The organism is Phenylobacterium sp. (assembly GCF_041920015.1).
In the GTDB taxonomy this organism is placed as follows: domain Bacteria; phylum Pseudomonadota; class Alphaproteobacteria; order Caulobacterales; family Caulobacteraceae; genus Phenylobacterium.
Genome location: NZ_JAYRST010000003.1, coordinates 1 through 94,351, shown reverse-complemented (window position 1 = coordinate 94,351; position 94,351 = coordinate 1). Strand labels below are relative to the sequence as shown.

Below are 94,351 nucleotides of genomic sequence, written 5' to 3'. Positions count from 1 at the left end.
CTGGCCCTGGCCGTCGGCATCGTCATCATGCGGCCGCAACTGCAGATGCCGGCGATCACGCCGTTCGCGGCCGGCGGCGGGCCGGTCTGGTCGGGCTCGCTGTTCCCGTTCCTGTTCATCACCATCGCCTGCGGCGCCGTCTCGGGCTTTCACGCCCTGATCTCGTCGGGCACCACGCCCAAGCTGATCGCCAGCGAGGGCGACGCCCGCTTCATCGGCTATGGCGGCATGCTGATGGAGAGCTTCGTGGCGATCATGGCGATCATCGCCGCCTCGATTCTCGACCCCGGCGTCTATTTCACCATGAACAGCCCGGCCGCCGTGGTCGGGATGACGGCGGAGAGCGCCTCGGCCGCCGTCGGCGCCATGGGCCATCCGATCAGCGCCGCGCTGATCGAGCAGACCGCCCGGGACGTGGGCGAGACCACCATCATTTCGCGCGCCGGCGGGGCGCCGACCCTGGCCGTGGGCATGGCGCACATCTTCTCCCACGTGCTGGGCGGCAAGGCGATGATGGCCTTCTGGTACCACTTCGCCATCCTGTTCGAGGCGTTGTTCATCCTGACCGCCGTCGATGCAGGCACGCGGGCCGGACGCTTCATGTTGCAGGACCTGCTCGGAACCTTCGTTCCGAAGTTCAAGGACACATCGTCCTGGGCGGCCAACCTGACCGCGACCGGGCTTTGCGTGGCCGCCTGGGGCTATTTCCTGCATCAGGGCGTCACCGACCCGCTGGGCGGGGTGAACACGCTCTGGCCGCTGTTCGGCATCTCCAACCAGATGCTGGCGGCCGTCGCCCTGATTCTGGCCAGCGTGGTGATCTTCAAGATGAAGCGCCAGCGCTACGCCTTCGTCACCGTGCTTCCGGCCGCCTGGCTGTGCATCTGCACCTTGACGGCCGGTTTCCAGAAGCTCGCCTCGCCCGATCCGGCGATCGGCTTCCTGTCGCATGCGCGCAAGTACGGCGAGGCCCTGGCCGCGGGCCAGGTGCTGGCGCCGGCCAAGAGCATGGCCGACATGAGCAAGATCGTCTGGAACGACCGCATCGACGCGGCGCTGTGCGCGGTCTTCATCGCGGTGGTGGTCAGCATGATCGTGTTCGGCGTCATGGCCTGCCTGAAGGCCCTGCGGACGCCGGGCTGGACGGCGCGGGAGTTCAATCCCGACGCTGTGGCGGCGGAGTAGGGCGATGGCGAAAGCGTCCAACCCCTTCGCCGATCTGGCCCGCTGCCTCTGTGACGGGGCGCGGCTGATGGTCGGCGTGCCGAACTACGAGACCTATGTGGCGCACATGGCCGCCACCCATCCGGGCCAAGCGCCGATGACGCGGGCCGAGTTCTTCCGCGACCGGCAGGATGCGCGCTATGGCGGCGGCAAGGGCGGGTTCCGCTGTTGCTGACGAGCGAAGGCCGGCGTCGCTGCCGGCCTTCGCCGATCTCCTCAAGATTCTAACGCGCCGCCAGGGCCGAGTTCGACGGAGCCTGGGCCATGGCGTAGGTGTCCAGGCTGGCCTTGGTCGTGGCCTTCACGCAGCGGGTGTAGGCGTGCAGCACCAGGGTTTCGTTGCGGGTCGCGCGGAAGCAGACCGAGCGCGCGGCCTTGGCCACGTCGGCCTCGATCTGGGCTTGAGACTTGCCGGCCAGGTCGACGCGAACGCCGCCGGCATGGGCGGGCGCGGCGCTCGACAGGGCGGCCGCGGCGGTCAGGGCAAGGGTGCGGATCATAGTTTGAGTTCCCGGAAAGGGGTTGGAGCCAACCACCTCCCGGCGTTTCCCATGGCGGCGGTTCAAATCAGGCCGACCGCTTCGCCTGTGCGTCTCCTGCCGGCTGAAGAGCGCCGCTTCAAGTGAAGATGTTGCGGCGCAGCAGCGCACCGACGGAATGCGGTCTCGATAGGCGCCGGCGCCTGATTTCCAGCCGCGCCATGGCCGTGGGCACGCGCTTTGCGGTGGACAAGTCCGCGAGCCCCGAAACGAAACACTTGCCAAGCAAGGGGCTTCACCATTGAGTAACCTTCGTTAACGTCGAGGTCCCATGTTGTTGTCCGCTCTCGCCGCCGCCGCCGTCATCGCTGGCGCCAATGCTGCGCCCCAGGCCCCGATCGAACAGGCCGTGGCCAAGGCGGTGATCGTCGATTGCCAGGTCAGCGGCGCGAATCTCACCGACTGCAAGGCGGTCGACGCCGACGGGGCCGACGCGGTCCAGGCCCAGAAGCTGGCCGAGCAGGTCGAGGTGCCCGAGGCCTTCGCCCTGGCCAATCCAGGCCGGGTGCTCATCAAAATGAAGCTGACCCCGTAAGGGCGGTTGACCCCAGGCCAGGTCCTGACGCCTTCTCGCGACGCAATCGGTCAGGGAGCGTCGCGGATGGACAAGCGGAAAATCGGCCAGTTCGAGGTCTCGGCCATCGGCCTGGGGTGCATGAACCTCTCGCACGCCTATGGCGCGCCGCCGCCCCGCGACCAAGCCGAGCGGGTGCTGAAGGGCGCGCTCGACGCCGGCTACACCTTGATGGACACCGCAGCCGTCTACGGCATGGGCCATAACGAGACCCTGGTGGGCGAGGTTCTGGGCGATCGCCGCCGGGACTATGTGCTGGCCTCGAAGGCCGGGCTGAGCAATGGCGACAAGCGCGAGGTGAACGGCTATCCGGCGGTGCTGAAGGCGACCTGCGAGGACAGCCTTCGCCGCCTAAAGACCGACGTGATCGACCTCTATTACCTGCATCGCTACGACAAGCGCGTGCCCATCGAGGACAGCGTCGGCGCCCTGGCCGAGCTGGTGCAGGAGGGCAAGGTGCGCGCCATCGGCCTTTCGGAGGTTTCGGCTCAGACCCTGCGCCGCGCGCATGCGGTGCATCCGATCACCGCTCTGCAGACCGAATATTCGCCCTGGACCCGCAATCCGGAGATCGCGGTGCTGGACGCCTGCCGTGAACTCGGGATCGCTTTCGTGGCGTTCAGCCCGGTGGCCCGCGGCTTCCTGGCCGGCCGGGTGACCGACCCGGATGCGTTGGACGAGGGCGACCTGCGCCGGGCCATGCCGCGGTTCCAGGGCGAGGCGTTCCAGGCCAATCTGAAGCTGCTGGAGGGCTTCAAGGCGCTGGCGAAAGAGGCCGGCTGCACCCCGGCCCAGCTCTGCCTGGCCTGGCTGCTGCAGAAGGACGAGATCATCGTGCCGATCCCCGGCACGACCAATCCGGACCACATGATCGAGAACGCCCGCGCGGCCGAGGTGCGCCTGTCTGCGGCGACCATGGCGGCGGTCGAGGCGCTGGTGAACCCGCAGACGGTCGCCGGCTCGCGCTATTCGCCGGCCCAGCATGCGGCGATCGACACCGAGGGCTGAGGCGCCGGTCCGGTCAGGATGCGGCGGTTTCGCCGAACAGTTGCTCGTGCTTGACGCAGATCGCCGGCCAGAGCCTTGCGGCCTCCGCCAGGTCGAGGCCGAATTCGCGCCGGAGGATCTCGACGAACTCGCGTTCCGTCGCGATCAGGCGGCTGCTCCTGCCGCCCGGCCGGATGTAGTTGAGCGTTCGGCCCACCAGGCTGACCACCTCGCCCTCGCCATGGCGGAAGGCGAGCGCCGTCTGGGTGAAGATCGAGTCCGGCGAATGGCTGAGCCAGCGACTGGTGGCGAGGAGCTGGTTCGGGTCGGCCGGGCGGTTCTGGAAGTCGTAATAGGCCGCCCCGCCGTGGGCGTGGTTGTGGAACCGCATCCAGCCCTCGTCTCCAAGGGTCTCGACACGGAAGTCGAACCCGCCGCGATGATAGGCGCCTGGCGTCATGGGAACGGGCTCGATCATGCCGTCGCCGAACCCGGTGTCGGCGAGGTAAGGCCTGTCGAGATCGACGCGCAGCAGCAGGTGGTTGCCAAGGGTGATGGCGCCGCGCTCGACCCGCAGCACCGCCCCGGCCATCTCCGTCACCTGGAAACCGATGGCGCGCAGCATGGCCGCCAGCAGGCCGTTCATCTCGTAGCACCAGCCGCCGCGCCCGCGCCGCACGATCTTGTCGTAGGCGGCGGCCGGATCGAGACCGGGCGGCGCGCCCAACAGCACGTCCAGGCTTTCATAGGGGATGGCGCGCAGGTGCCGACGGTGCAGCTCGGTCAGGGTCGCAAGGTCGACACGTGGGACGCCGGCGTATCCGATGCGGTCGAGATAGGCCTGGACGTCCATGCCGCTCATGACTTGGGCGGCTGCCCTGCGCCCTGGATCATCGCCACGATCTCGGGCCGGATGTTCTCGGCGCCCTTCTCCATCATGTGCGAGACGATGCGCGCGCCGACCGCAGCGCGCGTCTGGCTGGTGAACTCGCTCTTGTTGGCGCCGACCCACTCCATCGACGCGCGCCGGTTGACGTTGAGCTGCTGGAAGTGCGGGACGACATAGCGGGCGATCATCTCGTAGGAGCGCTTGGTGTCCTCCCAGCGCGCCCAGTTGTGCGCCATCAGCAGGAAGCAGCCGAAGCCGCCGCTTTCGTCGACCAGTTGCTGGAGGCGCTCGATCGCTTCGTCGGGCGTTCCCACCACCGCCTGGCCCAGGGCCAGATAGGCCTCGACCGGATCGCCGGAGAAGTTGTCGGGCACCATGGGCAGGTTGGCGATCTCGCGGAAGTAGTAGATCCACTTCTCCAGCCCGAAGCGAATCTGCTCGATCGCCTTGTCCTTGGTCTCGGCGATGTGCATCTGGCCGACCAGCCGCCAGCGGCTGCGGTCCATGGCCTGGCCGTGGGCGGCGGCCTGCTCCTCGGCGATGGCCCAATTGGCGGCGAGCGAGTTGAAGCCGGCGCTGGTGGTGGCGCCCAGCGACAGCAGCCCCGCGCCATGCTTGCCGGCCGCCCGCGCGCCGGTGGGCGAGACCTGGCTGGCGACCGCGATCTCCACCGACGGCCGCGAATAGGGCGCCATCTGCAGGCGGGCGTTGACCAGGCTGAACCAGTCGCTTTCGTGGGTGACGACCTCGCCGCGCATCAGCGGGACCAGAACGTCCAGCGCCTCGTCCATGCGGTCGCGCTGCTTGGCGACCGGAATGCCCATCATGAAGGCGTCCGAGACCAAGGCGCCTGGCCCGACGCCGAACATCACCCGTCCGCGGGTCATGTGATCGAGCTGGTTGATGCGGTCGGCCAGCATCATCGGGTGATGATAGGGCAGGGAGGCGACGCCGGTGCCCAGGCGGATGTGCTTGGTGCGCTCGGCCGCCGCGGCGATGAACACCTCGGGGCTGGCGATCAACTCGTAGGCGGCCGAATGGTGCTCGCCGATCCAGGCTTCCTCGTAGCCGAGCTGGTCCATCCACTGCACCAGCTCCAGGTCGCGCTGGATGGCCAGGGTGGGGTTCTCGTCGATCGGATGGAACGGCGCGATGAAGGCGCCGAAGCGCAGTTTGGTCCCGAGCATCTCACCACCTCCCACGGCGTCAGGCGGTCAGGCTAACGCCTGTTCCTCGGCCAGCGCCAGACTGACCCCCCGTCAACGCACGCCCGCCTGCGCAGCTTCCAGGAAACGCAGGACGGACAGCTCGAAGCCGCGCGGCGAGCGCGAGGGCTTCAAGGGCAAGGCGCCACGCTCATAGGCCTCCAGCACCAGCGGGTGGATGTAGGAGCCGCGGCAGACGGCCGCGGTGTTGCCCAGCAGGGCGGCGACCGCCTTGACGGTGGTGACGACGCGCCGCTTCGCCTCGGGCGCGCTCACCGGGCCGGGCGGTTCGACCAGCGCCCGGGCGGCCGCCAGGGTGCCGGCCCAGGTGCGGATGTCCTTGGCCGAGAACTGCTCGCCGACGGCCGCGCGGATGTAGGCGTTCACGTCGGAGGACTCGACCGGGTGGCGAACGCCGTCGGCGTCCAGGTACTGGAAGAGCCTCTGGCCCGGAATGTCCTGGCAGGCCTTGACGATCCGGGCCAGGCGGCGGTCGTGGAAGGCCGTGCGATGCAGCTTTCCCGACTTGCCGCGGAACTCGAACGTCGCGCCGGTCGTGGTGATGGCGGCGTGGCGGTCGCGCAGGGTGGTCAGGCCGAAGCTTTTGTTCGCCTTGGCGTATTCGTCGTTGCCGACACGGATCAGGGTCAGCTCCATCAGCCGCACCACCGCGGCCAGCACCTTCTCGCGCGAGACGCCCTTGCGCCGCAGGTCGGTCTCGACCCGTCGGCGCAGCCTGGGCAGGGCGCGGCCGAAGGCGATGGTGCGCTCGAACTTGGCGTGGTCCTGCGCCTGTCGCCAGGCGTCGTGATAGCGGTACTGCTTGCGACCGCGCGCGTCGCGGCCGGTGGCCTGGACGTGACCGTCGGGATCGGGGCAGATCCAGACCTCGGTCCAGGCCGGCGGGATGACCAGGGCGGCGATCCGCTCCAGCACGGCCCGGTCCTTGATCGGCCGGCCTCCAGCGTCGCGATAGCCCACGCCTTGCGGCGTCGAGATCCGGGCCAGCCCTGGATCGCCGTCGTTGACATAGGTGAGGCCCGGCGTGGCCGGGGCCTCGGCGTCGCGGGGCATGGAGCGCCTTTGGAGTTCGCGGCGAGACGTGGCAGGAAGCGCCACACAAACGGGGGCTCGCCGTCCCCGGTTCCGCCGAGGCTTCTCGTGAACTACCGCCACGCCTTCCACGCCGGCAATTTCGCCGATCTCGTCAAGCACGCCGCCCTGCTGCAGCTTCTGGAGCGCATGCAGGCCGATCCGCGGCCGCTGCAGGTGTTCGACACCCACGCCGGGCGGGGCCTCTACGACCTGAGCGGCGAGGAGGCCCAACGCTCGGGCGAGGCCGAGGAGGGCGTGATCCAGCTCATGCAGGCGCGCGATCTTCCTCCCGCGTTCGCCGGGCTGCGCAAGGCGGTCGCCCAGCTCAACGGCGGCGGGGAGACGGCGCTCTATCCGGGCTCGCCCATGCTGGTCGCCGGCGCGCTGCGCAAGGGCGACGCCTATCTCGGCTGCGAACTGCGGCCGCAGGAGCATTCGGCCCTCGGCGAGGCCCTGGTTGGCTGGTCCGCGGCGCGCACCGCCTGCGCGGACGGCTATGTCGAGGTTCCCAAGCGGATCGACACGGCCGCTCGCACCCTGGTCCTGATCGATCCGCCGTTCGAGAAGAGCGACGACTACGAGCGCTGCGTCCAGGCCCTGGCGAAGATCGCCCGCAAGTCGCCGCAGGCGGTGGTGATGATCTGGACGCCGCTCAAGGATCTGGAGACCTTCGACGCCTTCCTTCGCGAGGCCGAGGACGCCTATGGCCGACCGTTGCTGGCGGCCGAGGCGCGCATGCGCCCGCTGAGCGATCCGATGAAGATGAACGGCTGCGCCCTGGTGCTGGCCAATGCGCCGGATGGGTTCGAGGCGCCGCTCGGCGAGATCTGCGACTGGACTGTCTCGCGCCTCGGGCAGGGCGGCAAGGCGCAGGTCTGGACCGCCGGCTGATGGCCAAGCGGGCCTTCGACATTCTGGCGGCCTTGGCGGGCCTGATCCTGCTGTCGCCCTTGCTGGCTGGCATCGCCCTGGCGGTGCGGTTGGGCAGCCCGGGCCCGGCGCTGCACTGGTCCAGCCGGGTCGGGCGCTTCAATGCGATCTTCAAGATGCCGAAGTTCCGCACCATGCGGATCGGCGCGCCCAATGTCGCCACCCACCTGTTGCCCGACCCCGACGCCTGGATCACGCCGCTGGGGCGGTTCCTGCGCTGCAGCAGCCTTGACGAGTTGCCCCAGCTCTGGAGCGTGCTGACCGGCGACATGAGCCTGGTCGGGCCGCGACCGGCCCTGTTCAACCAGGATGACCTCGTCGCCCTGCGCACGGCGGCGGGCGTGGACGCCCTGCGCCCCGGCGTCACCGGCTGGGCGCAGATCAACGGCCGCGACGATCTCCCAGTGCCGGAGAAGGCCCGGCTGGACGCCGAATATCTCGCGCGGCAAGGTTTGCTGCTCGACCTGAAGATCATCCTGGTCACCCTCGTCGCCGCCTTTTCGGGCCGCGGCGTGAGGCATTGAGCCCAACCTGACCGCCCTTCGCGCGTTTCGCCCTTTCGGAGCCGACGCGTGGAGCAATCGACTGAACACAGGCCGTGGTTCGCACGGCGCAGGAAGACCCTCCTCTGGAGCGGCGGGACGCTGGCCGTTCTGGGCGGTGCGGCGCTCGCCCTGGCCGTCCTCGACTGGAACCTGCTGCGCGGCCCGATCGGCAGCCTCGCCTCGGCGCGCACCGGGCGGGAGGTGGCGATCACCGGCGACCTCGACGTTCGGCTGTTCAGCGCTGCGCCCAGCGCCTCGGTCCAGGGGCTGCGCATCGGCAATCCGGCCTGGGCCGGGCAGGGACGCCTGGCCGAGATCCCGCGGCTCGACGTCCAGATCGAGCTCTGGCCCCTGCTGCGCGGCAAGCTGATGATGCGCCGCCTGGCGCTGGAGCGGCCCGCCTTCGATCTGATCCGCGACGCCAAAGGGCGCGCCAACTGGTCGCTGTCGCGCAAGAGCACGGCGGGCGGGCCGCTGCGCCTGCCGCCGATCCGCGATTTCACCATTCGCGACGGGCGCCTGAAATTCACCGATGCAGGGCGGCGTCTCACCCTCGCCGCGACCTTGAACGCCGCCGAGCAGGCCGGCGGTTCGGATCGCGGCTTCACCCTGACTGGCCAAGGAGCGATCAAGGCCGCGCCCTTTCGGCTGGAGGTGCGCGGCGGGCCGTTGCTGAACCTTCAGCCGGACAAGCCCTATCGGTTCGACGCCGACGTCAGGGCCGGTTCCACGCAGATCCTCGCCAAGGGCGCGATCCTCAAGCCGTTCGACTTTGGCCAGATGGAAGCCCAGGTGAGCGCCAGCGGCGCGGACCTGGCCGATCTCTACGACCTGACCGGCGTGCCGTTCCCCAACTCGCCGCCCTACCGGCTGTCGGCCAAGCTGGCGCGCCAGCAGAAGCTGTGGCGGGCGGGCGGCATCGGCGGGCGGATCGGCGACAGCGACATGGCCGGCGAACTTTCCGTGGACGCCTCGGGCGCGCGGCCGTTCCTGAAGGCCGACCTTCGCTCGCGCAGCCTGGATTTCGACGACCTGGCCACCCTGTTCGGCGGCGCCCCGTCTCGGCGTGCGGGCGAGACCGCTTCCGAGGGCCAGAAGGCGACCGGCGCGCAACTGGCCGCCCAGCGGCGTTTCCTGCCCGACGCCAGGCTCGACCTGCGCCGCATCCGCGCCATCGACGCGGACGTGACCTATCGCGCCGCAGGCATCCGCGACGCCATGCTGCCGCTGCGGGCCGGATCGGTGCGGGTCAAGCTGGACAAGGGCCTGCTCACGGCCGACCCGCTGCGCTTCGACCTTCCGCAGGGCGCCATCGCCGGTCAGGTCCAACTGGACGGCCGCAAGGATACGCCGGTGACCAGCCTGGACCTGCGGCTCTCCAAGGCGCGGTTGGAGCAGCTCATCCCCATCCGTGGCGGCGGCGCTGCGCCCCTGACCGGCGGCCTGGTCGGACGCGCGAAGCTGAGCGGCGCCGGCGCCTCGGTGCGCGAAGCCGCCGCCCACGCCGACGGCCAGGTCCTGGTGGTCGTGCCCAGCGGCGAGATCCGCGCGGCCTTCGCCGAACTGCTGGGCGTCAATGTGGTGAGGGGGCTGGGCCTGCTGCTCGCCAAGGACCAGAGCAAGACCGACCTGCGTTGCGCCGTGGCGCACTTCCAGGCGCGGAACGGCGTCCTGACCGCCAACCGGATCATCTTCGACACCGAGCCGGTCCTGGGCGTCGGGGAGGGGCGGATCGACCTGCGTAGCGAGCAACTCGACCTGCGGATTTCAGGCCGCCCGAAGCGGCCGCAACTGATCCGGGTGCTGGCGCCGGTGACGGTGCAGGGGCCGATCGTCCAGCCGAAGATCGGCGTGGAGACCTCCAATGTCGTGGCCCAGGGCGGGATCGCCGCGGCGCTGGGGGCGCTGGTCTCGCCGCTGGCGGCGGTGCTGCCGTTCGTGGACCTGGGGGAGGCGGACGACGCGGCCTGCGGCGCTCTGATCGCCCAGGCCGGCCGCCAGGGCGCGCCGATCTCGGGACCAGCGCGCCGCTAGAGCATGCTCTAGGGAGGTCTTCTCAGCCGCCGTTGGCCGCGCCGCGCAGGCAGGTCAGCCAGGCGTCCTCGCGCGCCTTCTCGGCTGCGCGCAGCTTGTCCTCGGCCTCGCGCACGGCCGCGTCGTGCTTGCGCCATTCCAGCACCGCGCCCTCGCGGGCGGCGCGGGCGGCCTCCATGGTCGGGAAGCGGGCCAGCACCGCGCGCACGCTGTAGTTCACGGGCGGGCCGACCGTCTCGCGGTCGGGATAGAAGCCGGTGATCGAGTCCGCCGTCTCGTTCTCGATATGGAAGACGTCGGCCCAGCCCGCGTGATGGCGCATCAGGGCCCAGGGCCGTTCGATCCGGTCGCTCATGTAAAACTCCTAGAATCCTGGAGCCAAGCTAACGCGGACGGCGTGACGCTTTCTAGCCCCACAGACGCGGCTGGCGAACCTTCCAGGGAGCTTCTTTCTCCAGTTGGGCGGCCAGGCGCAGCAATGTGGCCTCGTCGGCGAAGCGGGCGGTGAACATCATGCCGATCGGCAGGCCGTCCTCGTCCATTTCCAGCGGCAGGGACAGCGACGGCTGGCCGGAGAAATTGAACGGCGGCGTATAGGGGAAGGCCGCGCTCTGGCGCTTGTTCAGTTCGCGCGGCTCGACGGCGACGGGGTCGATGTGGCCGACCTTGGGCACCGGCGTGCCCAGCACCGGGCAGAGATAGACGTCGACGTCCTCGAAGAACAGCAGGGTCTTGCGGTTGAGGTCGCGCAGGTCCTGCCAGCCCCGGAACGCCTGCTCGCCGGTGACCTTGCGCCCGCTCTTCAGCGTCGCCCAGGTCAGGGGCTCCAGCTCATGCTCCTGCGGCTCGCGGCCGAGCTGGGCCGCCAGCCGTGCGATATTGGCGGCGAAGTTGGCCCCCGAGACCGGCGCGCGGGCGGTGTAGAGCGCGCGGTAGTCGATGCCCAGGCCCTTTTCGCAGACGTCGTGGCCCAGCCGCTTCAGAAGATCGGCGGTGCGTTCCAGCGCCGCCTGTACCTGCGGGTCGATGGGCCGGCCGGCCGGGGTCTCGGAGGACCAGGCGATGCGCAGGCGCCCCGGACTGCGCTCGATCTCCTCCATGTAGGGCCGCTCCTTGTGCGGCGCCTCGAACGGCGCGCCCGGCTCGGGGCGGCCGGTGGCGTCCAGCATGGCGGCGCTGTCGCGCACGGTGCGGGTCACCACATGGTCGACCGAAAAGCCCATGGCGTAGTTGTCGCCGTCGGGCAGGTTCGGATTGCGGTCGCGGGTGACCTTCAGCCCCACCAGCCCGCAGCAGGCGGCCGGGATGCGGATCGAGCCGAGGCCGTCGCTGGCGTGGGCGAGGGGAACCATGCCGCTGGCCACCGCCGAGGCCGCCCCGCCGGACGAGCCGCCCGAGACATGGTCGGGGTTCCAGGGATTGCGACAGGCGCCCAGATAGCCGCCCTCGGTCACCCCGGTGATGCCGTATTCGGGCGTATTGGTCTTGCCCAGCAGCACCACGCCGCTTTCGCGGTATCGACGGGTCAGGCCGCAGTCGTCGGTGTCGACCAGGCCGGCGGCGAAGCGGCTGCCGCAGGTGCGCGGCCAGCCGGCGACCGGCACGGCCAGGTCCTTGATCAGGAACGGCACGCCCTTGAACGGCCCGTCGGGCAGCGGCCCCTTGGCGACCTGCCGAGCCTCGTCATAGGCCTTGTAGACGACGGCGTTGAGGGCGGGGTTGTGGCGCTCGATCCGCTCGATGGCCGCCTCGGTCAGCTCCAGGGGCGTCACCTCGCCCTTGGCCACCAGCTCGGCGAGGCCCAGGCCGTCATAGTCGGAAAAGGCGTCCATCATCCTACCCCTTTGAAAGATCTTATCTTTGGCCGCCGGCCAGGAAGGCCAGCTTGGCGACCGGCGCCAGGCCCGGCCCTTCGCGCCTGAGGGCGGCGAACGCGTCCTCGGCGGCGTTCAGCACGCCGTCGATGTCGGCGTCGGTCATCGCCGCGCAGAGGAACATGTTGTGCCAGGGATGCAGGTAGACGCCCCGGTCCAGCATCTGCGAGACGAAGAAGAACCCCTTGCGCAGGTCCGGGTCGTCCTCGAACAGATAGAGCGGCATCTGGCCGGGGCCGGTGTGGCGCAGGCCAAGCCCGTTCGCCGCCGCCCGCTCGACCAGGCCCGCCGACAGGCGCTCGCCCATGGCCGTGATGCGTTCGAGATAGTCGGTGGTGCGCACCAGCCGCAGGGTCTCCAGCGCCGCGGCCATCGGCGCGGCCTGGAACCAGTAGGAGCCGGTCACATAGATGGCGGCGGCCGCCTTGCGCGCCTTTTCCGACCCCAGCAGCGCCGAGATCGGGTGGCCGTTGGCGATGCACTTGCCCCAGGTCGAGAGGTCGGGCTCCACCCCGATGACGCTCCACGAGCAGTCGCGCGCGATGCGCAGGCCCGCGCGTACGTCGTCGACGATCAGCAGGGCGCCGGTCGCGTCGGCCAGCTCGCGGGCCTTGCGGGCGTAGGCGAGGTCCGGCTGGGCCTGGTCGATGAAGGCGTCGTGCTTGAAGGGGGCGGCGAAGATCGCCGCCAGGTCGTCGCCGGCCTGCGCCACGGCCTCTTCCAGGCTGGCGACGTCGTTGTAGTCGCAGAAGATATGATGGGCGTGATCGGTCTCGATGGTCCCGGCCGGCCGTGGCGTGCACCAGGGAGCCGCGCCGTGATAGGCGCCCTTGGCCCGCACGATGGTCTTGCGGCGGGTGTGCGCCCGCGCAGTCATCAGCGCCATGGTCGTGGCGTCGGTGCCGTTCTTGCAGAACATCGCCCAGGCCGCGTGACCGACCATCTCGGTCATTTCCTCGGCCAGCCGCACCATCAGGGCGGTCGGACCGGTCAGGGTGTCGCCCAGGCCGAGCTGGCGCACATAGGCCGCGTCGATCTCGGGATGGGCGTAGCCGAACAGATTGGGGCCATAGGCGCACATCAGGTCGAGGTATCGGTTGCCGTCGACGTCCCAGATGTGCGCGCCGTCGCCGCGCTTGAAGAACTGCGGATAGTCGTCCGGCAGCAGGCCGACCGCCTGGTGTCCGTACATGCCGCCGGGGATCACCGCGGCCGCGCGCTCGCGCAGGGCGCGGTCTTGGCTGCTTGCACGCGTCATGGGACACCTCCATCGACAGGGCCGTTTTCACGAACCTTACGCGGCCCTGGCGCATCGGCAACCGAAGAGAGTCCGTGGCGGCGCGCCCGCCGCGCGCTCAGAACATCCCGACCAGGGCCGAGAAGAAGGCCAGCATCGCCGCGATCATCGGCTTGATCAGCAGCACCAGCACCAGGATCGAGGCGATGGCCGCGATCCAGCCGACCACCGCGGCCAGCCCGTCCCGTTCGGCCCCGCCGATGGCGAAGGCGGCGATGGCGAAGGACGGCAGCATGTTCCCGAACGGGATCGGCAGGAACACGATCAGCGCCAGGATGAAGCACAGGGCGCCGACCAGCCGGTCGCCCAGCGGGTTGTACATGAAGGTCAGGCGCGGCCGCAGCCGCCGCTCCAACCGCGCCAGGTGCGGCTTCAGCTTGACGACCAGCGCCCGGAAGTCCGCCATCGGAATGGTGCGCGCCAGCAGCGCCTTGGGCAGCCACAGGGTCTTGCGGCCCATGGTCCACTGGGCGGTGATGAAGATCAGCGGCGCGCCCAGCAGGGCCGAGACGCCCGGCGGCATCGGCAGCACCAGCGGCGCGGCGAACACGAACATCAGCGCCCCGAAGGCGCGGTCGCCGAAGGTTTCCAGCAGGTCGGCCACCGACACCGCATCGCCCGCTCGCCCGGCGATCAGTTCAAGCAGTTCGGTGACGCTGGCGGCTTCTCGATGTTCGGACATTTCAAGCTTGGCGCTAACATGGCCAGGCGCCGCAGCGAAAGGCAAAGCCGTGGCGAAAAGGCGGCATGTCACACGATTGTTGGCCTGCGACTCGCTCTAGATAACGTCGATGTCCCAGCCGGTGCGCCTCGGTCTCGTCTATGCGGCCCTGTTCGTCGGCACGGGGGCCAGCGCGCCCTACATTCCGGTATGGTTCGCCCACCGGGGGCTCAATGGCGCGGAGATTGGCCTGATCCTGTCGGCGCCCATGCTGGCGCGGGCGGTGAGCGCGCCGGCCATCGCCATGTGGGCCGACAGTTTCCGCCTGCGCCGCACCCCGTTGGCGCTCATGGGGTTCGCCGCCGCGCTGGCCTATGGCCTGCTGGCCGCGCCGTTCGGCCTGGCCTGGTGGTTCGGGGTCTGGTTCGTCGCCTCGACCCTGGTTTCGACCATGGTCCCGCTGACCGACGTGATCGTCTTCCGGCGCGCGGGCCTGGACGGTTTCAACTACGGCTTTGCGCGCGGCATCGGCTCGGTCGCCTACATCGTCGCCAATGTCGCGGTGGGCGCCTTGCTGGCGCGCTACTCGCCCGAACTCGTGCTGGTCTGGATCGCTGGCGCCGCCATGACGGCCGCCGCGGCGTCGCGGAGCCTGCTGCCGCCCGACACGGTGCGAGAGGGCGGCGAGACGAGCCGGTTTTCCGAGCGGCTGGCCGGTCTGGGCGACCTGGTGCGCGACCGCCATTTCATGCTGGCGGTGGTGTCGGTGGGCCTGATCCAGTCGGCCCACGCCTTCTACTACTCGTTCTCCGCCCTCACCTGGAAACAGCAGGGATTGCCCGAAAGCATGACCGGCCTGCTATGGGGGCTGGGCGTCGCGGTCGAGGTCGGCTTCATGTGGTTCATGGAGCCCTGGCGGCGGCGTGTCGGTCCGCGCAACCTGCTCATGCTGGGCGGCCTCGCCGCCCTGGTGCGGTGGAGCGTCCTGGCCTTTTCGCCGCCGCTCTGGATGGTCGCGCCGTTGCAGGTGCTGCACACCTTCACCTTTGCGGCGACCTTCCTGGCCTCGCTCCAACTGGTCGAGCGGCTGTCGACCCCGGCCAACGCCTCGGCGGCCCAGACGATCAATTCCGCGCTGTCGGGCGGCTTCCTCATGGGGATCGCGACCATCGGCTCGGGCTGGCTCTACGATCAGGTCGGGGCCAAGGGATATTTGGCCATGGCGGCGATGTCGGCCCTGGGCGTTCTCGGCGCTCTGCGGCTCTACGGGGTCAAGCGGCTCGACGCCTGACTTTCCGCGACGACAGTCTTGCGGGTCCCCGCGAAGGGGCGACTATTCCCGCAACGACCGTCTGGGAGGACATGCATGCGGGCCTTGGAAGTCGCCGCGCCCTGGGGCCTGGACGCCCTCAAGGTCGTCGAGGCGCCCGATCCGGCGCCCGGACCGGGCGAGGTCCTGATCCGCATGAAGGCGGTGTCGCTGAACTATCGCGACCTGCTGATGGTGGGCGGCGTATACAGCCGCGGTTCGGCCGGCGCCGGCGAGGCCATCACGCCCTTTTCCGACGGCTGCGGCGTGGTCGAGGCGGTCGGCCCGGGCGTGACGCGGGTCGCGGTCGGTGACCGGGTCGCGACCCTGTTCTTCCAGAACTGGATTTCCGGCCGCCCGACCCTGGAGAAGCTGACCTCGGCCCTCGGTTTCCCGATCCCCGGCGCCGGCCGCGAACTGGCGGTGTTCAGCCAGGACGGCGTCTCGAAGGTTCCCGACTTCCTCACCGACCAGCAGGTCGCCACCTTGCCCTGTGCGGCCCTGACCGCCTGGCGGGGGCTCTTCGAAGATGCGCGGCTGGAGCCGGGCGACACGGTGGTGTTGCAGGGGACCGGCGGGGTCTCGATCTTCGGCCTGCAGTTCGCCCACGCGGCGGGCTATCGCACCGTGATCACCTCGTCCTCGGACGAGAAGCTTACGCGGGCCCAAGCGCTGGGCGCGAACCATACGGTCAACTATCGCACCACCGAGGATTGGGCCGGCGCGGTCCGCGCTGCGACCGGCGGTGTCGGCGCCGACTTCGTCATGGAGGTCGGCGGCGCAGGCACCATGCAGCAGAGCCTGCGGGCCGTACGCATCGGCGGCCACATCGCCGTCATCGGCGTGGTGGCTGGCGGGACCGAGGGCGTGCATCCCGGCGCGCTGATCGGCAACAGCGCCCGACTTCAGGGCCTCTCGGTCGGTTCGCGCGACATGTTCGAAGCCATGTGCCGCTCCATCGAGCTGCATCGGATCGAGCCGGTGGTCGACAAGGTGTTCGCATGGACCGATGCGGCGGCCGCCTTCCGCGCTATGCAGGGCGGCGAGCATTTCGGGAAGATCGTTCTCCAGTTCTAGCCAAGGAGCAGGCGATGCGTACGACGGGTATCAACCATCTGGCCCTGGTCTGCCGCGACATGGAGGAGACGGTGAAATTCTACACCGAAGTCCTCGGCATGCCGCTCTACAAGACTGTCGCCCTGCCGGACGGCGGCCAGCACTTCTTCTTCGACTGCGGCGGCGGCGACAGCGTCGCCTTCTTCTGGTGGCCGGACGCCCCGCCCGCAGCGCCGGGGATCGCTTCGGTGAAATCGTTCCCGGAGGAGGCGAAGTCGGCCATCGGCTCGATGAACCATGTCGCTTTCAACGTGCCCGAGGAGAAGTTGGACGAATACCGCCAGCGGCTGGTCGACGCCGGGGTGAAGGTGCTGCCGAACATGGTGGTCAACCACGACGACAGCCCGATGGGCGTCAGCGCCGAGAACCATCCGGGGGTCTTCTTCCGCTCGGTCTATTTCACCGACCCGAACGGGATCATGCTGGAGCTGGCGGCGACGACCAAGGCCTTCGGCCCGGACGACATCCGGCACGAGCCGGCGCGAGCCGTCCGCGTGGAAGTGTAGGGCTATGCCGCGCCTGCGTCAGGTTTCGCGCGTGGAGGCCGACTCCAAGATCGTCCAGCGCACCTACGACCTGCTGTTCGGCGACCGCGACCCGGTTGCAGAACCCGGGACCAGCACCGGTACGCCCGGCGACTGGTGGACGGTCTTCGCCCTCGTGCCCGACGTGCTGGAGCACGCCAGCCGCGGCTTCGCGCTCTATCGCAGTCCCGACCGCAAGCTGGACCCGGTGCTGCGCGAACTGGCCCAGACCCGCGTGGGCTGGGCCAAGGGCAGCCAGTTCGTCTTCTCCCAGCACTGCAAGTCGCTCCGCGGCCTGGGCGTCTCCGAGGATCGCATCGCCGCAGTCCCCAACTGGCAGGTCGCCGACTGCTATACGGCTGACGAACGCGCGGTGCTGGCCTATGCCGACTGCCTGGCGCTGCAAGGCGGGCGCACGCCCGAACCGGTGTTCGCCGCGCTCAAGGCCTTCCTCTCCGACGATGAGATCCTCGAACTCACCTACATCACCTGTCTCTACGACATGCATGCGGTGATGAGCCGGGCGCTGCGCACGGAATGGGACGACCGCGACGACCCGATCGTGGAGGTCGCCGCACCGGAGGGCTTCAGCGGCCGCGACTTCCTGGATACCGGGCGGAGGGCGGAATAGGAGGTGTCTTGAAATTGTACGATCAGTTGTACATATAGGAGGCCTGGAGGCCCTCATGGACGTGCTGACCTATTCCGACACCCGTGCAAACCTGAAGGACGTGATGGACCGCGTGGTGGAAGACCGTGCGCCGGTGGTCATCACCCGCAAGCGTGGGGAGGCGGTGGTGATGGTCTCTCTGGCCGATTGGAACGCCATGGATGAAACCCTGCATCTGATGTCCAACCCGGCCAACGCCGCGCGGCTGGCCGAGGCGATCCGTCAACTCGATGCTGGCGACGGGATTGAGCGCGACCTGATCGAGCCGTGAAGCTGGTCTTCGCCGCCAGGGCCTGGGAAGATTACCTTCACTGGCAGGCCGCCGATCCCAACACCCTCGAAAGGCTGAACGGCCTCATCAAGGAGTGCATGCGTTCACCCTTCAAGGGAACGGGCAAGCCGGAACCCTTGCGCGGCGATCTGCAGGGCTGGTGGTCGCGCCGCATTACGCTCGAAGACCGCCTCGTCTATCGCATCGCAGGTGGGGGCGAAGCCCAGCAACTGGAAATCGCCCAATGTCGATTCCACTACTGAGGTAGGGCGGCGGTCAGATCGAGTAGTCGAGTTCGCCTTCCAGCCAGGCGACGATCTTCTCGGCGGCGTCGGCCGCGGTCATGGCGGTGGTGTCGATGACGATCTCGGCGTTCTCGGGCGCCTCGTAGGGGCTGTCGATGCCGGTGAAGTTCTTGAGTTCGCCCGCCCGCGCCTTTCGGTAGAGGCCCTTCACATCGCGTTGCTCGGCGACCGACAGCGGGGTGTCCACATAGACCTCGACGAAATCGCCTTCGGCCTGCAGTTCGCGCGCCATGCGTCGTTCGGCGCGGAACGGCGAGATGAACGAGACCAGCACGATCAGGCCGGCGTCGACCATCAGCTTGGCGACCTCGGCCACCCGGCGGATGTTCTCGACCCGGTCCTCGTCGGTGAAGCCGAGGTCCTTGTTGAGGCCGTGGCGGACATTGTCGCCGTCGAGCAGGTAGGTGTGGCGCCCGTCGGCGTGCAGGCGCTTTTCGACCAGGTTGGCGATGGTCGACTTGCCCGAACCGGAGAGGCCGGTCAGCCAGACCACGCGGCCGCGTTGGCCCTTCAGCGCCGCGCGTGAGGCCTTGTCGACGTCCAGCGCCTGCCAGTGGATGTTCTGGCTGCGGCGCAGGGCGAAGTGCAGCATGCCCGCGCCGACCGTGCGATTGCTCAGCCGGTCGATCAGGATGAAGCCGCCGAGGTCGTGGTTCTCGGCATAGGCGTCGAAGGCGATCGGCGCATCGAGCGAGAGGTTGCAGACCCCGATCTCGTTGAGCTCCAGCCGCTTGGCGGCCAGGCGCTCCAGGGTGTTGACGTTGATCTTGTACTTCGGCTCGGTGACCTGGGCCGACACCACCCGCGCGCCGACCTTCAGAAGATAGGGTCGGCCGGGCAGCATGGCCTCGTCGTCCATCCAGACCAGGGTCGCCTCGAACTGGTCGGCCACCGGCGGCGGCGATCCGGCCTCGGCGATCACGTCCCCGCGCGAGATGTCGATCTCGTCGGCCAGGGTCAGGGTCACCGACTGGCCGGCGACCGCCACGTCCAGATCGCCGCGGAAGGTGACGATGCGCTCGACCGTGCTTTCGCGGCCTGAGGGCAGGGCCTTGATCCTGTCGCCCGGCCGGACCGTCCCCGACGAGATCAGGCCCGAGAAACCGCGGAAATCGAGGTTCGGCCGGTTCACCCACTGGACGGGCATGCGGAACGGCTTTTCCCGCTGGTCGTCCTCGACCGGCAGGCTCTCCAGCAGAGGCATCAGGGCCGGGCCGTCGTACCAGGGCGCAGCATCGCTGGCGGTGGTGATGTTGTCGCCCTTCAGGGCCGACATCGGGATGGCCGTGTAGTCCTGGATGCCGATCTGGGCGGCGAAATCGGCGTATTCCTGCAAGATCGCGTCGAAAACCTGCCGATCCCAGCCGACCAGGTCCATCTTGTTGACCGCCAGGATCACGTGGCGGATGCCGAGCAGGCTGACGAGATACGAGTGCCGCCGCGTCTGGGTCAGTACGCCCTTGCGCGCGTCGATCAGGATGACGGCGGCGTCGGCCGTCGAGGCGCCGGTGACCATGTTGCGCGTGTACTGCTCGTGGCCGGGGGTGTCGGCGACGATGAACTTGCGCTTGTCGGTCGAGAAGAAGCGGTAGGCGACGTCGATGGTGATGCCTTGCTCGCGCTCGGCGGCCAGGCCGTCGACCAGCAGGGCGAAGTCGATGTCGCCGCCTTGCGTCCCGACCTTCTTGGAGTCCGCTTCGAGGGCGGCGAGCTGGTCCTCGAAGATCATCTTGGAATCGTAGAGCAGGCGGCCGATCAGGGTCGACTTGCCGTCGTCCACCGACCCGCAGGTCAGGAACCGCAACAGGCTCTTGCGCTCGTGCGCGGCGAGATAGGCTTCGATGTCTTCGGCGATGAGGGCGGACTGGTGGGCCATACAGTTAAATCCGCTCATTCCCGCGCAGGCGGGAACCTAGACGGCCCCTCGGCGCGTACCTCATTGATTCAGCTTGGGTCCCCGCCTGCGCGGGGATGAGCGGAGGTCTCAAAAGTAGCCCTCCTGCTTCTTCTTCTCCATCGAGGCGGCCTGGTCGTGGTCGATCATCCGGCCCTGGCGCTCGGAAGTAGTGGTCAGCAGCATTTCCTGAATGATTTCAGGCAGGGTGGCGGCGGTGCTTTCGACTGCGCCGGTCAGCGGATAGCAGCCGAGGGTGCGGAAGCGCACCGACTTCTGCATCGGGACCTCGCCCTCGCGCAGGGGCATCCGCTCGTCGTCGACCATGATCAGCGCGCCGTCGCGTTCGACCACCGGACGGACGTCCGAGAAGTAGAGCGGCACGATCGGGATCTGTTCGAGGTGGATGTACTGCCAGATGTCCAGCTCGGTCCAATTGGAGATCGGGAACACCCGGATGCTCTCGCCGGGATTCTTGCGGGTGTTGTAGAGCCGCCAGAGTTCGGGGCGCTGGTTTTTCGGGTCCCAGCGGTGCTGGGCCGAGCGGAACGAGAAGATGCGCTCCTTGGCGCGGGACTTCTCCTCGTCGCGGCGCGCGCCGCCGAAGGCCGCGTCGAAGCCGTACTTGTCGAGCGCCTGCTTCAGGCCCTCGGTCTTCCAGATGTCGGTGTGCAGGGCGCTTCCGTGGTCGAACGGATTGATGTTCCGCGCCACGGCCTCGGGGTTCTTGTGGACCAGCAGCTCGAAGCCGAGCTCCTTGGCCATGCGCTCGCGCATCTCGTACATCGCCCGGAACTTCCAGGTGGTGTCGACGTGCAGAAGCGGGAACGGGGGCTTGGACGGATAGAAGGCCTTGGCCGCCAGATGCAGCATCACGGCCGAGTCCTTGCCGATGGAATAGAGCATGACCGGGCGCTCGGCCTCGGCCGCCACCTCGCGCATGATGTGGATGCTCTCGGCTTCCAGGCGCTGGAGATGGGTCAGGGTTTCGGGGGCGATGACCGGCGCCGGCGCCTGCATCAGGGCTGTACCTTGCACGTGAACCTCGGGCCGCAGCCTGGAAATCTAATGACGAAATAGCCGCCTGTCGCTGGCGATGCGACATGCGGTTTGGCCCTGGCCGAGGGATTACGGGACGCGGCGGCCGCTGACGATAGAGTTTTCCTGACAGGAGACCGAGGAAAATGGCGGCGTCCGAAAGTCGCGCATCGCCTCGCGGCCATGTCCGAAAACCGCGAGACAGCCGCTGCGCCAAGGCCGATGATCGCTGCATGGATATGGACGACGACGCCTGTTACCGCGCCTTCCAGATGCGCGACGCCCGCTTCGACGGACGCATCTTCTGTGGTGTGAGGAGCACAGGGATCTATTGCCGGCCGATCTGCCCGGCCAGGACGCCCAAGCGCGAGAACATGCGGTTCTTCCGCTCGGCCGCCGCGGCCCAGGAAGCGGGATTTCGGCCTTGCCTGCGCTGCCGGCCGGAAACCTCGCCCGATCTCGGCTCCTGGCGCGGGACCTCGAACACCGTCTCGCGGGCGCTGGCCCTGATCGAGAGCGGGGCGCTGGATGGCGGCGATGTTGAGGCCCTGGCGGAGCGGTTGGGTGTAGGCGAGCGCCAGCTTCGCCGGCTGTTCCAACAGCATCTGGGCGCCTCGCCCGTGGCGGTGGCCCAGACGCGCCGCGTGCTGCTGGCCAAGCAATTGATCCACGAGACCCGTATGCCGATGGCCGAGGTCGCCCTGGCCGCTGGCTTCGGCAGCGTGCGGCGCTTCAACGAGACCTTCCAGCAGCTCTTCGACCGCCCGCCGGCCAAGCTCCGCCGGCTGGGCGGGGCCGAGATCGCCGCGGGCCAGGGCGGGGCTGTCGCCATTCAGTTGGCCTATCGCCCTCCCTACGATTGGGAGGCGATGATCGCGTTCCTGGCCGCTCGCGCCATTCCGGGCGTGGAGAGTGTTCGGAACGGCCGCTACGCCCGCACCCTGGCGGTGGGCGAGGCGCGCGGCGTGGTGATGATCGAGCCGGGCGAGGGGGCGAGCCTGCGCGTCACCCTGCGCTTTGCGAAGGTCCAGGCCTGGCCCGCCGTGCTGGCGCGCGTGCGCCGAGTGTTCGACCTGGCCGCAGACCCGGCGGTGATCGCCGTCCATCTGTCGGAAGACCCGGACCTAGCGCCGATGGTGGCCGCCCGCCCCGGCTTGCGCGCGCCCGGCGCCTGGGACGGCTTCGAGTTGGCGGTGCGCGCGGTGCTGGGCCAGCAGATCACTGTGCACGCCGCGCGGATGCTGGCCGGCAAGATCGCCGCATCCTACGGATCGCCGCTGGAAGACGAGGCGGCCAATGCGCTGGGCCTGACCTGCTTCTTCCCGACGCCCGAGCAACTGGCCCTGGCCGATGTCGAGACCCTGGCCATGCCGCGGGCGCGTGGGCGGGCCCTGGTCGGCCTGGCTGGCGCCGCCGCGACCGACCCAGACCTGTTCGGCGCGCGCCGCAGCCTGGACGAAGCGGTCGCGGCCCTGCGCGCCTTGCCGGGGATCGGCGAATGGACCGCCCAGTACATCGCCATGCGCGCCCTGCGCGAACCCGACGCCTTCCCCAGCGCCGACATCGGCCTGATGCGGGCGCTGGAGGGGCCGGATGGCCGCCGCCCCACCGCCGCCGAACTGTTGGCCCGGGCCGAGCGCTGGCGGCCCTGGCGCGCCTATGCGGCTTCCCATCTCTGGGCCGCCGACCCCAAGAGCCCCACGGACGCCAAACATGTCGAAGCCGCCTGAAACATTGATCCTCGAGCGTCTGCCGACCCCCGTCGGCGAAGCGATCCTCGTCGCCGATGCGCAAGGCGTCCTGCGCGCCTTCGACTGGACCAGCCACGAGGCGCGCCTGCGCCTGCTGCTGCGTCGGCAAAACCCGCCGACGACGCTGGTCGAAGGCCGTGCGCCGGCCGTGATCCGCGAGGCGGTGGACGCCTATTTCGCTGGAGACTTGACGGCGCTGGCCGCGATCTCCTGGCGCACCGGCGGCACCGACTTCCAGCGCAGCGTCTGGACCGCGCTCTGCGCGATCCCGGTCGGTGAAACCGTGACCTACAAGCAGCTTGCCGAGCGGATCGGACGGCCCAGCGCGGTCCGGGCGGTGGGCCTGGCCAACGGCGCCAATCCGGTGGGCGTGGTGGTCCCATGCCACCGCGTCATCGGCTCGGACGGGAGCCTGACCGGCTATGGTGGCGGGCTGGAGCGCAAGCGCTGGCTGCTGACCCACGAAGGGGCGAGTTTCCGCGCAGCGGCCTGACGCCCGGCACATGACCGAAATTTCATGTTCCGCCGCATCGCTGGCCGCAGGCGACTGTCGTATAACGATGCTCGCCGGAATCGTATCGGACGTATGGGAGAACTCCGATGCAGACCTTGACCGAAATCGTCGCCGCCGTGGTCGTCTCTTCGTCGGCCGCCGCCTATTCGCATTTCGGCGTGACGCTCGAGGCGCAGCAGGTCGAAAAACCGGCGCCGGCCGAACGCACCATCGCGCGCACGACCCCGCCGCGTAACGCGCCGCGCGTGGCGTCCAAGGCCGGCAAGGGGACGGTCATGGTCCGCGAGGTCTGTCCCGAGCAGCGCGCGCGGATGGTCCCGGCCTGACCTTTCGTCGCAGCCCGCGCGCAGATTGGGCCCGATCAGTGCTTTGCGCGGCCGATGTTCATCGGTAATCCTTCGCCCCTGGGTTTAATGACGGGTTGCGGGCGTCGGGGGCGCGCGGACCCGCAGGGCTGGGAAGGCCGCTTACACGGGCCATGAAGATCAAGAAGCGGCATCAACCTTTTGATTTTCAATCGCTTGACGGCGAACCTTCGGCGGCCGCGGAAACGCCGCCGCCGGCTGGCGAGCCTTCGTTCGCCTTCGCCGCCCCCCCGGTCGGCGAACTGGCGGTCGAGGCGAAACCCGCCACCCCGCCTCAGACCTCGAGCGACCCACAGGGCGCGGCCCCGCCCGCCGTGGCCCGCACGGCCCTGACCCCGATCGGCGCCGGGGAGCCCTCGGGATGGCCGGTCTATCTCACCGCCCTGGTGGTGTCGGTGTTGTGGGCCTGCGCGCCGATCGCCTTCGCCTGGGGGTATCGCCGCTCGATCGCCCCGTTCGACTACGAGCCCTTCGCCGTCCTGGTCTTTGCAATGCTGGCGATCGGCCCGGCGGCCCTGGTCTGGCTGTTGGCCTACATGGTCCGTCAGGGCCAGAAGCTGGCGGCCGAGGCGCGGCGCGCCAAGGCGCTGGCCGACGAGTTGGTCACCCCGGCCATGGCGGCCGGCGTCCAGGCCGCCGACATGGTCCAGGTCGTGCGCGACGAGATCGTTCGCGCCAGCGCCGCGGCCCAGGAGGCCACCGACACCATGGTCGTGCTGCGCCAGGCCCTGGCCGGCGACAGCGAGCAATTGGCCGCCGCCGCGGCCAACGCGGCCCGGACGGCCCGGAGCCTGACCGAGACCCTGGGCCGCGAACGCAGCGAGTTGAGCGGTCTGGCCCAAACGCTCGACGCCCAGTCGGCGGCGGTCGCCGACGCCATCGCGCGGCAGGCCAAGATGGTCGGCGAGGCCTCGGATCTCGCCGAGGCTCAGCTTCGCGAGGCCGAGGCTTCCCTGGCTGCGCGCGCGGCCGATCTGGCGGCGGCGGCGGGCGAGACCAGCGATGCGGCCCGCGCCGCGGCCGAAGACCTGACCCGCCATATCGCCAGGCTGGAAAACGCTGGCCTCGGCGTCACCGAGCAGATCGGGGCCGTGGAGAAGGGCCTGAGCGAGCAGCGCGCCGGGCTGATGGACCTTTCCCACGCCATGCGCTCCGATCAGGAGAGCTTCGCGGCCCAGGCCGAAACCCTGGCCGCCCAGCTTTCGGAATTCGTCGGCCAGGCGCGGCTCTCGGCCGCCGAGATGGGCGACCGGGCGGTGAAGGGCGGCGAGGCCCTGCGCCAGCTCATGGGCCAGGCGAGCGAACAGTTCCGCGAGCTGGCCGAAACCGCCAAGGCCGAGCGCGACGAATTCGGGCAATCGACCCTGCATTCGGTGGAGGCCGTGGCCGCCGCCGCCGCGGCCGAACGCCAGCGGTTGGAGGAACAGACCCGGACGACCATCGCCGCCATGACCAGCGCGGCGGAGGAAACCCGCCAGGCCGCGGCCCGGCACGCCGAGAGCGCCCGCGACCAGGTCGACCAGCTTTCCGAAGCGGCCTTCACCGCCGGCCAGCAGGCCAACAAGGTGTTCGAGGCGCGGCTCGCCGAGGCCCGCGCCCTGATCGAGCAGTCGGCGGCGATGGTCGAGCAGGCCGGCGCCGCCACCATCCGCCGGCTGGACGAGGGCGCGCAGGCCGCTCGCACGACGCTCGGCGAACTCACCGCCCTGCTGGCCGACATCGAGGAGCGGACGGCCAAGCTGCCCCAGGCCGCACGCGGCCAGGCCGAAGAGGTGCGGCTGGCCGTCGCCGAAAGCATCGACGAACTGATGGATCACGCGCGGCGCACGGCCGACGAGACCCAGGCCATCGACGAAGCGTTCCAGGAGCGCGTGCGCCGCAATTACGAGATGCTGAGCGACGCGGTGCGGATGATGGGCTCGGTCGCGACCACCACCGCTGCGCCGCCGCCGCTGCTGCGCGAGCGGCCGGCCCGCGCCTCGCTGCGTGCGGCGATCGACAAGACCGCTGCTCCTCCGCCGATGGAGGAGGCCCAGGGGAGCGAACACGCGAGCGAACCGCAGGCCGAGCCGGTCCTGGACGATCTCGATCCTGTGGACGATATCGCTCTGGAGCTGAGCGACCCGATCCCGCCGCCGCCCGAGCCGGAGGCGACGACGCCCCGCGCGCGGCTTCGCCTGACGCCGACGGCGACCGATGCGGAGTTCAACAGCGTCTTCGAGCAGGCCGGCGGGCGCCGGCCGGACGAGACCGATGCAGACGGCGGTTGGACCTGGAAGGACTTGCTGTCTTCGCTGGAGGAGGGCGAGGAGGCCGAGGTCGTCCAGCGCCCCTTGGAGGAGGTCCTGTCCGCCGAGATCGGCGCCATGGGCATCGATCCGACCGCCCTGTTGCCCCGTTCGCGAATCCAGGACGTGACGGCCGCCCTGCAGGCGCGGGACGGCGACCAGGCGCGCCAGATCGTGCGCAGGCTGGCCCCGGCCGCCAGCCGCCGCCTGGCGCGCAAGCTCTTCACCGACGAGGCCTTGAAACGCCAGGTGCATGGCTATCTGCATCGCTATCAGGGCCTGATCGAAGAGGCCGTGGAGCGTGATCCTGGCGGGCTGCTGGCCGAGACTCTGCTGAACTCCGAGGCCGGGCGGACCTATCTGCTGTTCGACGCCGCGGTCGGCGACCTGGCTTGACCCGACGGTTGACGGCTCGGGAGGAGCGGTGGCCGCTCGCCGCGGCCTTCGTCATTTCCCGCGGCGCCTGAGAGCTTGCGGGACGGACGATGTCGACCGGGCCGCCGCTGCTTCTGGCCCGCGACCGCGAGCCGGGCCTGCGCTATGATGGCTCGCTGATCTATCCGCCGGAGCGAGAGCTCTGGGGTTAGGCGGCCTCGAACATTCCGGCGCTGCGACGTTGAGGCGACATGTCCGAAGATCGGGAGAGAGCTCATAGCGCCTGGCGCGCCGCCGAGCGGATCAAGCGCCTGTCCGACCGGCTGGTGGGGGTGGGGCCCATCGGCGTCGGCCTGGACGGCGTGCTGGCCTGGGTTCCGTTCGCCGGGACGGCCTACAGCGTCGGGGCCGGCGCGCTGCTGATGTATCACGGCGTCATGGCCCAGGCCTCGCTGCCGACCCTGGCGCGCATGGGCGCCTATCTGGTGCTCGACTCCGCAGCCTCCGTGCCGCCGGTGGTGGGCTGGGTGGTCGACACTCTGTTCCCAGGGCACCTGATGGCGGCCGGCGCCTTGCAGAAGGACATCGAGGCGCGCCACGGCCCCGCCGAATTGCCGGCCCGCTGGGGGCGGCGCGGCAAGGGCCGCGGCGCGGTGAAGGTGCGGCCCGGTTAAGCGGGGTCAGGCCTTTTCGAGCTGGGCGTAGCCCATCTGTTCGTTCAGGCGGTCCATGACCTCGATGGCGGCCTCCGGCACCACCGTTCCGGGGGTGAAGATGGCGGCGACGCCGGCCTCGTGCAGGGCCTGGAAGTCCTCGGGGGGGATCACGCCCCCGACCACCACCAGGATGTCGGGCCGGCCCAGCTTGGCCAGTTCGTCCCTCAGTTCTGGCACCAGGGTCAGGTGGCCCGCGGCCAGCGAACTGGCGCCCACCACATGTGCGCCCTCGGCGACGGCCTGGGCGGCGGCCTCGGCCGGGGTCTGGAACAGGTTGCCGATGTCGACGTCGAAGCCGAGGTCGGCGAAGCCGGAGGCGATGACCTTCTGCCCGCGGTCGTGACCGTCCTGGCCCATCTTGGCGATCATTACCCGCGGCTTGCGGCCGTCGGCCTGGCGGAAGGCCTCGGTCATGGCGCGGGCGCGGTCGGCCTGCGGCGTGGCGCCGGCCTCGCGCAGATAGACCCCGGTGACGGCCGAGGCGTCGGCGGCATGGCGGCCGAAGATCTTTTCCAGCGCCAGGCTGATCTCGCCGACGCTGGCCTTGGCGCGGGCGGCGTTGACCGACAGCTCCAGCAGGTTGCCGTTGCCGGCCGCGCCCGCGGTCAGGGCGGCGAGGGCGGCCTCGACCGCCGCCGGATCGCGCTCGGCGCGCAGGCGTGCGAGCTTTTCCAGTTGCCGCTCGCGCACGGCGGAGTTGTCGACCTTCAGCACCGGGATCTCGTCGGCGACGACCGGCTTGTAGCGATTGACGCCGATCACGCTCTGGCGGCCGGAATCGATGCGGGCCTGAGTGCGGGCGCTGGCCTCCTCGATGCGGCGCTTGGGCAGGCCGTCCTCGATGGCCCTGGCCATGCCGCCCAGGGCCTCGACCTCGGCGATGTGCGTGAGGGCGCGGGCGGCGAGATCGGCGGTCAGCCGCTCGACATAATAGGCGCCCCCCCAGGGATCGATCACCCGCGTCTGGCCGCTTTCGAGTTGCAGGAAGAGCTGGGTGTTGCGGGCGATGCGAGCCGAGAAGTCGGTCGGCAGGGCTAGCGCCTCGTCCAGCGAGTTGGTGTGCAGGCTCTGGGTCTGGCCGCCGGTGGCGGCGATGGCTTCGACCAAGGTGCGGGGCACGTTGTTGTAGACGTCGTGCGCCGCCAGGCTCCAGCCGCTGGTCTGGGTATGGGCGCGCAGAGAGAGCGAGCGCGAGTCCTTCGGGTCGAATTCGTCCCTCATCAGCTTGGCCCACAGCAGGCGCCCGGCGCGCTGCTTGGCGATCTCCATGAAGGCGTTCATGCCGGCGTTCCAGAAGAACGACAGCCGCGGGGCGAACTGGTCGACGCTCATGCCGGCGGCGACGCCGGCGCGCACGTACTCGATCCCGTCGGCCAGGGTGTAGGCCAGCTCCAGGTCCAGCGTCGCCCCGGCCTCCTGGATGTGATAGCCGCTGATCGAGATCGAGTTGAACTTCGGCATTTCGCGCGAAGTATATGAAAAGATGTCCGAAATGATCCGCATCGAGGGGGCGGGCGGATAGATGTAGGTGTTGCGGACCAGGAACTCCTTGAGGATGTCGTTCTGGATCGTGCCCGACAGCTTGTCGTGCGGCACGCCCTGTTCCTCGGCCGCGACGATGTAGAGCGCCAGGATCGGCAGCACCGCCCCGTTCATGGTCATCGACACGCTCATCTTGTCGAGCGGGATGCCGTCGAAGAGGGTGCGCATGTCGAGAATGGAATCGATGGCGACGCCCGCCATCCCCACATCGCCCTTCACCCGCGGATGGTCGCTGTCATAGCCGCGGTGGGTGGCGAGGTCGAAGGCGACCGACAGGCCCATCTGACCAGCCGCCAGGTTGCGGCGATAGAAGCCGTTGGAGTCCTCGGCCGTGGAGAAGCCCGCATACTGGCGGATGGTCCACGGATTGGTCAGGTACATGGTCGGATAGGGACCGCGCACGAAGGGCGCCAGGCCCGGATAGCCGGTCGCCAGGCCATGGATGTCGGCCGGGCCGTAGGACGGCTTGACCGCGACGCCTTCCGGCGTCTCCCAGGTCGGGCCGGCGAGCGGCTCGCGCTCGGGCTGAGTGGCGTCGAAGGGCAGGGTGGAGAAGTCGGGGAACGGGCTCATCGGGCGGCCTCATGCGGCGCGGCGAGACGAATGGGAACGAGCGGTGGGCAGCGGCTGTCGGGGCCCGGCAGGCGGGCGGACGGCGCCTCGGCGCGATGGCGTTCGGCCGGCTCGACCTCCACAGGCGCGTCCTGCGTCGGCGGGAAGGCCGTGACGCCGACGATCTTCGGCGGGCCGGCCGCCTCGCGCGCGGTGTTGGCCTCGGCCACCGCCTGGGCGATCAGGCCTTGGCCGAGCGCGGCGACGATCCCGCCGGCGGCCTCGATGGCCTGGAACTGCGTCCACGCCGCGCGGGCCATCTCGTCGGTCAGGGCCTCGACATAGCCTGAGCCGGCGGCCGGATCGGCGACGCGGCCGAGATGAGCCTCTTCCATCAGCACGAGCTGGGTGTTGCGGCTTTGGCGGCGGGCGAATTCGGTGGGCAGGCCAATGGCGTCGGTGAAGGCGCCCAGCACCACGGCGTCCGCGCCGCCGACCGCCGCGCCGAAGGCCGCGGAGGTCAGGCGCAGCATGTTGGTCCAGGGATCTTGCACGGTCAGCATCCGCTGGGAGCTGCGGACCTCGATCCGCGCCGGGCAGGGCGCGCCGCTGGCGCCGGTGAGCCGCGCCCAGAGCCGCCGCGCCGCCCGCAGCTTGGCGATGACGGCGAAATAGTCGGCATCGGCGCAAAGGCCGAGCTGGATGGCGGCGAAGGCCTGATCTGTCGGCAGGCCGGCGCGGACCAGGGCCTTGGCGTAGGCGAGCGCGCTGGCGATGGCGAAGGCCAGCTCGGCGGCCTCGCCGCCGCCGGCCTCGTGCACGACGCGGCCGCTGGCCAGGAACAGCGTCGCCTTCGGATAGGTCTCGGCCAGGCGCGCCCCGACCGTCGCGGCCGAGATGACGTGGCTCTCGATGGGGCCGGGGCTTTCACCGGCCTCGGCGAAGGCGCCGAGCGGATCGAGGTGAAACTGAAGGAGGGCGGCGGGCGAGCTCTTGGCGGCGGCGCTGAGCCAGTCGGCCGCCTTGGGACCGAGGAAGCCGGCGTCGAGGGCGACAGCGGCCAGTTCCACGAAGACGCTGTCCAGAACCTGGCCGAGATCGGCGGCCGAGCCCACGGCGACGCCGTTTTCCCCCGCAGGGTCGATCCGCACCAGCAGCGAGGCGGCCCCGCCCTCCAGGTCGGCCAGCAGGTCGGCCCGGGCCTTGACCGGATCGGGCCGGCGGGCGAGCGCGCGCACCTCCCAGGGCCGGTCGGCGTCGTGCGGCCGCAGCGGGAAGGCGGGCACGGCTCCGGCCTCGTACAGCGGCGCGATGGGCAGGCCCTCGACGGTGGTGCGGCGCAGGCTGTCGAAGGGTGCGTCCTTCAAGGTCTTTTCGACCAGGGCGCGCCAGTCGGCGGCGGTGGCGGTCGGGGGAGGGCCGAAGGCGGTCGGAATGTCGGTCATCGCCCCGTCATTGGGGCCTGTCCGCGCGATGCGTCAAGTTCACGCCGGGTCACGACTTGCACCTTGAGATTTTTTGTGTGTACGCTGTAAAAATTAGATCGACGCCATTCATTCAAGGACGACTCTCCATGGCCCTGCCACCCGTTCTCTCCGAGCGCCTGCGCATTCCCGTCATCGGTTCGCCGCTGTTCATCATTTCAGGACCGGAACTGGTCATCGCCCAATGCAAGGCGGGGATCGTGGGATCGTTCCCTGCGCTGAACGCGCGCCCGGCCAGCCAGCTCGACGAATGGCTGGCGCAGATCACCGAAGAGCTGGCCGACTGGGACCGCAAGAACCCGGACCGGCCGTCCGCGCCGTTCGCGATGAACCAGATCGTCCACAAGACCAACGACCGGCTCGAGCACGACGTCGAGATGGCGGTGAAGTACAAGGTGCCGGTGACCATCACCTCGCTGGGCGCCCGCGAGGACGTCAATGCGGCGATCCACTCCTATGGCGGCGTGGTCCTGCACGACGTCATCAACGACAAGTTCGCCCGCAAGGCCGTCGAGAAGGGGGCCGACGGCCTGATTCCGGTGGCGGCGGGCGCCGGCGGTCATGCGGGGCATCTGTCGCCCTTCGCCCTGGTGCAGGAACTGCGCGAGTGGTTCGACGGCCCGATCGCGCTTTCGGGCTCGATCGCCAACGGCGCGGCGATCCTGGGCGCGCAGGCGATGGGCGCGGACCTGGCCTATATCGGCTCGGCCTTCATCGCCACGCAGGAGGCCAATGCTGTGCAGGGCTACAAGGACATGATCGTCGCCTCGTCGGGCGAGGACATCGTCTATTCGAACCTCTTCACTGGGGTGCATGGCAACTATCTGCGCCCATCCATCGAAGCGGCGGGCCTGGACCCGGACAACCTGCCGGTCTCCGACCCCTCCAAGATGAACTTCGGCTCCGGCGGCAACCAGAAGGCCAAGGCATGGAAGGACATCTGGGGCTGCGGTCAGGGCATCGGCGCGGTGAAGGCCATTCCGACGGCCGGCGAAATGATCGACCGCCTGGCCGCCGAGTACGAAGCGGCCAAGGCCGACCTGGCGCGCAAGACCGCTCTGACGCGCGGCGCCGCCCTGGCCATGGCGGCCGAATAGGCGGAGTAGCGGGAAGGCCGGCTCGGCCGGCCTTCCTGGAGCATGATCCGTTCCGATGGAATCGGATCATGCTCCAGACTCTTTGAATTTAGAGCATTTTCTGCGCCGAACCGGCGTCCACTTCGGCGGAAAATGCTCTAGCTGCCTGTCGAGGTGTACTTGGCCACGCCGAGCCGCCAGGCGATCAGCGACGCGCCGAGGAAGGCGAACCCCGCCGCCGGGGTGAGGGGCAGCAGCCAGTCGGGCGCGCCCAGCGGGTCGGGCTTGCCGAGCAGCACCAGCACCGGGAAGTAGGCGACGCAGCCCAGGGGCACGACGAATATGAGGAAATTGCGGAACCAGCCGGCATAGATGCTGAGCGGGAACTGCGCGGCCTGGACGCCGCCATAGGTCAGGAGGTTCATGACCTCCAGGCTCTCCACCGTCCAGAAGGCGAGGGTGGCCTGCAGAACCATCAGGCCGATGAAGAGTGCGACTCCGCCCGCGATCGTCCAGGCGGCGAGCAGGAGCTTTCCGGCATCCCAGTCGAGCGCCAGGGCGCTGGTGGAAAGGCCAATGACGACAAGGCCTTGAGCCAGCCTTCCGATCCTGGACAGGCGGAACTCGTGGCCGATCAGTTGCAGGGCGGCCGAGCGCGGTCGCAGCAGCACGCGGTCGAAATTCCCGGTCTTGATGAACTCGATCCCGAAGACGTCGAAACCGCGGCTGAGGAAGTCGGCGACGGCGAAGGAGACGCTGACCATTCCGAAGAAGAGGGCGATGTCGCCGAAGGTCCAGCCCTGGACGGGGCCGAAGCGGTCGAAGAGCGCCCAGGCGGCGAGGATGTCGATGATGGTCGCGAAGAATTGCGCCACGCCCAGGGCGATGGCCGAGCCGGGATATTGCATCTGGCCACGAACCGAGGCGCTGAAGAGGCGAGCGAGCAGCAGAAGCGCCGACATGGTTCAGCCTCCCTGCATCTGGAGTCGGCCCATGACGCGGCGCATCCAGAACCGGCCGAGGGCGATGAAGGCGAGCGTCCAGCCAGCCTGGAGGGTGAGCCCGGCGAGGGCGCGCTGGCCGGTCAGGTCGCCTGAATAGATACGGACTGGAATGTCGAGCATGCCCGCGAAGGGCTGGACGAACAGGAAGCCCTGCATCCAGTCGGGGAAGAGCGGCAAGGGCAGCAGGTTGCCCGAAAAGACGATGATGGCCGAGGCGGTCAGGGCGTTGACGCCGCGCTCGTCGAGGAAGCGGACCGCGGCGAGGTTGAGCAGCATCACCCAGGCCGACGACAGCGCCACCAGCAGGATGACCGAGACGGCGAAGAGGCCGGCTTGAAGCGGGCTCTGCGGCGGGCGCCAGGACCAGGCTTCCAGACCGATGAGCGGCAGCAGGACGCCGGCGAAGGCCAGCATGAGGGCGGCGCGGGGCAGGGCCCTGGCGGTCATCCAGGCGGCGGCGCGCGCATACCACCAGCCATAGGTGTCGAGGGGGCGCAGCCGGTCGTAGCCGATCGCCCCGCTGCGCACGGCCTGGCCGATCTCGGGATCGCCGCTCCAGGGAACCAGCGCCAGCAGAGCCTGGGCCAGCCAGATGTAGGTGATGGTCTGCGAAAGGCCGAGAGAGCCCGCCGCGGCCGGCGCCGCCGCGAAGAAGGCGGCGTAGACCATGACCTTGATCCCGCCCCACCAGCATTGGGTGGCGAAGCCGGCCAGGGCCGCGGCGCGGTACTGGAGGAGGAGCATGAACCGCGCGGCGAAGGCGGCCGCGTAGGGGCGTGCGGCGTCCAAGGCTCAAGCCTCCGCCGCGCCATGCAGATCGTAGAAGCGGGCGATCACCTCTTCGATTGCGGGCTGCTCGACATGGATGTCGTCGACGGCATGGTCTGCGGTGATGGCGGCGATCAGCCGGGGCGCAGGCACGACGGCCGGATCGAAGGCGAGCGCCAGGGAGCGGCCCTGGCGATTGCGGACCTCGACGCCCGGCAGGTCGATAGCCGGAGCCTCCTCGGCGAAGTCGACGATCAGGCGGCGTTCGCGCAGGACATCGTTGCGCAGGGCGTCGAAAGGGCTGTCGGCCAGAACCTGGCCATGACCGATGACGATCACCCGCTCGGCCAGGGCCTCGATGTCGTGCATGTCGTGGGTCGTGAGCAGCACGGTCACGCCGCGCTCGCGGTTCAGCCGCTTGACGAAGTCGCGCACCGCCAGCTTCGAGGGCGCGTCCAGGCCGATGGTGGGTTCGTCGAGGAAGAGCACGTCCGGCTCGTGCAGCAGGGCCGCAGCGATTTCCGCACGCATCCGCTGGCCCAGGGAGAGTTGCCGGATGGGCTGGTCGAGCAGAGGCTTCAGGCGAAGCATCTCGACCAGTTCGTCGCGGGTGCGGGCGTAGCGGACCGGATCGACCCGGTAGATGTCACGCAGCAGGTCGAAGCCGTCGATCACCGGGAGGTCCCACCAGAGCTGGGTGCGCTGGCCGAACACCACGCCGATCCGCGAGACGTGGGCGATGCGATCGGCGTAGGGGACGAGGCCGCCGACCTCCACGCGGCCGCTGTCCGGGCGCAGGATGCCGGAGAGGATCTTGATCGTCGTGGACTTGCCCGCGCCGTTGGGACCGATGAAGCCAAGCAGTTCGCCGGCTTCGAGCGAAAAGGAGACACCGCGCAGGGCTTCGACCGCGCGGGTCCGCCGGCGCACGAGGCCGCGCGCGGCGCCGAGCAAGCCAGGCTCGCGTTCGGCCACGCGATAGGTCTTGGCCAGGTCCTGAACCAGGATCTGGGGCATGGGGACACCTAGCGATTTCAAAGAAGGCGCAGACCCTAAGCGCCGCCTTGGCCCAGGTCAATCGGCTGGCCGAACGTCGTTCGGGCGCCGGCCGCGACCTTGAAGTCGATCCTGGGCCATAAAAAGAAAGCGGCGGGAAGGTTTCCCTTCCCGCCGCCGTTGAACTCGGAGAGTTCTTCAGACCTATCGGAACAGTCCGAGCAGGACGCTCGACGACTGGTTGGCGATGCTGAGCGCCTGGACGCCAAGCTGCTGCTTGGTTTGCAGGGCCTGCAGTTTCGCACTTTCCTTCGCCAGGTCCGCGTCCACCAGGTTGCCGATACCCGCGTCCAGGGTGTCCTGGAGCTTCATGACGTTGGTCATGTGGGTGTCGAGCGCCTTGGCGCCGGTGCCGAGCTTCGACAGGGCCGAGGAGACGTCCTGGATGGCGTCCTCGATCTCCTTCACGTCGGCCGAGTTCACCGTACCGGTCAGGGTGCTGAGGGTGGCGGCGATCTTGGTGTTCGACTTCGACAGAACGATGTGATCGATGTCGATGGTCGCGGTCGCATCGGCGTTGGCGATAGCCTTGATCGACGCGTTGTTCACGCCGGTCGAGGAAATCAGGTTGACGCCGTCAAAGGACGCGTTGTTGGCGATCGTGTCGATCTGATCGCGCAGCGACTGATATTCATCGCTGAGGGCCTGCTTGGAGGCGGTCGAGAGACCGGCTTCCGTCGCCGCCAGGACCTTTTCCTTCATCTGGACGAGGATGTCCGAGATGGCGGTGCCGGCCGACATCGCCACGTCGGCCACCGACTGGCCGCGTTGCAGCGACGAGATGACCGAATTGAGCGAGGCCGATTCCGCGCGCTGGTTCTGGGCGATGGCCCAGATGGCGCCGTTGTCCTTGGCGGTGGCGATCTTCAGGCCGGTGTTCACCCGGTTCTGAACCGTGCCCAGGTCCTTGTTGGTGGAGTTCAGGTTTTGGAGCGCGATCATCGCGCCCTTGTTCGTGTTGACCGAATTCAACGACATACACGGGGTTCCTTTTCTCAGGGACCGGCGTCATTTTGACTGCCGGAGGCGTTTTGCCTGCGAAGCTCCTGAGCAAGGGGCGGGCCAGATTGCGGGCCGCGAAGTCTCGCCCTTGATTACCAAGGAATTTTTCAGGCGACCCCGCCCGTTCAACCGGAGCGGGCGCTTGGGGCGCGGCCTGCGCATGGTAAATTTTGCCGAGTTTCGACGGCAAAATCTGCGCTCCAGTCCCGGCAGGAAGTGCCGACCGGGTGGGGCGGGGCCCGCTGGCCGCTTTCAGCTTTTCTGAGAGTGAAGTCAGCTCAAACCGCTGGCGTGAGGCGCATGCGGCGACCATGCTTGGCGTCAATTCCCAGTAGGAGCAGTCCATGGCGCAGGCGCGCAGGCGAGGCGGCGTTCTCGCCTCTTTCGGATTCCAGGTCATGGCGGGCATGGCCGTCGGGCTTGGTCTTGGCCTGCTGGCGCGCCACCTCGGCGTCGAGGAAGGCCAAGCCGGACATGGGCTTTCGCAGGGGCTGAGCCTGGCCGGCTCGATGTTCGTCCAACTGCTGAAGGTGCTGGTGCCGCCGCTGGTGTTCACGGCGATCGTGGCCAGCATCGCCAATCTGCGGGAGTTGCAGAACGCCGCGGCCCTGGTCTGGCGCACGCTCTTCTGGTTTGCGGTCACGGCCCTGATCGCGGTCAGCATCGGGATCGGCCTGGGCCTGCTGCTGCAGCCGGGCGTGAACACCAGCGTGGCGGCGACGGCGGCGCAGACGCCGCACACCGCCGGGTCCTGGCTCGACTTCCTGACCGGTCTCGTCCCGTCGAACGTGCTGGGCATCGCGGCCAGCACCTCGGTCTCGGACGGGGGAGCGACGACGACGCTGTCGTTCAACGTCCTGCAGATCGTGGTGATCTCGCTGGTGACGGGGATCGCCGCCCTGAAGTCCGGAGCAGCGGCCGAGCCGTTCCTGGCGTTCAACGCCTCGGCGCTGGCGGTGGTGCGCAAGATCCTCTGGTGGGTGATCCGGCTGACGCCCATCGGCACCATCGGCCTGTTCGGCAATGCGGTCGGGCGGTACGGCTGGGACGCGCTGGCCCAGCTCGGCGCGTTCGCCCTGGCGGTCTATCTCGGCCTCGGCCTGGTGCTGCTGGTGGTCTATCCCAGCCTGCTGCTGGCTAACGGGCTCAATCCGATGCGGTTCTTCGCCGGGGTCTGGCCGGCCATGCAACTGGGCTTCGTCTCCCGCTCGTCGATCGGAACCTTGCCGGTCACCCAGACGGTCACGGAATCGGCCCTGGGCGTGCCGCGCGCCTATGCGGCTTTCGCCGTGCCGCTGGGGTCGACGACCAAGATGGACGGCTGCGCGGCGATCTATCCGGCGGTGGCGGCGATCTTCGTGGCCCAGTTCTATGGCGTGCCGCTGCACCTGACCGACTATCTGCTGATCGTCTTCGTGTCGGTGATCGGCTCGGCGGCGACGGCGGGCCTGACCGGGGCGGTGGTGATGCTGACCTTGACGCTGTCGACCCTGGGCCTGCCGCTGGAGGGCGTCGGCCTGTTGCTGGCTATCGACCCGATCCTCGACATGGGGCGCACGGCGGTGAACGTGACCGGCCAGGCCCTGGTCCCGACGCTGGTCGCCAAGCAGGAGGGCATCCTGGACACGGCCGTCTACAACGCCGCGTCCGGCGACCTCGAGGCGGAGATGGCGAGCGCCTCCGAACGTGCCGCCTAACGCTGGCCGCGGCCGTTTAGGGCGTCGCCGGCGTTGCGTGGCAGGGGAATGAAGAACACCAGCGAAATCAGCGACACCACCCCGACCACGACGAAGGCCGGCGATACGGCGCCGGCGGTGAGCTGGTCCTCGCCGCGAGCGACCATGAAGGCGTGGATCAGGCCGGCGGCCAGGCCGATGCCGATCGACTGAACTAGCTGCTGGGCCATCGAGGAGGTGGTGGAGGCGCGGCTCATGCGGTCCTGCTCGATGTCGGCGAAGGCCAGGCCGTTGAGGCTGGTGAAGTGCAGGGAGCGGAAGAAGCCGCCGACGCCCAGGACCAGCATGATCAGCCAGTGAGGCGTGGTCGGCTTGAAGAGTCCGTAGGCGGCGAAGCTGGCGGCGACGATGAAGGCGTTGACGATCAGCACCGTGCGGAAACCGAAGCGGCGCAGGATCGGCGGGGCGGCGGTCTTCATGACCAGGGCCCCGGCGGCGGAGATGAAGGTCATCAGCCCGGCCTGGATCGCCGAGAGGCCGAAGCCCACCTGGAGCAACATGGCGAGCATGAAGGGGCTGGCGCCCATGGCGATGCGCATGAAGGCCCCGCCGATCACCGAGGCCGAGAAGGTCTGCAGCCGGAAGACCGAGAGATCGAGGACCGCGTGCGGGTTGTTCCGGGCGTGGCGCCAGTAGAGCGTCAGGGCCAGGGCGCCGCTCGCGAACAGGCCGGCGACGCCGAGCGGCGGCAGCATGGCGCGGCCGAGGTTCTCGAAGCCGAAGATGAGGGCGGCGAGGCCAAGGCCGGTGAGGAGCGCGCCCTTCACGTCGATGGGCGAGACGTCCTGCTCGCGTACGTCGGGCACGTAGCGCAGGACCAGGAACACGCCGACCACGGCCACAGGCATGCTCAGGAAGAAGATCCAGCGCCAGTCGGCGAAGGTGACGATCGCGCCGCCGACGATGGGGCCGATGACCGGGCCGAGCAGGGCCGGCATGGTCATCACCGACATCGCCCCGACCAGTTCCTCCTTGGGCGTGGTGCGCAACAGGACCAGGCGGCCGACGGGGGCCATCATCGCCCCGGCCGCGCCCTGAAAGACGCGGGCGATGACGAGCTGGGTCAGGTCCTGGGCGAAGCCGCAGGCGGCTGAGGACGCGGCAAAGAGGATCATCGACAGCACGAAGATCCGGCGCGCGCCGAACTTGTCGGCCACCCAGCCGCTGATCGGCAGGAAAACCGCCGAGGCCAGCAGATACATGGTGATGGCCAGGTTCAGGCGCAGGGGCGGCTCGTCCAGGGCCACGGCCATGGTCGGCAGGGCGTTGGCGATGACAGTGGCGTTCATCGTCTGCATCAGCATGGCCGAGCCGATGATGGCGGGGATCAGCCAGCCGCGGCGGGTCGCCGAGCCTTGGGCCGCCAGGGCGTCGTTGACGGGACTCATGGTTCCAGACTCAGCAGTTGGAGCAGCGGCTCGTGGGCGGCGGCCAAGGCGGCGCGGGCGTCGGGATCGAGGCGCGCCAGGCGGGCGGCGAGCCAGTCGTTGCGGCTCTGGCGGATGGCGGCGAGCTGCGCCTCCCCGGCCGGGGTGATCTGGAGGTCGGCGCGGCGGCCGTCGGCCCGGTCGCCCGAGCGCGTGATCCAGCCTGCGGCCTCGAGGCGCTTGATGTGGCTGCTCATGCTGGGCCGGGTCATGCGCTCGATGTCGGCGAGCTCGGACGCCGTCACGCCCGGCCGCTTGCGCACGTGGCCCAGCAACAGGGCGTCGAGGGCGGACATGCCGACACGCTGGGCCTCCTGGCGCAAGCGTCGGGAGACTTGCAGGAGGGGCGCGCGGAGCGCTTCGGCAAGGATGGCGGGATCGGAGGAGATGGGCATCTTATTAGTTAGGCTAACTAACTATATCTAGGCGCGTCGCGTGCGGGAGGTCAACCATTCCCGGTAAACGGGAACATCTGCGAGGGAGTCTCGTTCAGGAGGTGAAGGGAGGCGCCGGAGGATGACAGCGATGGCGTTCAGACACGAACTGCCCCGACCCCAGATGGACTTGCTCAGGCGCGAGATGCGGGGCGCGACCCGGCGGCTGTCGCGGGACCAGATGCTCGAACTGGCCGACCTGCTGCATGACGCCATCCGCGCGCGGCGTGAGGAGGAGCGCGGTTGGCGCCCGGCGTGCGGGCCGCGTGGCGCCTAGACCTGGAATCTCTAGGATTCGAGCGTACGCCGGGCCCGCAGAGCGCTGGCCAGGGCGGCTCGCGCGGAGCGCTGGAGATCGGCGATGGCCTGCGTGCGCCAGGCGGGGCCTTCTCCACGCCCGAGGCCGGCGGCCCTATGGCAAGCCGGGGCGCAACGGCGGTCAGGTCGCCTATGGGCGCGGCGATGTGCAACTGACCTGGGATGAGAACTACGAGCGCGCCGATCGCGAACTGGGGCTGAATGGCGCGCTGACGGCCGACTACGACCTGGCGCTCGATCCGCAGGTGTCGGCGCGCATCCTGGTCGCGGGGCTGGAGGGCGGCTGGTTCACCGGCAAGGGGTTGCGGCTGTTCCTGCCAGCGCTCGCGCGGCGCGAGCAGTTCGTCGCTGCGCGCAAATGTGTCAACGGAACCGACAAGGCCGAACTGATCGCGGGCTATGCCGAGACGTTCCAGGCGGCGTTGCAGGCCGGAGGCTGGCGATGATCGCCTGGACGCTCGTCCGCATGGCCGCGCGGACCTGGTGGTCGGGGCTGGTTGGCGCGGCGGTCATCGCCGGGCCGGTGTTTCTGTTGGGCCAGTGCTCGGGCGCGCAGATCGAGAAGCGCCGCCAGGCCGTCGCCGCGATCCCTGCGGTCGAGCGCGTCGGCCGGGCCAACGCCGCGGCGGCTGGCGAGCGCGCCGAGGACGCTCACCGCATCACGTCAGCCCAAGAGGAACAGTCCCATGCGATCCAGTCCGCGCCCGATGAGAAGCCTGGCCCTGGCCGGTTGCGCCGCGCTTGCGTGCAGTTGCGCCAGCAGGGAACCTCGGCTGACCGCCTACCCGCCGAGTGCCGACCTGAGGGTTGAGGCCAAGCCGCTCCTGGCGCCCGAGGCGCTGGTCAGCGACAACGCCCTGGCCGAGCACGATGCGGCGGTCGAGGCCTGGGGCGAGCGGGGCTGGGCCGCCGTGGCGCGGATCTGCCGCTGGGCGCAGGCGGGCGGAGCGGACCTGCCGTTCAGGTGCCCGGCGCCGGCCGCGCCTTGAAGTTTCGCGTCCAAGATTATACATTCGATCCAAGATTGGATGGAGAAGATCGTGGCGCAAGCCGCTCGCGTCGATGAACGGCCAGAGACGCCCCTCAGCCTGGACGGGCTGAACGGGGCGCAGGCGCGGCGGCGGCTGTCGGCGCCGGCGGTGGCGCTGTTCGTCCGGGCCTGCGACCTGTGGGACCTGAAGGTCGAGGACCGCCAGGCGATCCTGGGCGGGATTTCGCGCCAGACCTACCACAACTGGAAATCGGGCAAGGCGGTGGTGCTGGGGCGCGACCAGCTCGAGCGGATTTCGCTGGTTCTGGGCGTCCTGAAGGGGTTGCGGCTGGTGTTCGCTGACGATGCGGCCGGCGTGCGCTGGCTGAAGGCGGCGAACCAGGATGCGCCGTTCGGCGACCGCAGCCCACTGGAACTGATGGCCGAGGGCGGGATCGGCGGCCTGCATGAGGTGCGCCGCTATCTGGACGCCTGGCGCGGGGTGAAATGAGTTTCCAGCGTTCGCGCGTCCAGGCGCGCACGCACCGGCTGATCGCTTCGCGCTTTCCGACCGTCGGCGTGTTCGACGACATCGCGGCGAACGAGGAGGAACTGCGGGTCGCGTTCCTGCTCGAAGACCTGACCAATGCGCGCAGCCATGCGCGGCTCGAGGCGCTGCCGGAAGGCGGGATCGCGTCAGGGCCGACCGCCTCGCTGGCCATGGCCGCCTTCCTGCATTGCGCGCCGGAGGGCGGGCGGTTCTCCGACGGGGACCTGGGGGCATGGTACGCCGCGACCGACCTGCAGACGGCGCTCGCAGAGACGCTCTATCACCACGAACGGCGGCTGCGGGCTTCGGCGGCCGGCTTTCCGGCGCGGATTCAGATGCGTGAGCTGGTCGTGCGGCTGGACGCGGACCTGCTCGATCTGCGCGGCGCCCAGGCCTCGCATCCTGAGCTTTATGCGGCTTCGGACTATGGCCGCTCGCAGGCCTTCGCACGCGAGCGGCGCTGGCCCTACGCCGAGCCGGGCGAAGACGGCTTCGTCTTCGACAGCGTGCGCCGGGACGGCGGCGTGAACGTGGTGATCTTCCGGCCGGCGGCCCTGCCGCTGCCGATCGGGCAGGGCGCTCACTACGAGTATGTCTGGGACGCCAGCGGCGATCTGACTGTGCTGAAGCTCAGTCTGGTGAAGCGTTAGAATTGTTCCTATTTTGTTCTTGATCTTCGCCGGGAAATGAGCGATCATTTTCCTATTGGCGGGGATTGCGACTGCGCCATGTGTCGGCGGCCGGGAGGCCGCCAGGCGGCGACCGATCTCAAGCGCTGGGCCTGGGGCCGCCGATCCGCTGGCGTCCGGCGCGTTCCAAGCACTTGCGGCTGGCCCTGACCGCCGAAGGAGTTCCATGAGCGACATCATCAAGGACGCCCGCGCGGCGTTCGACCTTGCGCGCGAGCACGAGGCCGAGAACCGGCGCGAGGCGCTGGACGACATCCGCTTTGCGCGGCTGGGTGAGCAGTGGCCGGCGGCGATCCGGCGCGACCGGGAACTGGACGGGCGGCCCTGCCTGACCATCAACCGCCTGCCGGCCTTCATCCGCCAGGTGGTGAACGACGCGCGGCTGAACAAGCCGTCGATCACCTGCCATCCGGTCGACAGCAGCGCCGATCCCGAGACCGCCGAGGTGTTCAACGGCTTGATCCGCAACATCGAGCAGAGCTCGGACGCCGAGGTGGCCTACGACACCGCGCTGGATTTCGCGGTGACGGGCGGGTTCGGCTATTTCCGCATCAACACCCGCTACGCCAGCGACGAGGCCTTCGACCAGGACCTGGTGATCGAACGGGTGGCCAACCCGTTCTCGATCTATGGCGACCCGGCCTCGACCGCGGCGGACTCCTCGGACTGGAACACCGCCTTCGTGGTGGATGCGATGCCGAAGGCCGAGTTCGCGGCGCGCTGGAAGGGGGCGGAAGCGTTCGACTGGGAGGCCGATTCCTATGGCGGCCCCGCCGATGCGTGGCGCGAGGGCGACCAGGTGACGGTGGCCGAATACTGGCGGCGCGAGGCGACGACCCGCTCGATCCTGGCGCTGTCGGACGGGCAGGTGGTGACCCAGGACATCTACGAACAGCAGAAGGCGATGTTCGACGCCCTTGGCGTCAGTGTCGTCGGCCGGCCACGGCAGGTTCCCTCGCATCGGGTGGTCCAGCGGATCATGAGCGGCGCCGAGGTGCTGGAAACCGTCGACTGGGCCGGCAAGTACATTCCCATCGTCCCGGTCTATGGCGAGGAGTTGCACGTCGACGGTCGCCGCCGGCTGCGCAGCCTGGTGCGCGACGCCAAGGACCCGCAGCGGATGTTCAACTACTGGCGCACGGTGTCGACCGAGCTGGTCGCCCTGGCGCCCAAGACCCCGTTCATCGGCCGCAAGGGCGCCTTCGAGACCGACGCGGCGAAGTGGGCGAGCGCCAATACCCAGACCCACGCCTATATCGAATATGACGGACCCGAACCGCCGATGCGCCAGTCGTTCGCCGGCGTTCCGGTCGGGGCGATCCAGGAGGCCCTGCACGCCGGCGACGACATGAAGTCGATCATGGGGCTGCACGACGCCAGCCTGGGCGCGCGGTCGAACGAGACTTCGGGCCGGGCGATCATGGCCAGGCAGCGGGAAGGGGACGTTTCGACCTTCCACTATATCGACAACCTGTCGCGGGCGATCCGCCATGCGGGCCGCATCCTCATCGACCTGATCCCCAAGGTCTATTCGACGCCGCGGGTGCTGCGGGTGCTGGGGCCGAGCGGGGAGGCGCAGATGGCGCCGGTGAACCAGAGGTTCCAGGCGCAGGCCGCAGATGCGGCGGGCCAGATGCGTCAGATCGAGAAGATCTACGACCTGGGCGCGGGCAAGTACGACGTCACCGTCCGCTCGGGGCCGAGCTTCACCAGCCGCCGCGAGGAGGCGGCGACCCAGATGATCGAGCTGATCCGCGCCTATCCGCCGGCCGCCCCGATGATCGGCGACCTGCTGGCCCGCAACCTCGACTGGCCCGGCGCCGATGAGATCGCCCAGCGCCTGAGCGCCATGCTGCCCGCACAGATCAAGGGGGCGAGGCCAGAGGTCGAGCAGGCCCAGGTGCAGATGGCCAAGCTGGTCCAGGCGCTGCAGGCCGCCCAGCAGAAGATCGCCGCCCTGGAGCAGGACGGCGCGCACGCCGCGCAGCGGCTGGAGATCGAGGCCTTCGAGGCCGAGACCAACCGGATGCGGGTGATGGGCGCGCTGGCGGAGGGCAAGTCGCCGCCGCCAGGGTGATATGCGGGTCGATCGCTGGGGCGAACCTTCAGCCCGTCCGCGATGCGCCGCTCGCCCGTTTGGGCAGGGCGGCTAGGATGAGCAGGATACCAAGCCCGCCCAGCACGATCAGGAACAGGGGGATCAAGACAAGCCCCATGTCGCCGCCGCCGCTTGACGGCGTAGCGACGGTGGCGATCGTAAGCCCGACGAACGAGAGAGCGCCCAGCACGGTCGGGACGGCGACAATCCAAAGCAGGATGTTCTTGACCAGGCTTCCCCGGACGCGCTCGGCCACCGCCCAGATCATCGTGCCGACCATCGCCAGGACGAGCGCCAACATCACCAAGCCAAGAGCGGTTTCCCAGATGGTCCCATCCATCCATGCCGCCGACAGGCCCAGAATCGACATGGCGACCAGCGCCAAAGCGCAGAGCAGTGGGAGCCAAAATCGCTTCATTGAAGACGCCTCAGTATGGATATTCCATCTTTGTTCTCGCCCTTTACCGCGGTCAAGTTTGTGAAATCGAGGCTCGTGCGGCCAGCCAAATCGAGGCTGAACCGCAGTCTGTTCGGCGCCACCCCAAAACCAAGATCCAATCAGGTTTCGCTGCTGAAGGCTGGCGAGATTCAACTAGGAGATTCCCATGGCTGGATCGCGAGTCCACCCGCTACAGAGCATTCTGCTCTCCCCTATCGACTTGAGCGCCGCCATTCAGTGGAGGCGAGCTGCGCCGGTTCCCGAAACCAATCCACGGCCAGGTGGGACGCGTGTGCAACTTCGAGGATACGACATTCTCGAAGACCGTTTTGGGGTTAAGTTGCCGAGCTTCGTAGAGGCGATTACGCCAGATCATACGTATGTCCAGTATGAGGATGGGGGAGAACCTATTGTTGCGAAAGGCGGCCCTACCCAGCTCATTCCCTCGCGCGCGGGCTTCGACGAGGGGCTCCGCGGGCAGCTCAAGGTGACGAGCGAGATTCGACCTGCATCGCGGAGTGACGATTATCGCCGAGGTACGAAGCTGGTCGCCGAGACCTTTGTGCCGGGGCGGACTGCGAAAGAGGTTGTCCGCCCTGCTCAAGCATATTCGGCGGGTGTCAACCGGGGTGGAAATCTCTATGGCGCCGGCACAAATTCGAACAGCTTTGCGGCTGACTCCTATGAACGCTCAACAGGCCGCCGACCTTCGGCGGGTTACGACACGTGGGGCAATGAGACTCGCTTGGGCGAGGGCGGAATGTCCGCTGATCTGCAGCGTTCGCGCCGTTTGCTTGGTTCCGGGTTTGGATCGACCACCCTGGGCCAAGCCGTCACCAGGGTAGCAGAAGATGTGGGAGATCGGCTTGGCGACCGCTTCCTGATGTTCGGCTACTGAGGCGCCTTATTGGAGGCTCGCGCAGGCAAGGCGGCGAGGACGAGCAGGATCGCCAGACCGCACACAGCGACACCAAACAGCGACACCATCAAGAGCAGGAGAAGGGCTCCAAAGTCATCCTCGGCTCCGTTGACGAACGGAGTCAGAAGGGCAAGCAAGAGGGTGGCCGTCACGGTCGGCGTGGCGATGACCCAGAGCGCAATGCGTTTGACGCGGCTTCCACGGACGCGGGCGGCGACGGCTCGGATCGTGGTGACAACCGTCGCCGTAGTGAGCGCCGTCAGTCCATAGGTCCAGGCCAGGACGACCGGCGGGACGAACCAGGGCGGCGCCCACAACCCGAGCGCAAACAGCGCCAGAAACGCTATCGCGCAAAGCGCGGGAAGCCAGAAGGGGGATGGCGGCGAACGCATGCTTGGTGGAACTCAGGCTGAACGTGTAGTTCCCCAATTGTTCTGGATTGGCCTTGCTGTCTCGGCAAGTCGCGATAGGGGCGCGGCGTTCGCGGCCCTTGCCCGACGGATTGGCGGCATTGGCGATGGGATCGAGTTCGTACGCCGAGACGTCACAAGAAATGTTCCCATTTTGTTCTTGACATCCGCGGGGATTTTGGGAGGATATTGATATCGGGGAGAGATGCGCGGGGCCGAACCCGGCGCGGTCGATCCTTTCCCCCGCTTCGCTGATCGCGCAGCGGTAAGACGCGGGGCGTGCGGCGTCCCGCCAGGCAAGGCCTCGCGCGGCGAGGCGGCATCCAGAGGACAACATGCAAAGAGACGATGCGTCGATTTTCGGCGAGCTTTCGCACGCCCGGATGACGGGCCAGCCGCCCGAGGTTCCGGACGACGAGACCGATGAGGTCGAACACGAGGGCCAGCTCTATCGTATTCCGCGGGCGCTCTCGGGCGCTTTTCTGGCCAATGCGGACTATGCGCGGAAGCTGGAGGAACTGGCCGAGCATCGGCGCGGGATCGACCGCGACCGTAGCGGCCTGGCCGCCGAGCGGGAGCTGATGCAGGCGACTCTGGCCGACCGGGCGAACCTGGCGGCGATCGACAGTCAGATCCAGCACCTGGAAGAGATCGATTGGGATGTTCTGGGCGAGGAGAATCCGCAGACGGCCCAGCATCTGTGGAGCCAGTACCAGCGTCTGGCCGAGGCGCGCGACCGTTTCGCCTGGTCGCTGACCCAGAGCGAATACCGCGCCCGTCAGCAGGCCGAACGCGAAATGGCCGAGCAACTGATGCAGACCGGGAAGATCCTGGCTTCGGAGATCGACGGCTGGTCGCCGGAGGTGGCGACCAGGCTGGTGGAGTATGCGGCGGCCTTCGGCGTGACGCTGGAGGAACTGCGCGAGGTGGCCGATCCGCGGCTGTGGAAGATCCTGCACCGTGCGCATCTGGGCGACGAGGCGGCCAAGCGCCAGGAAACCACCCGCCAGGCCGAGCAACTCCAGGCCGTGCGCCCGGCTGTCCAGGTGAGCGGTTCGGGCGGCGCCGGCGGCGGCGTGCGCGATGAGATGGCCACGCGCGAGTGGATGCGCCGGCGCAACGATCAAGCCCTGCGGGCGCGTTGATGTCGGGGGCGGTGATCTTGACGCCGGGCGACCGGGTCATGCTGGCCCAGGCGCCCCGCAAGCGCGGTTACCTGACGCCGGAGCAGCAGGCTTTCGACGACGAGCGGCGGCAGGTGCGCCGCTGGTCGCCGGCATGGTGCGCGGCCTGGCGAGCCGGGTGCGCATCAACAGGGCGGCGAGGGCGGTCGAAGACGTATTCGGCCGAGGAGAAGTCATAAAAAGCACGCCGCGCAATTTCGTGGCTCGGAGCCAGGACGGCTCCGCCCAGCTACGAATGGACCTCAAGGGGCATAAGGCCTATGAGCCACATTTCCATCTAGAGAGCGCGCCTCTGAAGGGAGGTCCTTCGGATTTGCTCGATAAGCACATGTTCTTCTTCAAGAAATAGATCCGCGCCGGCGGTGGCGAATGGATTTCCTGCTGTTGATTGTTCTTCCTTTGTGCTATGATTGCGGCATCCCTTCGGTAGAAACGCCGTCAGCTTTGGGAGTGTCGTATTGGTCGAATATTTCGAAAGCCACGGAGCTGAGGATGGGCCGTGGAAGCGCATCGTAATCGAGAGCGAGGATGGTGATGCGCAAGTATATCTATTCTCTAGCCGTGATGCATCGATCTTTGAGAAAGACTATTGGTTCGAGACGGTGGATATCGCAAAAAATCGCTGTCTCGATGCATGGCATGTGCCGATTGAATCTTGGAAGGTGCTCGCGTCTAAACCGGAGTTTCTATTGTAGAGCGTCAACAGAGCGTCTCGCCGACCAACTGGACGAGCAACTGCTGCAGGCCGGCAAGGTCCTGACTTTGGAGGTTGTCGGCTGTTGGCCGTCGGCGGCGTGAGAGATGAGATGGCCAGGCACAAGTGGATGCGCCGGCGCAACGATCCTCGCCTATGGGATGCCTGTCCGATCTCCTCAACCAGCACATGTTCCTTTTTCGAAGGAAGCCATGATCCAGGCTCTGGAAGCGACAGACATTCCCATCGGTCCGTGGCGTCGCATGCTGGCTCTTGGCCGATATGTTGCAGTCCATCTACGACAGCAATCCCTATTCCGAATATCGCCGGCCGGGCGAGGCTCGGCTTCCGAGCCGGGCTGATCGACTGGTCGGCCAAGCGCCGGTAGGGACGACGCCCCCACAGAGCCGCCGCCTGGCGGCGCTCTGACCACCGCCGCGCGGCTCTTGCGCGGCATTTTCCTGAAACCTGCCGACCTTCACGGGGCCGCCGCCGGGCGCTCCCGCGTTTCGGCGTGCATATCGAAAAGGACACCATGGCCTTTACTGCCAATACGCTGCTTTCCGCCACGGCGGTTACTCGCGAAGCCCTGCGGGTGCTGCATCAGAAGCTGAACTTCGTCGGCTCCATCACCCGCGAATACGACGACAGCTTCGCGCGCCAGGGCGCCAAGATCGGCGACACCCTGAAGGTGCGGCTGCCCAACGAGTATACGGTGCGCACCGGCGCGCCGCTGGACGCCAAGGACATCAAGGAGCAGAGCGTCGACCTGAAGGTGGCGACCCAGAAGGGCGTCGACCTGAATTTCACCTCCGCCGACCTGACGCTGTCGCTCGACGATTTTTCCGAGCGGGTGATCGAGCCGGCCATGTCGGTCCTGGCCGCCAATATCGAGGCGGACGCGATGAGCATGTACAAGGACGTGGCGCAGTCGATCTGGCTGTCCGGGGCGCCGACCTTCAAGGACGTGCTCAACGGCCGGCAAAAGCTGGTCGATGCGCTGGCGCCGCTCAACAAGCGGACGGCGAACCTGAACTCACAGAACAACACCGACTTGGTGGATGCGCTGAAGGGCCTGTTCAACGACCAGAAGCAGCTCTCCGAGCAATATCGTGAGGGCTATATGGGCCGCACCGCAAGCTTCGACTTCGTCGAGAATACGCTGTGGCCGGCGCATGCACGCGGGGCGGCGGCGAGCGCGGCCTACACCACCAACACCCAGGCGGGGACGATTCCCGCCGGGTCGGAAACCCCGATCTCCACGATCACCCTGGCGACGGGGACAGGCGCGTTCAAGAAGGGCGACGTGATCACCATCGACAAGGTCTTCCGCGTACATCCGGAGACCAAGCAGTCGACCGGCGTGCCGATGCAGTTCGTTGTTAAGGAAGACGCCGCGGGCGGGGCGGGCGCCATCGGCATCTCGCCGGCGATCGTCACCGGCGGGCCGCGGCAGAACGTGGTGGTCGCCGCCGCGTCGGCCACCGCGCCGGTGTCGGTAGCAGGCAGTCCGTCCAAGCTCTACGGGACGTTGCTGCTCTACCAGAAGGGCGCCTTCGCCTTTGCGACCGCCGACATGCAGATGCCGCGCGGCGTCGACTTCTCGGCGCGCGAAGTCTTCGACGGCGTCTCGATGCGCGTCGTGCGCCAGTACGACATCAACAACGACCGGTTCCCGTGCCGTCTGGACGTTCTCTACGGCTACCAGACCCTACGGCCGCAGCTCGCCGCGCGCCTGCATTCGAACGAGGTCTAGGCCGCGCGATACGGCTGACCGCCTGGGCCGATCCCTCGGGGTCGGCCTTTTCGTTCCCTGCAGATTGGAGGCGTGGCGTCATGGCTCTCGCCAGCTATACCGACCTCAAGAGCGCTGTGGCCGACTGGCTGGAGCGCGCGGACCTCGCCGACCGTATTCCCGACTTCATCGCCCTGGCCGAGAGCCGTCTCAACCGGCTGTTCCGGGGCCGCATGAACGAGGTGAACGCCGCGCTGGCCGCTGCTCCTGGCGCTCGAACCATCGCCTTGCCGGCGGCCTTTTCCGAGGCCGTTTCCGTTCATCTGGCCGGCTGGGCCGAGGCGCTGCGATTTGTCGATCCATCGCTGATGGAATTGCGGTCTGAACCCGGGCGGCCGGATTTCTGGACCATCGAGGGCGGAACCCTCGCCTTCGAGCGGCCCTGCGACCAGGCCTACGGCGTCAGGCTGCGTCATCTGCGCAGGTTCGCGCTTTCAGACGCCGAACCGAGCAATCCGATCCTGTCCGACTATCCGGACCTCTACCTGTTCGGCGCGCTGCTGGAGGCCGCGCCCTTCCTGCGCGATGCGGACCTGCTGGCGCTGTTCCAGGCAAGGTTCGACGCGGCCATGCAGGAAGCGAACGCCAAGGAGGCCCAGAGCCGGCGCCTTTCCGCCTTGCGTGGCGAGCCGGCGCTGGTCGGTGGTTGGCATGTCGACCTGAGGGGGCGCTGATGATCGGTCTCATCGCGCCGGTCAACCCTCGGCAGGATCTGCGACCGTTCTTCCGGGCGGTGGTGGATGCGATCGTCCAGCTTCAGCAGCCGGGTCAGCCGGCCTTCGTCCACTCCGTCGTCTCAGCGGATCTGCCGCCGGCCGCCGATTGGCCGAGCGGCGTCCTGCGGGTCGCCGACCTCGACATTCTCGCCGTCTCGAACGGCTCGGCCTGGATAAGGCAAGATACGGGAGCGCCTATTGCCTAGCACATGGTCCATGAGCTTGCGCCTGAACTACCAGGCGCCGGGCGACAACCTGAACGCCTGGGGCGTGATCCTCAATCAACAGGTCTTCCAGCGTCTCGAAGACGCGCTGACCAAGGGAGTGGCGTTCCCGCTCTCGGGCGCGAAGAGCCTGAGCACGGCCAACGGCCTTGAAGACGAGGCCCGCTGCGCCTTCCTCGACATTACCAGCGGGACCGGTGGCGTGATCACCGCGCCCGCGGTCGAGAAGTGGTACATCGTCCGCAACGCCGCCGCGGGCGAGGTCATGGTCACGACCGGCGGCGGCGCAGCGGCGGTCGTGAAGCCGGGCGAGGTGGGGCTGGTCGTCGGCGACGGAGCCAACTTCCGGCGGGTTCAGTTTACCGATCTGGCCGGCGCGCGCCTGACCGGGCTGGGCGCTCCCGTGGACGGCCAGGACGCCGCGACCAGGGCCTATGTCGACTCCATGGCCTTCAACGAAGTGGACCTGCCCGGTCAGGGGCCGGCCACGGACGGTCAGTTCATCCGCTCGAACGGGGAGACGGCCGCCTGGGCGTCCCTCGAAACGAGTGATGTCGCCGACTATGCGGCCGACCAGGCTGACCGCGCCGAGGTCCTGGGCGAGGACCTCAAGAAATTCGCCATCGCCATGGCTGTCGCCCTCTAGGAGCCCTCATGTCCGTTACTTCCAACAGCATCATCACCCCCCCCAGGCGATTCAGGCCGCTGCCGTCGTCACCACCACCGCCGAAACCGCCTACAACGCCCCCGTCACCGCGGTCGTGAAGCTCATGACCTTTGGTCCGAACGGTGGGCGGCTGACCCGCCTGCGATCGATCCCGCGCGCCACGGTCACCGCCACCGGCCTGCATCTCTATCTCTCAACCGATGGCGGGGTGACCAAGATGCTGATCGACAGCAAGCTGATGGCCGCACACACGGTTGCCGCGACTACGGGGATTCCGGTCACCGATTGGGGCTATAGCGACACCAATCCGCTGTTCGGCCCGCCGAATGCGGAACTCTACATCTCCCAGGCAGTCGGGCTCGCGAACGGTATCGCCCATGACGTCGAATGGGCGGACTACTGATGCGGGGACTCACGGGGCTCCGCGGGCAGAGCATGGGGGGTGAGCGTGAAGCTCAGTCTCTCCCATTGCCTGAGGTGATGATCAGCACAAGCTCGGGGAGCTATACGGCGCCTGCTGACTACATCGCCAACATTTTCGCCTGGGGCGGCGGTGCCTCTGGCACGTCCGACGCCACCTATACGCATGGCGGCGGCGGTGGCTCGGCCGGATATAGTCGGCTTATCATTCCAGCGGGCATCGCCATCACATGGTTGGCTGCTGCGCCAAGAATGGGCACTACAGCCGAGACCTCCGGCAATGTGGGCTTTGACAGCATCGTCACTATCGATGGGGTGATCATGACGGCGCAGGGCGGACGCATGCCATCGACCTCGCCGGCGACGAGGTCGATGGCGGCCGGCTTTCAGGTTAATCGATATGGCGGTGGCTCCGGCGAAGCCGGTGAGTTCGGTGGTGCAGCCGGCAATGGCAGCGCCCTCCGTGGCGGCGGTGGTGCCGGTGGCTTTCGCGACATATTCCTCGGTCTGACGGGTGAAAATGGCCGCGGTTCGACGAGTTCAAACGGCGCTCAGATCGTTCCTGGCGTTGGGGCTGGGGGTGGCGCAAACACAAGCGGCTCAAACTGGTCCACCTGGGGCGGTCCGGGTCTGGTCTTGATCCAACTCTATCGGATTTGACGATGCGCACCCCTCTTAACATCCCGCCGGGCATCGTATCGGACGACACTACCTATGCCGCCTGTGGCCGTTGGGCGGCCTGTAACTGCGTCCGTTTCGACCGCGATCTGCCGCAGACTATCGGTGGCTGGGAGGGCATGGTGACCGATCTATTGGCTGGGGTTTGTAGGTCAGTGTTCGCCTGGACCGACAACGAGGCTACCCTGAACATCGCTTTCGGCACGCATGCGGCGCTTCAGGCTTGGGTGGGCGGGTCGCTGTATACCTTGACACCGATCCTGGCCATGCCGCCGTTCACGCTCCGCGGGGCCGACCTCTCGGTGACGGATGGCGCGTCGCTGCTGACCGTCAAGCTGTTGACCCATGGTCTTCAAGACGGCGATACGGTCGAGGTGACCGGCGAGAGTTGTGTGGGCCGCATCGCGCTTGCGGGGGGCTATCCCGTCACGGTCTTTGACGCCGACACCTTCGCCATTGCAGCCGCTACGGACGCCCAGCTCTCCAAGACCCTGGTTTCGAATCCGCTGGCGGTGGAGAGCGGCAAGGCGGTCGTCACCGTCACGGAGGCAGGCCACGATATCTGCGACGGAACGAGCGTCACGATCTCCGGCGCTTTGGCGGTGGGCGGCGTCGCGCCGAACGGAACCTTCGTCGTCACCAAGATCGACGCCGACCACTACAGTTTCACGTGCGAGAGTAACGCCACCTCGACGGCGACCGGAGGCGGCGCTGCCGTCGTCGCATCCGTGCCGGACATTGGCGGGGCCGGCCTGCGGTTCGCCCCCCAAAATCCCTACCAGCCCGGCGTCATCGACGGCACGGGCGGTGCTGGATACGGAACCGGGGCCTACGGCGTCGGCGGCTATTCGGAGCCGTCGACGGCCGACTATTTCCCGCGGACCTGGTCGTTCGGGGCGTTCGGTGAAGAGCTGATCGCCAATCCACGGGGCGGCACGCTCTATGCCTGGGACAACGACACGGACGCGCCGGCTGCGCCGCTGCTGGATGCGCCTCGCAACTGCACCTTCGCTCTGATCGCGCCTCAGGACATGATCTTCGCCCTGGGCTGCAACGAGGAGGTGTCGGGCAAGTTCAATCCGCTCTGCATCCGTCATTCCTCGGTGCGCAAGAACACCGAGTGGCGGACGGCGGCCGACACGACGGCGCGGGAATATATCCTACCGGGCGGCGGTCGGATCGTCGCCGGCCGGGGGATCGGATCCTATCTGCTGGTCTGGACCAATCACAGCCTGTTCCTGGGAAGCTGGGTGGGCGCGTTGACCCAGCCCTGGCGCTTCGACCGGGTGGCCGAGAAGTGCGGCCTGATCGGGCCGAACGCGGCCGTGGTGGTCGGCCAGGCCGCCTATTGGATGGGGAATGACGGGCAGTTCTATCGCTACGGCCTAGGCGGGACCGTCGAGCCGATCCCCTGCGCCATTCGCGACGACCTGTTCGGCAATCTGACCCCGGCCCAGGCCGACAAGGTGGTCGCCTCGTCCATCTCGCGCTTCAGCGAGGTTCGTTGGGACTATCCCGACGCGCGCGATGGCGTGGAGAACAGCCGCTATGTGGCGCTCTCGCTGGCGGGGCAGGGCTGGTCGCGCGGGCGCATGGCGCGCTCGGCCTTCCTCGACGCCGGCCCGGCCAGTGATCCCATCGGCGTCACGCCGGAGGGGAACGTCTATTGGCATGAGCGTGGACATAGCGCCGATGGCGGGCCGCTCTCATGGTCGATAGAGACGGCCGACCAATATCTCAGCGAAGAGCAGACCGCCCTGGTGTTGGGCATCTGGCCGGATGTGAAGAACCAGGTCGGCCCTATCAAGGTGACGGTCATCAGTCGGCTGAAGCCGCAGGGCGATGAGAGCATCAAGGGGCCGTTCGTGATGGCGGCTGGGGAAGACAAGGTGGATTTCCGTTGCTCCGGCCGCCTGTTCCGGTTGCGGTTCGAAGGCGCATCGCTTCCGGCGTTTGCACGGCTGGGACAGATCGCCGTGAGCATCGCACCGGCGGGCAAGCGGTGACCAATTGGCTGGCGTGGCTGACGCCGGCGCTCAGCGATGCGACCGAAGCCGAACTGATCGCAGAAATCGCGGCCGGCCGCGCGCAGCTCTGGCCAGGCGAGACCGCGGCCATGGTCACCCAATGCGTTGTGGAGCCTCAGGGGCGAGCGCTCCACGTCTGGCTGGCCGGCGGCGACCTTGCCGGGATCATGGCGCTCAAGCCCGGTGTGGAAGCCTGGGGACGGGCCATGGGTTGCCAATATGTGACGATCGAAGGGCGGGCCGGATGAGCGCGTGTCCTTCGGCGTTCGGGATACCTCCCTGTGGGGAGGTTGCTGAAAAGGATGCTCTGATGGGCAAACGTAAATCGACTAGTCAAACGACACAAAGCAGCACCTCGGTCATGACGCCGACGAACCCGGAATGGGTGAGCTCGACCGCCCAAGGTCTGGCTTCTGCGATCCAACGATTGGGTGGAACAGATCCATATTCGCTGGTCGCTCCCGCATCCGACCTGGAACAGCAGGCGGCCGGCGCGGCGGCCAAGCTCGGACAAGGTTATGGAAGCGGCCAGACATCAGTGGGCGGCGACGACTGGTTCGCCAACCTCCTCTCGCGATCTGCGCCGTCCGTCTCGTCGGCCAGTCTGCTCGACAATCTGAGCGCCTACTCCAACCCTTATCGGCAACAGGTGACCGATGCGGCCCTCGCCGACTTCGACGCCGATGCCAGCAAGACGCGAGCCATGCAGGATCTCGACCTTGCCGGTAACTCAAAGTTCGGCGGCTCGGGTGCGGCGCTGACCAAATCGATGATCCAGGGTGAACTCTCGCGCGCACGCAACACACGAGTCTCCCAACTGCTGTCGGACATGTTCACGACCAGCGCAGGCTTGGCTGGACAAGATGCAGAACGGCGACAGCAGGCCTCTGCGGCCAATGCCCAAATGGCCCTGGAACACCAGCGCATGCAGGGGCAACTGGCCTTGGAGCGGGAGAATTCCATGCGTGCGAACGTCGCTGCGCAGGCCGCTTTGGGCCAGCAACTCAGGAGTATCGATCAAGCCTACCGCAATGCGCCGCAGAACCAGCTCGGCAGCCAGGTCGATATGTTCTCCGGGCTGCCGCTGCAGCTCTTCCAGGGACAGAACACAAGCTCGAGCGGGACGGGGTCCACCAAGACGACGGAGTCGCCAAGCTTCCTGAGTCTGCTTGGCCAAGCCGCACAGATCGGATCGACCATTCGAGGTTTCGGGCGATGACCTTTGGGTTTCATGGAGGATTGGCAGCCGTACTCGCCAAGCTTGCGCCCAAACCCGCCGCCGACGAGCCGCCGATATCCCGCAAGTCGCGAGCTCAATTGCTCTATGACATCGGGAGCATATTGCGCGATCCCGACGACGGTTTCGGCGCAAAAGCTTCCGACCCGATCGATATTCCAGGGACGTTGAGACCTGTTGCGGGCGGGAGCGTCGGCGGTGTCGGCGGCGCCGGGCGACGAAGAGCCGGGCGATGGACGCCATGAGCGGGCCTCTCGACACAGGAGGCGGCATGGCGCCCTTGATCGAAGCGTTGCACGAAGCCCAGGTTCTGGCGTTGAGGCAGATCAGCGAAAATCTGGCGGCGCAGACAAAGCGCCTGGAAGGTTTGACCAGCAAGGTCGATGACGTGCGTGAACGCTTGGCGCGACTTGAGGCTCAGGAGGCCGGGAAGCTGGTCGAGACCTTGCGGGGCGAACTGCGTTCGGCCCTCACCCGGATCGACGTTCTGGAGGCCCAGCGCGATCGCGTCGCCGGCGTGGCGACATTCTCGACATGGATCGCCAGATCCGGACCCTGGTTCGCGGCGGGAGTCGCCGCCTTCCTCGCCGGTCTTGGGGTTCGCGCGGCTACCTAGCCTCATCCAGGTCGAACGCGCGGACGCGGCCGATCATGTCCAGGACGTAGGATCGGACGTCCGGCGGCCAAGTCGACGTCAGATCTTCCAGCCGATCCCATTGCGATACGTAGAAGGCGCGGTTGGCTTCCTCGAAGGCCGGCAGGTCGCCGGCCAGAGCGAAGAGCACGCGATGGGCGGCTTCCTGGGCGTCGCGTCGGCGACTGGCTTCCCCGCGGCGTGCGGCGTCGACGAGGCGGCGCAGGGCGGCCGATGCGCCGCCAGGCTGTTCAGCGAGCCATTCCCAATGGCTCGGTAGCAGGGTGACCTCGCGAGAGGTGACGCCGAGCCGCGGTCTTCCTCGCTGCGGTGGGGGGGAGGTGAGTTTTGCGGCGACCTCGGCGGCGCCGCCGCGGAAGTCGACTTCGATCTGCCGCCCGGTTTCGTCGTCGAAGATAAGCAGCTTGGCGCGGCCATCGTCCCATGCGGCCTTCGCCGCCAGAGCGACGTCCCGCAACTGCCCGCGAGCAATCAATTCGTGTCCGGCGAACGCGGAGCAGTCGGCCATGTCCAGGTCCGGTTCGAGTTGAGCGACCGGAGGAGTATCGGGAAATGAGTCGACAGGCCAGCCGGCTTGAATGCCTGCTATGGACGGTCGCCGCCCTGGGCGGCGGTCTTGAGTCCATGTCGGGCAGGTCTGAGCATGCGTATTGTGGTTCGTAGTCTTCTGATGGCTTGCGCGGTGTCGGCTCTGGCGCCGCAGGGGGTGCTTGCGGTGGAGCGGGTGGTCGCGCCGATCCTGACGACCGCGGATGCGCGAGACGCCAAGTCCTACGCCCAGCCCTTGGTGGCGCGGGTCTCGCATATCGACCTGGACCTGACGGTGGATTTCGCCAGCAGAACGATCGGCGGCGTGGCGCGGTTGGACGTCGAGGCGGCGCCTGGAGCGTCAGCTATCGTGCTCGACGAGCTTGGCCTCGACATCGCGTCGGTCAAGGATGGCGATGGACGCGACCTCGTCTGGTCGGTGGGCAAAAACGATGCAGAGCTTGGCGCCCCGCTGACGATCCAACTCGCCGGCGCGCGAAAGATCGTGATTGGCTATGCCTCCAAACCGCAAGCGCGGGCGCTCCAGTGGCTGGAGCCTTCGCTGACGGCCGGCAAGCGCGGGCCGTACCTCTTCAGCCAAGGGCAGGACATCAACAACCGAAGCTGGATTCCCACTCAGGACAGCCCGGGAATCCGTCAGACCTGGTCGGCGCGGATCGTCGTGCCGGAGGGTATGACCGCCGTCATGAGCGGCGAGCGCCTCACGCCAGGCGGCGAACCGGCGGGCGAGGGACGGCGCGCCTTCCGCTTCAAGATGGATCATTCCATCCCGCCTTACCTGATCGCGATCGCGGTCGGAGAGTTGGCGTACAGAGACCTTGGTCCCCGCACCGGCGTCTATACCGAACCGGAAATGCTGGATCGCGCCGCGTATGAGCTGGCCGATACCGAGAAGATGGTTGCGACCGCCGAGAAGCTCTACGGTCCCTATCGATGGGGGCGTTACGATGTCCTCGTCCTGCCGCCGTCGTTTCCCTTCGGCGGCATGGAAAATCCGACGCTCACCTTTCTGACGCCGACCTTCATTACCGGGGACCGGGCGAATGTCGGCCTGGTGGCTCACGAGCTGGCCCATAGCTGGTCGGGGAACCTGGTCACGAATGCGACCTGGCCGGACACCTGGTTGAACGAGGGCTTCACCACCTACTTCGAGAACCGCATCATGGAAGCGCTGTACGGCGCGCCGAGGGCCCAGATGGAGGCGGACCTCGACTGGGGCGAGATGCAGGCCGATATTCTGGAGGCGGGCGGTCCCACCTCCGACGGCACCAAGCTTTATGGCGAGACGGGCGGGCAACTCGCCTATTTCAAGGGCGCGGTGTTTCTGCGGACGATCGAAGCGACCGTGGGGCGCGTACGATGGGATGCGTACCTCCGATCCTATTTCGATCGGCATGCCTTCCAGCCTCAGACAACGGCGGGGTTCCTCAAGGACCTGAGGGCCAATCTCATCAAGGGAGATGCGACGCTCGAGGCGAAGCTGGCTCTCGATCGATGGGCTTACGACGGCGGCTTGCCGCCAAATGCGGTGCACGTGAAATCGGAAGCGCTGGCGCGGGTCGACGACCAGATCGCCATGTTCGAAGCGGGCGCGCCGGCTTCACGCCTGTCGGCGGGGACTTGGACGACGCAGGAGTGGCAGCGCTTCCTGAACAATCTGCCGCGCAAGCTCTCGAAGGCGCAGTTGGACGACCTCGACACGACCCTCAAGCTGTCGGACTCGAACAACGCCTATATTCGGTCGGCCTGGTTGGAGTTGGCGATCGCGAACCGCTATGAGCCCGCCTTGCCCTCGCTGGAGGCGTTTCTGACCTCCATCGGCCGCGGCCTGCTGATCAGGCCGCTCTACGCCGGTCTCATGAAACAGGGAGACTGGGGCAGGCCGCTCGCCCGTTCGATCTTTGAACAGGCGCGGCCTAGCTATCATCCGACAGTCGCCGAAAGCATCGAGAAGATGCTCTCGGCGACTTGAGCCGTTGTCGCCACGTTGAGCCGTCAGGCGTCCGGCTGCAGGGAGGCCGCTGAGACTTCAGAGGTCCAACCCGTCCTGTCTGCGCATCAGGGGGTTGCCCTGTGGCTCGGCGACCTTGGTCAGGGTGTTGTGGTCGCGGTGCTGGAACAGGCCTTCCCGACCGCGGACGGCCAACATGGTGTCGGAGATGTAGCTCCAGCTTCCGTCGTCGTGGAAGGTGATCTCCAAGGTGTAGGAATCGGTCCTGAAGGCGTGCTCGAGGAACGCTGTGGAACTGATGCCATATTCGGTCTCGCCGCGCTTGGCGCTGACCTTGAGGCCGGTTTCGGTCGCTTTACCGCCTGCCAGAGCGGTTTGGCCGCGGGGAATGGCCAGGCTCTGCATCACAAGCCCTGTTGCAGGCTCCCACAGCCAATAGCCGACCTGGTCGTGGAAGGTGGTCTCCTCGCCGACCGCGATGATACGGACGTGATAGCGCAGGCCGTAGAAGAGCTGGGGGCCGTTCGCCTGGGGGTCGATCGGCGTCATCTCGATGCGCTCGATATATTCGCGCCGTTCCGGACCATCGGCCTTGGGATTCACATCCAGACCCTTACGCCCTTCCCATACGCCGGCCAGCCGGCGCAGGGGGCCGAGATTGGCCAAGCCGTTCGGATCGACGTTTTCCGGTTCGGTGAAGATGTCGTCGGGAAACGGGTTCACGGGAACTCCTGGCGCGATCATGTCTGGTGCAGCTTTGGCGGGCGAGAGACGGCGAGGTCAAGTGCGCGGCTGGCTCAGACCGGCATGGCGGTGGTGTACTTCACCTGGTTGAGGGCGAAGTGGGAGGCCGCGGTTGCGACGTTGGGGTGGTTCAGCACGACGCCCATCAGGAAGTGCTCGTAGCCGGCGACGTCCGAGACCACGACGCGCATCAAATAATCCCATTCGCCGGACATGGCGTGACATTCCATCACCTCGGGCCGGCCGCACAGGAAGGCTTCGAAATCCTGTCGCGGACCGGCGGCGTGGGACTTCATGCGTAGCTGGCACATGACATTGACCCCACGGCCGACCTTCTCGGCGTCGACCAAGCGCACGGCCTCCCGCAGCACGCCGGAGGCTTCGAGGGCCTTTATCCGCCGCCAGCAGGAAGCTGGCGAGGCGCCTACCTGTTCAGCTAGGGCGGCGTGGCTGAGGGAGGCGTCCTGCTGCAAGGCGCGCAGCAGTTTCCGATCAATCTCGTCGAGATGATTATCGTCTTTCATAGATTCGCCACTATCTGAAACAGATCGCCAGATCATCCCGCAAACTCCGTGAGTTTGAAAAGCGTGTCTCGCAGTTGGAGCGTAAAATCATTTCGAACACTCAGGCGCTGAACGCCTGTTTCGAAGGAGACGCCCGACATGACCGTGACTCCCGAAAACCCCATTGGCCTCGACGGATTCGAGTTCGTCGAATTCACCAGCGCCGACGCGGCTAAGATGACCATGTTGATCGAGCAACTCGGCTTCACCGCCTGCGCGACGCACCCCACGACAGCGATCACCCGCTACAAGCAGGGCCGCATCAATCTGCTGGTCAATATGGAGCCGGATGGTCAGGCGGCGGAATTCCGCGCCGTCCATGGCGCCTCGGCCAACGGCATGGCCTTCCGTGTGGCCGATGCGAAATCCGCTTATGAACTGGCCCTCTCGCGGGGCGCCAAGGGGGCGGACGCTTCGCGGAGCGCCTTTCCCAACGCCTACGCGCTGGAAGGTATCGGCGGCTCGCTGCTCTATCTCATCGACCGCTATGGCGACGCGGGCGGACTCTATGACGGCTGGAAGCAGATTGCGGGCGCGGCCGAAGCGGAGGCGGTCAACAGCGTCGGGCTCGACCTGCTCGATCACCTCACCCACAACGTCAAGCGCGGCCAGATGCATAGCTGGTCGAGCTTCTATAGCCGGATCTTCGGTTTCGAGGAGCAGAAGTCCTTCGATATTCGGGGGCAGGCGACGGGTCTTTTCAGTCAGGCGATGATCGCGCCGGACAAGGCCATCCGCATCCCGCTGAACGAAAGCCAGGACGACGCCTCGCAGATCGAGGAGTTCATCCGTGAATACAATGGTGAAGGCATCCAGCACCTGGCCTTCACCACCCACGATATCTACGCGACCGTGGAGCGTCTGCGCGCCCGCGGCGTCAAGCTGCAGGACACGATCGAGACCTATTACGAACTGGTCGACAAGCGCGTGCCCGGCCATGGCGAGGATCTGGAGCGGCTGAAGAAGAACCGCATTCTGATCGACGGCGATGTCGAGAAGGAGGGTATCCTGCTCCAGATCTTCACTGAGCACCTGTTCGGCCCGATCTTCTTCGAGATCATCCAGCGCAAGGGCAACGAGGGCTTTGGCAATGGGAATTTTCAGGCCCTGTTCGAGTCCATCGAACTCGATCAAATCCGTCGCGGCGTCATCAAGGTGGACGCTGCGGAGTAGGGCGCGTCTTGGCCGGCCGGAAGCTGACAGGTCCCGGGAAGGCGGGCATCCTTGATGGGATGGCCGGCCGAGGAAAAGCTATGCCGCTGAGTTACATGTCCGGCTTCGGCGGAAGTTTCGAGACCGAAGCGGTCGCTGGCGCCCTGCCTGTCGGTCAGAACTCGCCGCAGAAGACGCCGTTCGGGCTGTTCGCCGAGCAGCTTTCGGGCAGCGCCTTCACCGCGCCGCGGCACGAGAACCGGCGCTCGTGGCTCTATCGCCTGCGCCCGACGGCAAGCCATTCGCCCTTCAGGCGCTATGAGGGCGGGAAGCTGATCCGCTCCGGCCCGTTCGATGAGGCTCCGCCGACTCCCAATCGTCTTCGGTGGAATCCGCTACCCATTCCAACGGAGCCGACCGATTTCGTCGACGGCTTGGTGACCTATGCCGGTAATGGGGACGTCTCGGTGCAGGCGGGGATCGGCATCCACCTTTATGGCGCCAACCGCTCTATGCAGGGCCGGGTATTCTGCAATGCGGACGGTGAGCTGTTGATCGTGCCGCAGCAGGGCGCGCTTCGGCTGGCGACGGAACTTGGCCGTCTAGAGGTCGCGCCGGGCGAGATTGCGGTGCTGCCGCGAGGCGTCCGTTTCCGGGTCGAATTGGACGGGCCGGCTCGCGGCTATGTCTGCGAGAACTACGGCGCGCCATTCCGCCTGCCTGAGCTTGGGCCGGTCGGAGCCAATGGCCTAGCCAATGCACGCGACTTTCTTCATCCCGTCGCCTGGTTTGAAGATCGCGACGAACCCACGGAAGTCGTTCAGAAATTCCAGGGCGGCCTGTGGGCCATGACGCTGGATCACAGTCCGCTGGACGTGGCCGCGTGGCACGGCACTCTCGCCCCCTGCAAGTATGACCTGTCGCGCTTCAATGCGATCAACACGGTCAGCTACGACCACCCGGACCCGTCGATCTTCACGGTTCTTACCTCGCCGTCCGAAGTTCAGGGCGTGGCCAATTGCGATTTCGTCATCTTTCCGCCCCGGTGGATGGTGGCCGAACATACCTTCCGCCCACCGTGGTTCCATCGCAATATCATGAGTGAATTCATGGGGCTGGTGCACGGCGCCTATGACGCCAAGGCTGGCGGCTTCGCCCCTGGCGGCGCCAGTTTGCACAACTGCATGGCCGGGCATGGCCCGGACCGCGCGAGCTACGAAAAGGCGATCGCCGCCGAACTCGTTCCGCACAGGATCGAGGATACGATGGCCTTCATGTTCGAGAGCCGTTGGGTGATCCGTCCCACCAGATTCGCGATCGAAACCCCGCTCGTCCAGCTCGACTATGACGACTGCTGGGAAGGCTTCGCCAAGGCTCAGGTTCCCGCTTCTTGAGGGATTGCCGGCCCGCCTGAGTCCCGACGCAAGAAATCTGGCGCCGCCTGGGAGCCGCCCTGGCTGGACCTTTCGCCGCATGCCGGGCTAGGTCGCGGGCAGCGAGATGCAAGAGGACGCCGCATGACCCAGAATTTCGAAACCCGCGCCATCCACGCCGGCGCCGCGCCCGACCCGACCACTAAGGCCCGGATCACCCCGATCTATCAGACCACGGCCTTCGTCTTCGATGACGCCGACCATGCGGCCAACCTGTTCAACCTCGAGGCCGCCGGCAACATCTACACCCGGCTTGGCAACCCCACGAGCGGCGTTCTTGAAGCACGTGTCGCCGACCTGGAAGGCGGGATTGCGGCTTTGGCGGTCGGCAGCGGGCATGCGGCCCAGTTCCTGGCCTTCCACACCCTGATGGAGCCGGGCTGCAACATCGTCGCCTCGCGCAAGCTCTATGGCGGGTCGCTGAACCAACTGGGCCAATCGTTCAAGCGCATGGGCTGGGAGACCCGCTTCATCGACAGCGACGATCCGGCCGACTTCGCAGCCGCCATCGACGGCAAGACCCGGGCGGTCTTCGTGGAGTCCATCGCCAATCCGGGCGGGGTGATCACGGACATCGCCGCCATCGCCAAGGTCGCCCACGACGGAGGCGTGCCCCTGATCGTCGACAACACCCTGGCCAGCCCCTACCTCTGCCGTCCTATCGAGCATGGCGCAGACATCGTCGTGCATTCGCTGACCAAGTTCCTCGGCGGCCACGGCAACTCCATGGGCGGAGCGATCATCGATTCCGGCCGCTTCGACTGGGCCGCCAGCGACAAGTTCGGCTACCTCACTCAGCCGAACCCCAGCTATCACGGCAAGGTGTTCACCGAGGCGTTCGGCCCGGCGGCCTTCATCGTCGCCTGTCGTGCGCTGGGGCTGCGCGATCTCGGCCCGTCGATCTCGCCGTTCAACGCCTTTATGATCCTGACCGGGATCGAGACTCTGCCGCTGCGCATGCAGCGCCACGCCGACAACGCTCTGGCCGTGGCCAAGTGGCTGGAGGCCAATCCGAAGGTCGAGTGGGTGTCCTATGCCGGTCTGGCGGGCAATCCCTATCATGCGCTGGCGCAGCGCTACACGCCCAAGGGGGCGGGCTCGGTATTCACCTTCGGGGTCAAGGGCGGCTATGCGGCCGGGGTCAAGCTGGTCGGCGCGGTGAAGCTCTTTTCACACCTGGCCAATCTGGGCGACACCCGCAGCCTGATCATCCACCCGGCCTCCACCACCCACCGCCAGCTTCTGGAGAAGGACCAGGCGGCGGCGGGGGCGGGGCCTGATGTGGTGCGGCTGTCGGTCGGGCTCGAGAACATCGAGGATATTCTCGCCGACCTCGAACAGGCCTTCGCGCAAATCTGACGCAGAAACGGCGCCAGCGGGCCGGGCAGGCTCGTATTCAGCCCGCTGGCGCCGGCTTCCAGTTTGGACCGGGATTGGTGTTGACCATCCAGGGGATGCCGAACTGGTCGATTAGGCCGCCATAGCCGGGCGACCAGAAGGTCTCGGCGAAGGGCATGGTGACTTTGCCGCCTGCCGATAGCGCATCGAACACTCGGCGCGCCTCGTCCGCATCGTCGGTGTGATAGGTGACGTCGAAGCCGTTCTTGGGCTTGTCGATGTTGGGGGCGAACTCTGGCGCCATGTCCGCGCCCATCAGCGCCTGGTCGCCGACCTCCAGCCAGCAATGCATCAGCCAGTCCTTGTACTTGGGATCGACCGGCATGTCGGGCGGTCCCTCGCCATAGGGAAAGGCCGCGATGACCTTCCCGCCCAGCACTTCAGCGTAGAAGTCGAAGGCGGCCCGGCATTGGCCCTGGAAGCTCAAGCTGGTGACGAGTTTCATGGCGGTTTCTCCGTGGATGCGGGCGTGCGCGCGGCGTGGCCGCCTCCGCTCTCCAACCGGGAAAGTCCGTTCAAGTTCCGCCTGCCCAGGGGCGGCGCGGAGCCCGCCGTCAGTCCAGAACGCGGCCTTCGCGCCAGTAGCCCATCAGATTGAGGGCTTGGCGAGGCGCCTTGCGGTCGGTGATCAACAGCCGGCGAATGGCCAGCACCGCCGCAGCTTCCCCGGCCACCCAGCCGTAGAAGCCCGGATCCTCGGGCGCGGCGCGATCCCACAGGATCGCCTGGTCGACATCGACCTCGGCCAAGGCCGGCGCAGTCCGGGCGAGGGAGGCCGGAAGGACGGCCCGTTGCGCTGCGCCGATCATCAAGGCGCCGGGCGCGCCTAGGCCGCGCGGCATCCATTCGATTGTCAGACCCGGCCAGCTCGGCAGCGGCAATTGGTCTTCCGGGGCGGCCACCTCGACAAAGGCCTGAGTCGTGGGAGGCGCAGGGAGGGCTGCGAGTTCCTCCAATATGCCGGCCAGGGCGGGGAGGGCCGTTTCGTCGGCAATGAGCAGGAGTTGTTTCAGGCCGGCGGGCGGTTTCCACTCATAGCCCCCGGCGTCGCCCGCGAAGGCGCGGTTGGGGGCCATGATCTGCAAGGTCTCGCCCGGTTCTGCGTGCGTGGCCCAGGCGGAGGCCGGGCCATTGTCGCCATGAAGCACGAAATCGACATCGACCTCGCCAGCTTCGGCGCGCAGATGGCGGATGGTGTAGGTGCGCATCGGCGGGCGGACGGCCGCGTCGGTCTGCTTGTAGCGCGCGTACCAGTCCGGCGTGTGGACCAAGGCGGCGGGTCGGCCTTGAGGATCGGGGAAGAAGATCTTGATCCGCTGGTCGGGCGAAAGCGTCGCCATTCGGCGCACCTGCTCGCCGTGGAAGGTCAGGCGCGAGAGGTGGGGCGTGAGCGGCGTCTTGGCCTTCAGGGCCACGTCGAACAGCATGTAGGGGGAGGCGGGCGCAGGGCTTTCCATGCTCGCCAGTCGATCATATTTGAGAATGACTCGCAATATCTGATCCGCTGATCCAGGTACGGACCGCCTTGAGCCCGGTGTCCAGCAGGACCAGGTCGGCGCGTGCGCCGACGGCGATCCGGCCATAGCCTTCACCCAGGCCCAGGAAGGCGGCCGGATAGGTCGAGGCCATGCTGGCGGCTTCTTCCAGCGGCAGGCCCGCCATGCGGACGGCGTTGGCCACCGCGCCGGCCATGTCGAGGTCCGAGCCGGCCAGGGTGCCGTTCTCGTCCACGCAGACGCCGTCGACCACCCGGATCGGACGGCCCTGGATGGTGAAGCGCTTGTCGGCCATCCCGACGCTGGGCATCGCGTCGGTGACCAGCATGAAGCGGTCGCGCCGCTTGGCGGCGAAGGCGATGCGCAGGACAGCGGGATGGATGTGGCGGCCGTCGGCGATGATCCCGCACCACGACCCCTGGCTTTCCAAGGCCGTGCCGACCGCGCCCGGCTCGCGGCTGGTCAGGGGGGACATGGCGTTGAAGAGGTGGGTGAAGCCGGTGACGCCTGCCTCCAGAGCGCCGGTCAGCACGTCATAGGTGGCGTTGGTGTGACCGGCCGCGACCGTCACGCCGGCGGCGGCCAGCCGCGCGATCATCTGCGGGGTGGTGGTCTCGGGCGCCAGGGTCACCAAGGTGCGGCCGCACCGGGCCGAGGCGAGCAGGTCGATCGAGGCGTCGTCCAGGGTGCGGAATTTCGAAGCGTCGTGCACGCCCTTGCGTTTCTCGCTGAGGAAAGGGCCCTCGATGTGGATGCCGAGCACGCCGGGGACGCCCGCCTCGATGGCTGCGTCGACGGCGGCGATAGCCTGGGCCACGGTCGCCAGATCGTCGCTGATGAGGGTCGGCAGGAAGCCGGTGGTTCCATAGGCGCGGTGCGCGGCGCCGATCGTGGCGATGGTCTCGACCGTCGGCGCGTCGTTGAACAGCGCCCCTCCGCCGCCGTTGACCTGGGTGTCGATGAAGCCGGGAAGCAGATAGCCGCCCTCGAGGTCGATGCGGCGGGCGGCGGCGAGGCGGGAGCCGATTTCGACGATCCGCTCGCCTTCGACGACGACGTCGAGCGACTGGAAGCCCTGGGGGGTAAGAACCTGGCCGTTGACGAGCGCGGTGGGCATCAGAGGGTCTCGGTCACCTTGTTGAGGTGGGGGGGGCGATCCGGATCGTGGCCGCGCAGGATCGAGAGCATGTTGGCCATGCGGTAGAAGCCCTGGATGCGGACGATCGGCTCCAGCACCGGATGGGCGGGCAGGGTCGGCAGGCCGCCGCCGCCGCCGGCCATCATCACGTCGGCGCCGCGGGCGGCGAGATCGCGGGCGAGTGCGGCGACGCCCTCTTCGCTCTGGTCGTCCTGGGCGAAGACCAGCACTGGAAAATCCTTCTGCACCAGCGCCATGGGGCCGTGCAGCACCTCGGCGGCGCTGAAGGCCTCGGCGTGCAGGCCGCAGGTTTCCTTGAATTTGAGGGCCGCTTCCTGAGCGACGCCGAAGCCGACCCCGCGGGCGAGGACGTAGAGGTTTCGGGCGTCCTTCAGGCGCTTGGCTGCGGCGCTCCAGTCGAGCGGCCAGGCCTTGGCCAGGATGTCGGGAAGGGTGTCGAGCGCCGCCTCCAGCGCCTCGTCCTGCGTCCAGGCGGCGACGAACTGGGCGATGGCGGCCAGGGCGGCGATGTAGGACTTGGTGGCCGCGACGCTGATCTCGGGACCGGCGTGCAGGGGCAGCACCTTGTCGGCCCGCTTCGCCAGGGGCGAAGTCTCGTCATTGACCAGGGCGAGCGTGAGTGCGCCGCCCTGCCTGGCGGCTTCCACCGCGGCCAGCAGGTCGGGGCTCTTCCCCGACTGCGAGATGGCCAGATAGAGCATCCCTTCCAGCTTCGGCTCGGCGGCGTAGACCGAACTGACCGACAGGGCGGCCGAAGAGGTGACGACGCCGGTCGCGGTTTCGATCAGATATTTGGCGTAGGTGGCCGCGTGGTCGGAGGAGCCGCGGGCGCAGGTGACGACGGCGCGGGGCGGGTTGGCGCGCAGCTCCGCGCCGAGGGTGTGGGCGGCTTGGCGGTTGGCCGCCAGCAGCCGTGCGACGACCTGCGGCGCCTCGGCGGCCTCCTGGAACATGCGCGTGTGTTCCGGGCGCAGGGCGGGGGGCTTGGTCACGCGGCGTCTCCGGGGGGGCTCATCTCAAAGGGCGTTCAGTTCGGCGACGAAGTCGTAGGCGTCGCCACGATAGTAGGATTGGGTGACTTCGACCGTGCGCCCATCCTTCAGGAAACCGCGACGCTCGATCAGCAGGCCAGCATCGCGGGGCGCAACGCCGAGCAACTCGGCCTGTTCGTCGGTGAAGAGGACCGCGCGCAGACGCTGCAAGGCGCGCACCGGACGGTGGCCGGTCTTCTCCAGAGCCTCGTAGAGCGAAGCCTCCACGAAGTCGGGGCTGGGCATGCAGAAGGCTGGCAGAGTCGAATATTCCAGCGCCATCGGCGCGCCATCGGCGTAGCGAATCCGGTGGAAGCGATAGACAGGCGCCCCGGGCGACAGGCCGAGCGTCAGGGATTCCTCAGGCGTCACCTGACCCTCGGCGCGTGACAGCCAGGCCGAATGCGGCGCGCGCCCGCGCGAGATCATGTCCTCGGTGAAGGACGACAGCTTGGAGAAGTTCTTTTCGACCCGGGCGGCGACGAAGGTGCCTGCGCCCTGGCGGCGGATCAGCAGGCCTTCGCCGACCAGGCCGTCCAGCGCCTTACGCACGGTGATTCGGGAGACGCCCAGCTCGTCGGCGAATTCGCGTTCGGCCGGCAAGGCGTCGTCGGGCGCGAGGACGCGACTTGAGATGGCTTCGCGCAGGGCGCGCTGGAGCTGACGGTAAAGCGGAGCGGGGTCCTGTTCGTCCAATCGGCCTATGCGTTCCGAAAAGGTCAAAGGTGTCTCTCCGCGGGGATCGCCGGCTTATGCCATACCGACGTATCGTGAGACCATTTAGATACCAATATATACGACAAGTTCAATTGGTCTCTTTTTGGGCTTGTCAATTTTATGAAACTGCGCACAGTTCGACCCGGCAAGGTCAATGTAGACCGGTTCGTCGCAGGGCTAGGCGAAGAATTGGTATCGAATTGGGCTTGCATCGGCTCCGGGGAAAGGCCCGGACACAGGGGAGAAGCCGAGTGAATAAGCATCGCAAGTCCATCCTGATCGCGTCCGCGAGCCTTCTGGCCGTCGCCGGCGCCAGCCCGTCCTTCGCACAGGATAGTCAAGTCGAGGAGCTGGTCGTCACCGGCATCCGCGCATCGCTGCAGCAATCGCTGGAAGCCAAGCGCAATGCAGACGCCATCGTCGACTCGGTGACCGCCGAGGACGTGGGCAAGTTCCCGAACACCAACGTCGCCGAAGCCATCACCATGGTTCCCGGGGTGACGGTCGACCGCGCCTTCGGCCAGGGCGAGAAGGTCTCCATCCTCGGCACCGACCCGGCGCTCAACCGCACCCTGCTCAACGGCCAGACCGTGGCCTCGGCCGACTGGTTCATCCTCGACACCCCAGGCCGGACGTTCAACTACGCGCTGCTGGCGCCTCAGATCGTCGGCCGGGTCGATGTCTACAAGACGCCTGAGGCGCGGATCGACGAAGGCAGCATCGGCGGTACGGTGATCGTCAGCACGCGCCGGCCGTTCGATATGAAGGCCGGCGCTCTCGCCGGCTCGCTGGCCTATCTTTACAACGACCGTTCGGAGAAGGGTGACGTCCAGGGCGCCCTGATGGGGAGCTGGAAGAACGCCGACGAGACCTTCGGGATCTCGGTCTCGGTCCAGCGCGCGACCGACCAACTGCGTCGCGACGGCCTGGAATCCTACGGCACCATGGCGGCCAATCAGTGGGCGGGCGGCAATGCCGACAATCCGGTGGACTCGCGCACCCGCGGCTGCCTGGGCGACTGCGCTGCAACCCTCACCGCCAACCTGAACGCCCGCAGCCCCAACGCTTTCGGGACGTCGTACTTCGAACAGGAGCGCGAGCGCACCAGCTACACCGCCTCGCTGCAATGGCGGCCGGTCGAGCAGCTCGAACTCGAGTTCAACTGGCTCAAGATCAAGGCGAGCTACGACAACCTGAACCAGTCGATGTACGCCTTCCAGGGCAACACCTGGAACAGCCTCGGGGCCTTGACGGGACTCACGGTCGCCAACGGCGTGGTCAAGAGCGCCACCCTGGCCAATGCGCTGAGCGTGCTGGACGTGCAGTACCGCGAAGCGGAGATGAATTCCGACACCTACGACCTGCGCGGCAAGTGGAAGGGCGAAGGCTGGGATCTGTCGGCCAATGCCGGGATATCCAAGGCCGATGGCGGCACCAAGCGCCAGGTGTTCCTCGAGTTCCTCAACTGGGCGGACTACACGGTCGACCTGAGCCAGGCGCCGAGCAATCCGGGCAGCGTCACCTACAAGACCGACGTGATGGGCAATCCGGCCGCCTTCGCCACCGATCCGGGCTGGAGCGGCAACCTGGTCAGCAAGCCGACGACGGATGAGGAAAAGTACGCCCAGGTCGACTTCGGCCTCGATCTCGACGGCGTAATCAAGCGTGTGGAGCTCGGCTACAAGTTCCGTCGCCACGAGACCGCCCAGCAGTACGCCGGCATCGCGATCACGAGCGTCGCCGCGCCGGCCAGCCTGTTCAACCCTTCGACCGTGCCGAGCAACTATCTCGACGGCGTGGGCGGCAACGAGCAGATGCGCTCGCGCTTCCGGATCGATGGAGATGCGATGGTCGCCTATGTCCAGTCGGGCAAGTGGCTGGCGGCGGGCGCATCGCTGCCGGCCCCGTCGATCTTCGCCGCGCCGGAGTTCACCGCGGGTAATTGGGCGATCCAGGAGGACGCCAACGCCTTCTACGCCCAGGCCAATATCGAGGCTGGCGAACTGCGCGGCAACATCGGGGTGCGCTATGTTCGCACCAATGTCGACAGCGCCGGCTATGTCTGCAAACCCGGCGCGGCCTGCAACGCCGCCTCCGACTGGGCCTGGCAGTCGCAGTCGAAGTCCTATGACAACGTCCTGCCCAGCGTGAACCTGGCCTACAACCTGCACGACGACCTGATCCTGCGCTTCTCGGCGGCCCAGGTGATCGCCCGTCCAAACTACGCCGACATGACCAGCTTCTTCTGGCTGTCGGATCAGATCCTGACCGGCGAGGGCGGCAACCCCAACCTCGATCCCTACAAGTCGAGCAACTTCAACATCTCGGCGGAGTGGTACTTCCAACCCCAGGCGATCGTGGCGGCGGAGTTCTTCTACAAGGACATCAGCAACTACATCCTGAAGAAGACTGCGCCCGAGCAGTACTTCAACCAGTCGCAGGGCCGGATCACGACCTACCAGATCAGCCGGCCGTTCAACGCCGGTTCGGCCGAAGTGAAGGGCGTCTCGCTGGCCTACCAGCAGAACTACGCCTACGGGTTCGGCCTGCTGGCCAACTACACCTACGCCGACGGCCAGGGCCAGGACGGCGCGCCGCTGCCCTACAATTCCAAGCATCAGGTCAATATCAGCCCGTTCTATGAGAACGGCCCGATCGCAGCCCGCGTGACCTACACCTGGCGCTCGAAGTATTTCACCGGCATCGACCGGGGCGATGAGATGTTCGTGCGCCCCTACAAGTCGCTCGACATCTCGGGCACCTACAATTTCAACAAGAACGTCAGCCTGACGGTGGCGGGCATGAACCTGCTGGATAGCGAGTACTACGCCTACGCCAACACCACCGAACTGGCCCGCGGCGTCTATCGGACGGGCCGCAAGTACATGGCCACCTTGAGCTTGACGTTCTGACCCGGTTCGACGGCCTGAACGGCCGTCTGGCCAGACGCGGATGTGCGGTTCAGCTTCCGCCTTCTGCGGCGGGTGAGGGGCTCATGCCCGAGCTTCTCACCCGCGCCTTGCGGCGCCAGGCGCTGCGCATGCTTTTTTCCAGACCCCGCCTCGTCAGCTTGAGAGGCGCCTGAGCGGGGCGGCTTGCCGCTCCGCTCTTTTTTTGCGCGAGTCCGGCGGATGATACGTTCCCTCCTTCTGGCCACGGCCGCTCTGACGATCTCGGGACCCGCGCTCGCGGCGTCGGGCGCGCCGATCATGCCGGCGCCGGTTAGTGACACGCCGCGCGAAGGCGCCTTCGTTCTTGACGCCCGCACCGTGATCGCGCCGGCCGAAGGCGATGCGCAGGCGCGGGCCAGCGCGCGCTATCTCGCCGATCTTCTGGCCAGGAGCCGCGGGCTCAGGCTGGCTGTGCGTCAACCGAAGGCCGGGGAGCGTGCGATCCTGCTGGCGCGCGGCGGGCCGCAAGGCGAGGCCTATCGCCTGGAGGTCGGTCCGCAGGCGATCACCATCTCCTCCAAGGGGGATGCGGGCCTGTTCTACGGGGCCGTCACCGCCTGGCAACTGGCGACGGCCACGCCCGGCAAGGGCCCCGCGACCATTCCCGCCCGCATCATCGACGATGCGCCCCGGTTCGGCTGGCGCGGGCTGATGCTGGACAGCGCGCGGCACTTCCAGAGCGTGGCGTTTGTGAAGGGCCTGATCGACCGCATGGCGCTGTCGAAGCTCAACACCCTGCACTGGCACCTGACCGACGATCAGGGCTGGCGCCTGGAGATCAAGAAATATCCCAAGCTGACGGAGGTCGGCGCCTGGCGGGTTCCCGCAGGCGCGGCCGCTGCGGCCGACATCGATCCGAAGACCGGCAAGCCGCGGGTGGTGGGCGGTTATTACACCCAGGATCAGGTGAGGGAGATCGTCGCCTACGCCGCCGAGCGCCACATCACTATCGTCCCGGAGATCGAGACGCCGGGGCATGCCCATGCCCCGATCGTCGCCTATCCGCAACTGGGCTCGGCCGCGACCCCGCCGACCGCCATCTCCGGCGACTGGGGCGTCTTTCCTTATCTCTACAATGTCGATGAGACGACCTTCGCCTTCCTCGACGACGTGCTGACCGAGGTCGTGGGGCTGTTCCCCGGACCTTATGTTCATGTCGGCGGCGACGAAGCGGTCAAGGACCAGTGGAAGTCCAATCCCGCCGTCCAGGCGCGGATGAAGGACCTGCACATCGGCAGCGAGGCGCAGTTGCAGGGCTGGTTCGTCTCCCGTGTCGAGCAGATGCTGAAAGCCAAGGGCCGCAAGCTGATCGGCTGGGACGAGATCCTGGAGGGCGGCGTTGCGCCCGACGCCACGGTGATGTCCTGGCGCGGGACCGACGGTGCAGTCATCGCGGCCAAGCTGGGCCACGACACGATCCTCAGCCCCGCGCCCACCCTCTATCTCAATCACCGTCAGACCAGTTCGCCGGAGGAGATGCCCGGCCGCGGCCAGGTGGTCGGCCTCAAGGAGGTCTATGACTACGAGCCGATGCCGGCGGCGCTGAGCCCCGACCAGCAGCCTCACGTGCTGGGCGTGCAGGCCAACCTCTGGACCGAGCATGTGAGGACGGAAGACCGCGCGCCGCTGATGTACTATCCGCGCGCGACCGCCCTGGCCGAGACCGCCTGGTCGCCGACCTCGCGAAAGGATTGGAACGATTTCGCCGATCGGCTGCCGGTCGAACTGGAACGCTATCGTAGCCTGGGCCTGACTTTCGGCGAGGCGGGTTTGAAGGTGCGGGCCTTGGCCGAGCCGAGCGGCGCGGGGGCGCAGGTCGCGCTGTTGGGCGCCGAGACTATCGGCGAGATTCGCTACACGACCGACGGCTCGGCGCCCACCGCCGCCTCCAGTCTCTATGCTGGGCCTTTCGAGGCGCCGCTGGGGACCATGGTGACGGCGCGAGCTTTCCGTAGCGGCTTGGCGCTGGCTCCCGCCACGGCGACGCGGATCGACGCCCGTGCGGCCCGCACGCGGGTGAGCCAGGATCTGAAATCCTGCACCGAAGGCATTGTTCTCAATCTGGAAGACGACGGGCCTGTGCGCGGCGAACGCGCGCGTTTCCTGGTCGATATCATGAACCCGTGCTGGATTTACGAAGGCGCCGATCTCTCCGGCGTCGTCACGATCGAGGCGGCGGTCGGCCAGATCCCGTTCAACTTCCAGATCGGCAAGGACATCGAGAAGATCAGGTTCCGCCCGCCAGCGACGCCAGCCGGTGAACTGGAGGTGCGCCAGGGCTCGTGCCTGGGCGCGGTGATCGCGACCCTGCCGCTGGCTCCGGCGGCGGCATTCAGCGGCGTCACCGTGCTGAAGGCCCCCTTGAAGGGCGCCGGCCGCGCGGACCTCTGCTTCACCTTCACCCAGAAGGCTGTCGAGCCGATGTGGGTGATCGACCGCGTGACCCTGGTGACCGGCCATGACCGCTGATCTCGTCCTGCTTTCGCCGCTCGACGGCTGGGCCGCGCCGCTGGCGGAGGTTCCCGACCCGGTGTTCGCCGAGGCGATGCTGGGCGACGGCGTGGCGGTCGATCCGACCACTTCGGTGCTCAAGGCGCCTTGTGACGGCGTCATCACCTCGGTCCACGGCAGCCGTCATGCGGTCAGCCTGCGCGCTGCGGGCGGCGCGGAGATTCTGATGCATGTGGGCCTGGAGACCGTGGCGTTGAAAGGCGTCGGGTTCCAGGCTCATGTTCACGAAGGCCAGGCGGTGAAGGCGGGCGACCGACTCATCACCTTCGATCTCGCCGTGCTGGCCCAAGGGGCGAAGAGCCTCGTCATCCCCATCGTCGTGACGGACGCGGCGGGCCGCGCCATCGCCTGGCGAGCCACCGGGCGACGGGTGGCGGCGGGGGAACCGCTGATGACGCTATCGGCGGGGACGGGAAGTGAAACCGCCGCGTCTGTCGCCGGACCGGAGCTGACGCGCCAGATCCTCATTCCGCTGATCCACGGGATGCATGCGCGCCCGGCGGCGCGGGTGGCCGATACGGCCAAGCGCTTCTCGTCGGAGATCGCCGTCCTGGCCGTGAACCGGCGAGCTAACGCCAAGAGTCCGGTCGGGCTGATGTCGCTGGGTTTGCGCCACGGCGACACCGCGACCTTGGCCGCGACGGGCGAGGACGCCGCCGCGGCTCTCGAAGCTCTGGCCGAACTGATCGAAGGGGGCATGGGCGAGGGGGCGCCGGTGCGCGCGACGCCCGTCCAGGCCGCCAGCAGGCCGGCCGCTCAGAGGCGTCCGGGTCTCGCCGTCCTTCGAGGCGTGACGGCCTCGCCGGGCTTGGCGGTCGGCAAGGCGGTTCGATTGTTCGTCGACGAGATCGAGGTGGCCGAGACCGGCGCCGGCGTCGAAGCCGAACGCGCACGGCTGGACGCCGCCTTGGCGACCATAGGCCAGAGCATCGCCGCCGAGGCGGCGCAGGATGGCGGTCAGGCGCGTCAGGCGATCCTGAGCGCGCACGCCGCTTTTCTGGAGGACCCGGACCTGCTGGCCCAGGCGGGGCGGCTGATCGGCGAAGGGCGCAGCGCCGCCTATGCTTGGCGCGCCGCCATCGGGGCCTATGTCGAGGCGTTGCGGGGCTTGGGCGACCGAAGGATCGCCGAGCGGGTGGACGACCTGCTCGATCTCGAGCGGCGGGTGTTGCTGGCGCTCGATGGACGCGAGGACCGCGGCCCCGACCTGCCGCTCGGGGCGATCCTGCTGGCCGACGAACTGTTGCCTTCGCAACTCATGGGCCTCGACGCCTCGAAACTGGCGGGGTTCTGCACGGCCGGAGGCGGGCCGACCTCGCATGTGGCGATCCTGGCCGCCTCGATGGGCGTCCCGGCCATCGTCGCGGCCGGCGAGGGCGTGGCGGCGATCAAGGACGGGGCGAGCCTGATCCTCGACGCCGATGCGGGCCTGCTGCACGTCGCGCCCGACGCCAAGGCGCTTGAGGCCGCGCAGACCGCCCTGGCCCACCGCGCTGAACGGCTGGCGGCGGCGCGCGCCGCGGCGCGCGAGGATTGCCGCATGACCGATGGCACGCGCATCCAAGTCTACGCCAATCTGGGCTCGCTGGCCGAGGCCGAAGCGGCCGCCGCCGTGGGGGCCGAAGGCTGCGGCCTGCTGCGCACCGAGTTTCTGTTCCTGGAGCGCGACACCGCGCCCGACGAGGACGAGCAGGCGGCGCGTTACGAGGCTATCGCCCGGGCGATGGGCGGTCGGCCGCTGATCATCCGCCTGCTTGACGTCGGCGGTGACAAGACAGCCGCCTATCTGCCTATCGGCCCTGAAGAAAATCCGGCTCTGGGGGTGCGTGGCGTGCGGGTGCTGATGCGCCGGCCGCAGGTGTTGAAGACCCAGCTTCGGGCGATCCTGCGTGGGGCGGCCCACGCCAAGATCATGGTTCCGATGGTGACCGGCCTCTCCGAACTGCGCGTCGTGCGCGCCGCTCTGGACGAGGCGCGCCGCGAGATGGGCCGCGTCGGCCGCACCGACCTTGGCGTGATGATCGAGACTCCGGCGGCGGCGGCCACGGCGGACCTGTTGGCCGCAGAGGCCGACTTCCTTTCGGTCGGCACCAACGATCTGACGCAATACGCCCTCGCGATGGACCGGGGAAATCCGGACCTGGCCGGCGAGGTCGACGCCTTGCACCCGGCCGTGCTGCGGCTGATCGCCCAGGCGGCGGAGGGCGGGCGCAAGCACGCGCTGTGGACCGGCGTCTGCGGGGGGCTGGCCGGAGATCTGGTGGGAGCGCCGATCCTGATCGGCCTGGGGGTCACCGAACTTTCGATGCCGGTGGCTGCGATCCCCGAAGCCAAGGCCCTGATCCGCACCCTGTCGCCCGAAGCCTGCCGCCGGCTGGCCGAACAGGCCCTGCGCCAGCCCACCGCCGAGGCGGTCCGCGCCCTGGCCAACACCTTCCTGACCGGAGAAGCCTGATGGCCTCGCCTCTTGAAGCGCTCCAATCGCTCGGCCGCGCCCTGATGCTGCCGATCGCGGTCCTGCCCGCGGCGGGCCTGCTGCTGCGGCTGGGCCAGCCGGACCTGCTCGACATAGCCTTCGTCGCGGCTGCGGGGGATGCGATCTTCGCCAATCTAGGCTTGCTATTCGCAGCGGGTGTGGCGGTGGGACTGGCGCGTGACAACAATGGCGCAGCGGGCCTGGCGGGCGTGGTCTGTTTCCTGATCGCCGGCAAGGCGGCCGAGACCCTGCTTCATGTGCCGCCGGACGCGTTGAAGGCGATGAGCGGCGATGCGGCGAGCCTGGCCGCCGCGGCCTTCAAGCAAAAGGCGATCGCCAAGGTCTCTGTGCCCATCGGCATCGTGTCGGGCGTCATCGCAGGCGACTTCTACAACCGGTTTTCGGGCGTGAAGCTGCCGGAATATCTGGCCTTCTTCGGTGGCCGGCGGTTCGTGCCGATCATCGCGGGCCTGGCCGGGCTGGCGCTGGGCGGGGCGGTCGGGATCACCTATCAGGGCATCGATCAGGCGATGGACGCCGCCAGCCGCGCGGTGGTGGGATCAGGCGAGGTCGGGCTCTTCATCTATGGAGTGGCCAACCGGGCGCTGATCGTCACCGGCCTGCATCACATCCTGAACAACATCGCCTGGTTTATCGTCGGCGACTACGGCGGCGCGACCGGAGACCTCAACCGCTTCTTCGCCGGGGATCCCTCGGCCGGCGCCTTCATGGCCGGCTTCTTTCCGGTGATGATGTTCGGTCTGCCGGCCGCGTGCCTGGCCATGTATCACGCCGCTCCGGCCCATCGGCGCAAGGCGGTCGGCGGGATGCTGGCCTCCATGGCCCTGACCACCTTCCTGACCGGCGTAACCGAGCCCATCGAGTTCAGCTTCATGTTCCTCGCCCCGGCGCTCTACGCGATCCACGCGGCGCTGACGGGTCTGGCCTTCATCGTCATGAGCCTGCTGGATGTGAAGCTCGGTTTCGGCTTCTCGGCCGGGGCCATCGACTATGTTCTGAACTTCGGCAAGGCGACGCATCCTCTGTTGCTCCTGCCGGTCGGGGCTGCTTACGGCGCGCTCTATTACGGCGTCTTCCGCTGGGCGATCGCCCGGTTCGATCTGAAGACGCCGGGCCGCGAGGACGAGACGTCGGTCTCCGCCGTCGTGGGCGCACAGACCGGCCGGCGGGGGGACGACTTCGTCGCCGCCTTGGGTGGAGCGGGTAATCTCGTCAGCGTTGACGCCTGCACCACGCGGCTGCGGCTAGTGGTCGCCGACCAGCAGATAGTGAACGAAGCGGCGCTGAAGGAACTCGGCTCGCGAGGCATGGTGCGTCCGTCTGACAAGGCGTTGCAGGTGGTGCTGGGTCCGATCGCCGATCAGGTGGCGGGCGAAATCCGCGCCGCCCTGGCCATGCCGGCGCCAGCCATGCCCGCCGCGACGCCCGCAATGAGCGGCCACATCGACCTCGAGCCCTGGGCTGCGGGCCTCGGCGGTCGCGGCAACGTGCTGGAGGCGGCGATGCTGGCCGGACGCCTCTGCGCGCGGCTCGCCGACGTTGCCGGGCTGGACGAGCCGGCCCTCATGGCCGCCGGGGCGCGAGGGGTGGCGCGGCTGGATGGTGGGGCGGTGCAGGTGCTGTTGCCCCCCGCCATCTGATCTGGCGCGGCGACAAGCCGGCCGGACTGGGCTATGAGGCGCGCGCCGTGAATCGCTTCGCCTCCACAGAGCCGAACCGTTTGCGCCGCGTCTGGCTGACGCTGGCGATGCTGGCGGTCGCCTTGAAGGTGATGATCCCGGCGGGCTTCATGACCGCCGGGCCGCAAGAGGCCGACCTGCCGTTCGCCTTGGTGCTCTGTACGGCCCAGGGGGCGGTGACTGTCGACCCCGGCGATCTGCCGGGTCATTCCGATGACGCCCCGACCGAGCGGCATGACAGTCCTTGCGCCTTCGCCGGGCACGGCGCCCCGCTGTCCCTGCCGAACCTGATCGACGCCGTCCGCGTCGAGTTCGTCGCCTATCGGGCGCCGGCCGCAGTTCCGGTCCGCCAGGCCGTCGCGCCTGGCCGGGGCCTCGCGGCTCCGCCGCTGCCGGCCAGAGGGCCCCCCAGCCTGCTGATCTGACGACGCGGCGGCCGATGCCGTCCGCAACCGCCCGCGCGGGCGGCGTTTCGCCTGCGCGCAGCTCAGCTTGCACATGGCGCCTGCGTGCGCCGAAGGACCTCCGACATGAAATCCCTCCTGCTCGCCTCGGGCGCCGTTCTGGCGCTGGCGATTCCTGCCTGCGCCCAGGCCGATGAAGACGTCACCGTCGACTCCGTGATCGTCACCGCGCGGCCCGATCCGGAAGACCCGCCCGTCGTCGCCGGCGCCCGCAAACGCCTTTCCGAGACGCCTGGCGCGGTCTCGGTGATATCGGCCGAATCCTATGAGAAGCGCTTTGCGCTGGCGCTCGACGACATGCTGCGCGATGCGCCCGGAGTGTTCGCCCAGAAGAAATGGGGCGGCGACATCCGGCTCTCGATCCGCGGCTCGGGGATCGGCAACGCCAACCACAATCGCGGCCTGCTGCTGGCCCAGGACGGCCTGCCGCTGAACGAGGCGGACGGTTATGGCGACAGCCAGATCGCCGATCCTCTGCTGGCCCGCTACACCGAGGTCTATCGCGGAGGCAACGCCTTGCGTTTCGGCGGGGCTCTGCTGGGCGGGGCGGTCAATATGGTCACGCCGACCGGGCGCAACGCCGGCTTCGACAATCGGGTCCGCCTCGACGGCGGGGCGTTCGGCATGCTGCGCGAGCACTTGGCGCTCGCCCGCCGGTCAGGCGACTGGGACGTGTACGCCGCGGCCACCAACCAGACCGGCCAAGGTTGGCGTCCGCAGAGCCAGCAGAACCTCCAGTTCGCGACCCTCAGCGTCGGCCGCAGCCTTGGCGAGGATCGCGAGGCCCGACTGATCGTCAGCGGCGCCGACATCGCCCAGGAAATCCCCGGCGCCTTGACCCGCGCCCAGTTCGACGCCGACCCACGCCAGGCCGCGGCCGGCAGCTACGCCAACGATCAGGGGCGCAACATCCGGGCCTTGCGCGGATCTCTGCGCGCCCGCTGGCGGATCGACGAGCATCTGGCTGTCGAGTCCGGCGCCTATGCGGTCTGGAAGGACCTCGACCACCCGATCTTCCAGGTCATCGACCAGCAGAGCCGCAACTATGGCCTGTTCGCGCGCCTGGAATGGCAGGGAGAGGTCGGCGGCGCGCGCGCGGACGGTTTCGCCGGCGCCTGGCTGCGCAAAGGCGATCTTGACTCCAACTTCTATGAGAACATCAAGGGCGCCCGGGGGCGGCCCACCTCGATTTCGCTGCAGAACGCGCAGGGCGTCGACCTGTTCGCCGAGGGGCGGCTGTTCGTCACCGAGCGGCTGGCGGTGGTGGCCGGCGCGACCTGGGGGCGGGCTGCCCGCGACTATCGCAGCTTCGTGGTTCCAGGCGTGTCGACGACTTTCGATCTGACGGCGTCAAAGGACTACGAATGGCTGGCCCCACGGGTCGGCCTGCTGTGGGAGGACGAACATGGCGTCCAGGTCTTCGCCAACCTCACCAGGTCGGTGGAGCCGCCGAACCACGGCTCGCTGTCGCCCTCCGGCAAGGGCTTCGCCCCGATCCAGGCCCAGGAAGCCTGGACGTTGGAGGCCGGGACACGCGGTCGACGCGGGCCGCTGGTCTGGGACGTGACGCTCTATCGCGCCCGCCTGGACAAGGAACTGCTGCAGTACGCCGTCGGCCCCGACATTCCGGCCTCGACCTTCAATGCGGACAAGACGGTCCATCAAGGCCTGGAGGCGGCGCTGGACTGGGCGATCACGCCGCAGGTGCGGCTGCGCCAGACCTACACCTGGTCCGATTTCCGTTTCGACGGGGACCTTTACTACGGCGACAACCGCCTGCCGATCGTGCCTGAGCACGTCTATCGGGCCGAACTGCGCTATTCCAATCCGGCCGGGTGGTTCGTCGCCCCGTCGGTCGAATGGTCGGCCTCGGACGCCTGGGTGGATTTTGCGAACACCGTCAGGAGCCCGTCCTATGCGATCCTGAACCTCAACGCCGGCTGGACGCTGAACCCGCGCGTGGCGCTGTTCCTCGACGCCCGGAACCTGACCGACGAGGCCTATGTCTCCAACGTCCAGGCGCAGATTCAGGCGAACCCCGCCTCCGCCGCCTACTGGCCGGGCGATGGGCGTGCGCTCTTCGCTGGCGTCACCCTTGATTTCTGACCTCGAACTTGGAGACCCGACCATGAGAACCGTCATTCTCGCACTCGCCGCCGGCGCCGCGCTCGCCGCCTGCAGCCCCAAGGCCCCGCAGCCGCAATCCAGCGTCGCAGTGACGGAGGCCTGGTGCCGTCCGACTTCCGAAGGCGCCTTGACCGCGGCCTGCTATCTCACCCTGACCGCGACCGCCGACGATCGGCTGACCGCGGTCGCCACGCCCCTCGCCGAGCGCGGCGAGATCCACGCGATGGACATGACCGACGGCGTGATGCGCATGCGCAAGCTGGACGATGGCGTGAAGCTGCCGGCGGGGACGGCAGTCAGCCTGCGCCCGGGCGCCGAGCACCTCATGCTGATCGGCCCCCGGCAGCCGCTCAAGGAGGGCGAGAGCATCGGCCTGACCCTCAGCTTCGCCAAGGCCCCGGCCCAGCAGGTGGAGGCGCCCGTCCACGTCGCCCCGCCGGCCGCCGGGGATGCGATGGGCGGCATGGACCATTCCGGCGGCCATCACTGAGGCTCCGACAGCGCCTCGCCGGCCATCGCCAAGGTGACGGTCGCCAGCCGCAGCGGGGCAGGGCGGTGGCTGATGAGGATCAGGCCCTGGCCGGTTCTCGTCAGCCGTGCGGCTAGGGCTTCGATGACGGCGGCTTCGGTCGCCGGGTCCAGGCCCTCCGTCGGTTCGTCGAGCACCAGCCAGGGCGCGGGACGGAGCAGGGCGCGGGCGAGGGCCAGGCGACGGCGCTCCCCGCCCGAAAGGATTTCGCCTCCATCGCCCAGCCAGGCCTGCAAGCCGCCGGGCAGGTTTCGGACCCGCCCGGCCAGTCGCGCGTCTTCCAGCGCGGACCAGAGCGTGGCCTCCGGGGCCTCGGGCGCGCCGAGCCGCAGGTTCTCCTCGACGGTTCCGGTGAGGATGCGTGTGTCCTGCGGCGCCCAGGCGAGCAGCGACCGCAGGCAGCCGGAGGGAAGGTTCTCCAGCGGCGCGCCTCCGGCGGCGAGCGCGCCGGGCGAGGCTGGGCGCAGGCCGAGCAGCATCTCGACCAGGCTGGTCTTGCCGCAACCGGAGGGGCCGACGAGCGCGAGCCGGTCGCCGGGGGACAGGTCATGGCCCAGGATGCGAAGCGTCTTGTCGGCGGGGTGGCCTGCGACCGGCGCCGAGGGAGCCGCGATGGCGGCGTCCAGCCGTGCGATGGCCGCATCTGCGCCGCCCTGGTCGCGCGCGGCGCGCAGGACGCCGGCCGCCGCCTCGATCGCGGCGAACGCGGCCAGGACGGCGAGCGCCCGGAGTGGGGTTGAGGCCGACGCCGACAAGATCGCCACTGCTGCGAGCAGCAGCACGGTCGCCGCCGCTTCGATCACATCGAGCAGCGCCTCGCGATCGCGGCGCGCCAGGATGGCGCGCGATAGGGCCTGATCGTGCGCCGCCACCGCGGCGAGCGCATGGCCGGTGAGGCCAAAGCAGCGCAGTTCGGCCGTGGCCGGAGCATAGGCGCCGAGTGCGTTCTTCAGGCGGCCGACCTGCCGGGCCTGTGCGGCCGATGGGGCCGCCGTCAGCCGTCCGGCCAGGTAGCGCAGGACGAGCACCTGTGTCGCAAGGCCGGTCAGGAAGACTACGGCGGCGAGCGGCGAGGCCAGGGCGATGACGCCGCCCGCCGCGCCGGCGCCCGCCCAACCGGCCCAGGCCGCCGAGCGGCGGACGAAGAGCGTCTCCACGGCGTCGACGTCCTGGACCAGATGGGCCGAGGACTCGCCGCCCGAGAGCGTGAGGCTGCGTTGCGGCGGCGTGGCGGCGATGGCGTGGAAGAGGGCCGGCCGCAGGGCCGCCAGGGCATGGAAGGCGGCGCGATGGGAGAACAGACGCTCACCGTAGCGCCCCGCAGTGCGCGCGATGGCCAGGCCTCGGAGCCCGGCGCTGGGCAGCAGGTAGTTGAAGCCCTGGACGGCGAGCGCTCCGCCCAGGCCCGCCGCAGCCGCGCCGGCCAGGAACCATCCCGAAAGGCCGAGCATCAGGGTTGCGCCCGCGGCCGCCAGCGCAGCCGCGAACCCGGCGATCAGCAGGTCTGCGCGCCGCCGGCGTGTTTGACCCTGTAGGAACGCGCGGATCGGCGACGGCGCGCTCATGCCAGCCTCACCACATGGTCGGCGATGGCGGCCAGCCGTTCGGAATGGGTCGCGACCACTACCGTCCTGCGCCCCGCCGCCTGGGGGATGATGTCGAGCACCTGGGCCTCGGCCTTGGAATCGAGGTCCGCGGTCGGCTCGTCGAGGATCAGCAGCGGTGCAGGCTTCAGGAGCGCGCGGGCCAGGGCGAGGCGGCGGCGCTCGCCGCCGGACAGCCCCGATCCGCGCTCGTCCAGCCGCGTATCGACCCCGGACGGCCGTGCGGCGAGCGCCGGTGAGAGCCCCACATGGTCCAGCATCTGCAAGGCTTGCGCCCGGCTGGCGCCTGGGGCGGCGGCCAGCAGGTTCTCAAGGATGGTCATCGGCAGGAACACCGGCGCCTGGCCTGCCCAGGCGCAGAACTGCGCCGGATCGACGGCGGCGTTCGGCGCCAGGCCGGATATCTCGACCGAACCAGCCGACGGTGAGGAAAGGCCGGCGATCAGCGCCAGCAGCGAGGACTTGCCCGAGCCGGTGGGGCCGAGGATCGCGGTGATCTTGCCAGCCGGAATTTCCGCATCGATCGGGCCGATGGAAAGGTCGCCGAAATCCTGGCGCACGCCGCCGAGCCGAACCGAAGGCGCGCCTGCGAGCGCGGGCGCAGCCAGGGCCGGCGTGGCGCGATGGTTCAGCAATTCGCTCAGCCGGGCTGCGGCCGCTTCCCCCACCTGCCGCTCGTGATAGGCGCCCGCCAGCCGCCGCAGGGGCGCGTAGAATTCCGGAGCCAGCGCCAGGGCGGCGAAGGCGCTCCTGAACTCCAGGCTTTCCGGCGCAGGGAAGGGGAGCAGGCCCAGCAGGCTGAAGCCGCAATAGACCGCCACCAGGGCGACGGCGAGCGCCGCGAAGAATTCCAGCGCCGCGCTGGAGATGAAGGCGATACTCAGGACACCCAGGGTGCGGCGGCTCACCTCCTCGGCCGCACGGGCGACGCGGCGCGCCTCGCGCTCTTCGGCTTCGAACGCCAGGATGAGGGGGAGGGCGCGGATGCGGTCGACGAAGTGGCCCGACAGCCGGGCGAGCGCTTCGAACTGGCGCCTCGACGCCGCCGCTGCTGCGCCTCCGGCCAGGGCGAGGATCGCGACGAACGGGATCAGCGTCGCCAGCATGATTCCAGCGCTCACCGGGCTGGCCAGGGCTGCGAAGCCTGCGACGATGATCGGTCCCAGGCGCGCGTCCTGCTCGGCTGGGCGATAGCGGCGATAATAGCCGTCCAGCGCCTCGACCTCGTCGACCGCCGCGGCGAGGCGTTCCCCGACGGCCGCATGCTCGCCCCGCTGGCCGCTCAGCAAGGCGCGAACTACGTCCTGCCTGACCATGGAGACCGCGCGCCGAGCGTGGCGGGAGGCCAGGCGCGTTTCGCACCAGCCCGCGGCCGCTCGCAGCCCAAGGCCGGCGAGCGCCGCGGCGAGCGACCAGGGCGCGGGGTTGGTGAGAAAGGCTGCGAGGCCGAAGGCGAAGGCGGCTGCTCCCCCCGCATTGACGAGGCTCAGGATCGCAAAAGCTCGACTTGGCGTTGAGGTCTTTTGGCTCCAAGATTTCAGCGCCGCGCGCGCTGCGGCCGAACTTGTCGGATTCATGCCGGGCGTCTGCGCTGTTGCGTTTCCCAGCCTGCAAGTTCATGGCCTGGGTGTCGCGCAGACTGCGCCGGCAAGGCAAAGGACCGCGCCATGGACATGGGTGTCGTCGAGCTCTCGCGTTTCCAGTTCGCGCTCACCGCGATGTACCACTTTCTCTTCGTGCCGCTGACGCTGGGACTGTCGTTCCTGCTGGTCATCATGGAGAGCATCTATGTGATGACCGGCCGGCCGATCTGGCGGACCATCACGCGATTCTGGGGGACGATCTTCGGCGTCAACTTCGTGCTGGGCGTCGCCACCGGCCTGACCATGGAGTTCGAGTTCGGGACCAACTGGTCCTACTATTCGCACTATGTCGGCGACATCTTCGGGGCGCCGCTGGCGATCGAAGGGCTGATGGCCTTCTTCCTGGAGGCGACCTTCGTCGGGCTGATGTTCTTCGGTTGGGACCGGCTGTCGCGCGTGGGGCACCTGTTCACGACCTTCATGGTCGCGCTCGGCTCCAACCTTTCGGCGCTGTGGATCCTGATCGCCAACGGCTGGATGCAGAACCCGGTCGGAGCGGTGTTCAATCCCGACACCATGCGCATGGAGGTGACCAGCTTCCGGGAGGTGCTCTTCAACCCGGTCGCCCAAGCCAAGTTCGTCCACACCGTCAGCGCGGGCTATGTCTGCGCCTCGGCCTTCGTGCTGGGGATATCGGCCCTGATGCTGCTGCAGAACAGGTGGCCGCGGGTGGCCAGGCGCTCCTTCGCGGTCGCCGCATCGTTCGGTCTGGCCTCGGCCCTATCGGTCGTGGTGCTGGGGGACGAGAGCGGCTACGCCCTGACCGACAACCAGAAAATGAAGCTCGCCGCCCTCGAGGCGATGTGGGAGACCGAGCCGGCGCCCGCCGGCCTGACCGCCTTCGGCATCCCCAGCCTGGCCGACCGCAAGACCCATGCGGAGATCAAGATCCCCTATGTCCTGGGCCTGATCGCCACGCGCAGCATCGACAAGCCCGTGCAGGGCATCTTCGAGCTGGTCGCCATCGCCGAGACCCGCGTCGAGAACGGGGTGAAGGCCTATGACGCGCTGGAGCGCGTCAAGGCCGATCCGGCCGATATCACCGCCCGCCAGGCCTTCGAGGAAACCAAGCACGACCTCGGCTACGGCATGCTTCTGAAACGCTACGTCGCCGATCCGAGGACCGCCGACGCCGCTACGATCCAGAAGGCGGCCTGGGATACGGTGCCCAATGTGCCGGTCATGTTCTGGGTGTTCCGCATCATGGCGGCCATCGGCTTCCTGCAGATCGCGGTGTTCGGCGCCGCCTTCCTGCTGGTGGCCATGCGACGATACGAGACCAAGTGGCTGCTATGGACGGCTGTGGCCATCATGCCTCTGCCCTGGATCGCGATCGAATCGGGCTGGTTGCTGGCCGAGCTGGGCCGCCAGCCCTGGGCCGTGGACGGCGTCCTGCCGACCTTCCTGGGCGCGTCCAGCCTGACCGTCAGCCAGCTCTGGACCACGATCATCGGCTTCACCGTCATCTACACCATGCTGGCGGTGGTGGAGGTGGGCCTGATCATCCGCATCGTCCGACGAGGGCCTTACGCCCATCACGACGATCCGGAACCCGATGCGGGCGACGTCGCCCGGCTCGCAGCCCAATAGGAGGTGCGCCATGGACCTGCCTCTCGACTATGCGACGCTGAGGATCATCTGGTGGGGCCTGATGGGCGTGCTGCTCATGGCTTTCGCAGTCACCGACGGCTTCGATCTCGGCGTGGCGACCCTGCTGCCGTTCGTCGCCCGGACCGATGGCGAACGGCGCATGGTCATCAACACCATCGGCCCGACCTGGGAGGGCAACCAGGTCTGGTTCATCCTCGGAGGCGGGGCGATCTTCGCCGCCTGGCCCTTCGTCTATGCGGTCAGCTTCTCGGGCTTCTACCTGGCGATGTTCGCCGTGCTCGCGGCGCTGATCCTGCGTCCGGTCGGGTTCAAGTATCGCTCCAAACGGCCCTCGAAGACCTGGCGCAGCGGCTGGGACTGGGCGCTGTTCGTGGGCGGCTTCGCGCCGGCCCTGGTGTTTGGCGTCGCGGTCGGCAATGTGCTGCAAGGCCTGCCGTTCCGGCTCGATGGCGACCTGCGTTCGACCTACGAGGGCGGCTTCCTCGGGCTCTTCACGCCCTTCACCCTGCTGTGCGGACTGCTGTCGGTGGCCATGCTGGTCACCCACGGCGCGGCCTGGCTCACCATGAAGGCCGAGAAGGGCGTCGTCCGTGACCGCGCTCGGACGATCGGCACGGCGGCGGCGCTGGTCTCGATCCTGCTCTTTGCGGGCGGCTATGCGTTCACCGCCTTCGGCTCGCTCGGCTTCCGCCTGGAGGGCGTGGCCGACGCCGCCGGCCCCTCCAATCCGCTGCGTTCGTCGGCGGTCGCGGCCCCCGGCGCCTGGCACGACAACTTCGGGGCCTATCCGTGGATGTGGATTGCGCCGCTCGCCGGTTTCCTGGGCACAGGCCTCGCCCTCTTCGGAATTCGCGCCGGCCGCGAGGCGCCGGCCTTCGTCGGTTCGTCGCTGGGCGCGTTGGGAATCGTGGCCACCGTGGGGCTCTCGATGTTCCCGTTCATCCTGCCCAGCAGCATCGATCCGAAGTCCAGCCTGACGGTCTGGAACGCCTCCTCCAGCCACATGACGCTCTTCGTCATGCTGGCGGTGACGGTGGTCATGCTGCCGATCGTGCTGATCTACACCGCCTGGGCGTTCAAGGTGATGTGGGGCCGCTCGACGGTCGAATCCCTGTCCAGCAACCCCGACCTCTACTGAGGAGCCTGCGGCATGTGGTATTTCACCTGGGTTCTAGGTCTCGGTCTGGCGGTCGCCTTCGGCATCCTCAATGGCATGTGGCATGAGTTCCACCTGCTCGAAGGCGGCGACCAGGGCGAGGACGACGCGCCGGACGCCTGAGCGCTTTCAGGCTTCTGTCAAGTCAGCAACTGGGCGATGGCGTCGACCAGGCCGACCGCCGTCACCGGCTTGGACACATGCAGGTTCGCGCCCGCATCCAGCGAATCGAGTTGGTGCTGACGCATGGCGTTGGCGCTGAGCATGATGATCGGCGTGCGCGTCCCGTCGAGCGCTTCGCGGCGACGGATTTCCCGCACGGCGCTGAGACCGTCCAGCACCGGCATCTGCATGTCCATCAGGATGACGTCGAAACTGCCGGCTTCCAGCGCGGTCAGCGCCGCGGCGCCGTCGTCCACCTGGGTCAGCAGGGCGCCCAGCGGCTGCAGGATCATCTCGACCACCAGCCGATTGACCGGATGATCCTCGGCGACCAGGACGCGAAGGCCCTCGAAGGAAAGCTCCTCCGCGCCGCCGGGCCCCGCCATGGCCAGGGTTTCGGAGGCTGGTTGCAGGGGAACGCGCACCGTGAACGAACTCCCCGCGCCGGGCGTGGACTGCGCGCCGATCGTCCCGCCCATCAGTTCGACCAGCGCCTTGCAGATCGCCAGCCCCAGGCCCGTGCCGCCAAAGCGGCGCGTGATCGATTCGTCGGCCTGCCGAAAACGTCCGAAGACGTCGCTTGCGAAGCCGGCGCCGAAACCGATCCCCGTGTCGCTCACCTCCATCAGCAGGTCGTATCGCCCCGCCTGGACCGGCAGAACGTCGATCCGCGCCCGCACCTGGCCTTGCTCGGTGAACTTGATGGCGTTGGAGACCAGGTTGCCCAGCACCTGGCGCAGGCGGACCGCATCGCCGATGAAGCTCGCGCCCGCGCCTTCGCCCAGTTCCATCTCGAACCGGAGGCCCTTCTCCTCGGCCCGAAGCCGGTGGACCTCGAGCAGGCCGCCCAGTTCCCGCGCGGGATCGAACGGCGTCAGCTCGATCTCGAGGCGGCCCGCCTCGATCTTCGAAATGTCGAGAATGTCCGACAGTACGCGTTCGAGGCTGGCGCCCGAGGTCAGGATCAGTTCGGCCATGCGGCGTTGCTGGTCGGTAAGGCCAGTCCGCTCCAGCGCCGCGGCGACGCCGATCACCCCGTTGAGGGGCGTTCGGATCTCGTGACTCATATTGGCCAGGAATTCGCTCTTGGCGCGGTTGGCCGCTTCGGCGGCCTCGCGCGCCTGGGTCATGGTCTCCTGCAGCGCCAGGCGCTCGGTAACGTCGCGCGCGACGGCGTAGACGTAGTCGCCGATCCGCCGCGCGCGCCATTCCAGCCGCACATAGCCGCCGTCCTGGCGGCGGTATCGGTTGACGAAGCCGTCGATCTCCAGATCTGCGGCGATGCGGGCCATGGTGGCGTGCGAAGCGGGCAGGTCGTCGGGATGAATGAACCTCGCCATCAACTCGCCCTCAAGCTGTTCGCGCCGGTAGCCCAGCAGCGGCTCCCACGCCCGGTTGACGCGAACCATGCGGCCTTCGGCGTCGCGAATGACCATCAGGTCCAGCGAGACATCGAAGAAGGTCTCAAAATCCGGCGGCCCAGACCGTTCGGGCGACGCAGCGGCGTCAAGGCGGGAGGCTTCAGCCGAAAAAGGGGAATGAAACGCCGACATGGATACTCTGACACTCAATGTGTCACTTCTATCGGCTGGTCCGTAGCAACCGGTTAATGTCGGAAACCGCTGGCGTTTCCCCAAGCCCTTGAGGGGCCTGGGGAAACATGGTGCCGCCGGGCAGGATTGAACTGCCGACCTCAGCCTTACCAAGGATGCGCTCTACCACTGAGCTACGGCGGCGAAAGGCGAGGCGGGGGCTATAGCCAAACCCGCCGCCCGAGGAAAGCCCCAATATGCAGAAACTGTGCTTGACCTGTGGGCGGTCTCGTCGCACCCGGCGTTTTCATGGGAAAGCACGACAAGACGCCGCAAGATGAGCGGGAGGCCAAGCTCGCCGCCGCGCTGCGCGCCAATCTTCGCCGGCGCAAGGCCGTCCCCAAACCCCAGCCCGCACCGCCCCCCGGAGCCGACGATTCGGACAAGCGCTCGTGAAGGCGTGCGGCTTCCGCAGGCTTTCGCCGCGCGCTAGATAGCCGCCAAGGGCTGGAGGCGCGCGCGACCGCGGGTCTCGCCGACGAGGGACGAGATTGGATCGCATCGCCATCACCGGCGGCGTGCGGCTGCATGGGGAGATCCCGATCAGCGGCGCCAAGAATTCCGCCATCAAGCTCATGGCGGCCAGCCTGCTCACGGACGAGCCGCTGCGGCTCACCAACATGCCGCGCCTGGCCGACACGCGCTTTCTGGCGCGCCTGCTCCAGCGCCTGGGGACCGAGGTTGTCGAGCAGGACGGCCCGGACGGAACCGAAACCGTCCTCCACACCCGCGAAATCGTCAGCGCCTTCGCCTCCTACGACCTGGTCCGCCAGATGCGGGCCTCGTTCAACGTGCTGGGGCCGCTGATCGCCCGCACCGGCCACGCCAAGGTTTCGCTGCCCGGCGGCTGCACCATCGGGGCGAGGCCGGTGGACCTGCATCTGGAGGCCCTGCGCGCGCTGGGCGCCTCCATCGACCTGCACGAGGGCTATGTCTACGCCCAGGCGCCGCGCGGCCTGACCGGCGGGCGGATCGAGTTTCCGTTCGTCTCCGTGGGCGCGACCGAACACGCCATGCTCGCCGCCGTCCTGGCCAAGGGCGAGACGGTGCTGCTGAACGCCGCCTGCGAGCCGGAGCTCGGCGATCTGGCCGACTGCCTGAACGCCATGGGCGCGAAGGTGTCGGGCGCGGGAACCTCGACCATCATGATCCAGGGCGTCGATCGTCTGCACGGGGCGACTCATTCGGTGATCGCCGATCGGATCGAGACCGGCACCTACGCCTTGGCGGCGGCGATGGCGGGCGGCGAGGTGCGCCTGACCCGGACGCGCTGCGACTTCATCGATTCCCTGCTGGACAAGATGGTCGAGGCCGGCGTCGAGGTGACGCGCCACGCCGACGGCATGACCATCAAGCGCAACGGCGCGCGGCTGCAGGCGGTGGAGATCGAGACCGACCCCTATCCCGGCTTCGCCACTGACTTGCAGGCCCAGTTCATGGCCCTGATGACCCTGGCCGACGGTGAAAGCGTCATCAAGGAGACGATCTTCGAGAACCGCTTCATGCACGCGCCGGAACTGGCGCGGCTGGGCGCCGATATCTCGGTGTCGGGCGGCGAGGCGCGCGTCCGCGGGGTCGGCAGCCTGGAGGGCGCCCCGGTTATGGCGACCGACCTGCGTGCATCCGTCAGCCTGGTGATCGCCGCCTTGGCGGCCGGCGGGGAGACGACGGTCAGCCGCGTCTACCATCTGGACAGGGGCTTCGAGCGTCTGGAAGAAAAGCTCGGCGCGTGCGGCGCCGATGTCCGCCGCATCAAGGGCGACGGCGAGGCTGAGGAATAGGATGACCCAAGCGAGCGCCTTGAAGCTGCTGGCCGAGGATGCGGACGATCTGAAGGTGATCGCCGCCGCCCTCCAGGACGCAGTCGGCAAGATCGGCGACATTTCCTATGAGCCGCGCGCCCACCGGCTGACGCTCGCCTTCAACCGCTATCGCTGGGAAGGCGGCGGCGGAGAGCGGGTGCGGGCCGCCGTCCAGGTCGGCTCGGTGCTGAAGGTCCAGGCCCGCAAGCTGCGCCGCAACGCCAGGGATGCGGTGGTCGAACTGCTCAGCATCGAGTTCGAGCCGGGCGAGGCGCCGGCCGGGGCCTTGACCTTCACCTTCGCCGGCGGCGGCGATCTGCGCGCACAGGTCGAATGCCTGGATGTGGTGCTGGCCGACGTCAGTGCGCCGTGGGCGACGCCGCGTGTGCCGCGGCACGAGGCCTGACGGCGCCTAGAGCATTTTCCGCCGAAGTGGACGCCGGTTCGGCGCAGAAAATGCTCTAAATTCAAAGTGTTTTGAGCGTGATCCGATTCTATTGAAACGGATCACGCTCTAGCCCTGGCGGGCCTCGGCGTTTAAAGAGCGCGCCATGCGCCGTTTCTCCTTCACCGATCCCGGCTTTTCGGCCGCCTTCGCCGCCTTCGTAGACGAGCGTCGCGAGACGCCGGAAGAGGTCGACGCCGCGGTGCGTGACGTGCTGGCCGCCGTGCGGGCCGAAGGTCTGGACGCAGTGCTGCGCTTCGCCCGCCAGTTCGACCGGGCCGAGATCGACGCAACCAATATCGGCGTCTCCGCCGAGGAGATCGAGGCCGGGGCCGCCGAATGCCCGGCCCAGGTGCGCGAGGCCATCGCCTTCGCTGCCCGGCGCATCGCCGCCTATCACAGCCGCCAGCGCCCGGCCGATATGGCCTTCAAGGACGAGGCCGGCGTCGAGCTCGGCTGGCGCTGGACCCCGCTGGAGGCGGTCGGGATCTATGTGCCCGGCGGCCGCGCGGCCTATCCCTCTACCGTGCTGATGAACGCCGTGCCGGCCAAGGTGGCGGGCGTGGAACGCATCGCCATGGTCACTCCGCCGGGCCGTCTGCAGCCGGCGGTCCTGGCCGCGGCCAAGGAAGCGGGCGTCACCGAGATCTGGCGGGTCGGCGGCGCCCAGGCGGTGGCGGCGCTGGCCTATGGCGCCGGTCCCATCGCGCCGGTCGACAAGATCGTCGGTCCGGGCAACGCCTATGTCACGGCCGCCAAGCGGCGGGTCTACGGGACCGTCGGCATCGACGCCCTGGCCGGGCCGTCGGAGATCGTGGTGGTGGCCGACGCCGCCAACCGCCCCGACTGGATCGCCGCCGACCTGCTGAGCCAGGCCGAACACGACCCGGCCGCCCAGTCGATCCTCATCACCGACGACGCCGCCTTCGGCGAGGCGGTCGCCGCGGCTGTGCAGGAGCAACTCGCCTCCCTCTCCACTGGTGCGGATGCGGCCGCCTCCTGGTGCGACCACGGCGCGGTGGTGATCGCCCCGCTGGACGAAGCGCCGCGCCTGGTCGACCTGATCGCGCCCGAGCACGTCGAGTTCGCGGTCGAGAACCCCGAGCGCCTGTCCGACCGCGTGCGCCACGCCGGCGCGATCTTCCTGGGCCGGGTCACGCCCGAGGCGATCGGCGACTATGTCGCCGGGTCGAACCACGTGCTGCCGACCAGCCGCGCGGCGCGGTTCTCCTCGGGTCTGTCGCTCTACGACTTCATCAAGCGCACCTCGATCGTGAAGTGCGACGAGGCTTCCTTCGGAGTCCTGGGCCCCCACACGGTCGCCCTGGCCGAAGCCGAGGGCCTGCCCGCGCACGCCCGGTCGGCGGCGATCCGCCTCGGCCAATGAAGCTGAACGGTTTCTGACCGCCGCGGCCGCAGGGCCGTTCAGACAGCCCTCGCTAGGGTGTCCGTCATCGGGGCCGACCGGCCTCGGGCAGGATTGCAATGACGGAGACCAGCAATGCGCACTCTCAAGACTTCCAGGCTGATGCGCGGCGCGGCGGTGGCGGCCCTGGGCGGCATGATCGCGGCCGGCGCCGCCGGCGCGGCGAGCGCCCAGCCCTACCGCGCCCCGACCGGCGGCGGCCTCGGCTCGGTCGTCAGTTGCGACGCGCCGGGCGGCAAGCAGGCGGGCGGCGCTCTGATCGGCGCGCTGCTGGGCGCTGCGGCCGGCTCCAACCTCGCCAAGAACGACCGCGGCACGGGCACGGCCATCGGCGCCGTGGCCGGCGCGGCCACCGGGTCGTGGGTCGGTTGCAAGATGCAGCGCGACGCAGCAGCCCGCGGCGACTACGCCTATCAAGGCGGCGGCGCCTATCGCCCGGCGACCTATGTCCAAAGCGGCTATCGCTTGAACGGCGATGTCGCGCCGGCCCGCTATGTCCGCGATGGCGGCGCGTTCGTCGCCACCTCCACGGTCAACCTGCGCGCCGCCCCGACCACCGGCTCGGCTCGCGTGGGCGCCCTGCGCGCTGGCGAGCGCTTCCAGGCTCTGGCCCGCGTCAGCGGCAGCGACTGGGTCCTGGTGGGGCAGGGCGGCGTCGGCGTGGGCTATGTCCACGGCGCCTATGTCCAGCCCGCGGGCTATCAGTACGCCCGCTACTAAATGGGCCTGAATCGCCGGCCCCGGACGTTCGCCGTTCGGGGCCGGTCTTTTTCTGACGCCTGATTGCGGAAGATCGCACGTGGCAGGATGACGATGGGGGGCGGTTTGCAATAAAGCTCCGTCAAGCCCTTCTCCCGAACGCCATGGCCGACGAAGACCGCACAAAGCACCGCCTGCAGTCAGTTGAGATCGACGAGCATTCGCTCGCCGCGGTGTCGCGCGACCAGGAGCAGGAACGGCAGATCGCCATTTTCGATCTGCTGGAGGAAAACTATTTCGCGCCCGAAGGGGCCGAGCATGGGCCCTACGACCTGCACATGGGCCTGATGGAGAATCGCCTGGTCCTCGACGTTCGCGGTCCAGGCTACGAGAAGCGCCACATCCTTTCGCTCTCGCCCTTCCGCATGCTCATCAAAGACTACTTCATGATCTGCGAGAGCTATTACCAGGCGATCCGCAACTCCTCGCCCCAGCAGATCGAGGCGCTCGACATGGGGCGGCGCGGCCTGCACAACGAGGCTTCGGAGCTGTTGCGGACCCGCCTGCAGGGCAAGGTCGAAACCGACATCGACACCGCACGGCGGCTGTTCACCCTCATCTGCGCCTTGCACTGGCGGGGGTAGGGCGTGAGTGTCGACGCCTCCCGCCCGCGCCTGCCCGGCGCGGTGCTTTTCGCCTGCAACTTCAACCGGGTGCGCTCGCCCATGGCCGAGGCGCTGCTGAAGCGGGCGATGGGCGACCGCATCTATGTCGATAGCTGCGGGCTGCGCCGCGCCGCCGAGGACGAGGCCGGCGAGGGCGCCGACCCCTTCGTACAGGCGGTGATGGCCGAGATATCGGTCGATCTGGCCCGGCACGAGCCCAAGACCTTCGAGGACTTGACCGACTCGTCCTTCGACCTGGTGATCTCGCTGACGCCGCAGGCCCAGCACCGCGCCGTCGAGATGACTCGGGGCCGCGCCGCCGAGATCGAATACTGGCCGACCTTCGACCCGACCCTGGCCGAAGGCTCGCGCGAGGCGCGGCTCGCGGCCTATCGGGACGTGCGCGACATGCTCGCGCGAAAGATCGCAGAACGCTTCCCGCGCTAGCTATTGGCGCTCTGAGCGCGTAAAGCGCTCTGCGCTGCAATTTGTACGCTTGGCTCGCTTCGCGATTCCGCGCGCGGGCCGCTGGCGATTCAGACACCACTTGGGAGCCTGCATGGCGAAAGAAGAGCTTTTGGAGTTTCCGGGCACGGTCAGTGAAGTCCTGCCCAACGCGACCTTCCGCGTGAAGCTTGAGAACGACCACGAGATCATCGCCCACACGGCCGGCAAGATGCGCAAGAACCGCATCCGGGTTTCGGCCGGCGACAAGGTCCTGGTCGAGATGACGCCCTATGACCTGACCAAGGGCCGCATCACCTTCCGCGTGCGCTAGAGGCGGGTTGGCCCAGCCGCCGCTCCAGCCCCAGGTGCTCGCATCGGCAAGCCCCA

The 94,351-nt window shown here is 68.1% G+C and carries 90 protein-coding genes and 1 tRNA gene; 59 read left to right on the top strand and 32 right to left on the bottom strand.

The genetic code is table 11. The features are described 5' to 3' along the window. Both ACE3TL_RS01640 and ACE3TL_RS01635 read left to right on the top strand, forming a co-directional pair. Positions 1 to 1,185: carbon starvation CstA family protein (locus ACE3TL_RS01640; protein ID WP_374576920.1), on the top strand; the 1,185-nt coding region annotated here is incomplete at its 5' end. A 4-nt stretch (positions 1,186 to 1,189) separates the two neighbouring features. Beyond that, the gene (locus tag ACE3TL_RS01635) at positions 1,190 to 1,399 is read left to right on the top strand and encodes a YbdD/YjiX family protein (protein ID WP_374576919.1); all 210 of its coding nucleotides are present in this window, start codon (positions 1,190 to 1,192) and stop codon (positions 1,397 to 1,399) included. Between the two features lie 49 nt (positions 1,400 to 1,448). Here the strand turns inward: ACE3TL_RS01635 and ACE3TL_RS01630 are convergent, their stop codons facing one another. Next, complete coding sequence (locus ACE3TL_RS01630) at positions 1,449 to 1,724, bottom strand: hypothetical protein (RefSeq protein WP_374576918.1); 276 nt, start codon at positions 1,722 to 1,724, stop codon at positions 1,449 to 1,451. 310 nt (positions 1,725 to 2,034) lie between these two features. On the opposite strand from ACE3TL_RS01630, the gene ACE3TL_RS01625 reads away from it, so the two are divergent. Together ACE3TL_RS01625 and ACE3TL_RS01620 are read left to right on the top strand one after the other, a co-directional pair. Continuing rightward, positions 2,035 to 2,298 (top strand): hypothetical protein, encoded by a 264-nt coding sequence (locus ACE3TL_RS01625; RefSeq protein ID WP_374576917.1) that lies wholly within the window; start codon positions 2,035 to 2,037, stop codon positions 2,296 to 2,298. 66 nt (positions 2,299 to 2,364) lie between these two features. Next, positions 2,365 to 3,345 (top strand): aldo/keto reductase, encoded by a 981-nt coding sequence (locus ACE3TL_RS01620; protein WP_374576916.1) that lies wholly within the window; start codon positions 2,365 to 2,367, stop codon positions 3,343 to 3,345. Positions 3,346 to 3,358: 13 nt separating this feature from the next. Here ACE3TL_RS01620 and ACE3TL_RS01615 read toward each other — a convergent pair whose 3' ends face one another. The 3 genes from ACE3TL_RS01615 to ACE3TL_RS01605 form a co-directional block, all read right to left on the bottom strand. Further along, a complete protein-coding gene (locus ACE3TL_RS01615; protein ID WP_374576915.1) occupies positions 3,359 to 4,186 on the bottom strand; it encodes an arylamine N-acetyltransferase in 828 nt (275 codons plus the stop codon). After that, the gene (locus tag ACE3TL_RS01610; protein WP_374576914.1) at positions 4,183 to 5,400 is read right to left on the bottom strand and encodes an LLM class flavin-dependent oxidoreductase; all 1,218 of its coding nucleotides are present in this window, start codon (positions 5,398 to 5,400) and stop codon (positions 4,183 to 4,185) included. The genes ACE3TL_RS01615 and ACE3TL_RS01610 overlap by 4 nt, the downstream gene beginning before the upstream one ends. 72 nt (positions 5,401 to 5,472) lie before the next feature. After that, complete coding sequence (locus ACE3TL_RS01605) at positions 5,473 to 6,492, bottom strand: DNA topoisomerase IB (RefSeq protein WP_374576913.1); 1,020 nt, start codon at positions 6,490 to 6,492, stop codon at positions 5,473 to 5,475. A gap of 87 nt (positions 6,493 to 6,579) precedes the next feature. On the opposite strand from ACE3TL_RS01605, the gene rlmJ reads away from it, so the two are divergent. The 3 genes from rlmJ to ACE3TL_RS01590 are packed head-to-tail and all read left to right on the top strand — an operon-like array spanning position 6,580 to position 10,022. After that, positions 6,580 to 7,404 carry a 23S rRNA (adenine(2030)-N(6))-methyltransferase RlmJ gene (gene rlmJ / locus ACE3TL_RS01600; protein WP_374576912.1) on the top strand — a complete coding sequence of 275 codons (825 nt, stop codon included), beginning with the start codon at positions 6,580 to 6,582 and terminating at the stop codon, positions 7,402 to 7,404. Further along, positions 7,404 to 7,967, top strand: a complete 564-nt coding sequence (locus tag ACE3TL_RS01595) for a sugar transferase (protein WP_374576911.1) — start codon at positions 7,404 to 7,406, stop codon at positions 7,965 to 7,967. The genes rlmJ and ACE3TL_RS01595 overlap by 1 nt, the downstream gene beginning before the upstream one ends. Positions 7,968 to 8,015: 48 nt before the next feature. Further along, a complete protein-coding gene (locus tag ACE3TL_RS01590) occupies positions 8,016 to 10,022 on the top strand; it encodes an AsmA family protein (RefSeq protein ID WP_374576910.1) in 2,007 nt (668 codons plus the stop codon). A gap of 22 nt (positions 10,023 to 10,044) precedes the next feature. Here the strand turns inward: ACE3TL_RS01590 and ACE3TL_RS01585 are convergent, their stop codons facing one another. The 4 genes from ACE3TL_RS01585 to ACE3TL_RS01570 all read right to left on the bottom strand — a co-directional run bounded on the left by ACE3TL_RS01585 (position 10,045) and on the right by ACE3TL_RS01570 (position 13,875). Continuing rightward, positions 10,045 to 10,377, bottom strand: coding sequence for a hypothetical protein (locus tag ACE3TL_RS01585; RefSeq protein ID WP_374576908.1), 333 nt, complete (start codon positions 10,375 to 10,377; stop codon positions 10,045 to 10,047). Positions 10,378 to 10,429: 52 nt separating this feature from the next. Continuing rightward, positions 10,430 to 11,854 (bottom strand): amidase, encoded by a 1,425-nt coding sequence (locus ACE3TL_RS01580; RefSeq protein ID WP_374576907.1) that lies wholly within the window; start codon positions 11,852 to 11,854, stop codon positions 10,430 to 10,432. Between the two features lie 22 nt (positions 11,855 to 11,876). Next, the gene (locus tag ACE3TL_RS01575) at positions 11,877 to 13,154 is read right to left on the bottom strand and encodes an aminotransferase class III-fold pyridoxal phosphate-dependent enzyme (protein WP_374576906.1); all 1,278 of its coding nucleotides are present in this window, start codon (positions 13,152 to 13,154) and stop codon (positions 11,877 to 11,879) included. 97 nt (positions 13,155 to 13,251) lie between these two features. After that, positions 13,252 to 13,875, bottom strand: a complete 624-nt coding sequence (locus ACE3TL_RS01570) for an exopolysaccharide biosynthesis protein (RefSeq protein WP_374576905.1) — start codon at positions 13,873 to 13,875, stop codon at positions 13,252 to 13,254. Positions 13,876 to 13,984: 109 nt separating this feature from the next. Here ACE3TL_RS01570 and ACE3TL_RS01565 point away from each other — a divergent pair, with 109 nt between their 5' ends. The 6 genes from ACE3TL_RS01565 to ACE3TL_RS01540 all read left to right on the top strand — a co-directional run bounded on the left by ACE3TL_RS01565 (position 13,985) and on the right by ACE3TL_RS01540 (position 18,007). Next, positions 13,985 to 15,145, top strand: coding sequence for an MFS transporter (locus ACE3TL_RS01565; protein ID WP_374576904.1), 1,161 nt, complete (start codon positions 13,985 to 13,987; stop codon positions 15,143 to 15,145). Between the two features lie 75 nt (positions 15,146 to 15,220). Continuing rightward, entirely contained in the window at positions 15,221 to 16,240 is a 1,020-nt protein-coding gene (locus ACE3TL_RS01560; protein ID WP_374576903.1) for an NAD(P)-dependent alcohol dehydrogenase, read from the top strand. Between the two features lie 14 nt (positions 16,241 to 16,254). Further along, complete coding sequence (locus ACE3TL_RS01555) at positions 16,255 to 16,785, top strand: VOC family protein (RefSeq protein WP_374576902.1); 531 nt, start codon at positions 16,255 to 16,257, stop codon at positions 16,783 to 16,785. Positions 16,786 to 16,789: 4 nt separating this feature from the next. Further along, positions 16,790 to 17,434, top strand: a complete 645-nt coding sequence (locus ACE3TL_RS01550) for a carboxymuconolactone decarboxylase family protein (RefSeq protein ID WP_374576901.1) — start codon at positions 16,790 to 16,792, stop codon at positions 17,432 to 17,434. 55 nt (positions 17,435 to 17,489) lie between these two features. Further along, positions 17,490 to 17,744: a type II toxin-antitoxin system Phd/YefM family antitoxin gene (locus ACE3TL_RS01545; protein ID WP_374576900.1), complete on the top strand. Its 255-nt coding sequence runs from the start codon at positions 17,490 to 17,492 to the stop codon at positions 17,742 to 17,744. Continuing rightward, positions 17,741 to 18,007 (top strand): Txe/YoeB family addiction module toxin, encoded by a 267-nt coding sequence (locus ACE3TL_RS01540; RefSeq protein WP_374576899.1) that lies wholly within the window; start codon positions 17,741 to 17,743, stop codon positions 18,005 to 18,007. The genes ACE3TL_RS01545 and ACE3TL_RS01540 overlap by 4 nt, the downstream gene beginning before the upstream one ends. A 13-nt stretch (positions 18,008 to 18,020) precedes the next feature. On the opposite strand, the gene cysN is transcribed toward ACE3TL_RS01540, so the two are convergent. After that, positions 18,021 to 19,925 carry a sulfate adenylyltransferase subunit CysN gene (gene cysN, locus ACE3TL_RS01535; protein ID WP_374576898.1) on the bottom strand — a complete coding sequence of 635 codons (1,905 nt, stop codon included), beginning with the start codon at positions 19,923 to 19,925 and terminating at the stop codon, positions 18,021 to 18,023. Positions 19,926 to 20,033: 108 nt separating this feature from the next. Then, a complete protein-coding gene (gene cysD / locus ACE3TL_RS01530) occupies positions 20,034 to 20,963 on the bottom strand; it encodes a sulfate adenylyltransferase subunit CysD (protein WP_374576922.1) in 930 nt (309 codons plus the stop codon). Between the two features lie 251 nt (positions 20,964 to 21,214). Between cysD and ACE3TL_RS01525 the strand changes: the two genes are divergently transcribed. The 5 genes from ACE3TL_RS01525 (at position 21,215) to ACE3TL_RS01505 (ending at position 26,948) form a co-directional block, all read left to right on the top strand. Further along, complete coding sequence (locus ACE3TL_RS01525; protein ID WP_374576897.1) at positions 21,215 to 22,711, top strand: AlkA N-terminal domain-containing protein; 1,497 nt, start codon at positions 21,215 to 21,217, stop codon at positions 22,709 to 22,711. Continuing rightward, positions 22,695 to 23,225: a methylated-DNA--[protein]-cysteine S-methyltransferase gene (locus tag ACE3TL_RS01520; RefSeq protein WP_374576896.1), complete on the top strand. Its 531-nt coding sequence runs from the start codon at positions 22,695 to 22,697 to the stop codon at positions 23,223 to 23,225. The genes ACE3TL_RS01525 and ACE3TL_RS01520 overlap by 17 nt, the downstream gene beginning before the upstream one ends. A gap of 107 nt (positions 23,226 to 23,332) precedes the next feature. Then, a complete protein-coding gene (locus tag ACE3TL_RS01515; protein ID WP_374576895.1) occupies positions 23,333 to 23,572 on the top strand; it encodes a hypothetical protein in 240 nt (79 codons plus the stop codon). A gap of 152 nt (positions 23,573 to 23,724) precedes the next feature. Further along, positions 23,725 to 26,295, top strand: a complete 2,571-nt coding sequence (locus ACE3TL_RS01510; RefSeq protein WP_374576894.1) for a polar localization protein TipN — start codon at positions 23,725 to 23,727, stop codon at positions 26,293 to 26,295. Positions 26,296 to 26,525: 230 nt separating this feature from the next. Further along, the gene (locus ACE3TL_RS01505) at positions 26,526 to 26,948 is read left to right on the top strand and encodes a DUF4112 domain-containing protein (RefSeq protein ID WP_374576893.1); all 423 of its coding nucleotides are present in this window, start codon (positions 26,526 to 26,528) and stop codon (positions 26,946 to 26,948) included. Between the two features lie 6 nt (positions 26,949 to 26,954). On the opposite strand, the gene scpA is transcribed toward ACE3TL_RS01505, so the two are convergent. Then, positions 26,955 to 29,105, bottom strand: a complete 2,151-nt coding sequence (scpA, locus tag ACE3TL_RS01500; RefSeq protein WP_374576892.1) for a methylmalonyl-CoA mutase — start codon at positions 29,103 to 29,105, stop codon at positions 26,955 to 26,957. Next, a complete protein-coding gene (locus ACE3TL_RS01495) occupies positions 29,102 to 30,529 on the bottom strand; it encodes a methylmalonyl-CoA mutase family protein (protein ID WP_374576891.1) in 1,428 nt (475 codons plus the stop codon). The genes scpA and ACE3TL_RS01495 overlap by 4 nt, the downstream gene beginning before the upstream one ends. Positions 30,530 to 30,657: 128 nt before the next feature. Here ACE3TL_RS01495 and ACE3TL_RS01490 point away from each other — a divergent pair, with 128 nt between their 5' ends. After that, entirely contained in the window at positions 30,658 to 31,665 is a 1,008-nt protein-coding gene (locus ACE3TL_RS01490) for an NAD(P)H-dependent flavin oxidoreductase (protein WP_374576890.1), read from the top strand. A 137-nt stretch (positions 31,666 to 31,802) separates the two neighbouring features. On the opposite strand, the gene ACE3TL_RS01485 is transcribed toward ACE3TL_RS01490, so the two are convergent. The 4 genes from ACE3TL_RS01485 to ACE3TL_RS01470 all read right to left on the bottom strand — a co-directional run bounded on the left by ACE3TL_RS01485 (position 31,803) and on the right by ACE3TL_RS01470 (position 35,450). Continuing rightward, on the bottom strand, positions 31,803 to 32,606 hold the full coding sequence (locus ACE3TL_RS01485) for an ABC transporter permease (RefSeq protein WP_374576889.1): 804 nt from the start codon (positions 32,604 to 32,606) through the stop codon (positions 31,803 to 31,805). 3 nt (positions 32,607 to 32,609) lie between these two features. Beyond that, on the bottom strand, positions 32,610 to 33,437 hold the full coding sequence (locus ACE3TL_RS01480) for an ABC transporter permease (RefSeq protein ID WP_374576887.1): 828 nt from the start codon (positions 33,435 to 33,437) through the stop codon (positions 32,610 to 32,612). 3 nt (positions 33,438 to 33,440) lie between these two features. Next, a complete protein-coding gene (locus ACE3TL_RS01475; RefSeq protein ID WP_374576885.1) occupies positions 33,441 to 34,433 on the bottom strand; it encodes an ATP-binding cassette domain-containing protein in 993 nt (330 codons plus the stop codon). 183 nt (positions 34,434 to 34,616) lie between these two features. After that, complete coding sequence (locus ACE3TL_RS01470; protein ID WP_374576884.1) at positions 34,617 to 35,450, bottom strand: flagellin; 834 nt, start codon at positions 35,448 to 35,450, stop codon at positions 34,617 to 34,619. Between the two features lie 368 nt (positions 35,451 to 35,818). On the opposite strand from ACE3TL_RS01470, the gene ACE3TL_RS01465 reads away from it, so the two are divergent. Next, a complete protein-coding gene (locus tag ACE3TL_RS01465; protein WP_374576883.1) occupies positions 35,819 to 37,171 on the top strand; it encodes a dicarboxylate/amino acid:cation symporter in 1,353 nt (450 codons plus the stop codon). On the opposite strand, the gene ACE3TL_RS01460 is transcribed toward ACE3TL_RS01465, so the two are convergent. Continuing rightward, positions 37,168 to 38,598 carry an MFS transporter gene (locus ACE3TL_RS01460; protein ID WP_374576882.1) on the bottom strand — a complete coding sequence of 477 codons (1,431 nt, stop codon included), beginning with the start codon at positions 38,596 to 38,598 and terminating at the stop codon, positions 37,168 to 37,170. The genes ACE3TL_RS01465 and ACE3TL_RS01460 overlap by 4 nt on opposite strands. Continuing rightward, positions 38,595 to 38,933 (bottom strand): MarR family winged helix-turn-helix transcriptional regulator, encoded by a 339-nt coding sequence (locus ACE3TL_RS01455; RefSeq protein WP_374576881.1) that lies wholly within the window; start codon positions 38,931 to 38,933, stop codon positions 38,595 to 38,597. The genes ACE3TL_RS01460 and ACE3TL_RS01455 overlap by 4 nt, the downstream gene beginning before the upstream one ends. Before the next feature lie 229 nt (positions 38,934 to 39,162). Between ACE3TL_RS01455 and ACE3TL_RS01450 the strand changes: the two genes are divergently transcribed. The 6 genes from ACE3TL_RS01450 to ACE3TL_RS01425 all read left to right on the top strand — a co-directional run bounded on the left by ACE3TL_RS01450 (position 39,163) and on the right by ACE3TL_RS01425 (position 43,675). Then, on the top strand, positions 39,163 to 39,348 hold the full coding sequence (locus ACE3TL_RS01450) for a hypothetical protein (RefSeq protein WP_374576880.1): 186 nt from the start codon (positions 39,163 to 39,165) through the stop codon (positions 39,346 to 39,348). A gap of 187 nt (positions 39,349 to 39,535) precedes the next feature. Further along, positions 39,536 to 39,835: a hypothetical protein gene (locus tag ACE3TL_RS01445; protein ID WP_374576879.1), complete on the top strand. Its 300-nt coding sequence runs from the start codon at positions 39,536 to 39,538 to the stop codon at positions 39,833 to 39,835. Continuing rightward, complete coding sequence (locus ACE3TL_RS01440; protein WP_374576878.1) at positions 39,832 to 40,200, top strand: hypothetical protein; 369 nt, start codon at positions 39,832 to 39,834, stop codon at positions 40,198 to 40,200. Before ACE3TL_RS01445 ends, ACE3TL_RS01440 begins: the two co-directional genes overlap by 4 nt. A gap of 229 nt (positions 40,201 to 40,429) precedes the next feature. Continuing rightward, positions 40,430 to 40,870: an antitoxin Xre/MbcA/ParS toxin-binding domain-containing protein gene (locus ACE3TL_RS01435; RefSeq protein ID WP_374576877.1), complete on the top strand. Its 441-nt coding sequence runs from the start codon at positions 40,430 to 40,432 to the stop codon at positions 40,868 to 40,870. Beyond that, the gene (locus tag ACE3TL_RS01430) at positions 40,867 to 41,559 is read left to right on the top strand and encodes an RES family NAD+ phosphorylase (RefSeq protein WP_374576876.1); all 693 of its coding nucleotides are present in this window, start codon (positions 40,867 to 40,869) and stop codon (positions 41,557 to 41,559) included. Before ACE3TL_RS01435 ends, ACE3TL_RS01430 begins: the two co-directional genes overlap by 4 nt. Positions 41,560 to 41,764: 205 nt before the next feature. Next, positions 41,765 to 43,675, top strand: coding sequence for a portal protein (locus ACE3TL_RS01425; protein ID WP_374576875.1), 1,911 nt, complete (start codon positions 41,765 to 41,767; stop codon positions 43,673 to 43,675). Between the two features lie 28 nt (positions 43,676 to 43,703). Here the strand turns inward: ACE3TL_RS01425 and ACE3TL_RS01420 are convergent, their stop codons facing one another. Beyond that, a complete protein-coding gene (locus ACE3TL_RS01420; RefSeq protein ID WP_374576874.1) occupies positions 43,704 to 44,066 on the bottom strand; it encodes a hypothetical protein in 363 nt (120 codons plus the stop codon). Between the two features lie 235 nt (positions 44,067 to 44,301). On the opposite strand from ACE3TL_RS01420, the gene ACE3TL_RS01415 reads away from it, so the two are divergent. Then, positions 44,302 to 45,033: a hypothetical protein gene (locus ACE3TL_RS01415; RefSeq protein ID WP_374576873.1), complete on the top strand. Its 732-nt coding sequence runs from the start codon at positions 44,302 to 44,304 to the stop codon at positions 45,031 to 45,033. Here ACE3TL_RS01415 and ACE3TL_RS01410 read toward each other — a convergent pair. Beyond that, complete coding sequence (locus ACE3TL_RS01410) at positions 45,027 to 45,446, bottom strand: hypothetical protein (RefSeq protein ID WP_374576872.1); 420 nt, start codon at positions 45,444 to 45,446, stop codon at positions 45,027 to 45,029. The genes ACE3TL_RS01415 and ACE3TL_RS01410 overlap by 7 nt on opposite strands. Before the next feature lie 353 nt (positions 45,447 to 45,799). Here ACE3TL_RS01410 and ACE3TL_RS01405 point away from each other — a divergent pair, with 353 nt between their 5' ends. From ACE3TL_RS01405 to ACE3TL_RS01355, 11 genes are all read left to right on the top strand, one after another. Beyond that, complete coding sequence (locus tag ACE3TL_RS01405; RefSeq protein ID WP_374576871.1) at positions 45,800 to 46,609, top strand: hypothetical protein; 810 nt, start codon at positions 45,800 to 45,802, stop codon at positions 46,607 to 46,609. 1,268 nt (positions 46,610 to 47,877) lie between these two features. After that, positions 47,878 to 49,098 (top strand): P22 phage major capsid protein family protein, encoded by a 1,221-nt coding sequence (locus tag ACE3TL_RS01400; protein WP_374576870.1) that lies wholly within the window; start codon positions 47,878 to 47,880, stop codon positions 49,096 to 49,098. Positions 49,099 to 49,178: 80 nt separating this feature from the next. After that, a complete protein-coding gene (locus ACE3TL_RS01395; protein WP_374576869.1) occupies positions 49,179 to 49,811 on the top strand; it encodes a hypothetical protein in 633 nt (210 codons plus the stop codon). After that, the gene (locus ACE3TL_RS01390) at positions 49,811 to 50,059 is read left to right on the top strand and encodes a hypothetical protein (RefSeq protein WP_374576868.1); all 249 of its coding nucleotides are present in this window, start codon (positions 49,811 to 49,813) and stop codon (positions 50,057 to 50,059) included. The genes ACE3TL_RS01395 and ACE3TL_RS01390 overlap by 1 nt, the downstream gene beginning before the upstream one ends. Before the next feature lie 10 nt (positions 50,060 to 50,069). Beyond that, complete coding sequence (locus ACE3TL_RS01385; RefSeq protein WP_374576867.1) at positions 50,070 to 50,723, top strand: hypothetical protein; 654 nt, start codon at positions 50,070 to 50,072, stop codon at positions 50,721 to 50,723. Between the two features lie 115 nt (positions 50,724 to 50,838). Then, positions 50,839 to 51,147 carry a hypothetical protein gene (locus tag ACE3TL_RS01380; protein ID WP_374576866.1) on the top strand — a complete coding sequence of 103 codons (309 nt, stop codon included), beginning with the start codon at positions 50,839 to 50,841 and terminating at the stop codon, positions 51,145 to 51,147. A gap of 77 nt (positions 51,148 to 51,224) precedes the next feature. Next, entirely contained in the window at positions 51,225 to 51,824 is a 600-nt protein-coding gene (locus ACE3TL_RS01375) for a hypothetical protein (protein WP_374576865.1), read from the top strand. A 2-nt stretch (positions 51,825 to 51,826) separates the two neighbouring features. Then, complete coding sequence (locus tag ACE3TL_RS01370; RefSeq protein ID WP_374576864.1) at positions 51,827 to 53,848, top strand: hypothetical protein; 2,022 nt, start codon at positions 51,827 to 51,829, stop codon at positions 53,846 to 53,848. After that, on the top strand, positions 53,845 to 54,117 hold the full coding sequence (locus ACE3TL_RS01365) for a hypothetical protein (protein WP_374576863.1): 273 nt from the start codon (positions 53,845 to 53,847) through the stop codon (positions 54,115 to 54,117). Before ACE3TL_RS01370 ends, ACE3TL_RS01365 begins: the two co-directional genes overlap by 4 nt. A 62-nt stretch (positions 54,118 to 54,179) precedes the next feature. Then, on the top strand, positions 54,180 to 55,088 hold the full coding sequence (locus ACE3TL_RS01360; protein ID WP_374576862.1) for a hypothetical protein: 909 nt from the start codon (positions 54,180 to 54,182) through the stop codon (positions 55,086 to 55,088). A 289-nt stretch (positions 55,089 to 55,377) separates the two neighbouring features. Continuing rightward, positions 55,378 to 55,722 carry a hypothetical protein gene (locus tag ACE3TL_RS01355; protein WP_374576861.1) on the top strand — a complete coding sequence of 115 codons (345 nt, stop codon included), beginning with the start codon at positions 55,378 to 55,380 and terminating at the stop codon, positions 55,720 to 55,722. On the opposite strand, the gene ACE3TL_RS01350 is transcribed toward ACE3TL_RS01355, so the two are convergent. Beyond that, entirely contained in the window at positions 55,715 to 56,269 is a 555-nt protein-coding gene (locus tag ACE3TL_RS01350) for a DUF2239 family protein (RefSeq protein WP_374576860.1), read from the bottom strand. The genes ACE3TL_RS01355 and ACE3TL_RS01350 overlap by 8 nt on opposite strands. 135 nt (positions 56,270 to 56,404) lie before the next feature. Here ACE3TL_RS01350 and ACE3TL_RS01345 point away from each other — a divergent pair, with 135 nt between their 5' ends. Continuing rightward, a complete protein-coding gene (locus tag ACE3TL_RS01345; protein ID WP_374576859.1) occupies positions 56,405 to 58,282 on the top strand; it encodes a M1 family metallopeptidase in 1,878 nt (625 codons plus the stop codon). 57 nt (positions 58,283 to 58,339) lie between these two features. Here ACE3TL_RS01345 and ACE3TL_RS01340 read toward each other — a convergent pair whose 3' ends face one another. After that, positions 58,340 to 58,984 (bottom strand): FABP family protein, encoded by a 645-nt coding sequence (locus ACE3TL_RS01340; protein WP_374576858.1) that lies wholly within the window; start codon positions 58,982 to 58,984, stop codon positions 58,340 to 58,342. Between the two features lie 74 nt (positions 58,985 to 59,058). Beyond that, positions 59,059 to 59,529 (bottom strand): Lrp/AsnC family transcriptional regulator, encoded by a 471-nt coding sequence (locus ACE3TL_RS01335; RefSeq protein WP_374576857.1) that lies wholly within the window; start codon positions 59,527 to 59,529, stop codon positions 59,059 to 59,061. Between the two features lie 138 nt (positions 59,530 to 59,667). Between ACE3TL_RS01335 and hppD the strand changes: the two genes are divergently transcribed. The 3 genes from hppD to ACE3TL_RS01320 all read left to right on the top strand — a co-directional run bounded on the left by hppD (position 59,668) and on the right by ACE3TL_RS01320 (position 63,512). Further along, positions 59,668 to 60,741 carry a 4-hydroxyphenylpyruvate dioxygenase gene (hppD, locus tag ACE3TL_RS01330; RefSeq protein ID WP_374576856.1) on the top strand — a complete coding sequence of 358 codons (1,074 nt, stop codon included), beginning with the start codon at positions 59,668 to 59,670 and terminating at the stop codon, positions 60,739 to 60,741. 80 nt (positions 60,742 to 60,821) lie between these two features. After that, positions 60,822 to 62,114 (top strand): homogentisate 1,2-dioxygenase, encoded by a 1,293-nt coding sequence (gene hmgA, locus ACE3TL_RS01325; protein ID WP_374576855.1) that lies wholly within the window; start codon positions 60,822 to 60,824, stop codon positions 62,112 to 62,114. Between the two features lie 123 nt (positions 62,115 to 62,237). Beyond that, positions 62,238 to 63,512, top strand: coding sequence for an O-acetylhomoserine aminocarboxypropyltransferase (locus tag ACE3TL_RS01320; RefSeq protein ID WP_374576854.1), 1,275 nt, complete (start codon positions 62,238 to 62,240; stop codon positions 63,510 to 63,512). A 37-nt stretch (positions 63,513 to 63,549) separates the two neighbouring features. Here ACE3TL_RS01320 and ACE3TL_RS01315 read toward each other — a convergent pair whose 3' ends face one another. The 5 genes from ACE3TL_RS01315 to ACE3TL_RS01295 form a co-directional block, all read right to left on the bottom strand. Continuing rightward, positions 63,550 to 63,996 carry a VOC family protein gene (locus ACE3TL_RS01315; protein ID WP_374576853.1) on the bottom strand — a complete coding sequence of 149 codons (447 nt, stop codon included), beginning with the start codon at positions 63,994 to 63,996 and terminating at the stop codon, positions 63,550 to 63,552. A 109-nt stretch (positions 63,997 to 64,105) separates the two neighbouring features. After that, positions 64,106 to 65,008 (bottom strand): siderophore-interacting protein, encoded by a 903-nt coding sequence (locus ACE3TL_RS01310; protein WP_374576852.1) that lies wholly within the window; start codon positions 65,006 to 65,008, stop codon positions 64,106 to 64,108. A gap of 13 nt (positions 65,009 to 65,021) precedes the next feature. Beyond that, entirely contained in the window at positions 65,022 to 66,164 is a 1,143-nt protein-coding gene (gene nagA, locus ACE3TL_RS01305) for an N-acetylglucosamine-6-phosphate deacetylase (protein WP_374576851.1), read from the bottom strand. Next, entirely contained in the window at positions 66,164 to 67,159 is a 996-nt protein-coding gene (locus ACE3TL_RS01300) for an SIS domain-containing protein (RefSeq protein WP_374576921.1), read from the bottom strand. Before ACE3TL_RS01300 ends, nagA begins: the two co-directional genes overlap by 1 nt. A gap of 63 nt (positions 67,160 to 67,222) precedes the next feature. After that, the gene (locus ACE3TL_RS01295) at positions 67,223 to 67,960 is read right to left on the bottom strand and encodes a GntR family transcriptional regulator (RefSeq protein WP_374576850.1); all 738 of its coding nucleotides are present in this window, start codon (positions 67,958 to 67,960) and stop codon (positions 67,223 to 67,225) included. Between the two features lie 245 nt (positions 67,961 to 68,205). On the opposite strand from ACE3TL_RS01295, the gene ACE3TL_RS01290 reads away from it, so the two are divergent. From ACE3TL_RS01290 to ACE3TL_RS01260, 7 genes are all read left to right on the top strand, one after another. After that, positions 68,206 to 70,866: a TonB-dependent receptor gene (locus ACE3TL_RS01290; RefSeq protein WP_374576849.1), complete on the top strand. Its 2,661-nt coding sequence runs from the start codon at positions 68,206 to 68,208 to the stop codon at positions 70,864 to 70,866. A gap of 219 nt (positions 70,867 to 71,085) precedes the next feature. Further along, complete coding sequence (locus ACE3TL_RS01285; protein WP_374576848.1) at positions 71,086 to 73,374, top strand: beta-N-acetylhexosaminidase; 2,289 nt, start codon at positions 71,086 to 71,088, stop codon at positions 73,372 to 73,374. Continuing rightward, a complete protein-coding gene (ptsP, locus tag ACE3TL_RS01280) occupies positions 73,364 to 75,871 on the top strand; it encodes a phosphoenolpyruvate--protein phosphotransferase (RefSeq protein ID WP_374576847.1) in 2,508 nt (835 codons plus the stop codon). The genes ACE3TL_RS01285 and ptsP overlap by 11 nt, the downstream gene beginning before the upstream one ends. Then, on the top strand, positions 75,871 to 77,553 hold the full coding sequence (gene nagE, locus ACE3TL_RS01275) for an N-acetylglucosamine-specific PTS transporter subunit IIBC (RefSeq protein WP_374576846.1): 1,683 nt from the start codon (positions 75,871 to 75,873) through the stop codon (positions 77,551 to 77,553). The genes ptsP and nagE overlap by 1 nt, the downstream gene beginning before the upstream one ends. 47 nt (positions 77,554 to 77,600) lie before the next feature. After that, positions 77,601 to 78,017 (top strand): DUF2946 family protein, encoded by a 417-nt coding sequence (locus ACE3TL_RS01270; RefSeq protein WP_374576845.1) that lies wholly within the window; start codon positions 77,601 to 77,603, stop codon positions 78,015 to 78,017. Between the two features lie 105 nt (positions 78,018 to 78,122). Next, positions 78,123 to 80,162, top strand: coding sequence for a TonB-dependent receptor family protein (locus ACE3TL_RS01265; RefSeq protein WP_374576844.1), 2,040 nt, complete (start codon positions 78,123 to 78,125; stop codon positions 80,160 to 80,162). 22 nt (positions 80,163 to 80,184) lie between these two features. Beyond that, positions 80,185 to 80,673, top strand: coding sequence for a copper chaperone PCu(A)C (locus tag ACE3TL_RS01260; RefSeq protein WP_374576843.1), 489 nt, complete (start codon positions 80,185 to 80,187; stop codon positions 80,671 to 80,673). Here the strand turns inward: ACE3TL_RS01260 and ACE3TL_RS01255 are convergent. Together ACE3TL_RS01255 and ACE3TL_RS01250 are read right to left on the bottom strand one after the other, a co-directional pair. After that, positions 80,667 to 82,277: an ATP-binding cassette domain-containing protein gene (locus tag ACE3TL_RS01255; RefSeq protein ID WP_374576842.1), complete on the bottom strand. Its 1,611-nt coding sequence runs from the start codon at positions 82,275 to 82,277 to the stop codon at positions 80,667 to 80,669. The two genes, ACE3TL_RS01260 and ACE3TL_RS01255, sit on opposite strands and share 7 nt — an antisense overlap. Continuing rightward, entirely contained in the window at positions 82,274 to 83,632 is a 1,359-nt protein-coding gene (locus ACE3TL_RS01250; RefSeq protein WP_374576841.1) for an ATP-binding cassette domain-containing protein, read from the bottom strand. Before ACE3TL_RS01250 ends, ACE3TL_RS01255 begins: the two co-directional genes overlap by 4 nt. Before the next feature lie 351 nt (positions 83,633 to 83,983). On the opposite strand from ACE3TL_RS01250, the gene ACE3TL_RS01245 reads away from it, so the two are divergent. The 3 genes from ACE3TL_RS01245 to cydX are packed head-to-tail and all read left to right on the top strand — an operon-like array spanning position 83,984 to position 86,849. Next, positions 83,984 to 85,549, top strand: a complete 1,566-nt coding sequence (locus ACE3TL_RS01245) for a cytochrome ubiquinol oxidase subunit I (protein WP_374576840.1) — start codon at positions 83,984 to 83,986, stop codon at positions 85,547 to 85,549. A 10-nt stretch (positions 85,550 to 85,559) separates the two neighbouring features. Then, positions 85,560 to 86,708, top strand: coding sequence for a cytochrome d ubiquinol oxidase subunit II (cydB, locus tag ACE3TL_RS01240; RefSeq protein ID WP_374576839.1), 1,149 nt, complete (start codon positions 85,560 to 85,562; stop codon positions 86,706 to 86,708). Between the two features lie 12 nt (positions 86,709 to 86,720). Further along, complete coding sequence (gene cydX / locus ACE3TL_RS01235; RefSeq protein ID WP_374576838.1) at positions 86,721 to 86,849, top strand: cytochrome bd-I oxidase subunit CydX; 129 nt, start codon at positions 86,721 to 86,723, stop codon at positions 86,847 to 86,849. 17 nt (positions 86,850 to 86,866) lie between these two features. Here cydX and ACE3TL_RS01230 read toward each other — a convergent pair whose 3' ends face one another. Continuing rightward, positions 86,867 to 88,441 carry an ATP-binding protein gene (locus ACE3TL_RS01230; protein WP_374576837.1) on the bottom strand — a complete coding sequence of 525 codons (1,575 nt, stop codon included), beginning with the start codon at positions 88,439 to 88,441 and terminating at the stop codon, positions 86,867 to 86,869. Between the two features lie 108 nt (positions 88,442 to 88,549). Beyond that, positions 88,550 to 88,624: transfer RNA gene (locus ACE3TL_RS01225), tRNA-Thr, on the bottom strand. A 347-nt stretch (positions 88,625 to 88,971) separates the two neighbouring features. Here ACE3TL_RS01225 and murA point away from each other — a divergent pair. From murA to infA, 7 genes are all read left to right on the top strand, one after another. Further along, positions 88,972 to 90,261: a UDP-N-acetylglucosamine 1-carboxyvinyltransferase gene (gene murA / locus ACE3TL_RS01220; RefSeq protein ID WP_374576836.1), complete on the top strand. Its 1,290-nt coding sequence runs from the start codon at positions 88,972 to 88,974 to the stop codon at positions 90,259 to 90,261. Position 90,262: 1 nt separating this feature from the next. Further along, entirely contained in the window at positions 90,263 to 90,688 is a 426-nt protein-coding gene (locus ACE3TL_RS01215; protein ID WP_374576835.1) for a DUF2948 family protein, read from the top strand. Between the two features lie 145 nt (positions 90,689 to 90,833). Beyond that, positions 90,834 to 92,114, top strand: coding sequence for a histidinol dehydrogenase (hisD, locus tag ACE3TL_RS01210; protein WP_374576834.1), 1,281 nt, complete (start codon positions 90,834 to 90,836; stop codon positions 92,112 to 92,114). A gap of 114 nt (positions 92,115 to 92,228) precedes the next feature. Beyond that, on the top strand, positions 92,229 to 92,873 hold the full coding sequence (locus ACE3TL_RS01205) for an SH3 domain-containing protein (protein ID WP_374576833.1): 645 nt from the start codon (positions 92,229 to 92,231) through the stop codon (positions 92,871 to 92,873). Positions 92,874 to 93,016: 143 nt separating this feature from the next. Then, positions 93,017 to 93,496 carry a UPF0262 family protein gene (locus ACE3TL_RS01200; protein ID WP_374534706.1) on the top strand — a complete coding sequence of 160 codons (480 nt, stop codon included), beginning with the start codon at positions 93,017 to 93,019 and terminating at the stop codon, positions 93,494 to 93,496. 3 nt (positions 93,497 to 93,499) lie between these two features. Continuing rightward, positions 93,500 to 93,964: a low molecular weight phosphatase family protein gene (locus ACE3TL_RS01195; RefSeq protein ID WP_374576832.1), complete on the top strand. Its 465-nt coding sequence runs from the start codon at positions 93,500 to 93,502 to the stop codon at positions 93,962 to 93,964. A gap of 112 nt (positions 93,965 to 94,076) precedes the next feature. Next, a complete protein-coding gene (gene infA, locus ACE3TL_RS01190; RefSeq protein ID WP_111458197.1) occupies positions 94,077 to 94,295 on the top strand; it encodes a translation initiation factor IF-1 in 219 nt (72 codons plus the stop codon). The last annotated feature ends 56 nt before the right edge of the window (positions 94,296 to 94,351 follow it).

What these genes read in the sequence shown, in the direction of transcription:
- cysD (WP_374576922.1), bottom strand. Translation starts at nt 20,963, where the DNA reads ATGCAGGCGCCGGCGCCGGTCATCGCCCCCGAAACCCTGACCCATCTC.
- ACE3TL_RS01505 (WP_374576893.1), top strand. Translation starts at nt 26,526, where the DNA reads ATGTCCGAAGATCGGGAGAGAGCTCATAGCGCCTGGCGCGCCGCCGAG.
- ACE3TL_RS01260 (WP_374576843.1), top strand. Translation starts at nt 80,185, where the DNA reads ATGAGAACCGTCATTCTCGCACTCGCCGCCGGCGCCGCGCTCGCCGCC.
- cydB (WP_374576839.1), top strand. Translation starts at nt 85,560, where the DNA reads ATGGACCTGCCTCTCGACTATGCGACGCTGAGGATCATCTGGTGGGGC.
- ACE3TL_RS01375 (WP_374576865.1), top strand. Translation starts at nt 51,225, where the DNA reads ATGATCAGCACAAGCTCGGGGAGCTATACGGCGCCTGCTGACTACATC.
- ACE3TL_RS01450 (WP_374576880.1), top strand. Translation starts at nt 39,163, where the DNA reads ATGGCGTTCAGACACGAACTGCCCCGACCCCAGATGGACTTGCTCAGG.
- ACE3TL_RS01360 (WP_374576862.1), top strand. Translation starts at nt 54,180, where the DNA reads ATGGGCAAACGTAAATCGACTAGTCAAACGACACAAAGCAGCACCTCG.
- ACE3TL_RS01250 (WP_374576841.1), bottom strand. Translation starts at nt 83,632, where the DNA reads ATGGTCAGGCAGGACGTAGTTCGCGCCTTGCTGAGCGGCCAGCGGGGC.
- ACE3TL_RS01200 (WP_374534706.1), top strand. Translation starts at nt 93,017, where the DNA reads ATGGCCGACGAAGACCGCACAAAGCACCGCCTGCAGTCAGTTGAGATC.
- ACE3TL_RS01525 (WP_374576897.1), top strand. Translation starts at nt 21,215, where the DNA reads ATGGATATGGACGACGACGCCTGTTACCGCGCCTTCCAGATGCGCGAC.
- ACE3TL_RS01475 (WP_374576885.1), bottom strand. Translation starts at nt 34,433, where the DNA reads ATGCCCCAGATCCTGGTTCAGGACCTGGCCAAGACCTATCGCGTGGCC.
- ACE3TL_RS01205 (WP_374576833.1), top strand. Translation starts at nt 92,229, where the DNA reads ATGCGCACTCTCAAGACTTCCAGGCTGATGCGCGGCGCGGCGGTGGCG.
- ACE3TL_RS01355 (WP_374576861.1), top strand. Translation starts at nt 55,378, where the DNA reads ATGGCGCCCTTGATCGAAGCGTTGCACGAAGCCCAGGTTCTGGCGTTG.
- ACE3TL_RS01470 (WP_374576884.1), bottom strand. Translation starts at nt 35,450, where the DNA reads ATGTCGTTGAATTCGGTCAACACGAACAAGGGCGCGATGATCGCGCTC.
- ACE3TL_RS01495 (WP_374576891.1), bottom strand. Translation starts at nt 30,529, where the DNA reads ATGACCGACATTCCGACCGCCTTCGGCCCTCCCCCGACCGCCACCGCC.
- hmgA (WP_374576855.1), top strand. Translation starts at nt 60,822, where the DNA reads ATGCCGCTGAGTTACATGTCCGGCTTCGGCGGAAGTTTCGAGACCGAA.
- ACE3TL_RS01610 (WP_374576914.1), bottom strand. Translation starts at nt 5,400, where the DNA reads ATGCTCGGGACCAAACTGCGCTTCGGCGCCTTCATCGCGCCGTTCCAT.
- hppD (WP_374576856.1), top strand. Translation starts at nt 59,668, where the DNA reads ATGACCGTGACTCCCGAAAACCCCATTGGCCTCGACGGATTCGAGTTC.
- ACE3TL_RS01415 (WP_374576873.1), top strand. Translation starts at nt 44,302, where the DNA reads ATGGCTGGATCGCGAGTCCACCCGCTACAGAGCATTCTGCTCTCCCCT.
- ACE3TL_RS01560 (WP_374576903.1), top strand. Translation starts at nt 15,221, where the DNA reads ATGCGGGCCTTGGAAGTCGCCGCGCCCTGGGGCCTGGACGCCCTCAAG.
- ACE3TL_RS01620 (WP_374576916.1), top strand. Translation starts at nt 2,365, where the DNA reads ATGGACAAGCGGAAAATCGGCCAGTTCGAGGTCTCGGCCATCGGCCTG.
- ACE3TL_RS01335 (WP_374576857.1), bottom strand. Translation starts at nt 59,529, where the DNA reads ATGAAAGACGATAATCATCTCGACGAGATTGATCGGAAACTGCTGCGC.
- ACE3TL_RS01520 (WP_374576896.1), top strand. Translation starts at nt 22,695, where the DNA reads ATGTCGAAGCCGCCTGAAACATTGATCCTCGAGCGTCTGCCGACCCCC.
- ACE3TL_RS01595 (WP_374576911.1), top strand. Translation starts at nt 7,404, where the DNA reads ATGGCCAAGCGGGCCTTCGACATTCTGGCGGCCTTGGCGGGCCTGATC.
- ACE3TL_RS01460 (WP_374576882.1), bottom strand. Translation starts at nt 38,598, where the DNA reads ATGAGTCCCGTCAACGACGCCCTGGCGGCCCAAGGCTCGGCGACCCGC.
- ACE3TL_RS01310 (WP_374576852.1), bottom strand. Translation starts at nt 65,008, where the DNA reads ATGGAAAGCCCTGCGCCCGCCTCCCCCTACATGCTGTTCGACGTGGCC.
- ACE3TL_RS01420 (WP_374576874.1), bottom strand. Translation starts at nt 44,066, where the DNA reads ATGTCGATTCTGGGCCTGTCGGCGGCATGGATGGATGGGACCATCTGG.
- ACE3TL_RS01615 (WP_374576915.1), bottom strand. Translation starts at nt 4,186, where the DNA reads ATGAGCGGCATGGACGTCCAGGCCTATCTCGACCGCATCGGATACGCC.
- ACE3TL_RS01285 (WP_374576848.1), top strand. Translation starts at nt 71,086, where the DNA reads ATGATACGTTCCCTCCTTCTGGCCACGGCCGCTCTGACGATCTCGGGA.
- ACE3TL_RS01300 (WP_374576921.1), bottom strand. Translation starts at nt 67,159, where the DNA reads ATGTTCCAGGAGGCCGCCGAGGCGCCGCAGGTCGTCGCACGGCTGCTG.
- cydX (WP_374576838.1), top strand. Translation starts at nt 86,721, where the DNA reads ATGTGGTATTTCACCTGGGTTCTAGGTCTCGGTCTGGCGGTCGCCTTC.
- ACE3TL_RS01425 (WP_374576875.1), top strand. Translation starts at nt 41,765, where the DNA reads ATGAGCGACATCATCAAGGACGCCCGCGCGGCGTTCGACCTTGCGCGC.
- ACE3TL_RS01265 (WP_374576844.1), top strand. Translation starts at nt 78,123, where the DNA reads ATGAAATCCCTCCTGCTCGCCTCGGGCGCCGTTCTGGCGCTGGCGATT.
- hisD (WP_374576834.1), top strand. Translation starts at nt 90,834, where the DNA reads ATGCGCCGTTTCTCCTTCACCGATCCCGGCTTTTCGGCCGCCTTCGCC.
- ACE3TL_RS01255 (WP_374576842.1), bottom strand. Translation starts at nt 82,277, where the DNA reads ATGAGCGCGCCGTCGCCGATCCGCGCGTTCCTACAGGGTCAAACACGC.
- ACE3TL_RS01395 (WP_374576869.1), top strand. Translation starts at nt 49,179, where the DNA reads ATGGCTCTCGCCAGCTATACCGACCTCAAGAGCGCTGTGGCCGACTGG.
- ACE3TL_RS01385 (WP_374576867.1), top strand. Translation starts at nt 50,070, where the DNA reads ATGAGCTTGCGCCTGAACTACCAGGCGCCGGGCGACAACCTGAACGCC.
- infA (WP_111458197.1), top strand. Translation starts at nt 94,077, where the DNA reads ATGGCGAAAGAAGAGCTTTTGGAGTTTCCGGGCACGGTCAGTGAAGTC.
- ACE3TL_RS01585 (WP_374576908.1), bottom strand. Translation starts at nt 10,377, where the DNA reads ATGAGCGACCGGATCGAACGGCCCTGGGCCCTGATGCGCCATCACGCG.
- ACE3TL_RS01455 (WP_374576881.1), bottom strand. Translation starts at nt 38,933, where the DNA reads ATGTCCGCCCTCGACGCCCTGTTGCTGGGCCACGTGCGCAAGCGGCCG.
- ACE3TL_RS01575 (WP_374576906.1), bottom strand. Translation starts at nt 13,154, where the DNA reads ATGACGCGTGCAAGCAGCCAAGACCGCGCCCTGCGCGAGCGCGCGGCC.
- ACE3TL_RS01430 (WP_374576876.1), top strand. Translation starts at nt 40,867, where the DNA reads ATGAGTTTCCAGCGTTCGCGCGTCCAGGCGCGCACGCACCGGCTGATC.
- ACE3TL_RS01345 (WP_374576859.1), top strand. Translation starts at nt 56,405, where the DNA reads ATGCGTATTGTGGTTCGTAGTCTTCTGATGGCTTGCGCGGTGTCGGCT.
- ACE3TL_RS01215 (WP_374576835.1), top strand. Translation starts at nt 90,263, where the DNA reads ATGACCCAAGCGAGCGCCTTGAAGCTGCTGGCCGAGGATGCGGACGAT.
- ACE3TL_RS01410 (WP_374576872.1), bottom strand. Translation starts at nt 45,446, where the DNA reads ATGCGTTCGCCGCCATCCCCCTTCTGGCTTCCCGCGCTTTGCGCGATA.
- ptsP (WP_374576847.1), top strand. Translation starts at nt 73,364, where the DNA reads ATGACCGCTGATCTCGTCCTGCTTTCGCCGCTCGACGGCTGGGCCGCG.
- ACE3TL_RS01510 (WP_374576894.1), top strand. Translation starts at nt 23,725, where the DNA reads ATGAAGATCAAGAAGCGGCATCAACCTTTTGATTTTCAATCGCTTGAC.
- ACE3TL_RS01350 (WP_374576860.1), bottom strand. Translation starts at nt 56,269, where the DNA reads ATGGCCGACTGCTCCGCGTTCGCCGGACACGAATTGATTGCTCGCGGG.
- ACE3TL_RS01230 (WP_374576837.1), bottom strand. Translation starts at nt 88,441, where the DNA reads ATGTCGGCGTTTCATTCCCCTTTTTCGGCTGAAGCCTCCCGCCTTGAC.
- ACE3TL_RS01320 (WP_374576854.1), top strand. Translation starts at nt 62,238, where the DNA reads ATGACCCAGAATTTCGAAACCCGCGCCATCCACGCCGGCGCCGCGCCC.
- ACE3TL_RS01565 (WP_374576904.1), top strand. Translation starts at nt 13,985, where the DNA reads ATGTCCCAGCCGGTGCGCCTCGGTCTCGTCTATGCGGCCCTGTTCGTC.
- ACE3TL_RS01555 (WP_374576902.1), top strand. Translation starts at nt 16,255, where the DNA reads ATGCGTACGACGGGTATCAACCATCTGGCCCTGGTCTGCCGCGACATG.
- ACE3TL_RS01485 (WP_374576889.1), bottom strand. Translation starts at nt 32,606, where the DNA reads ATGTCGGCGCTTCTGCTGCTCGCTCGCCTCTTCAGCGCCTCGGTTCGT.
- ACE3TL_RS01515 (WP_374576895.1), top strand. Translation starts at nt 23,333, where the DNA reads ATGCAGACCTTGACCGAAATCGTCGCCGCCGTGGTCGTCTCTTCGTCG.
- ACE3TL_RS01245 (WP_374576840.1), top strand. Translation starts at nt 83,984, where the DNA reads ATGGACATGGGTGTCGTCGAGCTCTCGCGTTTCCAGTTCGCGCTCACC.
- nagE (WP_374576846.1), top strand. Translation starts at nt 75,871, where the DNA reads ATGGCCTCGCCTCTTGAAGCGCTCCAATCGCTCGGCCGCGCCCTGATG.
- ACE3TL_RS01605 (WP_374576913.1), bottom strand. Translation starts at nt 6,492, where the DNA reads ATGCCCCGCGACGCCGAGGCCCCGGCCACGCCGGGCCTCACCTATGTC.
- ACE3TL_RS01390 (WP_374576868.1), top strand. Translation starts at nt 49,811, where the DNA reads ATGATCGGTCTCATCGCGCCGGTCAACCCTCGGCAGGATCTGCGACCG.
- ACE3TL_RS01490 (WP_374576890.1), top strand. Translation starts at nt 30,658, where the DNA reads ATGGCCCTGCCACCCGTTCTCTCCGAGCGCCTGCGCATTCCCGTCATC.
- ACE3TL_RS01635 (WP_374576919.1), top strand. Translation starts at nt 1,190, where the DNA reads ATGGCGAAAGCGTCCAACCCCTTCGCCGATCTGGCCCGCTGCCTCTGT.
- cysN (WP_374576898.1), bottom strand. Translation starts at nt 19,925, where the DNA reads ATGGCCCACCAGTCCGCCCTCATCGCCGAAGACATCGAAGCCTATCTC.
- ACE3TL_RS01550 (WP_374576901.1), top strand. Translation starts at nt 16,790, where the DNA reads ATGCCGCGCCTGCGTCAGGTTTCGCGCGTGGAGGCCGACTCCAAGATC.
- ACE3TL_RS01400 (WP_374576870.1), top strand. Translation starts at nt 47,878, where the DNA reads ATGGCCTTTACTGCCAATACGCTGCTTTCCGCCACGGCGGTTACTCGC.
- ACE3TL_RS01570 (WP_374576905.1), bottom strand. Translation starts at nt 13,875, where the DNA reads ATGTCCGAACATCGAGAAGCCGCCAGCGTCACCGAACTGCTTGAACTG.
- ACE3TL_RS01315 (WP_374576853.1), bottom strand. Translation starts at nt 63,996, where the DNA reads ATGAAACTCGTCACCAGCTTGAGCTTCCAGGGCCAATGCCGGGCCGCC.
- ACE3TL_RS01440 (WP_374576878.1), top strand. Translation starts at nt 39,832, where the DNA reads ATGATCGCCTGGACGCTCGTCCGCATGGCCGCGCGGACCTGGTGGTCG.
- ACE3TL_RS01465 (WP_374576883.1), top strand. Translation starts at nt 35,819, where the DNA reads ATGGCGCAGGCGCGCAGGCGAGGCGGCGTTCTCGCCTCTTTCGGATTC.
- ACE3TL_RS01405 (WP_374576871.1), top strand. Translation starts at nt 45,800, where the DNA reads ATGCAAAGAGACGATGCGTCGATTTTCGGCGAGCTTTCGCACGCCCGG.
- scpA (WP_374576892.1), bottom strand. Translation starts at nt 29,105, where the DNA reads ATGAGCCCGTTCCCCGACTTCTCCACCCTGCCCTTCGACGCCACTCAG.
- ACE3TL_RS01545 (WP_374576900.1), top strand. Translation starts at nt 17,490, where the DNA reads ATGGACGTGCTGACCTATTCCGACACCCGTGCAAACCTGAAGGACGTG.
- ACE3TL_RS01580 (WP_374576907.1), bottom strand. Translation starts at nt 11,854, where the DNA reads ATGGACGCCTTTTCCGACTATGACGGCCTGGGCCTCGCCGAGCTGGTG.
- nagA (WP_374576851.1), bottom strand. Translation starts at nt 66,164, where the DNA reads ATGCCCACCGCGCTCGTCAACGGCCAGGTTCTTACCCCCCAGGGCTTC.
- ACE3TL_RS01625 (WP_374576917.1), top strand. Translation starts at nt 2,035, where the DNA reads ATGTTGTTGTCCGCTCTCGCCGCCGCCGCCGTCATCGCTGGCGCCAAT.
- ACE3TL_RS01370 (WP_374576864.1), top strand. Translation starts at nt 51,827, where the DNA reads ATGCGCACCCCTCTTAACATCCCGCCGGGCATCGTATCGGACGACACT.
- ACE3TL_RS01630 (WP_374576918.1), bottom strand. Translation starts at nt 1,724, where the DNA reads ATGATCCGCACCCTTGCCCTGACCGCCGCGGCCGCCCTGTCGAGCGCC.